Below are 115,343 nucleotides of genomic sequence, written 5' to 3'. Positions count from 1 at the left end.
CTTTGCCTCGGTGGTGCTCAAGTTCATCAAGGACATGGGTATCGATGCTGCCCGGGTCAACGTCAACGGTGGCTCCATCGCAATGGGCCATCCCTTGGGCGCGACAGGGTGCGCAATCCTCGGCACCCTGCTCGACGAGCTGGAGGCGCGCCAGCAGCGCTATGGCCTGGCCACCCTGTGTGTCGGCGGTGGCATGGGTATCGCCACCATTATCGAACGCCTCTGAGCTCAAGGAATTTGTCATGACCGATGCGATTCGTTACGAAAAAGGCCAGGACCAGATTGTGGTATTGACCATCGACATGCCCGGCCAGAGCGCCAACACCATGAATGCGGTTTACCGCGAGGCGATGGCCGCCACTGTTGCCCGCCTGGAAGCGCAGAAGGCGTCGATCGCCGGGGTGATCATCACCTCGGCGAAGAAAACCTTCTTTGCCGGTGGCGACCTCAATGAATTGATCAAGGTCGACAGGCTCCAGGCCAAGGCGTTCTACGAGAGTGTCCTGGTTCTGAAGGCGCAGTTGCGTACCCTGGAAACCCTCGGTAAACCCGTTGTGGCCGCGATCAACGGTGCGGCCCTGGGCGGTGGCTGGGAGATTTGCCTGGCTTGCCAGCACCGGGTTGCCCTGGACCATAAATCAGTGCAGGTCGGCTTGCCAGAGGTCACCCTCGGCCTGTTGCCGGGCAGTGGCGGGGTAGTACGGATGGTGCGCATGCTCGGCCTGGAAAAGGCCTTGCCCTACTTGCTGGAAGGGAAAAAGGTCACTGCGCAACAGGCGTTGCAGGCCGGGTTGATCGATGAGCTGGCGGCGGATCGTGATGAGCTGCTGGCCAAGTCCAAAGCCTGGATCCTTGCCAATCCAGAAGCGAAACAACGCTGGGATAGCAGCGCTTATCAAATCCCCGGCGGTACGCCATCAAACCCGAAAGTCGCACAGATGCTCGCTATTGCTCCCTCGATCCTGCGCAGCAAAACCAACGGCTGTTTCCCTGCCCCGGAAAAAATCCTCTGCGCTGCCGTGGAAGGCGCCCAGGTGGATTTCGACACCGCCCACCTGATCGAAACCCGCTACTTCACCGAACTGGTCACCGGGCAGGTGGCCAAAAACATGATTGGTACTTTCTGGTTCCAACTCAATGAAATCAATGCTGGCCGCTCACGACCGCAAGGTTTTGTGCCCTACATAACACGCAAGGTCGGCGTGCTCGGTGCTGGCATGATGGGTGCGGGCATTGCCTACGCCAGCGCATCGGCCGGGATCGAGGTGGTGCTCAAAGACATCACTCTGGCGGCAGCGCAGAAAGGTAAGGCGCACTCGGCGGCGCTGCTGGACAAGAAGGTCAGCCGTGGACAATTGTCCAGCGAGCTGCGTGAAAGCACCTTGGCGCGGATTCATCCTACCGAGTCCGATGCCGACCTGGCCGGCTGTGACCTGATCATTGAAGCCGTGTTTGAAGACCGCGAGCTCAAGGCCAGGGTCTCGGCCGCCGCGCAAAGTGTCGTGGGCGCTGACGCAGTGATCGCCTCCAATACCTCAACCTTGCCTATCAGCGGCCTGGCCAATGCGGTGCCTGAGCCGCGTAAATTCATCGGCCTGCACTTCTTCAGCCCGGTGGAAAAAATGCCTCTGGTGGAAATCATCAAGGGCGTCCAAACCAGCGACGAAACCCTGGCCCGAGGCTTTGATTTCGTCCTGCAAATCAAGAAAACCCCAATCGTCGTCAATGACAGTCGCGGCTTTTTCACCTCGCGGGTGTTCGGCACGTTTACCCATGAAGGCATCGCCATGCTCGGTGAAGGTGTTGCAGCGCCGATGATCGAGACCGAAGCGCGCAAGGCCGGTATGCCCGTTGGCCCGTTGGCGGTTTCCGATGAAGTGTCTCTTGGCCTGATGAACCATATCCGTCAGCAGGCAGCCAAGGATCTGCAGGCCGAGGGCAAACCCTTGCCAGGGCACCCGGCGTTTGCGGTGATCGACGTGTTGCTCAACGAGTACAAACGGCTGGGCAAGGCGGCCGGCGGCGGTTTCTACGATTATCCGGCCGGCGGGCAGAAACACTTGTGGCCGGAGCTGAAAACCCGTTTTGAAAAGGCGGGGCGGCAAATCTCGTCACAGGATGTGCGCGATCGACTGTTGTTTATCCAGGCTATTGAAACCGTGCGCTGCGTGGAAGAAGGCGTGCTGGTGTCCACCGCCGACGCCAACATCGGGTCGGTCTTCGGCATTGGCTTTGCGGCCTGGAGTGGTGGGGCGCTGCAATTTATCAATCAATACGGCTTGAACGACTTTATCGCCCGCGCCCATTACCTGACCGAGCAATACGGTGAACGGTTCTCCCCCCCGGCTTTGCTATTGGAAAAAGCCGCGCAGGGCACGCTGTTCTGACGGCTTTGACGCACGAGGGGCTTGCTTTGCCGGGGTATTTCGAGGCAGGCTTCCGGGTGTGCATTATTCCCATCACCGTGTCAGGTATTTTTTATGTCGCTACGCGTCTGCATTCTGGAAACCGATATCCTGCGTCCAGGCCTGATCGATCAATATCAAGGTTATGGGCAGATGTTCAAGCGTCTGTTTTCCAAACAACCGATCGCCGCCGAATTTGTTGTTTATAACGTGGTGCAGGGTGAATACCCATCGGATGACGAAGTGTTTGACGCCTACCTGGTGACTGGCAGCAAGGCCGATTCCTTCGGCACCGACCCCTGGATTCAGACGCTCAGGACCTACCTGTTGAACCGCTATGAGCGTGGCGACAAATTGCTGGGTATCTGTTTCGGCCATCAACTATTGGCGCTGCTGTTAGGCGGCAAGAGTGAGCGAGCGAGCCAGGGCTGGGGCATGGGCACCCACAACTACAAACTTGCCGCCAAGGCGCCCTGGATGAGCCCGGTGGTGGAAGAACTGACGCTGCTGATCAGCCATCAGGATCAGGTCACAGTTCTGCCGGAAAATGCCACCGTCATTGCTTCCAGCGATTTCTGCCCGTTCGCGGCCTACCATATCAACGATCAAGTGCTGTGCTTCCAGGGCCACCCGGAATTCATTCACGACTATTCCCGGGAACTGCTGGAGATTCTTCAGACCAACATTGGCGAAAAGGTTTACGAGAGTGGCGTGGCCAGCCTTGCACATGACCACCACGGCGTGACCGTGGCGGAATGGATGATGCGTTTTGTGACGCATAAACCGCAGGTCTCCTGATCCATAAGCTGTCAGGGGTGGGGTTACAACCATCCCGAACGCTTGAAGCTGACCCACAAACTGCTGCATCCCACTGCGATAAACCCCAGCACGCCAAAATAGCCGTAGTGCCATTGCAGCTCCGGCATGTTCTCGAAGTTCATCCCGTAGATCCCGGCCACTGCAGTAGGAAATGCAAGAATCGCCGCCCAGGCGGCAAACTTGCGCTGCACTACGCTCTGGCGCGAGGCTTCCAGGAGCACGCCGATCTCTATGGTCTGGCTGGCGATGTCTCGCAAGGTTGCCAAGTCCTCCATCTGGCGCGTGACGTGAATCTGCACATCGCGAAAGTACGGGCGCATATTTTTGTCGATAAACGGGAAACTCAGCTTCTGCAGTTCTTCGCTGATCTCCACCATTGGCGCTACATAACGACGCATACGCAGCACGTCGCGACGTAGGCCGTGGAGGTTCTGGATGTCTCGTTCATTCAGGGAGCTGCACAGCACGTTGCGCTCCAACTCATCAATCTCGGCATGAATCGCCTCGCTCACCGGCTGGTAGTTCTCGGTGACGAAATCCAGCAGTGCATAGAGTACGAAATCTTCCCCATGCTCCAGCAACAGTGGCCGTGCCTCACAGCGTTGGCGTACATAACCGTAAGAAGCTGAGTGACCGTTGCGGGCGGTGATGATGTAGCCATTGCCGGCGAAGATATGGGTTTCGATAAACTCCAGCTTGCCGTTGTCGCGCACTGGCGAGTAAGTCACGATAAACAATGCATCGCCGAAGGTTTCGAGTTTTGGCCGGCTATGCTTTTCCAGGGCGTCCTCGATGGCCAGTTCATGCAGGTTGAACTGGCGTTGCAGATTCGCCAACTCCAGGGCGTTGGGCTCCTCCAGGCCGATCCAGACAAAGTGGCCAGGCTTGGCAGCCCAGGCGGCGCCCTCGTCGAGGGTAATATCGGTGACTTTCTTTCCGGCGCTATAGACGGCGGCCGCAACAACTCTACCCATGGTGCTGATCGCTTCTTCTTTGGATGACAGTTGCTGGGCAGCTTAGCCGAACGGAGCCCTTGTAGGAGCGAGCTTGCTCGCGAAGGACGAAAGATCGACGCAGGATGTCAGGCTTCTCGAGTTATCGTGAACGACCCTCGCGAGCAAGCTCGCTCCTACAGGATACGGCTTGCAGCTCTTTATCCATTGCCTCAATGCAGTCGAGCATCTGCGCCCTGCAGGTCAGCATCAACTGAGGCATATCATCCAGGGTCAATCCTGTTGTAGGAATCGCCGGCAACGAACGAATCAGAACCTCGCCACTGTTCCAGCGATTGAGCTTCATATGCTTCACATAGGTGCTGACACACACCGGCACAATCGGCACGCCGGCGGCAATCGCCATCTGAAATGCGCCTTTCTTGAACTCCAGCAAGGTTTCGCCCAGGTTGCGCGTGCCTTCCGGGAACACCCAGATCGACGTGTCCTCATGTTGCAAGGTATGCGTGGTGGTGAGCATTGAGCGCCGTGCCTTCTGGGCATTGCCCCGGTCAATCAGCACATTGCCAGCCAGCCAGAACAACTGCCCGAACAGCGGCACCCACTTCAGGCTCTTCTTGCCGATACACACCGTGCGATAGGGCACCACGGTGCCGAAGACGAACAGGTCATAGTTGGACTGGTGATTGGCAATGATCACGCAGCTATTGGGTTTATGGTGCAATGAATCGACCTGAGCCTGGACCCGCAGGCGCAAGATCCACATCGCCGGCAACGCATACAGTCGAGCGCACAGGCGGCTATTGTCCGGATTGAACGGCCGGCAAATCCCCAGTAATACGCCGAGCACGCCGGCGACAATAAAATTCAGGCCCATCAATAACATGCGTAACAAATAAAGCATCAACACGGCCCATCGGGACAAAAGGTGGCGCAGTGTACGGATGTGCACTGTTTTCGGCAATTGCCCCTATAGACGTAGGAGATGGGCGATGTTTGAGCGCATGTTTCAACATTCGTTGATAGCGCCTGTTTAGAGCGTTAGGCGATCATGCTGAATGTTGCGTAAGAAAAAGCCCGATACAAAGTCGGGCTCTGGCTGCAGCTATTGTGGGCGACTTAACCCATGTGCTCCTGATCCCGGGAGATCGCGCTATCCAGCGCCTCCAACAGTGCCTGGCGCACTTTCAGCTTGGTGTGCTTGTGGGCATTCATGTTGATCTTCTTCAACTGACGCGCCGCTTCCAGGGCGGTGGCCTGCAACGCTTCGGGCGCCACCACCTTGTCGAGGAACCCGGCGCTCAAGGCACCTTGTGGGTCAAACATCTCGGCATTGATAACCGACCGCTGAAACGCCGACTTGCGCAGGCGATCCCGCGCCAACTCGATCCCGGCATGGTGCATGGTCATGCCGATCATCACTTCATTCAAGCCAATGCTGAAGGGCCCCTCGACACCAATCCGATAATCGGCCGACAACAACAGAAACGCACCCTTGGCCACTGCATGGCCTGGGCAGGCGACGATCACTGGGAACGGGTGCGACAACAGGCGCCGCGCCAGGGTCGACCCCGATGTCACCAGGCTGATCGCTTCTTTAGGGCCGGCGGTCATTACTTTCAAATCGTAACCACCCGACAAGATCCCGGGCGTACCCGTGATGATCACCACCGCCCGGTCTTGCAGGGCCTGGTCCAGTGCTTCATTAAACGCACTGATTACTGCAGGCGAAATGGCATTGACCTTGCCATTGCTCAAGGTCAGGGTCGCGATACCATCTTCGAGGTGGTAAGCAATCAACTCACTCATGACGCGATTCCTTGTAATAGAAGTACAGGCAGCAGACGTTACCCACCACGCCGGCCTCGGTAAAGCGCCGTGACTGACTACCCAGTCAGGCTTTTCCCCCATACCCACCCGCCAGCGGCCTTCGGCAGGGCGCAGAAGCCACTATGGGCAAGCCTCGCCCGTGCCTGACAATGGCCGAATCGCCACCCTGTGCACGGCAACGGATACGCCTGGAACGGGATAACCGTCTAAGCACATGAAAATTCTGAAAAAACCCTTTGCCATCGGTAAAGCTTTCGACTACATTAGCGCGCCTCGACAGACTGAAACAGTTTGGCGAGATACGGTGAAGTGTCCGAGTGGCTTAAGGAGCACGCCTGGAAAGTGTGTATACAAGAAATTGTATCGAGAGTTCGAATCTCTCCTTCACCGCCACATTCTACTGAAAAGCCCCGTTTTTACGGGGCTTTTTTGTGTCTGGCCTTTTTGTTTCCCCTGTCCCCCCACGGGGATTTCAGAGCGTCTCCGGCAGTAAACGACCCATTGCCATCAGCCGGATCAGGACGTGCAGTTGCCGAAAATTACGTCTGCCAGTGGGTTTATCGCAGCCGCAACAGCGGCCATATGACAGGCATCAGAAGTAATATCCAATGTTGATATTGGTTCGGTAGTACCACTCATTGCTGCCGACCGAATTGGTGTTGGTGAAGCCGGTTCCGTTTTCCGCGCCGCCGTAAGGGTTGGCGTTTTTCGCCCAGGTCAGGTCGACCCACGCCATGATTGGCATGGCCAGAAACTGCGCGCCAACGGTGTACATCTGCGAGTCGTCCCAGCCGCTCTTGTCTTTCATCATGCGACTGTAGTCGTTGTACAGCTTGATCTTCTTCAATTGCCCGAGTGCCGGCGTGGGGATGTCATAGCCGATGTTCAGCGAGGCAATCGTGGCTTTAGAGGCTATCAGGTACGCAGGCGTCAGGCCGTTCCCGCCCATCAGCACCGAGTCTTTGCTGACGCCGGCCGGATTTTTCGGGTCGTATTCGTAGCGGATACCTTGCGTGCTGACGGTCCATTGGCCGGCATTGATGATGGCGTGAACGCCACCGGCCCAGTAATCACCGTCTTTCTTGGTGGTGGCGTTGTACAACTGAGCCTTGGCCACCGAGGCACCGACCTCGGCTTTCCAGCCGTCGTTGGTAAAGGTGCGCGCGATGCGGGCGTTGATCTGGTTGTGCTTTTCGTTGTCCTGGCGCGACTGGGTGAAGGGGATCGCATTGTCCTTGAGGTCGGCGTAGCGTCCGACTTCCGGCGAGTAGCGAATACTCGACGGCATCATGCGCGGGAAATACCCCAGTTGCAGATCCCAGTCTTGATCCTTGTAGCTGTATTTCAAACCCGACCCGGCGCTGACGCCATAGCCCATGAAAAAGGGCAGGTGATAGCTCCAGCCGAATTGCGGGTACGGTTCCAGGCCGAATGGCTTGAACGGCGCGCCCAGTTGCAGGTTTGAATGACTGTTCAGGCGATAACCGACAAAGCCGCGATCAATGGAGTGTTTGCCGTCATCCTGAAACCAGTAACCAATATCACTGAACAGGTTCTTGTAAGTCGCCTGCACGTCGATGCGGAAGGTATCGAAGAGAAACTTGCCGTTGTTTTCGGTGGTACCCCAATGCTCGTCGCGGTAGTTGGTACGCAAGGCACCACCGATGTCCAGGCTGCTTTCGCCATCATCGCTGCGCCAGGCAATATGCGGAAAAGGCTTTTTTGCGTTGTTCGCGGTCACCGGTGCCGCAGGGCCGGGCTCGCTTGCGAAACTGACGCAGCTGCTCATCATCAGCCCCAGACATATAACGTAATTCTTCATGTTGACTTCCCCTGTAATGTTGAGCGCTACAAAGTGACCGGCAACACTTTTCCGCTTGCCCTTGAAGTGGCAATGGGCAAATGACTTCAATGTTGCGGTGTTGGCGTTCGTTTTTGTTTTTACTGGTTCATAGGTAATACGGCGTCTGGCCTATGAACTTAGTGGGGATAGAGCAGAAACTATGCCAACTGAAAAAATCCCGTATCTAATAATAAAGTCAGTAAAAACAATTGTTTATATAGGAAACGCATTTTCTTGTATTGCCCGTGAAACAGGGGTCGCAAGGGGTAACGAAACTGCACGTTATCCGTGCGTCTTTACTCCACGTGCATAAAAAAGGCCGACAACATTGTCGGCCTGTTTGATCGATGAAACTGAACAACGTGTTATAGGTCGAGTACCAATCGCCGACTCTTGCAACCGGACACACAGACCATCATGGATTTATTCGACGCACGCTCGGCTTTGGTCAGCACGCCGTCGCGATGATCGACATTACCTTCCAGAACCTTTGTTTCACATGAACCGCACACCCCTTCGCGACAGCTGTATTCAATGTCGCAGCCCGCTTCAAGTAACACGTCGAGCAAACTCAAACCTTGCTCGATCGACAGCGTCTTGCCGGATTTTTTCAGCTCGACGCTGTAACTGCTTTGCGCGTCTTCGGACGGCGGCAACTGCGCTGCCGCGAAACGCTCGATATGTGCATGGGGGTAACCGAGGCCTTCGCAGGTGCTTTCGAATGCATCGAGCATCGGCGTCGGACCACAGCAATAAAAGTGCGTGTCGCTGGGTTGGCCCGCGAGGTAAACGCTCAAGTCTGGCGGCATACCTTTTTCGTCATTGAAGTGGTAAAGCACTTGGGTGCTCAGGCCACTTAGCTCTTCCACCAGCGCGGCTTCTTGTCGCGAACGGGCACAGTAGATCAGCTCGGCGGATTTTCCCAGGGCCAGCAGTTGGCGGAACATGCAATAAATCGGCGTGATGCCGATGCCGCCGGCCACCAGCACGCTATGTTTGGCGCTCAGGTCGAGCTGGAAGTTATTGCGCGGGGACGAAATCGGCAGCTGCATGCCAACCCGCAATTGCCCATGCACGTATTCCGAGCCACCACGGCTTTTGCGATCGCGCAGAATACCGACCACATAACGGTCTTGATCGCTCGGCGAGTTGAGTAACGAGTAACTACGCACCAGGCCATTGGGCAAATGCAGGTCAATGTGAGAGCCCGCTTCGAACGGGGCAAACACGGTGTCGCCATATGGCCTCAATTCGACACTGATGATGCCGTCGGCTTCGTAGCGCAGGGTGTGTACAAACGCGGTGATGGGGGAGGAATGGGACATCGGTCACCTCTTTTCGACAGTTCGCAAATCGAGATCGAGGCGCGCGCCGGCCTCGATCTCTACCCGCAGTTCGGGAAACACCAGCGCGCTCACTTCAACCAGCGTAGAAGTCGGGAACACTGCCTGACCGGTGAAGAAGTCACGCCGCGCGCGACTTACTTCATCCTTGTCTGCGATGTCAGTGACATACACCGTTAGCCGGTAAATATTGCCTACATGCCCGCCCGCCGCTTCAACCAGCGAGCGGACCTTGTTCAACACCACCAGGGTCTGGGCGTAAGTATCGAGTGGTGCACCGACATGAAAGGCCAGGCGTGTAGCAGGATGGCCGGTCATGCCGGACATCACCACTTCGTTGCCGATCAGCAAGGCATTTGACCAAGTGCTGCCGGCCGCCTCGCTCAACGAGCCGGCCTGGACACATTGCACGGCTGCGTTCATGGCAACTGCTTCGCGTCGATCAGTTCCAATTGGGCCTTGGCAGCGTTTTTCAGATAGCGGCGCAGACGCACCACACCCAGGTCATGCTGGTAGAGGTTTTCCCGTTGGTTGGCGTCCGGTTCCATGAATTCGAGTAGCACGCGGTCCTGTTCCAGCACCGCCCAGTGCCGTGCTTCAAGGCGGTTTTTGTAGAGGAAACGCCAGGTGTCGCGCTGCCAGCCGGTCAGTGGACGGCAGCGCCAGTGGAACACCGCCGACAAGGAGCGGCTGCTCGGCGTGTAGCTGCCGATGATGGTGAAGTTGCCTCCCGGGCCTCCGGTTTTCGGGTATGGGATTTCCAGACGCAACCAGTGACAGCTGTTGTCCATGAATTCGGTCCAGTCGAAGTTCACCCCGCGCTGGCCTTCTTTCTCGAAGAAGAAACCGTTGTCGGTGTCACGGGTGACGAACTTGGCCGTGGCTTCGCCTTCACTCATGGAGTGCGACATCTTGTGCAGGTAGGTACCGTGCATCGGGTCCATGACGTTGTCGATGACGTAGCGGTAATCGCCTTTCCACTCGGTGTAGCAAACGAAGCTGCTCCACTCAGGAGAGGTCAGTTGCTCGGGCAGGACCAGTTCCGGCGGGGTGTCCTCGTGCGGTTCGGCGGCGTTGTAGAGAAAAATTGCGCCGGCCACTTCGCGGGTATGGAACATGCGCGTCGGGCGGCTGCCTTCGAGTTTGCAGCCGGGGCTGCCGGGGACTTTCGTCACGGTACCGTCGCAGCGCACTTCGACGCCGTGATACGGGCATTGCAGCCGGTCACCCAGCACCGGCCCCTGGGACAAGGGTGCGCCGCGATGCGGACAATGATCTTCCAGGGCATGGACGCTGCCGTCATTGTCGCGCCAAAGGGCAATCTTGTAGCCCAGTCGACGGATCGACACCGGTTTTTCGCCCAACTGATCGGAGGGCAGTACTGGGAACCAAAGGTTTTTCAAGCCATTGGCCAGCAGGTTTTCAGCAGGATCGACGGTTGTATTCATGTTCATTTCTTATTTACCTCCGGCGGGTCATTCGCCCAGCCGAGCCATCAGGTTTTTATAGGCTTCCGGTGTCCACTCTCCGGTGGTCAGCGGGCAAGGTGGCCCGGCCAGGTTCAGGTGGGCGAGCAGGTCGGGTAGCTCGGTCACGCCATTGCCGAAGGCACGTTCGATAGAGTCGCCAAGCAACTCTTCGAACTGGGTGTTGGGCCGTTTTCGGGCCTGATGAGGCTCCAGGTACGGTTCGGTATTACTCATCTCATTGACCTCCATTGCGTACCCGTTCGCGGATCATTTCGCGCACGGGAATAAAGTCATACGTCGGGAAAACTTCGGTGCTGAACACGCCCCAGGCCGAGCGTTCGAGCTCGACGTTGAGGGTTGGCAGCAGGCTCGGCGGCAAACGCAAGGTGACGATCTGCCCCAGGCCCATGGCCACGGTCCAGGACACCACCTCGACGCCTTGCGGGGGAAATCGCTCCCACCAGTCCTGCTGTTTCATGTGTCGCTGAATGTCTTCCAGGTTCTTGGATTGGTCGTGCTTGAGCAGCACGCTGACCAGCAAACTTTCGTTCATGTTCATGCCCCGGTTCAGGCCACGCTTGATGTCGGCACGGCCCAGGCGTCGTAGGCATAAACCCAGTCGGCGTTGCCGCCGTCCTTGAGCCATTGATTACCGCGCGAACCTATCTGTATCTGGCTGGTGCGTTGCAAGCGTGCCTGCTGATAAGCAAGCAGTGCACCTGCTATCTGCGAGGTGCTGGTGAGGTCTTGCAAGTGACGAGCGAGCACCACCGCGTCCTCGATAGCCTGGCCGGCGCCCTGAGCCATGAATGGCATCATGGGGTGGCAGGCATCGCCCAGCAGGGTCATTGAACCCTTGGACCAGAACGGCAGCGGATCGCGTTCGTACAGCGCGGTCTTGAGCACTTCGTTGCACGCATCGAGCAGGGCGCGCGCATCCGGATGGAAGTCCTGATAGTGGCTGCGCAATTCGTCTACATCGCCGGCGCTCGTCCAGGACTCTTCGTGCCAGCTGTCCTGGGCGGTGGTAGCGAAGATGAAAATGTCCCGGCCCTGATTCAGTGGAAAGGTCACGATCTGGCTTTCGGGAGTAGGGCCCCACCATTTAGTGAACGCCTGAATGTTCGGTACATGGGCGACGCTCTTGGCCGGGACGACGGCGCGGTAGGCAACCACACCAGTGAAGCGCGGTTGCTCATCACCGAACAGCGCATTGCGCACCACCGAATGGATGCCATCAGCGCCGATCAACAGGTCGGTGACGTGGCGGCTGCCATCCTTGAAGTGCAACTCGATCCCGTCGGCGGTTTGCACGACCTGCTCGGCGCGTTTACCAAATTGCACCTGTTCTGCAGGAAATACATCCGCCAGTGCGGCAAGCAGATCGGCACGATGAATGGTCAGTTGCGGTGCGCCGTATTTCTGTTCGGCGGCATCGGACATTTCCAGACGCGAAGTTTCCTCGCCGCTGTCCCACAGACGGCTGATCCGATGCGTTGGGCGCGCCGCCGGGATGCGCACCGCGGCGCCCACGCCCAGACCGTCCAGCGCGCGTACGGCATTGGGTGTCAGGTTGATATCGGCACCGACCCGCAAGAAAGCTTTCGATTGTTCGAATACGCTGATGTTATGGCCAGCACGGAGCAGGGCAATGGCTGCGGTCAGACCACCGATACCGGCACCGGCAATCGCGATATTAAGTGAAGACATGGACAACTCCTGTTCAGGATTTCGGTTTGTCGGTGAGGAACTTGCCCTGCGGCGCTTCGACATGTTGCTGGCGTCGGGTATTGCCATCGATGCCGCCGGCGATTGCCCATTCGGCGAATACCGTCGGGCCGGGTTCGAAGGTGCGGGGTTGCCATTCGCCGGTCAGTTGGTCTTCGTCGGCGTAGTACTCGACCAGCGCGCCGGCCGGGTTCTTGAAGTACCAGAAGAACGCCGACGACACCGGATGCCGACCGGGGCCGATTTCCGTGGCCCAGCCGCTGCGGGAAATGTGCATGCCGCCGCCGAACACTTCGTGCACATCGCGCACGGTGAAGGCGACGTGGTTCAGGCCGGCGCGAGGGGCGGGCAACTGCAGCATGAACAGGTCGTGATGGCCGCCTTCTTCGGCGGTGCGCAGAAAGGCACCGCGATCCGGATAGCGGTCAGAGGCCTGGAAGCCGAATCGCTTGTGGTAGAAGGCTTCGCAGGTGTTGACGTCTTTGACGAAAAACACCACGTGGCCTACTTCGATCGGCGTCGCGCGTTCGTAGACAGGTGCAGCCTTGTTGACTCGGCCTTTGGTTTGCCAGGTGTTATGGCCGCTGCACTCGATGTCCAGTTCACGCTTGCGCGTCACTTGCAGGCGAATCGCCAGGCCATTGGGGTCGGTACAGCCGATGCGGCCGTCGGCTTCGATGAAACCCGGATCGTTGGCGATGCGTTCGCTGTAAAGCTTCAGGTCCGCTTCGCTCTCGACGCCCCAGACCACTTCGCGCACGGTCGAACCGGTTTCGATGGCCGGCGGCAGGCTCGCCTTGTTGATATCGGCGAGCACCACGCGACAGCCGTTAAGGGTTTCGAAGATCACTTCGTCAGCCTGCTCGCTGACTTTTGTCAGGCCCCAGTCGCTGAAGAACCGCGCGCTGGTGTCGAGGTCCTCGACGCCGTAGGTGACTTCATCAATGCCTAGAACGCTCATAACCCAACCTCTCGTTGCACACCGGCCCAGGCCAGTGGCTGTTCATTCATGCCCCAATAAAGGCTTTTCTGTTCCATGTACTGCAGGATGCCGAGGCGACCTTTTTCACGGCCCAGGCCGCTGTCGCGCCAGCCGCCGAACGGCGTGGAAATCGAGAACTGTTTGTAGGTGTTGATCCACACTGTGCCGGCCTGGATTTTCCGACCCAGGGCCCAGGCGCGTTTGTAATCGCGGGTCCAGATCCCCGCGGCGAGGGCGTACAGGCTGTCGTTGGCCTGTTCGAGCAATTGCTCTTCGTCATCGAACGGCATGACCACCAGCACTGGCCCAAAGATCTCTTCCTGGCACACCTGTTGACCGTTGTTCAAACCTTCGAGGATGGTTGGCGGGTAGTAGTAACCCCGATCATAGATACCACCGCTCGGACGCTCACCACCGAGCAGCAAACGTCCACCTTCGGCCAGCCCCAGCGCGACGTAGCGCTCGACCGACTCACGGTGACCGGCGCTGATCAGCGGACCCATTTGCGTGCGCTCGTCCGCTGGGTCACCGACCCGTAACTCGGCCGCCGCCACCACCAGACGAGCCATGAACGGTTCGTACAGCGCGCGGGCGACGAATAACCGCGAGCCGGCGATGCAGGCTTCGCCCGAGGAGCTGAAGATGCCGTACAACACACCAGCCACCGCGTGGTCGAGGTCGGCATCGTCGAGCACGATGGTCGGCGATTTACCACCTAGTTCCAGCGAGACCGGCATCATCTTGTCGGCGGCGATGTGGGCAATGTGTTTGCCGGTTTTGGTGCCGCCGGTGAACGACACGCGCTTGACCAGTGGGTGGTGGGTCAGGGCATCACCGAGCAGCGAACCCTTGCCCGGCAGAACACTGAGCAGACCTTTGGGCAACCCGGCGTCTTCGCAGATGCGCGCCAGTTGCAAGGCCATCAGCGGGGTGATTTCCGCGGGTTTGATTACTACCGCGTTGCCCGCCGCCAAAGCCGGAGCGACCTTCTGCGCTTCGCTGGCAATCGGCGAGTTCCACGGCGTGATCGCGGCGATCACGCCCATCGGCTCGTAGACGCTCATGCTGACGAAGTCACCACGGGACGGCGTGATAGTTTCTTCGAGGGTTTCGCAGGCCGAGGCAAAGAACTGGAAAGTGCCGGCCGCGCTGGCCACCAGGGCACGGGTTTCGTTGATCGGTTTGCCATTGTCCTGGCGCTGTAATTGCGCCAGGTCTTCGCTGCGCTCACGGATCAGTTCGGCAATGCGGTACAGCACGCTGGCCCGCTCGTGAGGTTTACGCTGCGCCCAACCGCTGTGCAAAAACGCCTGATGAGCGCCTTGCACGGCGTCTTCAACGTCTTCGACACTGGCGGCATTGAGCCAGGCAACGGCTTCGCCGGTGGCCGGGTAGCACGTGGCGTAGCGTTCGCCCCGCCCCAGCCGCCATTCGCCAGCAATGCAGATCGGTAAAGTCTGTTCGAGAGTCATCGCTGTTCCCTAAATTGAAATCGCGTGGGCGTGGTTGCCCAAGGCACGGACCACGCTGTAAACGGTCAGCGCCGAAGTCTTCGGGTTGGCCTGCAAGGGTTTGCCACGCAGGCTCAACTCAAATCCGCCAAAGGCACCGCGGGCTTCGAAGTGATGAACGTTCTCTTCGCTCAACGGGTCGGCGATCAGTGTCACGTGTGTGCGGTCCAGGCCGAGACCGGCCAGCGACAGGGTCGCGGCGACGTTGGCGTTTTTTGGATAGAGGTGTGCAGCCTCGCGGGCGCTGCCCTGAAAAATCACTGTGGCTTCGGTGATGCTGTCCAGATTGCAGACCAACTCACCGGGTGTGTTTTTCCAGGCGCGGGCCGGTTTGCGTCCGGTGTAGTTGACTGAGTCGAGCCCGCCAACTTTGGCCGCCGACAGGGCATCGATGCCGCCGATGGCGCCGGGCAGCAATTCGATACGGGTCCGGCCGAGTTCGGCTGCTGCTTCCAGGCGTTCCACCAGACCGACCTCGGACAGCGCACCGACCGAGACGATCAGGCAGGCGATGCCGCGCTCCAGCGCTGGCAGCACATGTTCTTCGATGGCACGGTGTCCGGCGCACTCGACCAACAGATCGGGGCGGGCGTCGGCCGGCAAGGCGGTCAACACCTGTGGCGGATTTTTGAAACACGCCAGGCGCTGGCGCACCAACTCTTCAGAACCGGGCGAAGCAATCACGTAATCGACGCACAGCTGTGGGTCCCTCTCCAGCAGTTCGAGCACGCCGACGCCAATGGCGCCGCAACCGATCATGGTGATATTCAACATGACGAAGTCCTCAAGCCGTGGCTTTCTGCGCTTTGGTTTCGCTGTTGGGCGGACCGGCGAACTGGGTGGCAAAGCCGCCGACACTGAGCATGTCGACTTCCAGCAGGAACGGTCCAGGCTGAGCCAGTGCGCTGTCGACAATGCCGCCGAAATCCTTCAGGTCGGTGACCAGGCCGTGGCGTAGGCACAGCGATTCAGCCAGCTTCGAGTAGTCCGGCGTGTGCAGGTCGACGTAGCAATGACGGCTGCCGTAGACGGCGTCCTGGATATTGCGGATCACGCCGTAACGCTGGTCGTTCATCAGCAGAATCACCACGTTGGCGTTCTCTTGCACCAGTGTCGCCAGTTCGCCGAGGTTGAGAATGAAACCGCCGTCACCGGCCAGGGCGAAGACTTTGCGTTCAGGCGCCGTTTCCGCCGCAGCGACTGCTGCACCGATGCCCATCGACAGGCCTTGGCCAATGCCGCCGCCCAACGCATGCACGCCGGAACGCGGATGAAACAGGGTCAGCAAGCGATTGCCCCAGATGCTATTGGACAACGTGACATCGCGTACCCAGGAGAAATTGCGCCCGGTCATCGATTGCAGTTGTTCGACCATGGCCGAGTACGGGCCGAGGTCGGCAATTAATTGCGTGCGGGATTTTTCGCGCACGTCCTTGAGGTCGGCGAGGAAAGTCGGGTCGACGTGCAGGCGACCTTCCAGGCGATCGGCCAGGCCTTCGAGCGCCAGTGCCGAATCACCACAGATAAACAATTCGCTGTTGTAGCTGCGACCTTCGATGGCCGGGTTGGCGTCGATGCGAAGGGTATTGCGTGGCAACTTCAGCGCGTACTTGAACGTTTCGTTGCTGCGCAGGCGTGAGCCGGCGATCAGCAGGGCATCGCAGCTTTGCAGAAATTGCTCGACCAGTTTGTTTTGCGAAAACGCACCGAGGCAGCGCTCGTCGTCTTCGTTGACCACGCCGCGTCCCTGGGTCGAGGTGATCACGCCGACGCCCATGTCCAGCAGGCGTTTGACTTGCGGGCCAGCATGCCGCGCGCCGCCGCCGAGCCACAACAGCGGACGGGTGGCACCGGCCAGGCGCTCGGCCACCAGATCCAGTGCTTCGGATGCGGGCACGGCAACCGGGATCGGCAGGGGCGAGAGGTCGGTCGGCATCGGAATAAATGTCGACTGGATGTCGATCGGGATCTCTACGCTAACCGGCCCGGTAGGTGCGGTCAGTGCGGTTTGCACAGCAAGTTTCAGGGTACTGAGGGCGGTTTCGACGCTGCGCACACGGAACGCTGCTTTCGACACGGCCTTGAGCATGGTCAGTTGATCGCGGGCTTCGTGGATATAGGCGAACTCTTGATCCAGGTACGGCGTTTCGATCTGCCCGGTGATGTGCAGCAGCGGTGTGCCGGCGGTCAGTGCTTCGACCATCGCACCGGCGGCGTTGCCGGCCGCGGTGCCGGTGGACGTCAGGCAAACGCCCAGGCCGCCGGTGGTGCGGGCATAGGCATCGGCCATGTTGGTAGCGCCGGCTTCACCCCGGGCCATGACAAAACGGATGTTTCCGCGCACGGCGAACGCATCGAGGATCGGCATGTTGTGGATCGAGATCACGCCGAACGCGGCCTTGACGTCGCACTGCTCGAGAAACGCGGTGATGGCAGCGCCAACGGTGACAGTATTTTCATTACGCATGGCGGGACAGGCCTCCAGAAACATCGATATGGCTGCCTGTGGTGTAAGCCGACAGAGGCGAGGCCAGAAACAGGATCGCGCGGGCCGCTTCAATCGGCAGGCCCAGACGCCCCAGGGGAATGTGTTTGCGTTGTGCCAGCTGGGCGGTCCATTGGGCCCAGTCCAGATCCCGCTCTTCGCGGGCCTCGAAACGTCGGCGCCATTGCCCGGACTCGACCAGGCCAATGAGAATTCCGTTGACCCGAATGCCGTCAGCGGCAAATTCGGTGGCCATTGAACGCACCAGGTTCATGACCCCGGCACGAGCGGCGGAGGTGGCGACCATGTGCGGCTCCGGCTGGCTGGCCAGCAGCGAATTGACACAGACGATGGCTGTGTTCGACTGGCTTTTCAGCTGTGCCTTGAAGGCGCGAACCGGGTTGATCACTGAGAAAAATTTCAGGTTCAGTTCTTCGGTCCAGGCGCTGTCCGTGGTGTCGGCGAAGGTTGACACTCGACCTTGCCCGGCGTTGTTGATCAGCATGCTGGCAGGTCCCAAAGCGGCCAGGCTAGCGGCGGCAAAGGCGTTGACTGACTCTGCGTCGAGCACGTTGCAGACGTGGGCCAGCAACTTTGCATTGGGAAAGCGTTGACGCAATGTGGTTTCGGCGCTGTGCAGGCGATCTTCATCGCGACCGCAGAACGCAACGGCTGCGCCGGCTTCGAGCAGCAACTCGACACAGGCCAGGCCAATCCCCGAGGAACCGCCGGTCACGATTGCGGTGTTGTCTTGCAGTTGATAGAGACTCATCTCAATCCCTCATCAAGGCTGTCACGCGGTTCTGGCCGTCGTGACCAGCAGCGCTGTTGTAGTCGAGCAACCGTGACAGCTCGTCGGCGCTGCGACGTACTTGCATGAGCAGTTCGTTGAAGTTGACGTGACCGATCTGAACCGTCGGAATTGTCACACCCAACGCCGCGACGATTTGGCCGGTCTGATCGCGCACTGGAGCTGCGACCGTCGAGATTGACGACTCGAAAAAACCTTCACTGTGGACAAAGCCGCGCTGACGGTCGGCCTGGACCATATCAAACAGTTCCAATACCGTTTTCGGCGTGCCGGATGAGTGCTGTTCCAAATGATCTTCCGGGTACAACTCGCGCAGTTCGGCCAACGACAGGTCCTCGAGCAGAATGCGCCCCAGGACCGTAGCGTGGGCAGGCAGGCGCGTACCGACACTCACCGCGCTGGAGAACACCGACGGCGGCGAGACCTTGGCCACGTAGACGATCGAGCGGCCGTCCCGCACCACCAGGTTGCTCGGGTAGTTGAGGCGGTCGCACAGCCGCGCCAGAAGCGGCTGGCCGAGTTCAGTCAGTTCCAGCGAGGCCAGGTACTCGAAACCCAGACGCAGCACCGACATGCCGAGGCGATATTCATTGCCGCTGCGGGTAACGAACCCCATGGTTTCCAGCGTTGTCAGCAAACGAAAGATCGTCGAGCGCGGCAGCGACAGGCGTCGGGCCAGTTCCGGTGCGGTCAGTGTGCGATTGCGCCGGCTGAACTCGCACAGCAGCAGCAGGCCGCGCTCCAGTCCCGGCACGATGTATTTGTCCTGAGCGTCCTTCAGCAGATCTGGATCGGTCATAGCGATGCACCTGTCAGGGATTCTTTGATGGCGCAGGCCAGACGGCCTGACACCACACAAGGTTGTTCGATGGGGCTGGCGTGCCCGGCATCGGCAATAAGGTTGAACGTGGCACCCAAGGCTTTTGCCAGGCTCAAGCAGCTCTCTGGTGCAGTGATGCCGTCGAGTTCGCCGCAATGCACTTCGCAAGGCATCGACAACGGTGCGTGCCGTAACAGGTCCTCGCCGCACAGCAGTTCAATGGCTTGGCGGTAGCCATCCGGGTTGAGCCGGGCCATGTTCCACTGCACCCAGGCCTGTGCCTTTGGGCTGGCGCTGGATGACAGCATGTAGGCACTGCGTTGCTCGGCGATGCCGCGAATGCCCAGTTGTTCCAGGGCGCGCAGGCGTTTGCTGCGCACTTCCTGGCGCTGCAAGGCGCGCGATGGATGGCCGTAGCCCTGGGCAGGGCTGATCAATACCAACCGGCTGATCCGCTGTTGGTGCACGCTGCTGGCGAACGCCGTGGCGGTCATTGCGCCGAGGGAGTGACCTACCAGCACACAACGCTGGATATCCAGTGCATTGAGCATCTTCAACAGTCGCTCGGCGTAGTCCGAAGCATCGGGGGCCAACGCTCTCAGCGGCGTCGAATCACCGTAGCCGGGAGCATCCCAGGCAAGCACCCGGGCGCTCTGGCCCAGTTCCTGTGCCACCTCCAGCCATGACGCCGAGCCCGAGCCGATCCCGTGTAGCAACACAATGGCCGGCCCGGCCCCGTATTCGCGAAAGGCCTGGCGACCGCCTGCGATCTCCAGCGTGCGCTGGGGAAAGTGCAAGGCCAGCTGTGCCTGAAGGTCAGCAGTGAGCTGCGGGACGAGAGGAGTGATGGCATGAAGCATGGGCTTATCCGCGCTTGATCGAGGCCAGAGGGTGTTCTGGCGGGTAAGTCGGGGTCAGCGGCTTTTTCGCGCCGAGCATCACGCACATCAGTGCGTCTTCATCGCCGATGTTGATCTCTTCGCGGTATACGCCAGGCGGCACGGAAATCACGTCGCGGTCGGTGAGGATGGTTTCGAAACGCTCGCCATCCTTTTCGATCACCACCTTGAGTTTGCCGCGCAGTACGAAGAACACTTCTTCAACGTCGGTGTGCAGGTGCGGTGGGCCTTCGTGACCGGCCGGAATCACCATGGTGGAGAAGGTGAAGTTCTCCGACGGGATGGTGTTCATGTCGGTGCTGACACCGGTGCCTCCGGTGCCGATGTAGCGCATTTGCGCGCGGCCGAATTTGGGGTCGTAGTCGGCCTGGAATTTCAGCGCGTTCCAGTCGTACTTGCGTGTTTCGTAGCGCGCGATGCGGGTGTTCATCCAGCTTTCGAGATTGCTGCCGGCCGGCTGTTCCCAGCTTTTCGGGGTGGTGTGTTCGGCTGATAAATCGGTCATGGCTGTCTCCAGATCAAGTCAAGGCATGACGAACCCGCCGTTGACCGGCAAGGTTTGTCCAGTGATGAAACGGGCGAGGTCGGACAGCGCAAACAGCACGGCGCCGCTGACATCTTCGGGAAGTTGTGGGCGTTGGATGGCCCGTTGGTCGTTGTACAAACGGTGGCGTGCTTCAGGCACATAGGCGGTGGCTTCGACCAGCACCAGGCCAGGCGCGACGGCGTTGACCGTAATGTTGTCGGCGCCCAGTTCACGGGCCAGGCTGCGGGTCATGGCGATGATTGCGCCCTTGCTGGCGACATACGCCAACAGATTTGGCGCACCCCACAGCGGCGTGTCGGACGCCAGGTTGACGATGGCGCCATGACCACTGGCGCGCAGGGCCGGCAGACACGCTTTGGTCATCAGCCAGGTGCCGCGCACGTTGACTTGCATCACCTGATCCCAGGTATCGAGACTCAGTTCTTCGCAGGTCTTGCCACCGGAGTTGGTAATCGAGGCGTTGTTCACCAAGCCGTCGAGCCCACCGAGCAAATGGGTGGTTTGGGCGACGCAGGCTTGGACCGAATCAGCTTGGCCAAGGTCAACGGCTACGCCATGCACGGTCAGGCCTTCGGCGACCAATTCGGCGGCCGATTGCTGTACGCGCTCAGCGAGAATGTCGGCGATCACCACCTGGGCACCGGCCCGGCCGATGGCCTGGGCAAAGGCGTAACCCAGCCCTCGGGCGCCACCGGTGACCAGCACGCGACGGCCTTCGAGTAAACGATTGTGGGCCGTCATCATTGAGTACTCAGCATGGCTTTGGGCATGTAGTGCAGCACGCGCTTTTCGGCCCAGACCACCGCGCCGTAGGCCAGCACACCGATCAGCGTGAGCATGACGATGGCAACGAATACACCCGCGGTATTACCCTGACCTTCGGCATCGACCAGCAGGAAGCCCAGGCCCTGATTACCACCGACCAGTTCACCGACGGTGACGCCGATCACGGCCAGGGTCGAGGCAATGCGCAAACCGGAGAACAGTGCGGCCATGGCCGAGGGAAACTCCACCAGGCGGAAAATCTGCCAGCGGCTGGCATTCATTGTCCGTACGAGGTTGATCATGTCCGGGTCAACGGTGCGGATCGCCGACAGCACGTTGATCATCACCGGGAAGAACACGATCAAAATGGCGATCAGAATCTTCGGGTAGATGGTGTAGCCCAGCCACATCACGAACAGCGGGGCGAAGGCGACTTTCGGGGCGATTTGCAGCGCCAGGATGTAAGGTGACAGCATGGCTTCAGCGGCAGGCGAGAGGCCCAGCGACACACCGATTGCGACACCGAGCAGCGCGCCCAGGCCGAAACCGACAATGATCTCAAACGCGGTAATCAATGTGTGTTGCAGCAGGCCACCGGTGTTCCACATCACCAGGCCTTCCTGGGCTACCCGGCTCAGGTGCGGCATGACGAATTCAGGCATGCCGAGCAGTCCCGGGCCCCACTGCCAGAGCACCAGGAACAGGATCAGCAGGGCGACGCTGCCAAGCATGGAGTTATTGAGGTTTTTCATCGTGTAGGTACCTTGTTGTCACTCGTCGTTATTGCACGGCTGTTTGGGGGTCGATGAACTGGTTGGTGTACAGGTCGTCGAGTTTCGGTTCCTGGGTGACGATGCCTTCGCTGACATAGAACTGGCGGACTGTTTCCAACCGCGCCGGATCAATGCGGCCGAGTACGGCCTGGTTGGCGTAGACATGCTCGACGTACAGCTTGAAGATCTTCTCCAGCGACGCTTCCTTGCCGGCATAGGTGGGGACTGCCTTGGCGAAGGTGGCCGCGGCGGCCTTGGGATCCGCAATGATGTCGCGCATGCCTTGCAGGGTGGCCTGGACCACGCCGCGAACGATCTCGGGATGATTTTTGATGGCGTCGTCAGAAGCGAGGATCGCCTGGGCCATGCTGTCGAAAATCTGTGTTTGCGGGATCAATTTGATCTTCGTCCCGGCTTCTTCGGCGTTGACCACCCAGTCCGGCACGCCGGCCATTGCCTGGGCTTTATCGACCGAGAACAACTGCCAGACGCCCGAGGGGCCGGCGGCCTGAATGTTCACATCGGTTTTGCTCAGCCCGGCTTTGCGCAGAGAAGCGAGCAGGGCGTAGTAGGTGGTATCCGAGTAAGACATCACCGTCATCGTCTTACCCTTGAGGTCGGTGATCGAGTTGATGTTTTCTGCGGCATTGGTGGCAATCATGGTCACGCCACCTGCGCCCAGCACCGCGACCGAGCGCACTGGAATACCGTTGGCCCGCACCACAATCGGGGTGTCACCGATGGCGCCGCCGAGCATCGCGTTACCGGCGCCGATCTGTTTCGCCACGTCCACACCACCCTTGGCAGCGATGAAGGTCAGGTTCAGGTTCTGGGCGGCGTAGTAACCCTTCTGCTGCGCGATGATCCACGGGGCGAACGCCGGCGAGTTAGGGGGCGCTGGCAACAGGTAAGTCACGTCGGTCGACTGCGCCTGGACGGCGAATGCCATGCTTAGGCCAAGCGTGATGGCAGTGGCCTGGCTGAAGCGTTGAAACAGAGACTTGAGCATACGTACTCCTGAATCGGTTGATGGCCGCAAGGGTGTTGATCAATGCAAATCAGTGTCTTTGCCGACTTGCAGCAATTCCATCAGGCGGCCAGCCAGCGGACCGATTTCCGGCAACTTGCGGCGCTCCAACGGGTTGTCGCGAAACGGCAAATCAATGTTGATTTCTTCGATGATCGTGCCGGGGCGGGCGCTCATCACCAGCAGCCGGTCGGACATGGCGATGGCTTCGATCAGGTCATGGGTAATGAACAAGGCAGTTTTCTTTTCATCAAACAGCATCCGCGCCATGTCCTGTTGCAGGATCATTTTGGTCTGCGCATCCAGGGCCGAAAACGGTTCGTCGAGAAACAGCACCTGCGGATCGATAGCCAAGGTGCGAGCCAGGGCAGCGCGCTGACGCATGCCACCAGACAACTGGAATGGATAGTGGTCGGCAAAGCCTTGCAGGTGGCAGCGATCAAGCAAATCCTTGGCCACGGCCTGACGCTTGGCGGCCGGCACACCCTGAATTTCCAGGCCCAACTCGACATTGCGGCGAATACTGCGCCATGGCATCAGCAAGTCTTTTTGCAACATGAATGCGACTTGGCGGACCGGGCCTGTGACCGCTTCACCGCCGACAAACACCTCGCCCTCGGAAGGCCGGTAGAGCCCGGAGCCCATATTAAGGATGGTGCTCTTGCCACAACCGGAAGGGCCGATGATCGACACCACTTCACCGCGGCGAATCTTGAAGTTCACCTCGCGAATGGCAAACGGTGCTTCGGACTTTCCTTTAGCAGGGAAGCATTTGCCGACATTGCGGAATTCAATTTCGGTGGGCTCCTGGTTGTCCTTGGGAGCGGATTTATTCCATTGCGGGGCCACGGCGTACATCTCGTTCACAGCCATTGGGAAGGGTCTCTGGTCTGTTTTATAAGTGATACGGTGTTTAGTGCATGAACAATGCCAGAGAGTTTTCAAGTTGCCTTTTTGTTTGAAAGTTCTTTGTTATTAATTGGTTACAAGTATTTTTGTTTTTTTTGTTCGTTTCATATATGAAACAAAGTTTCTTATATGGCACGAAATTACACATCTGATGTGTATCGCATGGGAGTTTTCAAGAAAAAGGTGCTTTGCTAGGTAGCGCCGAAGCCGGGGGCGAGGGAATTGTTTTAGATATGAAACAAGATGCGTAATGTGCACCGTGTAATCATCAAAGGAGGAGTTACTAGCACAGACAGTAAGGCTCGCGAGATGTACGGCGCAGCCCCCCAAAAAAAGTTTGCAAACTACGGGAGGCGTTCCTCTGTCTCCGGGATTTTCGAGTTAACTCACGGATAGTGCGGCGAGGGGACTACAAACTGGCCGTGCAGAAGGCGGCCTTATTGAATGCACAGCGTGCGTGGCTGCCGTTCACCGGCGTGACCCAGCTGTTCCCGGGAGTCAAGGCGATCGCGATCGCGATTAACGCCAGTCTTTAACTTTAAATATTAGACTGCGACACACCCCATTGGGCTTTAGTCAGTCCGTAGCACTTCCACTGCATAGGTGCAGTGGATAGGTTCAGCTCTGCGTCATACAAATGCGTTGCGCCAAGCTTCATCGTGGCTTTTTGCGAGCGAATATTGGAGGGGGCAATATGGAAATACACGATGTCATGCGTCTTGAAGGCATGCTCCACCATCAATCGCTTCAGCTCGCGATTGGTATTGCCGCCCCATTTCTCCCGCACCAAAAAGGTGAACCCGATGGCAATGCTGTCAGGCAGATCCGGCGGGGTGTAGTAGCTTGATCCACCGACAATCTTCCCCGTATCAATCTCGATGACAGCGAGGGCCTTTTTCGTCTTCAACAGAGACGCAAAGTACGTTTCAAACACTTCACGCTTATAGCGGTCCTTGGCAGGGTGCCCGACCCAGATACCCGGGTCACCAGCCGCCTGATACATGCCATCAAAATCTTTTTGCGCCAGAGGTTTAAGCCTTAGGGTGCTCCCACGCAACGTGGGTTGGTAGTCGAAGTCTTGTGCGAGCATGGGTTCATTTCCATGGGGCAACTGGATGTGGAACCAGTCTAGAGCGGCAGCCAATGAAGGAAAGATCCAATGCGCTGGTTATTGATGGAGCCATCGTATTTGCCGGTTGGCCTACACCGCACCCCTGCGTTTCCATTGCCGGATAATCCATCCATACACCGCCAGGTTGATCAGCAATACCAGGGCGCCGAGGCCGAGTTGGATGTGTGGTGTCAACCCGGCGGGGTAGATCAGGGCCAGGACATAGTGTTCGATGAAACCCCCGTCATAGCCGTTCTGCCCGGCGAGGTGGCGAAACAGGTTTTCCCAGCGGGTCAGCGGGCAGGGCAGGTGGAAGAGTTCGACTGCGACGCCCCAGGCGGCGGCAGGCAAGTGCATCCAGATGACGGGGCGCCATTTGAGGGCGAGCAGGCCACCGAATAGCACAAACAGGATGAAGCACAGGTGCAGCAGCACCAGGCTGTCGGCGGCGATGCGGTAGAGCATGTGGCGCTCGCTCAAAAGTGTCGGGCAACCAGTCTAAGGGAGAATGGATGTGCACGGCGCTTAGCGGTTGCTCGCAGGTAACCCGGGCCGTTATTGTGCTGAATCCTTTTAGTTCTTCGCCCACGGATTTGTTGTGATGAATGCACCGCGTACTGCTGTCGGCCCGATCAAGGCCGTGATTTTTGATATGGACGGGTTGTTGCTGGACACTGAAGGCATCTACACCGAAGTCACGCAAATCATCGCCAAGCGTTACGGGCGAACGTATGACTGGGGCATCAAGCAGCACATCATCGGCCGTGGTGCCCAGGACTTGGCCGACTATGTGGTCAAGGCCCTGGAACTGCCGATCACATCCGCTGAGTTCCTGGAGATCCGCGAGCCGCTGATGAGCGAGCGCTTCCCCAAGGCTTTGGGCATGCCCGGTGCCGAAGCGCTGGTACGGCACTTGAAGGCACACAATATTCCGATTGCGGTGGGCACCAGTTCGGCGCGTAGCTCCTTTGAACACAAGACCACGCTGCACCGCGAATGGTTTAGCCTGTTTGGCACCATCGTCACCGCAGACGACCCGGAAGTCGGTGCTGCCAAACCTGCGCCAGACATCTTCCTCACCGCCGCCCGCCGCCTGGGCGTTGCGCCCCAGGATTGCCTGGTGTTCGAGGACTCACCCTTCGGCGTCACCGCTGCCAAGGCTGCGCACATGACTGCTATCGCCGTGCCGGATGCCGCCATGGCCGACAGTAAGTATCACCACGCCGACCAGATAATCCGCAAGCTGGCGAACTTTGATCTGGCGGCCTATGGCTTGCCACCGCTGCGCTGAGTGATGGTAGTAATCGCTCCCACAAAGGAGCGATTACCCAGGGTCAATCAAGCACTGAACCCACCATCAATCGACAAACTCGCCCCCGTGATATACCCCGCCTCAGGCCCCGCCAGATAGGCGACAAAGCTGGCAATTTCTTCCACCTGCCCGTAGCGTCCCACCGCCATGAGCGGGATCAGGCTTTCGGCAAAATCACCGCTCGCCGGGTTCATATCGGTGTCGACCGGCCCTGGTTGCACGTTATTGATGGTAATTCCTCGAGGCCCCAGATCCCGCGCCAAACCCTTGGTCAGCCCCACCAGTGCCGACTTGCTCATGGCATATGGGCCACCACCGGCAAATGGCATGCGCTCTGCGTTGGTGCTGCCAATATTGATGATGCGGCTGCCTTCACCCATATGTTTTGCGGCTTCCTGAGTCGCGACGAATACACTGCGCACATTGACCGCCAACGTCCGATCGAAGTCTTCCAGCTTGAAATCTTCCAGCGGGCCTACCGCCAGTACGCCGGCGTTGTTCACCAGGATATCCAGGCGTCCGAATGCCTTGACCGTGGCGCTGACGGCGTTGCGGATGGCCTCGGCGTCGGCGCTGTCGGCGTGAATCGCCAAGGCTTTGCCGCCGTCGCTGATCACGCTGTTCTGCAATTGCTCGGCCCTGGCGGCGGAACTGACGTACGTAAACGCGACGGCAGCGCCCTGGGCCGCGAGGCGTTTGACGATAGCCGCGCCGATGCCGCGGGAACCGCCCTGGACCAAGGCAACTTTGCCGATGAGGTTTTGTGTGGTCATGTCGTACTCCGAAGTTTTCAAGGCGGACTGCCTTGCTGCTGGAGTCGAGTATCGACTGCGCCGGGCTGACCCGGTAGACCGTCATTGCTATAGTCTGTGTAAACCAAAAGTTTAGAATGAGACGATATGGAGAGCTTTGGCAGTATCGAATGTTTTGTGCGCAGCGCTGAGGGTGGCAGCTTTGCCGAAGCTGCCCGGCACCTGAGCCTGACCCCGGCGGCAGTGGGTAAAAGCGTCGCCAAGCTGGAGGTGCGCCTGGGAGTGCGGCTGTTCCAGCGCAGCACGCGGCGCTTGACCCTGACCGAGGCGGGCAAGCTGTTTCTGGAGGAGGTCAGCACCAGCCTCATTACCATTCAAAACGCCGTGGCCAACCTTGCCAGTGCTCAAGGGCGGCCGGTGGGCACGCTCAAGGTGAGCATGGGCACCGTCTTCGGTAACCGCTATGTGGTGCCGTTGTTGGGGGAATTCCTGCAGCGTTTTCCCGACATCAGCCCTGACTGGCATTTTGACAACCGCCAGGTGGACCTGATCGGCCAGGGCTTCGACGCCGCCATTGGCGGTGGTTTTGAGCTGCCTCAAGGCGTGGTTGCACGCAAGCTGGCTCCCGCCCACCGGGTGCTGGTGGCCTCACCGGCTTATTTGGCACAGCGCCTGCCAGTGCTGGTGCCTGAAGACCTGGCACGTTGCAACGGCATCCTGATCCGCTCGCCGCAAACCGGGAGGATCCGCTCCTGGCAATTGACCAACCGCTTGCGCGAACAGCGCCCGCTGGTGCTCAAGCCGCGCATGACCATGAGCGACTCCGAAGCGGCCTGCCATGCCAGTGCCCAAGGCTTGGGCATTTCCCTGGTGAGCATGCCGATGGCGGTACCGTTTCTGGACAGCGGTGAGTTGCAACGGGTGCTGCCGGATTGGTACATCGATGACGGCAACATCTCCCTGTATTACGCCGAACATAAATTGCTGCCCGGCAAGACCCGGGCGTTTATCGAATTCATCATCGAGCAGTTTGCCGCGCAGCAGTTGGGGCAGCGATTCAGTGCGATCTGAGACGACCTGCGAGAACGTTCGGCCCATATCTGTTCTAAGCTGATATGGGCCGCAGTGGCCTGCGACTGAGGGGCGGACCATGTTCAAATCACGTGTGTTGTCAGTGCTTACCAGCCTGGTGTTGATCGCAGGTTCCCCGGCGCTCCTGGCCGACCCCGGCAAAGGCCATGGCAACGGAAAGGGCGGCACCCACGGCAATCAGGGCCAGGGCGGCGGCAAACAGGGCGGGGGTGCTTATTACGGCGGGCCGCAGATTGATGTCGGCGGTGTGCGAGTCATCTTGAGAGACAATCGGGATTATTGGCACGGCGGTTCTTCGTTGCCACCCGGGATCCAGAAGAATCTCGCGCGGGGCAAGCCGTTGCCACCCGGCATTGCCAAGAAACTCGACGGGCGCCTGCTTGGGCACTTACCTCATTATGATGGCTACGAATGGCAGCAGGCCGGCACCGACCTGATCCTGGTGACCATCGCCACCGGGATCATTTACGAAGTGCTGAATAACGTTTTGGACTGACTTTCTGCATCACGCCTTGCTGATGATATTCCCTGCATGCAACCCGCATTCTTTCTGCGTCGCTTCTTCCCACCACCAGCGGCCTTCGCGCTCGTGCTGGTTCGGCAGTACGGGACGGGTGCAGGGCTCGCAGCCAATGCTGATAAACCCGCGCTCGTGCAGGCTGTTGTAGGGCAGCTCCAGCATGCGGATATAGCCCCAGATCTCCTCGCTGGTCATTTGCGCCAGGGGGTTGAACTTGTAGAGGGTGCGTTCCGGGGTGGAGAAGGCTGTATCCACTTCCAGTGCCGCCACCTGGCTGCGGGTGCCTGGGCTCTGGTCGCGGCGTTGGCCGGTGGCCCAGGCATTGACGCCGGAGAGCTTGCGCCGCAGCGGCTCGATCTTGCGGATGCCGCAGCACTCGCCGTGGCCGTCCTTGTAGAAGCTGAACAGGCCTTTTTCCTTGACGAAGGGTTCCAGTTTGCTCTGGTCCGGCGAGACCAGCTCGATGTCGATCTTGTAGTGCTCGCGTACCTGCTCGATAAACCGGTAGGTCTCGGGGTGCAAGCGGCCGGTGTCGAGGCTGAACACCTTGACGTTCTTGTTCAGCTTCCAGGCCATGTCCACCAGCACCACGTCTTCGGCACCGCTGAAGGAGATCCACAGGTCGTCGCCGAACTGGCTGAACGCCAGCTTGAGGATGTCCTGGGCAGACTTGTTGGCATAAGTCGCGGCGAGTTCAGCGACGTCGAAGGCTTGGTTCATCAGGACGGTTCCTACAGGTCAATGGCGCTGAGCGCTCTATAGGAGGCGATGGTAACAAAATCCGGCCCGCGTTGCGGTGGCCGACATGAATCGCTAGAGTTCGACAGTCTTTTTTACTCGCTCGAATAAAACCAATGGGAGTGTGTTGTGGAAATTGCCTGTCTCGACCTGGAAGGGGTACTGGTTCCGGAAATCTGGATCGCCTTCGCCGAAAAAACCGGTATTGAGTCCCTGCGGGCTACCACCCGGGACATCCCCGACTACGACGTGTTGATGCAGCAACGCCTGCGGATCCTCGACGAACACGGCCTCAAGCTCGGGGATATCCAGGAAGTCATCGCCACCCTCAAGCCCCTGGACGGTGCCATCGAGTTCGTCAACTGGCTGCGTGAGCGTTTCCAGGTGGTGATTCTGTCGGACACCTTCTATGAGTTTTCCCAGCCGTTGATGCGCCAATTGGGGTTCCCGACGCTGCTGTGCCACCGGTTGATTACCGATGAGACGGGTCGGGTCGTGAGCTACCAGCTGCGCCAGAAAGATCCCAAGCGCCAGTCGGTGCTGTCCTTCAAGAGCCTGTACTACCGAGTGATTGCCGCAGGGGATTCCTACAACGACACCACGATGCTGGGCGAAGCGGACCGGGGCATTCTGTTCCATGCGCCGGAGAATGTGATTCGCGAATTCCCGCAGTTTCCAGCGGTGCAGACGTTTGAGGATTTGAAGAAAGAGTTCATCAAGGCTTCTAATCGGCCGTTGAGCCTGTAAGGTTCGGGTGAAGGCGATCGCGGGCGCCGCTACAAGCAGTCATGCAAGGAAGCTTGTCAGCTGACGCCCGCGAGCAAGCTCTCGTAAGGAATACGCAAGCCTTCGTGCGGGCGCTTGATCATTGGCAGGCTCAGCCTACGCTTGCGGTTCAGCACTTCTGAGACGCGTCCGCTGGTACCAATGAAGGGTTCCAGATCGTGTGCAGTCAGGCCCAACTCATCGCCTTCAGTCGAGCCGACCTCAGCTCCCCATATCTGCTCGGCGCGTGCACGTGCAGCGGCCAGGTCTTCAGGGGTACGAATAGGCTTAACGTTCATCAGACAGTCTGCGCGTTGATCTGGTCGTACTGGGTGTGAGAGAGGCCTGCTCCTGCGAGAAGAGAGGGCGACTCAGGTGCTATAAACCTTCCAGCGTCTCCAGCAATACCCGCACCTTGGTTATCGACTCCTGGTACTCCGCCTGCCACTGCGAGTCGACGACAATCCCGCCACCGCCCCAGCAGCAAACCTGCCCGTCCTTGACCAGCAAACTGCGAATGGCGATAGAGCTGTCCATCTCTCCTCGCACATCCAGGTACAGCAACGAGCCGCAGTACAACCCGCGCCGGGTCGTCTCCAGTTCATCAATGATCTGCATTGCCCGTATCTTCGGTGCGCCGGTGATGGAGCCGCCAGGGAAGCTACCGGCGATCAGGTCCAGGGCATCCTTGTCGTCCGCCAGTTCACCGGTGACGCTGCTCACCAGGTGATGGACGTTGGGGTAGCTTTCCAGGCTGAACAACTCCGGTACCTTCACCGACCCGATACGGCAAGTACGGCCCAAGTCGTTGCGCAGCAGGTCAACGATCATCAGGTTCTCTGCACGGTCCTTGGGGCTGGCCAGTAATTCGGCTGCATTGGCGCAATCCTCCGCCACCGTTGCACCGCGGGGGCGGGTACCTTTGATCGGTCGGGTTTCAACCTGGCGCTGGCTGATTTTCACGAAGCGTTCCGGCGACAGGCTCAGTACTGCGCCATCGTCGGGCAGGCTCTGGAATCCGGAAAACGGTGTTGGGCAGGCCTCGCGCAGGGCGCAATATGCAACCCACGGATCGCCGATGCATGGCGCGCGAAAGCGTTGGGCGAAGTTGACCTGATAGCAGTCGCCCGCCTGGATGTAGTCCTGAATCCGGGCAAGGGCCTGCTCGTAGGCTTCGGCGCTCAGGTCGGCTGTCATCTTGCCGTGCAGCTTGAACGTGGCGGGTGCGCTCAGCGTCGGATGGCTGAACAGCGTGATCAGGCGTTGCCGTTCGCCGTCACTCAATTGGGGGTGAAACACCAACTGACTGGTGAGCGCCTGGTGATCGCTGATCAACGCCCAGGCATATAGGCCCAGGCGCGCATCTGGCAGGCGCAGATCATCCACGGCCCGGTGTGGCAGTTGCTCCAGGTGCCGGCCGAAGTCGTAGCTGAGGTAACCGATCAGGCCGCCGGCAAACGGCAGTTCATAGGGCGCAGGCAACGTGGCTTCACCCAGAAGTGCCAGGTTTTCCCGCAGCCGTTGCAGGAAGTCGCTGCCACTTTCGTCCGGCCAGACCGTCAGAGTTGCTTGCGGCCAGGCGCTGAGCAGATCATAGCGGCCGCGCCCGGCAGCCGGTCGGCCGCTGTCGAGTAACACCGCACCCGGGGCATGGCGAATGGCCGTAAAATACTCGGCCGGATTTGCCCGATAGGGCAACGGGTAAACGGAGCAGGTTGGCATGTGGGATGAATCAGCCTTCTACTGCTGGAACATGGCCAAACATTTCCTGGGCAAACTTCACTCGTTCCTCGGGCGTCTGTGTCACACCGGCCACTGCCAACGCTTCCACGTGTGCCTCCACCGCATGGGTGCGCAGGGTCAGCCCGCAGTCGTTGGCGATCTGGATGTTCAGCCCCGGTCGGGCGTTGAGCTCCAGGATCAGCGGGCCTTTCTCCTGGTCCAGCACCATGTCCACACCAATGTAACCCAGGCCGCACAGCTCGTAGCAGCCGGCGGCGAGCTTCATGAAACCGTCCCAGTTAGGCAGTTGCACACCGTCTACCGCGTTGGTGGTGTCCGGGTGTTTGGTGATGATGTTGTTCAGCCAGGTGCCGCGCAGGGTCAGGCCGGTGGCCAGGTCGACGCCGACGCCAATGGCGCCCTGATGGAGGTTGGCCTTGCCACCGGACTGGCGGGTGGGCAGGCGCAGCATGGCCATTACCGGATAGCCCATCAGTACGATGATGCGGATGTCCGGTACGCCTTCGTAGCTGATGCTCTTGAAGATCTGGTCGGGCACCACGCGGTATTCGATCAGCGCCCGGTCGCGGTGGCCGCCAAGGGAATACAGACCGGTGAGGATGCTGGAGATCTGATGCTCGATTTCTTCATGGCTGATGATCTTGCCGGACACTGTGCGATAGCGCCCTTCAAAACGGTCGGCCACCACCAGGATGCCGTCGCCGCCGGCGCCCTGGGCCGGTTTGATCACGAAGTCGCTGCGCCCTGCGATGATCTCGTCGAGCTTGTCGATTTCCTTCTCGGTTGAAATCACCCCGTACATCTCGGGCACGTGGATGCCGGCAGCGATGGCCCGCTCCTTGGTGATGATCTTGTCATCGACGATCGGATACAGGCTGCGCTTGTTGTACTTGAGCACGTAGTCGGCGTTACGCCGGTTGATGCCCATGATTCCCCGAGCTTCCAGGGCTTTCCAGGTCTTCCAGAAACCGAACATTACGAATCAGCCTTGAGGAAGGCCTTGAAACGCACCAGCTCGGTCAGGCGGTAGCCACGATAACGACCCATGGCCAGCATGAAGCCCACCAGGATCAGCAGGATCGCCGGGAAGGTGAAGACGAAGTAGACCAGCTCCGGCACGCTCATGATCAGGTGCGCCAGGGAGGCTGCGAACAGTGTACCGATTGCCACCTTCATGGCATGGCCGCCGCCGCGTTCTTCCCAGGTAATGGACAGGCGTTCGATGGTCATGGTCAGGATCACCATTGGGAACAGCGCCACTGACAGGCCTCTCTCAAGTCCAAGCTTGTGGCTGAACAGGCTGATGGCCGCGATCAGTACCACCACGAAGGTCAGCACCACCGAGAGCCTTGGCAGCATTTGCAACTTCAAGTGCTCAAGGTATGACCTGAGGGATAACCCGAGCGCGGTGATCACCGTAAACAGCACGATCCCGAAGCCCAGTTGTGTCTCGCGGAACGCGAGGGCGATCAGTACCGGGGTAAAGGTACCCAGGGTCTGCAAGCCGATCAGGTTGCGCAGGATCAGGATCACCAGCACGCCAATCGGGATCATCACCATGATCATGAAGGTCTGCTGGGTTTGCAGCGGCAGGCCATAGAGCGAGTATTCGAGGAAGTTGGCGTCGGTATTTTCGTCGGTCAGCTTGGCCAGGCGAATGGCGTTCATTTCGCTGTTGCTCAGGCTGAAGGTCACCATGGCTTTCTTGCCGCCGTCGAGGGTGATCAGGTTTTCATCGCCGGTCCACCACAGCAGGCGGTCAGCAGGCAGGCCCTGTTCACCGGTGTCGGGGTTGAAGTACAGCCAATCGTTGCCATTGAAGCTGCGCAGCCACAGTTCCGGGGTTTGTGGCTGGTCGGCCACCAGGCGGATGGTGTGGACCTTTTCCACCGGCACGTGGGCGATGGACAGCAGCAGTTCGATGATCTTCGCCTTTTGCGGCGTCGATGGGTCGCCCGCGAGCAGCAGCTTGACGTTGTCGTCGTTGAGGTTGTTGGTGCGTTTGATGGCTTCGCTGATAAAGGTCTCGACGTCGGCCGAGTGCTGGCGGATAGGTGCGAGCAAGGCTTCGGCGGCGATTTTCTCCGGGCCTTCGACAGCGATGCTGTCGCGGAAGGTCGGGCCCTTGATCTTGGCCTTATCAGTGCTGTAGCGCTTGGTCAGCACCAGGCGGTAGTAAAGGGTCTGGCTGCCCTTGGCGCGGCGTGCCGACCAAGTGACTTTGCGGTTGCCATCGACGCGGTTGACGCTTACGCCATAGTTGTTGGAGATAAAGCTTTCATTAAGGCTGACGAAGTCGCTGCTCAGGGGCGGCACGAACATCTGGAGCTTGACCGGGTCCTTGGCACTGGCGACGAACTCGACCTTGGCGTCGATGTTCCACAGGTCGTCGGTGGCGTCTTCAGTGACGGGAATCCCCAACGCGAAAATTTGATAGGCGGTGACTGAAATGCCCAGTACCACCAGGATGGCAATCAAGACTTTCAGGTGCAGATTAAGAGAGCGCATTGAAATTACTCAGCGGTATGAACGTCAGTGGCACAGGCAGGTTTGCCCGCCGCGTATTTGAGACTGGGGTCGACCAGCGCATCAAAGCGTTTCAACGCTTCGGAGCCGATCAGCAGCGGGTATTGAAAAGTGCTGCGGTCAGTCAAGTTCACTTCGATACTGCGTAAAGCGGTACCCATGCAGATATTCAGGGCAATCACCGGACGGGCAGTGTACTGCTGACCTTCATCGGCGTCGTAATCGTCGGCGCGACGCTTGATCTTGCTGACACGTTCCAGAGGACGCTCGATGGGGTGGGAGTGCGCAGTGTCAATGGCCAGGTAGAAGCGGACCCAGGACTCGTCGTTGCGCTTGAAGCGCTTGATGTCCCGGGCGCTCAACGACGCGGTCTTGGCACCAGTGTCGAGCTTGGCCGGCACTTGCAGGTCAATACCGGCCAGGTGTGCGTATTCATTGAGGCCATAGACAGTCTTCTCGGCGGCGACGCCAAGACCCGGCAGTAACAATAAGCAAAACAATAGGGGAAAGGGCTTGAGTCTCATAAATCCTGAGGCGGTGCAGTGCGATGTTCAATTCAAGGCGACTGGCATTGCTGCGCAAACTCCCTCGTGCGCCTTTTCATCCAATGATGTCAGGCAAAAGCGGCAGGCATTCTAACATGAAGGTTTTCTGATACCAGCGCTGGCAGGCGGCCATGCCCTTATCGAAGGTTTACGTGGGTTTATTAGACGATTGTCGACAATGCGTATTTATTCTTTGACTATCTAGGGCTATTTGGCTAGTTTTTGTGGAATTGATTTTAAAGGTGTCGACAATATGCTGGATCAATCGGAAGCCCCAGTGGCAACGTCGGACGAATCCCAGACAATGTCTGAGAACGTCTTCCGCCGTATCCAGGCCGCCATCGTCAAGGGCGAGATCGCCCCAGGCAGCAAGATTTCCGAGCCGGAGCTGGCCCGCACCTATGGCATCAGCCGTGGCCCACTGCGCGAGGCGATCCATCGTCTGGAAGGCCAGCGCCTGCTGGTGCGGGTTCCTCACGTAGGCGCCCGGGTCGTCTCCCTCAGCCATGCCGAGCTGATTGAACTCTACGAAATTCGCGAGTCCTTGGAAGGCATGGCCTGCCGCCTGGCCGCCGAGCGCATGACCGCCGAAGAAATCGAAGAACTGCGCCAGGTGCTGCACACCCATGAGCGCGATGCCGCGTTCCAGGCCGGTGTCGGTTACTACCAGCAGGAAGGCGATTTCGATTTTCATTACCGGATAATTCAAGGCGCCGGCAACCGTACCTTGACCCAAATGTTGTGTGGCGAGCTGTATCAACTGGTGCGCATGTACCGCATCCAGTTCTCCGCCACCCCCAATCGTCCACGCCAGGCGTTTGCCGAGCATCACCGGATTCTGGACGCGATTGCCGATCGCGACGGTGAACTGGCCGAACTGTTGATGCGTCGCCATATCGGCGCTTCCAAACGCAATATCGCGCGTCACTTTCCAGAGTGCGCCCCCTAGAGAGGTGAGTCATGAGCTCCACTAACAAGAGTACTCCAGGCCAGCGTTTTCGCGATGCGGTCGCCAGCGAACAGCCGTTGCAAGTGGTCGGTGCGATCAACGCCAATCATGCCCTGCTGGCCCAGCGTGCCGGTTTCAAAGCCATTTACCTGTCGGGTGGCGGGGTGGCCGCAGGCTCCCTCGGCGTGCCGGACCTGGGAATTACCAGCCTGGATGACGTGCTGACGGATGTACGTCGTATCACGGATGTTTGCGACTTGCCATTGCTGGTGGACGTGGACACCGGGTTCGGCTCCTCGGCGTTCAACGTGGCGCGCACCGTTAAATCAATGATCAAGTTCGGCGCAGCGGCGATCCACATTGAAGATCAGGTGGGTGCCAAGCGTTGCGGCCATCGTCCGAATAAAGAGATCGTGTCCCAGCAGGAAATGGTCGACCGCATCAAGGCGGCTGTTGATGCCCGTACCGATGACAGTTTCGTGATCATGGCCCGCACCGATGCCTTGGCTGTCGAAGGCCTGGAGTCGGCCTTGGAGCGTGCCGCTGCCTGCATTGAGGCCGGTGCTGATATGGTGTTCCCGGAAGCCATCACGGAACTGGAGATGTACAAGTTGTTCGCTGCCCGGGTCAAAGCGCCGATTCTGGCCAACATCACCGAATTCGGCGCGACCCCGCTGTACACCGTCGAACAGTTGAAATCTGCCGATGTTTCACTGGTACTGTACCCGCTGTCGGCTTTCCGCGCCATGAACAAGGCGGCAGAAAACGTCTACACCGCGATCCGTCGCGACGGTACCCAGCAGAATGTGATCGACACCATGCAAACCCGCATGGAGCTTTACGATCGCATCGACTACCACACCTTCGAGCAGAAGCTCGACGCGCTGTTCGCCGCCAAGAAATAAGCGCAGCGCCTCCCCGATAACTACAAGATTGGAGAACAACCATGGCTGAAGCAAAAGTATTGAGTGGTGCTGGCCTGCGCGGGCAGGTTGCCGGGCAGACCGCACTGTCTACCGTGGGCCAGGCGGGTGCCGGCTTGACCTACCGTGGCTACGACGTGCGCGAACTGGCCGCCGATGCACAGTTTGAAGAAGTTGCCTACCTACTGCTGTACGGCGAGTTGCCGACCCAGTCCGAACTGGCCGCCTACAGCGCCAAACTGAGCAAACTACGGGATCTGCCCCAAGCGCTGAAAGAAGTGCTGGAACGCATCCCCGCTGACGCCCACCCGATGGACGTGATGCGTACCGGTTGCTCGTTCCTGGGCAATATCGAGCCGGAGCAGGATTTTTCTGCCCAGCATGATGCTACCGACCGCCTGCTGGCCGCCTTCCCGGCGATCATGTGTTACTGGTATCGCTTCAGCCACGATGGCAAACGCATCAACTGCGTGACCGATGAAGCGTCCATTGGCGGCCACTTCCTGCACCTGTTGCATGACAAAAAGCCAAGTGAATTGCACGTCAAGGTGATGAACGTCTCGCTGATCCTTTACGCCGAGCACGAATTCAACGCCTCGACTTTCACTGCACGGGTCTGTGCCTCGACCCTGTCGGACCTGTATTCCTGCGTCACGGCCGCCATCGGCTCCCTGCGTGGCCCGCTGCACGGCGGCGCCAACGAAGCGGCGATGGAGATGATCGAGCGTTTCTCCTCGCCGGAAGAAGCGGTGAAGGGCACCCTCGGCATGCTGGAGCGCAAGGACAAGATCATGGGCTTCGGTCACGCGATCTATAAGGACAGCGACCCGCGTAATGAAGTGATCAAGGGCTGGTCGAAAAAACTCGCGGGCGAGGTGGGCGATAAGGTGTTGTTCCCGGTCTCCGAAGCCATCGACAAGACCATGTGGGAACAGAAAAAACTGTTCCCCAACGCCGACTTCTACCATGCCTCGGCGTACCACTTCATGGGTATCCCGACCAAGCTGTTCACACCGATTTTTGTCTGCTCGCGCCTGACTGGTTGGGCCGCTCACGTATTTGAACAGCGCGCCAACAACCGCATCATCCGTCCGAGCGCCGAGTACACCGGCGTCGAACAGCGCAAGTTCGTGCCAATCGAACGTCGCTAGTAGGAGCGAGCTTGCTCGCGAAGGCCGCCAACGATAACGCTGGCGTCCTGAATAAGCACGGTATCTTGACGTTTTTCGTCGGAACGCCGCCTGGAGCAAGCTCGCTCCTACACAGTTAACCGTACCGTGAGCGAGTCCTGACGATGAACACTGAACACCGTAAACCGCTGCCCGGCAGCCGACTGGATTTCTACGACGCCCGTGCGGCTGTCGATGCAATCACCCCCGGTGCCTACGCTACCTTGCCGTACACCTCTCGTGTGCTGGCGGAGAACCTGGTGCGACGCTGTGCCCCGGCGACTCTCAACGCTTCCCTGGGCCAACTGATCGAGCGCAAGCGCGACCTCGACTTCCCCTGGTTTCCTGCCCGTGTGGTGTGCCACGACATTCTCGGCCAGACCGCCCTGGTGGACCTTGCCGGCCTGCGCGACGCCATCGCCCTGCAAGGCGGTGACCCGGCCCAGGTCAATCCGGTGGTGCCCACTCAACTGATCGTCGACCACTCCCTGGCCGTGGAAAGTGGCGGTTTTGATCCTGATGCGTTCGAGAAAAACCGCGCCATCGAAGACCGCCGCAACGAAGACCGTTTCCACTTTATCGAGTGGACCAAAAAGGCCTTCAAGAACGTCGACGTGATCCCGCCGGGCAACGGCATCATGCACCAGATCAACCTGGAGAAAATGTCTCCGGTGATCCAGGTGCGTGACGGTGTGGCCTTTCCCGACACCTGCGTCGGTACCGACAGCCACACCCCCCATGTGGATGCCTTGGGCGTGATCGCCATCGGCGTCGGTGGCCTGGAAGCCGAGAGTGTGATGCTCGGCCGAGCCTCATGGATGCGCCTGCCGGAAAGCGTCGGCGTCGAACTGACGGGCAAGCTGCAACCGGGCATCACCGCCACTGACATGGTGCTGGCGTTGACCGAGTTCCTGCGCAAGCAAAAAGTCGTCGGTGCCTGGTTGGAGTTCTTCGGCGAAGGTGCGTCGAATCTGACCCTCGGCGACCGCGCCACTATTTCCAACATGGCCCCGGAATACGGTGCCACCGCAGCGATGTTCTATATTGACCAGCAGACCATTGCCTACCTGAAACTCACCGGTCGTGAAGACGAGCAGGTGGCATTGGTAGAGCAATACGCTCGCCACACCGGCCTGTGGGCGGATGACCTCAAGGGTGCGCAATACGAACGTGGGCTGACGTTTGACCTGTCCTCGGTAGTGCGCAATATGGCCGGCCCGAGCAACCCTCACGCCCGCGTCGCCACCAGCGATTTGGCCGCCAAAGGCATCAGTGGCCAGTGGGACGATGTGCCAGGGCAAATGCCCGATGGCGCAGTGATCATCGCGGCTATCACCAGTTGCACCAACACCAGCAACCCGCGCAACGTCATTGCCGCAGGCCTCTTGGCGCGCAATGCCAACACGCTGGGCTTGACCCGCAAGCCATGGGTCAAATCGTCCCTCGCTCCCGGCTCGAAAACTGTCGCCATGTACCTTGACGAGGCGGGCTTGACCACCGAGTTGGAGCAACTGGGCTTTGGCGTGGTGGCGTTCGCTTGCACCACCTGCAACGGGATGTCCGGCGCACTGGACCCGGTGATCCAGCAAGAGATCATTGACCGTGACCTGTACGCCACTGCGGTGCTCTCGGGTAACCGCAATTTTGACGGACGGATTCACCCGTATGCCAAGCAAGCCTTCCTCGCTTCACCGCCGCTGGTAGTGGCCTACGCGATTGCCGGCACCATCCGTTTCGACATCGAAAAGGACGTGCTTGGCCTGGACGCGAACGGTCAGGAAATCCGCCTGAAAGACATCTGGCCCAGCGACGAAGAGATCGATGCGGTGGTCAAGGCCTCGGTCAAACCGGAGCAATTTCGCCAGGTGTATATCCCGATGTTCGCCATCCATGAAGACACCGGCCCGAAAGTCGAGCCGCTGTATGACTGGCGCCCACAGAGCACCTACATCCGCCGCCCGCCGTACTGGGAAGGCGCCCTGGCCGGTGCCCGTCCTCTCAAGGGCATGCGTCCACTGGCGGTGCTGCCAGACAACATCACCACCGATCATTTGTCGCCCTCCAACGCCATCATGCTCGACAGCGCCGCAGGGGAATACCTGGCGAAAATGGGCCTGCCGGAAGTCGACTTCAACTCTTATGCGACGCACCGTGGAGATCACCTGACGGCCCAGCGCGCCACCTTTGCCAACCCGAAACTGTTCAATGAAATGGTCGTCGAGAACGGGAAGGTCAAGCAGGGTTCACTGACGCGCCTGGAGCCGGAGGGCAAAGTGACGCGGATGTGGGAAGCCATCGAAACCTACATGGAGCGCAAGCAGCCACTGATCATCATCGCAGGCGCCGACTACGGCCAGGGTTCGTCCCGGGACTGGGCGGCCAAGGGCGTGCGCCTGGCGGGTGTCGAGGCGATTGCCGCTGAGGGGTTCGAACGCATCCACCGCACCAACCTGGTGGGTATGGGGGTGCTGCCTTTGGAGTTCTTGCCGGGCACCGACCGCAAGACCCTGAAGATAGACGGCAGTGAGACCTATGATGTGATCGGCGAGCGCACCCCGCGTGCGACGCTGACCCTGGTGATCAACCGCAAGAATGGCGAACGTGTCGAAGTGCCGGTGACCTGTCGTCTGGATACCGCTGAAGAAGTGTCGATCTACGAGGCGGGCGGCGTGTTGCAGCGTTTTGCCCAGGACTTCCTGGAATCGGCTGTTACAGCCTGACATAAAAGGCGTGGGGGATTTCAAATCCCCCTGCTCATGAGGAAAACCATGGCACACGTACCCCAGATCAAAATCCCCGCCACCTACATGCGCGGCGGTACCAGCAAAGGGGTGTTTTTCAGCCTCAAGGATTTGCCCGAGCCGGCCCAGGTACCGGGCCGCGCGAGGGATGCCCTGTTGCTACGGGTAATCGGCAGCCCGGACCCCTACGACAAGCAAATCGACGGCATGGGCGGCGCCACGTCCAGTACCAGCAAAACCGTGATCCTGGCCAAGAGTACCCGTGCCGATCACGACGTCGACTACCTGTTCGGCCAGGTGTCCATCGACAAACCCTTCGTTGATTGGAGCGGCAACTGCGGCAACCTCTCGGCGGCGGTGGGTTCCTTCGCCATTGGCAGCGGTTTGGTAGACGCTGCGCGCATTCCCCGAAACGGTGTCGCCGTGGTGCGGGTCTGGCAGGCGAATATCGGCAAGACCATCATCGCTCATGTGCCGATCACCGATGGTGCGGTGCAGGAAACCGGCGATTTCGAGCTGGACGGCGTGACCTTTCCGGCAGCGGAAGTGCAGTTGGAATTCATGGACCCGGCAGCGCAAGAAGAGGGCGGTGCTGGTTCGATGTTCCCCACCGGCAACCTGGTGGACGACCTGGAAGTGCCCGGTGTCGGTACCTTCAAGGCAACGCTGATCAACGCCGGTATTCCCACTATTTTCATCAACGCCCAAGACCTGGGCTATAGCGGTACCGAGTTGCAAGGCGCGATCAATAGCGATCCGAAAGCCCTGGCGATGTTCGAGACCATTCGTGCCCATGGTGCACTGCGCATGGGACTGATCCAGCACCTGGACGAAGCGGCCCAGCGCCAGCACACGCCCAAGGTCGCCTTTGTGGCGCGGCCTGCGGACTACGTGGCGTCCAGTGGCAAGGCGATCCAGGCAGCGGATGTCGACCTGCTGGTGCGGGCACTGTCCATGGGCAAATTGCACCACGCAATGATGGGCACGGCGGCGGTGGCGATTGGCACGGCGGCGGCGATTTCCGGGACCCTGGTGAACCTGGCGGCGGGCGGTGTGGAGCGCAACGCAGTGCGGTTCGGGCATCCGTCGGGGACGTTGCGGGTCGGTGCCGAGGCGAGTCTGGTTGACGGTGAGTGGGTTGTGAAAAAAGCCATCATGAGTCGCAGTGCGCGGGTCCTGATGGAAGGTTTTGTGCGTGTTCCGGGTGACGCGTTCTGAATGATCGTTCCCAGGCAGAGCATGGAAACGATCAAGCAGGCAGGCACCAAGATCTGTCTTTAAAAAATACATCAACCCTGACCCTGAGGATGGAACAACCCCTAACCCATTTGGAGTACTGCCATGAGCGCCAACGCCGAGCAAAACAACCGCCCCGACTATGACCAGGTCCTACAAGACATAGCCGATTACGTTTTGAGCTTCAAGATCGAGTCTAAGGATGCCCTGGACACTGCCCGCAACTGCTTGATGGACACCCTCGGCTGCGGCCTGCTGGCCCTGCGTTTTCCAGAGTGCACCAAGCACCTGGGGCCGATTGTCGAAGGGACGGTGGTGCCGTTCGGCGCTCGGGTGCCAGGTACCTCGTTTCGCCTGGACCCGGTCAAGGCGGCGTGGGACATCGGTTGCATCGTGCGTTGGCTCGACTACAACGACACCTGGCTTGCCGCCGAATGGGGTCATCCTTCCGATAACCTCGGCGGCATCCTTGCCGTCGCCGACCACCTCTCGCAAAAACGCCTGGCCAATGGCGATGCGCCGCTGACGGTGCGCGCGGTACTGGATGCGATGATTATGGCCCACGAAATCCAGGGTGTGATTGCCCTGGAAAACGCCTTCAATCGCGTTGGCCTCGACCATGTGCTGCTGGTGAAAATCGCCTCCACTGCCGTCACTGCCAAGTTGATGGGCGCCAACCGAGAACAACTGTTGTCGGCGCTGTCCCAGGCATTTGTCGATGGCCAGGCCCTGCGCACTTACCGTCATGCGCCGAACGCCGGGTCACGTAAGTCCTGGGCGGCGGGCGATGCGTCCAGCCGTGGCGTGCGCCTGGCGGACATTGCCATGCGTGGCGAGATGGGTATTCCCGGGGTGTTGAGCGCACCACAATGGGGGTTCTACGACGTGCTGTTCAGCCACACCAACAAGGACCTGGCGCTTAAGCCCGAAGACAAGCGTGCCTTCAGCTTGTCTCAGCCTTACGGCACCTATGTGATGGAAAACGTGCTGTTCAAGATCAGCTTTCCGGCCGAGTTCCACGCGCAGACAGCCTGTGAAGCGGCGGTGATCTTGCATCCTCAGGTGAAGAATCGCCTGCATGACATTGACCGGATCGTTATCACCACCCACGAGTCGGCGATTCGTATCATTTCCAAAGTGGGGCAACTGGCCAACGCGGCCGACCGGGACCACTGTATCCAGTACATGACGGCCGTCCCCCTGGCGTTTGGCAATCTGGTGGCCGAGCAGTACGAGGATGAGTTTCACGCTGCCCATCCGATCATCGATGAACTGCGGGAGAAAATGGTCATCGTCGAAGAACCACGCTACAGCCGCGAATACCTGGAGGCTGATAAACGCTCCATTGCCAACGCGGTGCAAGTGTTCTTCAACGATGGCTCCAGCACCGGGCAGGTGGCAGTGGAATACCCGATTGGCCATCGCCGCCGCCGGGTGGACGGTATTGCACTGCTGGAAGACAAGTTCAAGGCCAACCTGGCCACGCGCTTTACCGCCCAGCGCAGCGCCGAGATTTTTGCCTTGTGCAAGGATCAGGCGAGGCTTGAGGCGACGCCAGTGAACCGGTTTATGGATTTGTTGGTGGTTTGAAAAATACCGAAGTCGTGCGTCACGCTAAGGGTATGGTGTTGATTTTACATAAATTGTTATCCGTAGCTCCTACAGGCTTGGAACCAAATTCAGACAAGCGCCAATCAGATAATCAGACGACATGCTGTTGCATATTGTCTGGTAAGTGAGTTCAGTAAAACAACGTACTATCTGATGAGTAGGTACTTATGACCAGCGTCAATAATCAGCAAACTGCATATTATCCCGCCCAAAATGAACCGACTCCTCCACCGACGTCCAGTTCGCAGGGCAGCAACGTCGAAGAACAAGCCGGCGCTCGTACCGAGCCAGATTCTTTGCCACCGCGTAAACCACTGACTACGGAGCAGCGCGGCAAATTTTCAACCCATAATGAGCTCGTCAACCCGCCCTCGTCTCAGTCTGCACCTGGTCCACTGGCAGAACTAGCCCGCCAAAACGATGAACTGCGCAGCAGCCTGAAGCAGGTGGTCGCCAAGTTGAAAGAGGAGGTTCAGCAACTTCAACAAGAAATAAGTGCCCTGAGCCAACAGTACGATGCAAAGCAATCTGGCAAAGGCACTGATACCTCGGCCCAGAGCACACCTGATAGCTCTGGCAAAGGCGCTGATACCTCGACCCAGAGCACGCCTGATAACTCTGGCAAAGAATCGAGCAACGAAGCCACCCAACCGAATCCCCCGTCGCCCAACAGTTCCTCTTCTGCTGATGACAGCCAGGCGGCTCATACGCCTGAACAGTTGGCCAGTGAACACGCGCAACTGCGCCAGGGTCTTCAGCAGTTGATGGAGAGTTTCAAAGCAGTGATCGTTCAGCTTCAGCAGCAGATAGAGGCCCTGAAGAAAAAAATAATGGGGGGAGACATGACTGAAGGCTCTTCAGCTGGAAGCGACGCCAGCACTACTGCGCCGTCGAACAGTGCACCGGCTGAGGCACCCGCGTCCACGCCTGATGCAGATCAGGCCCAAACGCAAACGGCCCCAACGAACACAGTTGAAGAACTAACCCGCGACAACCAGAAGCTTCGCGAGGAAACCAGCCAGCTTGTGGGGCAGTTCAATACCGTGATTTCAGAGCTTAAGAAGCAGGTTGCGGAGTTGAAACAACAAATCGCCAATCAATAGGCGTAACGGCGAGGTTAGGCAAACCGCCGACGTATCGGTGAGGGTACCCCATAAAAGCGCTATCCTCATCGCTGGCCCGCTGGCAATTTACACTGGGTCCTTATTGTCCCTGCCACGGGTTGGTTCATTCAAACCGCAAGATCACGCGGCGGTTGTGTTTGCTCTTCTTCTCGATTTTCTCGCAATACACCCGGCCGATTTCCTCGGTGTTGACCACGTGGGTGCCACCGCAGGGCTGGATGTCGATACTGGCAATTTCAATCACACGCACAGCACCCTGAATCACTGGAGGCGCCACCGCCTGGGTACGCGTGATCTGTAGCAAGGTGGAATACTCCGAGGCAGGCATCGACAGGGTCTTGACCTCGTGGGCCTGTTTGATCAAAACGTTGAGGTCGCGGGTGATGCTGTCTTTGTCGAGGGTCATTTCTGGCAAGTCGAAATCCAGGCGACCCTTATCGGTGCTGATACTGCAACCGGTCACGGGGGCGTCGATGATCGAGCACAGCAGATGCAGGCACGTGTGCATTTTCATGTGTTGGTAGCGCCGCTCCCAATCCAGGCTGGCGTCGACCTCTACACCCGCGTGCAGTGAGTCGGGACGCTGTTCCACCTGGTGCCAGATGATCGAACGCAATACCGGGTCTCGCACTGTGCCAATCACGTCTACTCGGGTGCCATCCGCCAGGATGAAGTGACCGGTGTCACCCGGTTGCCCACCGCCGGTGGGGTAGAACAGGGTGTGCTCCAGGGCGATCCCTTGGTCACTGACGGCGATCACCCGCGCGCTGAAGGCGTTTTGATAGGGCGCACTGTCAAACAGCGCCAGGGTTTCCATTGTGTGCACGGACATGTTCAACCTCCGACGATCAGTGGGCTGACTTGCAGCAAATGGCGAACCATTGCGCTCAAGCCAGGGGGAGACAACAGGGTGATTTCAAACTCGGGGCCGCATACTTTCAGGTTGATCGGCAAGCGCGGCGGGTAGCCCGAGGATGAGATGTGACGAAGGCGAAACTGCAAGTGGTGACGCGCTTTGACTGTGGGTTCCAGCAACACGCCGGTCAGGGGGTGGAAGTCGGCGTCCAGCACCGTGACCTTATGGCTGGCATTGATCTCACCCACTACGTGCAGTCGTTCATCGAGGACGAAGGCCCCGAGGTAGTTGCTGTGGTCCGACTCGTCGTTTTTTTGCAATTGGATCTGGTTGACCACCTTGACCTTGGTGCCTGCCGGAACATCCTGGGTGATCACGCAGGCGGGGCTGATGAACACGTTGTCACCGATCAGTACATAACCGAGCACCCTGGCACCTGCGCCGACTTCGACGTTGTTGCCCAGGTGGGGATGGCGCTTTCCATCGGGGTTGTTGGCGATGCCCCGGGAGCCGAGGGTCACGCCGCAGAGGATGTAGCAGTCGTTGCCAATTTCGCAGGTTTCGCCGATGACGGTGCCGTAGCCGTGATCAAGCACGAAGCGCCGGCCAATCCGCGCCGCAGGATGGATCTCGGCTCCGGACAAGATCTTGCCCTGATTGCTCAACCTCAGCGCGATAGCCGCAAACACACCGTTGGGCTGCTCGGGAAAGTTCCACACCCAATGGGCCAGCCGGTAGTACAGCACGGCCTTGAATGAGGCGTAGGACTCCAGGATCAGTTCGGCGCGCCCGCGGGATGCGGGGTCGCGGTAGGCATAAGCGATCAGGTCCTCGGCCACAGCCTGCGCTGCCGTCTGGATCAGCGGTGCCAGGTGCGCTTGCAGAGCCTGCATCTGTGCAGGCGTGAGGCTGGTGATGAGGTGGGTGAGCAACTCATCATGCAGTTGTTGCATGTCGATAAAGCCGCCCATGGAGGCGCCCCCGTAATTGTCGTTATTCGAAACAGGGTAAGTAGCTGTCCGCACTGTCGTAGACCATGGTCAGGACGACGGTCTCGGTGGGCAGCTCCGGTGCGAGCTTGGCGATGGCCACCATGTTGGCGGCCGAAGACAACCCCAGGCTGATGGCGTCGGTGCGCATGATGCGTTTCATCATCTCCAGGCATTCCTCCCGGGAGACCTTGAGCATGCCGTCCAACACCGCGAGGTTGAGAATGCTCGGGATCAGTCCGATGGACAGGCCCTGGATATGGTGCGGTGCATGCTGATCCTTGAGCAGGTCACATTCCTCCGGTTCCACGCCCATGACCCGGATGGCTGGCCAGGTGCTCTTGAGGGTTTCGCCAATGCCGGTGATATGGCCACCAGTGCCAATGCCGCTGATGAAATAATCCACACGCCGGTCGCCAAATGCACGGATGATTTCCCGGGCGGTAGTGTCGCGGTGGGTCTGTGGGTTGGCGCCATTGCGTTGCTGGTTGAGCATCACAAAGTTGGGGTTTTCCAACTGTAGCTCGAGGCATTTTTCGCCATGGGAATTGTTGCCCAGGCGGCTGTCCGACAGCACCACTTTGGCCCCGTACAGGCGCAACAGTTTCTGTTTTTCCGGGCTGTAGTTGTCCGGGATCACCAATACCACCTTGTAGCCCAGCACGTTACCGGCCATCACCAGGCCAATCCCGGTGTTGCCGCCGCTGGGCTCGATGATGGTTTGCCCGGAGCCGCGGATCAGCACGCCCCGGCGCTCGGCGTCGAGGATCATGCCCAGGGCGATGCGCGCCTTGTGGCTGCCGCCCGGGTTCAGCGACTCCAACTTGGCAAAGACCTCGATGCCGAGGTCTTCGGAAAATTGCTCCAGGCGCACGATGGGTGTCTGGCCAATGGCGTCGAGTATCGAGTTATGCAACATCAAATAGGAACCCATGGCTGCTTGTCAGTACAAAGGCATGTCGGGTTCGACATCGCGAACCCAGTGTTTCATGCCGCCTTGCAGTACTTTGGTGTTGGCGAAACCGGCTGCCAGCAAAGTGCTGGCGGCCTGTTCGGCCCTGGTCCCGGCGTAGCAGATCAGATAGTGGGTATTGTCCCGGCTCAGGCGCTCGAGTTGCCCGTCGAGCTCGGCCAGGGGAATGTGTACCACCCCGGGGAGTTTGCAGACTTCCAGCTCACTGGCATCGCGCACGTCCAGGAGAATGTCGGCGCTTCGTTGTTGTTCCAGTAGTTGCTTGAGCACGCGTGGCTTGATGTAGCGCTCTGCGGCCAGGGCCGGGGTGGCGCAGACGGCGTCGGCGCAGACGGCCGGTGCTGCTTGTTCGGTGTGGCGCAGCTCGGAGCAGCATGGGCAGCCGGCACGGCGTTTGAAGCGGATTTCGCTGAACTTCATCGCCAGGGCATCGAAGCGCATCAGTCGGCCGGACAGCGGCTCGCCAATGCCAATCAACAGCTTGATGGCTTCGGTGGCCTGGATCATCCCGACCACTCCGGGCAGTACACCGATTACTCCGCCCGCACTGCAGTTGGGTGCCAGCTCTGCCGGAGGTGCATGGGGGAAAAGGCAGCGATAACACGGGCCGCCTTTGTAGTTGAGGACGCTGATCTGCCCGTCGAAACGGTAGATGGCGCCGTACACCAGCGGTTTACCCAGTTGCACGCAGGCATCGTTGACCAGGTAGCGAGTTTCAAAGTTATCGGTGCCGTCGATCACCAGATCATAGGCACCCACCAACTCCAAGGCGTTATCGGCGTTTAGCGTGGTGTCGTGGGCATTGATCTGGATGTGGCTGTTCAGGTCTTGCAGGCGCTGCTTGGCGGACTCGACCTTGGACATGCCCAGGGTGCTGTTGCCATGGACAATCTGGCGTTGCAGGTTACTGCTTTCCACTACATCGAAGTCCACCAGGCCCAGGGTGCCGATGCCGGCCGCTGCCAGGTACAGGCTGATGGGTGAGCCCAGGCCGCCGGTGCCGATGATCAGCACCTTGGCTTTTTTCAGGTTCAACTGGCCTTCGCGACCTACGCCGGGAAGGGTGATGTGGCGCACATAGCGCTGCACTTCCTCATTACTCAATGGGTCGACGTCGATGCCGCCGGAGGTGGCGAGAAGAACCTCGATCTTCGCCTTTTCTGGCAAGCGATCATCGGCTTCGATCAGTTCTTCCTCGGCGGTAAACAGGAAGTGCTCCTTGAGCTGATTGTTTTTTTCGTGGAACAGATGCGCCCGCAATTGCGGGTGGCTGATGCACAGGTTTTCAATGACTTCGCGCAATGTCGATCCGGCACCCTCCAGAGTCGAGTCGGGAAGCCTGGCCACGCGGACCAGGATGTCGGGAAAAGAGACAGCGTTCATGCACAACTCCGTTTGTTGGTCGTTGAAGGGGTTACGGGCAAAGCGGCTGCCATCCCAGGCAAATAGCTTGGAACCCTGGACATTACTGTTGCGTACATCCACCACCAGATAACTGACGGGATGGATCGGCTCGCCCATGAACAAGGCCTTGTCCTGATCCTCTTCACTGAAATAGGCACCCACATCAGGGTGGGAGTGATAGATCACCACCACCGGGTTATCACTGCGAAAAGCCTTGTTCATCATCAGGGTGTCGGCCACCGAAAAGGTATAGCCATTGGCTGCACTGCGCGGGTAGGCCTCAGGATTCTTGCGATGCAGCTCATTCTGGATATTGTTGCCCAAGTGCACGCTGCCATCGGCGAAGACGAAACCGCAGCACTCCTCGGGGTAAGTGCGGCTGGCGTGGGCGTAAATCTGTTCCAGAACGGTGTGGCGCAGGACGTCCATGCTTCTTTCGGGTTGATGGGCATTCATTTTTTCTTGGCCAGGAGTTTTTCAATCGGCAGTTTGGTGATCGCAAAGCCGATCAACAGGATCGCCGAATACAGCATCAGGTCCTTGGAAATTTCCACGCCTTCGTACCAGGCACCGATGATCACGGCGAACACCGGGAAAATGATGAAGACGAAGGACAGGATGATTGGGCTCAAGCGCTTGAGCAGCATGAAATACACAATGAAACCGCCCACCGAGGCCACCAGCCCCAGGTAGAACAGGGCACTCCAGGAACGCAGGGTGATGTTCTCGAAGGCCGGGGTTTCAAACCATAGCCCGGCGAGAAACAGCATCAGGCCGGCGATGCCGATCGGTAGGGTGTTGTAGGTAATGACGCTGATGGCACTGCCTTTTTGCTTGGTGATGACATAGCACAAGGCATGCATGATCGCCGCGGCGAGAATCGCCAGTACGCCGAAGAACTCGGCATGGTCCAGGTGCAGGCCCTGGCTCTTGATGATCATGTAGAGGCTGGCGAAACCGATGCCGATGCCGACCACCTGGGAAAAGTAGATACGCTCACGCAAGAACAGCGCGGAAAAAATCAGGATGAATACCGGCATGCAACTGAACAGCAGGGCGGTGAGGCCGGACGAGACATGCATCTCGCCATAGTTGAGCAGGTAGTAGGGAATACTGAAGTAGGAAAGGGTCACGAATACAAAGAACCAGCGGCTTTCCCGAGGGAACAGGATCGACTCCCGGCGCACCATGGCAAAACACAGGAACAGCGGGAAGGCGATCAAGAAACGCAGGCCGGCAGAGGTCAGCGGCGGCACACTTTCCACTGCAATCTTGATACCTAGCCAAGTGGTGCCCCAGCTCAGGCAGACAATCAGAAACATGACACTGGTAACCAGGCCTGCCAGCCACTGCTTGTGTGTTTTTGTTTTTTCGGCATTTTCGAGAACGGCGGACATTGGCATCGCTTCTTGCTTCCCTGATACGGAATTGAGCTCTATATTGACTCGGTATTTAGAGACCTAATCCAGTGATTGAACCTGTTAAAGCACACTATTTGGGCGAATGATGACTGTCAAAACAAATATTGACATGGTGTCAATTATGCGGGAAGGGCTGTCCAGTGGGCAGGGCGTCAAGTACAAACGCCTGTCCGATGTCATGGAGCGGGGCATCCTTGAGGGCTTGATTGAACCGGGACGAAAACTGCCGCCCCATCGGGTGCTTTCCGACAATTTGGGCGTCACCATCGGCACCATCAGCCGGGCCTACGGCGAACTGGAACGCCTGGGGTTGGTGGTTGCACGGGTGGGTGACGGTACTTTCGTGCGAAAACGTGGGATGGAGCGTCAACGGGATGAAGGCTTTCGTAATTTCAGCGAGGAGCCTCGGCAGTATTTCGACATGAGCCGCAACATGCATATCCCGGGGCAGGAGACGACATTCCTGGCCCAGAGTTTTCAAACCCTGGCCAACAATGCCAAGTTCCTGCAAGACATCAGTGCATATACCCCGGATGCCGGCTTGCCTCGTTACCGCGCTGCCGGTGCCCAGTGGCTGACTCAGCGCGACTTCAACCCGATTCCCGAGCAAGTAATCTGCGTCAATGGCGGCCAGCACGGGTTGCTATGCGCCATGATGGCCTTGTTGCGGGCTGGGGACACGGTGGTCACCGAGCAACTGACCTACCCCGGGTTGATCACCGCCGCGCGCATGCTTGGCATACGCTTGATCGGCCTGGAGATGGATGAAGAAGGGCTGCTGCCGGGAGCCGTGGATGAAGTCTGCCGCAATCACCGGGTGTCGGCCTTGTACTGCACGCCGACGATTCAGAATCCGACGACGACGGTGCTGTCAGCCGCCCGCCGTGAGGCGTTGGCCAAGGTCTGTCGCGAACACAATCTGTTGATTCTCGAAGACGAGGCCCATGGTGTGCTGGTGGAGGATCGACCACCGCCCCTGAGCCATTTCGCCCCGGAGCGCACGATTTTGATCAGTAGCCTGAGCAAGGCCGTATCAGCGGGGTTGAGGGTCGGCTACGTGCACGCGCCGCCGGCGTTGGTCAGTCGCATCTCTGCAGCTCTGCGCTCTACCTGCTGGATGGCCACGCCAGTCACTCTGGAGTTGGCTACCCAGTGGATCGAGAACGGTACGGCGGAGTACTTGCTGCACCAGCAAATCAACGAGATCAGCCGGCGCAAGGCACTGGTCGAAGACCTGCTTGCCGGCCTTGAATACCACACTCACCTCAACAGTCCGCATTTCTGGATCGAAGTCCCGGAGCCCTGGCGGGCGTCGGAAATCGAAGCCGAACTCAAGCAGAACAATTACCTGATCGCCACCGCCGAGGCGTTTGCCGTCGGGCAGACGGCGGTGCCGCAATTTATTCGGGCGAGTATTTGTAATACGTCGGGGGATGATCAGTTGCTGCTGGATGGGTTTGATGCGTTGGCCACGGCACTGGGGCAGGGTGGGGGACGGTTTCAGCTATAAGCTTCAAGCCGCAAGGCAAGTGCCGAGTGGCATTTACTTGCAGCTATAAGTTTGCGGCGTGTGGCTACCTCACTTGAACCTGCGTTCCACGCCTTTCTCCACCAGGATCTTTGCCGAAATCTCTTCCACCGAAAAATGCGTGGAATTGATGTGCGCAATATTCTCGCGACGGAACAGGTTTTCCACTTCCCGCACCTCAAACTCGCACTGGGCATAGCTGGAGTAGCGGCTGTTGGGCTTGCGCTCATTGCGAATGGCGGTGAGGCGGTCCGGGTCGATGGTCAGGCCGAACAGCTTGTGCTGGTGGGCGCGCAGGGCCGCCGGCAGCGTCAGGTGTTCCATGTCGTCTTCGGTCAGGGGGTAGTTGGCGGCACGGATACCGAATTGCATGGCCATATAGAGGCAGGTTGGGGTCTTGCCGCAACGGGACACGCCCACCAGGATCAGGTCGGCTTTGTCATAGTAGTGGGTGCGGGCGCCGTCGTCATTGTCCAGGGCGAAATTCACCGCCTCGATGCGCTCCATATAGTTGGAGTTATGGCCAATGGAATGGGACTTGCCCACGGAGTATGAGGAATGTTCACTCAACTCCTGTTCCAGGGGCGCCAGGAAGGTCGAGAAAATGTCGATCATGAAACCATTGGAGGTTGCGAGGATCTCACGAATGTCTTGATTGACGATGGTGTCGAAAATGATCGGGCGAAAACCGTCTTTTTCGGCGGCCAGATTGATTTGTTGTACCATGGCCCGCGCTTTATCCATGCTATCGATATAGGGCCGCGTGAATTTGCTGAAGGTAATGTTTTCGAACTGCGCCAACAGGCTTTGACCCAGGGTTTCGGCTGTAATGCCGGTGCCGTCGGAGATAAAGAAAGCAGATCGTTTCATTTGAGCCTTGGGCCTTAAGCTGATGACGAATCTTGGATATGATAGGCGCGATTTTGCCGTCCCGCAGTGGGCCGCATTCTCACTTATTTTCCAGGTCCAGGCCACAAGCACCGGTGTTCGCTCTTACTGAGCAGCCGGCGTCCTGAGCTTTTCCAACACAGTTAGTGGAGAGATCACCTTGGTAGAGTACGTAGTTTCCCTCGATAAGCTCGGCGTCCATGATGTAGAGCATGTGGGGGGCAAGAACGCATCCCTCGGCGAGATGATCAGTAATCTTGCAGGCGCTGGTGTCTCGGTGCCCGGTGGTTTTGCCACCACGGCCCAGGCTTACCGCGATTTCCTCGAACTGAGCGGCCTCAATGCTCAGATCCACGCCGCGCTGGACGCCCTGGACGTTGATGACATCAGCGCCCTGACCAAGACCGGTGCCCAGATCCGCCAGTGGATCATGGAAGCCGAGTTCCCCGAGAAGCTCAACGACGAAATCCGCACCGCCTTCGCGACATTGTCGGCCGGTAACCCGGATATGGCCGTTGCCGTTCGCTCCTCGGCTACCGCCGAAGACTTGCCGGACGCCTCCTTTGCCGGCCAGCAAGAAACCTTCCTTAATATCCGCGGCGTTGAAAACGTCATCCGTGCGGCCAAGGAAGTGTTCGCCTCGCTGTTCAACGATCGCGCTATTTCCTACCGCGTACACCAGGGGTTCGACCACAAGCTGGTGGCCCTGTCTGCCGGTGTGCAGCGCATGGTGCGTTCGGAAACCGGTACCGCCGGCGTGATGTTCACCCTGGATACCGAATCGGGCTTTCGTGACGTGGTGTTTATCACCGGCGCTTACGGCCTGGGGGAAACCGTCGTACAAGGCGCGGTCAACCCGGACGAATTCTACGTCCACAAACACACGCTTGAAGCCGGCCGTCCGGCGATCCTGCGCCGCAACCTGGGCAGCAAGGCAATCAAGATGATCTACGGCGACGAGGCCAAGGCCGGTCGCTCGGTGAAAACCGTTGATGTCGACAAGGCCGAGCGTGCGCGTTTTTGCCTGAGCGATGCCGAGGTCAGCGAATTGGCCAAGCAAGCAATGATCATCGAGAAGCACTACAAGTGCCCGATGGACATCGAGTGGGCCAAAGACGGCGACGACGGCAAGCTGTATATCGTGCAGGCCCGACCTGAAACCGTGAAGAGCCGTACTTCGGCCAACGTGATGGAACGCTACCTGTTGAAAGAAACCGGTACCGTGCTGGTGGAAGGGCGTGCCATCGGCCAGCGCATCGGCGCCGGCAAGGTGCGGATCATCAAGGACGTGTCCGAGATGGACAAGGTCCAGCCAGGTGACGTGCTGGTCTCCGACATGACCGACCCGGACTGGGAGCCGGTCATGAAGCGCGCGAGCGCCATTGTCACCAACCGTGGCGGGCGAACCTGCCACGCGGCGATCATCGCCCGTGAACTGGGGATTCCAGCCGTAGTCGGTTGCGGCAACGCCACTCAGCTATTGAAGGACGGCCAAGGCGTGACCGTGTCTTGCGCCGAAGGCGACACCGGGTTGATCTTCGAGGGTGAGCTGGGCTTCGACATCAAGCAAAACTCCATCGACGCCATGCCGGACCTGCCGTTCAAGATCATGATGAACGTCGGCAACCCGGACCGGGCCTTCGATTTTGCCCAGTTGCCGAACGCCGGCGTGGGCTTGGCCCGCCTGGAGTTCATCATCAACCGGATGATCGGCGTGCATCCCAAGGCGCTGTTGAACTACGACGGCCTGCCGTTGGACATCAAGGAAAGCGTCGACAAGCGCATCGCCGGCTACAACGATCCGGTGGGCTTCTACGTCGAGAAGCTGGTGGAAGGCATCAGTACCCTGGCGGCGGCGTTCTACCCGAAAAAGGTCATCGTGCGCCTGTCGGACTTCAAGTCCAACGAATACGCCAACCTGATCGGCGGCAAGCTCTACGAACCGGAAGAAGAAAACCCGATGTTGGGCTTCCGTGGTGCCTCGCGTTACATCAGCGAAGCCTTCCGTGATTGCTTCGAGCTTGAATGCCGTGCGCTCAAGCGCGTGCGCAACGAGATGGGCCTGACCAACGTCGAGATCATGGTGCCGTTCGTACGCACGTTGGGCGAAGCGAGCCAAGTGGTCGACCTGTTGGCGGAAAATGGCCTGTCCCGTGGCGAAAACGGCCTGCGCGTCATCATGATGTGTGAACTGCCATCCAACGCCATCCTCGCCGAAGAGTTCCTGGAGTTCTTCGACGGCTTCTCCATCGGCTCCAACGACCTGACCCAACTGACCCTGGGCCTGGACCGCGACTCGGGGATCATCGCCCATTTGTTCGACGAGCGTAATCCTGCGGTCAAGAAGCTGCTGGCCAATGCCATCCAGGCCTGTAACAAGGCCGGCAAGTACATCGGCATCTGCGGCCAGGGTCCTTCCGACCACCCGGACCTTGCCAAATGGCTGATGGAGCAGGGCATCGAAAGCGTCTCGCTGAACCCCGACTCTGTGCTGGAAACCTGGTTCTTCCTGGCGGAAGGCCAAGCCCCAGCCTAAGTTGCCACATGCCGGTCAGTCTTGCGGCTGACCGGCATTTCTCATTCTGTACAGGGCGGAATTCCATCCGGACGCCGCCCTTTTTTGTGCAAGAGCATTATGCAAAGCAGCAGTGACTTGTTTCCCGTCGCCTTGATCAGCGCTGAGCGTCGTGGCGACCTGAGTGAAGACGCCTATCGTCTCAAACCCGGCAACAGCCCTGATGGCACCGTCGAATTGGTCCTGACCCGTCTGGGTTTGGCCGATGCCCCGCAAAGCCGCGGCGTGCCGGTCGTGCTACTGCATGGCAGCTTTTCCAATCGACGTTTCTGGTACTCGCCCAAGGGTATTGGCCTGGGAGCCTATCTGGCTCGGCAGGGATTTGACGTATGGATCCCGGAAATGCGCGGTCACGGCTTGTCCCGGCGCAACCAGAACTACGCCAAAAACCGTGTGGCTGACTATGCTCGTTACGATTTGCCGGCCATTGCCGCCTTTGTTTGTGAGCAGAGTGGGCAGGTTCCCCACTGGATTGGTCACTCTCTGGGAGGGATCACGCTGGCAGCCGCGTTGGGTGGCCAGTATCTGGGCGCACCTGCGGTGGCATCAGTGGCATTGTTTGGTTGCCAGGTCAGTCGCGCTTGGTGGCCACTGAAGATTCCTCTGGTGGAGTGGGGCGCTCGGTTTATCTTGAAGCGCTTCTCTCGGCTGTCCGGTACCAGGCTCAAGCGCGGCCCCGAAGACGAACCTATCGGCTTGGCTCTGGAAACCATGCGTTGGCACGGCTTGTTCGGGCGTTTTGGCGATGCTGAGGGCGATTGGTGGGCCGGGCTGGCCGAGGTGGGTGTACCGCTTTTGGCGGTGAGCGCCGCCGGCGATTATCAGGATCCGGACTGGGCCTGCCGCAAACTTTACGAACAGGTTGGCTCTGAGCACCGTCAGTATCTGTGCCTGGGGCGCAAGCAAGGGTTTGGTGGTGACTTCGGGCATGTCGAGATGTTGGTCAGCAAAGCAGCCCAGGCCGAAGTCTGGCCGTTGGTGCAACGTTGGCTGAGAGATCCGCTGGCACCTTTGGTTGGATCGCCACCTCAGGTGATCGCGGCACTTTGAAAAAGAAGGCTCTACCAAGGACGTTTCGCTGGTTTGTGGTTGCAGCTAGGATATGAGGCATCGAGCTGTTCTGGTTATATTCAGTCGCGCAGTGGCTATTGCGTTACACCTGAGCGGGGCTGATCATTGCCGGCCACAACGAGCCTGACCTAAAGAATCCTCGTTGCGATGCGTTTTCCTGAGTTAAAGGGCTGATGTAAGCCGTGGGCTGTTCGACACTTCTTTTCACCTGCAGGAGTTTCCCGATGAACCATTACATTACCCCCGACCTGTGTGATGCCTACCCGGAGCTGGTGCAGGTGGTCGAGCCGATGTTCAGCAATTTTGGTGGCCGAGATTCCTTTGGTGGCCAGATCGTTACCATCAAGTGCTTCGAGGACAACTCCCTGGTCAAGTCGCAAGCCGAGTTGGACGGCACAGGTAAAGTGTTGGTGGTCGACGGTGGCGGTTCCCTGCGTTGTGCCCTGCTCGGTGACATGATCGCCGAGAAAGCCGCGAAAAACGGCTGGGAAGGGTTGGTGATCTACGGTTGCATCCGCGATGTCGACGTCATCGCCCAAACCGACCTGGGCGTACAGGCCCTGGCGAGCCATCCGATGAAGACCGACAAGCGTGGCCTCGGCGATTTGAACGTGGTTGTGACCTTTGCTGGCGTGACGTTCCGTCCGGGTGAGTATGTCTATGCCGACAATAACGGCGTGATCATCTCTCCCCGCGCGCTGAAAATGCCTGAATAAATTGCGATAGCCACTAGGGGTAAGGATGTTCGAGGAAGAAAACGCGCAATGGGGGTTGGTGCATGCCCTGGTGCTGGATGGCAAAGGCGGTGCGCGTTCGATTGCCCGGACCGAGTTGGATGAACTGCAACTGCAACCCCAGGAAAGCCTGTGGCTGCATTGGGATCGCAGCCATCCCCAGACCCAGACCTGGTTGCGCAAATCCAGCGGCTTGAGCGAATTTGCCTGTGACTTGCTGCTGGAAGAGAACACCCGGCCACGCTTGTTAGCGCTGCCGGACGCCGAATTGCTGTTGTTCTTGCGTGGGGTCAACCTCAATCCCGGGGCCGAGCCGGAAGACATGGTGTCGGTGCGGATTTTCGCCGCGGCTTCGCGGGTCATTTCGCTGCGTCTGCGACCGTTGCGCGCCACCGATGAGTTGCTGGTGCAGTTGGCGAGCGGTACAGGGCCTAAAACGGCATCGGAACTTATCCTTTATATGGCGCAGTACCTGACCAACAAGGTGCAGGATCTGGTCAGTGACCTTTCTGAAATCGTCGATGTTGAAGAAGAAAAACTGGATGCCGACGAACGGTATACCCCTGAACATGGCAGCGTTTTGCAGATCCGTCGGCGGGCCGCTGGTCTGAAGCGCTTTTTATCACCCCAGCGGGATATTTTCGCTCAGATGACCCGCACCAAGTTGTCCTGGTTCGTCGACGACGATGCTGATTATTGGAATGAGTTGAACAACAGCCTGACCCGCTACCTGGAAGAGCTGGAATTGACCCGAGAGCGCGTGGGCCTTGTGCTTGAGGCCGAAGACCGGCGCTTGAGCGTGCGCATGAATCGCACCATGTACCGCTTCGGGATCATCACCGGGATTTTCCTGCCGATGAGTTTCCTGACGGGGCTGCTGGGCATCAACGTGGGAGGGATTCCGTTCTCTTCCAGCCCTTATGGGTTCTTGATCGCCTGCTTGATGATGGTGTCTGTGGCACTGGGGCAGTGGTGGTTGTTTCGACGTTTGCGCTGGGTTTGACTTGAATATGACCTGAACGTACGACAAGGTCTTGTGACTTGAAGGATTTTACCCTCGTCTTTTAAAACACTTGCGAGAGGTCACTTATGCACGATCCGTTCGAACAGTCTTTACGCGACATGCTCAATGCCTCACCACCCAATCGGGACGATGATGCTTGTCTGGGCCGCGTATTGAAAACCGCCAACCGTCAGGTAGGGGCGGGGGATCTGTTCGGTTTGCTCGGTCGTTGGTTGCCGGCGTTGATGATGGCCCTGAACAATGGTTCTGCCCACGTCTCCCCTGTTTCCCGTCGTAAACCTATTGCTCGCACTGCTGATAAGGCTGATTGAATATGGAACTTGATCTCTGGACGCAGAGTCTGGTAACTGCAATGACTGCACTGTGGACCAAGGTGGCGAATTTCATTCCCAACCTGTTTGGCGCCCTTGTAGTGGTTTTACTGGGTTTTGTCGTGGCCAAGTTGCTCGACACCCTGCTGTCCAAGTTGCTGGCCAAATTGGGCCTTGATCGCTTGATGGGCGGCACTGGCCTTACCAAGTTGTTAGGTCGTGCCGGGCTGCAAGTGCCGATATCGACATTGATCGGCAAGATCGTCTATTGGTTCGTGTTGCTGATTTTTTTGGTTTCTGCAGCTGAATCACTTGGACTTGAGCGAGTTTCAGCTACGCTCGACATGTTGGCGCTGTATTTGCCCAAGGTATTCGGCGGCGCGCTGGTGTTGTTGGTGGGAGTCTTGCTGGCGCAATTGGCCAATGGGTTGGTTCGCGGCGCGGCTGAAGGAGTAGGGCTGGATTACGCCAGCGGCCTGGGGCGGATCGTTCAGGGATTGGTGATCATCATCAGTATCTCGGTCGCAATCAGCCAGTTGGAGGTCAAGACTGACCTTCTCAACCATGTGATTGTGATTGTTTTGATTACCGTTGGTCTGGCTGTAGCGCTGGCCATGGGTTTGGGAAGCCGGGATATTGCCGGCCAGATTCTTGCGGGAATCTATGTGCGTGAGTTGTACCAGGTTGGGCAGCACGTGCGTGTGGGCGAGGTCGAAGGGCAGATCGAGGAGATCGGTACGGTTAAGACAACAGTGCTGACCGATGATGGCGAACTGATTTCGTTGTCCAATCGGATTCTGCTGGAACAGCATGTGAGTAGCCGCTAATCCGGCAACCCTGCTAATGTACGCCGCCGCAACCTTGGGTACCCGGGCTGTGGCGGACATTGACCTGACTGTCGGCACGACTTGTTTTGAATAAAGCCCAAACGCTGTCCACGCGCTATGACCCCCGTGAACTCTCTGATGAGGAGTTGGTCGCGCGCTCGCACACGGAGCTGTTTCACGTAACACGGGCGTACGAAGAGTTGATGCGCAGGTATCAACGCACCTTGTTCAACGTTTGTTCAAGATATTTGGGGAACGATCGGGATGCGGATGATGTCTGTCAGGAAGTGATGCTCAAGGTGTTGTATGGCCTGAAGAACTTTGAGGGTAAATCGAAGTTCAAAACCTGGCTCTACAGCATCACGTACAATGAGTGCATCACGCAGTATCGGAAGGAACGGCGAAAGCGTCGCTTGATGGACGCTTTAAGTCTGGACCCCCTTGAGGAAGCGACTGAAGAAAAGACGCCGACACCTGAGGAGAAGGGCGGGCTTGATCGCTGGTTGGTGCATGTGAATCCGATTGACCGGGAAATTTTGGTGCTACGATTTGTCGCAGAGCTGGAGTTTCAGGAAATCGCTGACATCATGCATATGGGTTTGAGTGCTACAAAAATGCGTTACAAACGTGCTCTTGATAAATTACGTGAGAAATTTGCGGACGGTACTGAAACTTAGTTCAGTGCAAATATCTCTTACGTGTAGGCAAGTTCTGTTAGACTTGTCACCGAGTTGTCCCCCGGTATGTGGGACTGCTTTACAATCACCAGATGGGGATTTAACGGATGAAACTGAAAAACACCTTGGGCTTGGCCATTGGTTCTCTTATTGCCGCTACTTCTTTCGGCGTTCTGGCACAAGGCCAAGGCGCAGTTGAAGGCGAGCTGTTCTACAAGAAGCAGTACAACGATAGCGTCAAAAATATCGAAGACGGCTTCAATCCAGGCGCTCGCATTGGTTATTTCCTGACCGACGACCTCGAGCTGAACCTCAGCTACGACAAAACCAACCACACCCGTTCGAACAACGGTACTGGCAACCAGAAGATTGGTGGTGATACTGGTAGCCTGGTTGCTACCTACCACTTCGGTCAGGCTGGCGTCGACTCCCTGCGTCCATACCTGGAAGGCGGTTTCGGTCACCAGAGCCGTGGTAGCGTCAAAGCTGACGGTCACAGCGGTCGCGATCAGTCGACCCTGGCTATCATCGGTACCGGCGTGAAGTACTACTTCACCAACAACCTGTACGCTCGTGCCGGTGTTGAAGCTGACTACGCAATGGACAACGGCAAGTGGGACTACGCTGCCCTGGTTGGTCTGGGTGTGAACTTCGGCGGTAACGCCGGCGCAGTAGCTCCTGCCCCAGCACCTGCTCCAGAGCCAGTTCCAGAGCCAGAAGCTCCGGTTGCTCAGGTTGTTCGTGTTGAGCTGGACGTGAAGTTCGACTTCGACAAGTCGGTTGTCAAGTCTGACAGCTACAGCGACGTGCAAAACCTCGCTGACTTCATGAAGCAGTACCCAGCTACCAACGTTGAAGTTGCTGGTCACACTGACTCCATCGGTCCAGACGCTTACAACCAGAAGCTGTCCCAGCGTCGTGCTGACGCTGTTAAGCAAGTCCTGGTCAGTGATGGCGTTGAAGCTAACCGTGTAACTTCGGTTGGTTACGGTGAATCCCGCCCAGTTGCTGACAACGCAACTGACGCAGGTCGTGCTGTTAACCGTCGCGTAGAAGCCTCGGTTGAAGCTCAAGCTCAGTAATTACTGAGTGGTAGAAAAAAGCCCGGCTTAGGCCGGGCTTTTTTTCGTCTTGAATCTGCCTCAGGCGCTTGCCATTACCATGGCGTGTGCTGCTTGTGCCATTGCTGCAACCCGCCCGATCACCAGGATCGCCGGGCTCTTCAAGGCGAAATCCCGTGCATCGTCCTGCATGCAGGAAAGCTCACTGCGACACTCCCGTTGTGTCAGCAATGACGCATTCTCAATCATCGCCACCGGCATATCGGCGTCCATGCCTGCGGCCAGCAATTGCTGTTGGATCTCTCCCAGTTTCGCCACGCCCATATACACCACCAGTGTCGTGCCACCCTCTGCCAGTGCTCGCCAATTTAGGCAGCTGTCATCCTGAGTGTGTGCGGTCACCAGGGTGACGCCACGGCTGACCCCCCGCAATGTCAGTGGAATATCGCAGTTGGTCGCCCCCGAAAGTCCTGCGGTAATGCCGTTGACCAGTTCCACTTCGACCCCCCGCTCCCGCAGCCAAAAGGCTTCCTCACCACCACGACCAAAAATGCACGGATCGCCTCCTTTAAGCCGCACCACGCACTTGCCCTGGCGGGCATAGCGCAGCATCAGGCGGTGGATAAAGTCTTGCGGGGTGGAGCGGCAGCCACCCCGTTTGCCAACAGTCACCACCCGGGCGTCAAGGCAATGTTCAAGCACTGCCGGATTGACCAGGTCATCAATCAGCACCACATCGGCCTCATGCAGGGCTCTCACCGCCTTGAGGGTCAGCAGTTCCGGGTCACCGGGGCCTGCGCCCACCAGCCAGACTTTTGCGTTCATATTCACTCCCTCACACACTGATTGCGATTGGCTGGGTGCTGCTGGCCAATAGATGTTTGATTTCCGGTACACAGGAGCCACATTGCGTACCGCAGCCCAACTCTTGTTTCAATCCGTTCAGGTCCAGCCCTCGGGCAATGCCGGCACAGACCGCGCTTTCGCTGACATTTTTGCAATTGCACACTATCTTGTGGCTGGTTGCTCCTGCGGCGTCACCCGGTGGCGCGCTCAATGGTGCCAACAGCCAACGGCGTAACTGTTCATCGCTGCGACCTTCCAGCCACAGGCTTTGCAACCAATGGCGGGCGAGGGTTTCCCCGGCCAAGCGGATGGCTGTGATGCGGCCCTTCTCGATTTTTACCCGCTTGCCGATGGAGCGGCGGGGGTCGTCGTAGGCCATTACCGGTCCATCGTTCAGGCCCAGCAGTTGGTCGATGCGCTTGAGCACTTGCAAGTCAGGCGCCTCACCGTGGGCCGCACGGATCAGCAGTGCCGGCCGTTCCCGCCCGGCCAGGCTCAAGCTGACGTAGGCAAAGCCCTCGCACAGTGGTCGCAAGGCTTCAAAGTGTTGCTGCACATTGCCTTCGATCAGGGCGAACAGTTGCCATGGCAGCTTTACGGCCTCCAGGCGTACACCACTGTGTTTGAGTTCCGGTTGTTTCGATAAGGGATCGAACGCCGGTTGGGTCAGGGCATTGATGCCCCCCTTGAGAAAACGGTCGCCCCAATGCATAGGCAGGAAGGCCTGGCCAGTACGCACGCTGTCGTCGCTCGTTACCGCCACAATCACACTGCCGCGCCGGCTTTTGAGACTGACCAAGTCCCCCTCTTTGAAACGATGCCGCCGCAGTTCGTCCGGATGCAGGCTCAGCAAGGCTTCGCTGACATGGCCGAACAATTGCGCAGCGGTGCCGGTGCGGCTCATGCCGTGCCATTGATCGCGCAGGCGGCCAGTGATCAGGGTCAGGGGGAAGCGTGCGTCTCGCTGCTCCTTGGCGGCGCGGTAGGGGTCGGCGACAAAGTGCGCACGGCCGCTTTCGGTTGGGAAGATGCCATCGGTGTACAGGCGTGGCGTACCGGCCAGTGCCCCTGTGGGAAATGGCCATTGCTGCGGCCCTATACGGTCGAGCAGGGTATAGCTGATGCCCGACAGATCGAGATCGCGGTCGCGGGTCAGGGCCTTGTACTCATCAAAGATCTGCGCCGGTTGCTCAAAGGCGAACAGGCTGCTCAGCCCAGGGCGCATGCGGTGCTCCAGACGCTGAGCGAAATCCACAGTAATCGCCCAGTCCGGTCGTGCTTCACCCGGTGGGGTGATGGCGCGGCGTACGTGGGAAATTCGTCGCTCGGAGTTAGTGACCGTACCTTCTTTCTCCCCCCAGCTGGCGGCGGGTAACAGCAGGTCGGCGAAAGCAGCGGTTTCGGTGGTACGAAAGGCTTCCTGTAACACCACAAAGGGGCACATCGCCAGGGCTTGTCGCACCTTGTTCTGGTCTGGCAGCGATTGTGCTGGATTGGTACAGGCAATCCACAGGGCCTTGATCTTTCCCGTTTGCATCTGCTCAAACAGCTCGATGGCCGTCAGCCCAGTGCTGGCGGGCAATTGATCGACACCCCAGTAAGCGGCGACTTCTGCTCGATGCCCAGGGTTGGCGGCCTCGCGATGCCCAGGCAGTAAGTTGGACAGGCTGCCGGTTTCCCGACCGCCCATGGCGTTGGGTTGACCGGTCAGGGAGAATGGCCCGCAGCCCGGCCGGCCAATGGTGCCGGTGGCCAGGTGCAGATTGATCAGCGCGCTGTTCTTCGCGCTGCCGGCGGTGGACTGATTGAGCCCCATGCACCACAGCGAGAGAAAACTGGGCGAGGTGCCGATCCACTCCGCACATAGCCGCAGTTGCTCGACGCTGATCCCGCATAGCTGCGAAACCATTTGCGGCGTGTAATCGTGCGCCAGCTTCTTCAGTTCGGCCAAGCCTTCGGTGTGGGCCTGGATAAAGTTGCGGTCTATGCAGTCTTCCCAGAGCAGCAGGTGCAAAATCCCATGGAACAATGCGACATCTGTACCCGGCAGAATTGCCAGGTGCAGGTCTGCGAGGTCGCAAGTGTCGGTACGTCGTGGGTCAATCACCACTACTTTCATTTGTGGACGACGAGCTTTGGCTTCCTCCAAGCGTCGGAATAACACCGGATGGGCGTAAGCCATGTTACTGCCGACAATCAGTACACAGTCGCTCGACTCCAAGTCGTCATAGTTGCACGGCGGTGCATCGGCCCCCAGGCTGCGTTTGTAGCCCACCACGGCCGAAGACATGCACAACCTGGAGTTGCTATCGATATTGTTGGTGCCCACCAACGCCCGGGCCAGTTTATTGAAGCTGTAGTAATCCTCGGTCAGTAGTTGCCCGGAGATGTAGAAAGCCACGCTGTCTGGCCCATGCTCGGCAATGGTTTCGGCGAAGATGTTGGCTGCGTGATCCAGCGCGGTACCCCAGTCGGTGCGGCCGCGTGCCAGGTCCTTGCCCAGCCGCAGTTCCGGGTACAACGCCCGAGCCGTGAGGTCGCCCGTCAGGTGCAGGCTGGAACCCTTGCTGCACAGTTTGCCGAAGTTGGCCGGATGGCTGGGGTCGCCGCTTACTCCCAGGATTCGCTCGCCGTCATGTTCGATCAACACGCCGCAACCGACGCCGCAGTAGCAGCAGGTCGATGCGGTGGTCTGGCGGCTCATCAACCGGCGTCCCGCAGCGCCAGCATCACCCGGCCGTTTTCGACCCGTGCGTGATGATGGTGGGCGCAGCCGATATCCGGGGCCTGGGCTTCGCCGGACGCCAGGTCGATCTGCCAGTTGTGCAGGGGGCAGGCGACTCGTTTGCCGTAGATCAAACCTTGGGACAATGGCCCGCCCTTGTGGGGGCAGCGGTCGTCGAGGGCAAATACTTCGTCATCACTGGTACGAAAAATCGCGATCTCGCCTTTCGGCCCATTGATGATGCGTGAGCCCAGGGCATTGATTTCATCCAGGGCACAGATATCCATCCAGTTCATGCCAGTACCTCCAGCTGTTTGACAGGGATGGTGTCGAACTCCTTTTTCAGCTGCGGTTGTTCCAGGCGTTCTTTCCAGGGATCCTGTTCGAACGACAGGGAGAATTGCAGGCGTTCATTGAGGGTACGGCGTCGTTCCGGGTCTTGCAGCACGGCTTTCTTGATGTGCTCCATGCCCACCCGTTGCAGGTAATGCACGGTACGCTCCAGATAGAATGCTTCCTCCCGGTACAGTTGCAGGAACGCGCCGTTGTATTCGCGCACTTCTTCAGCGGTTTTCACCTTGACGAAGAACTCGGCCACCTCGGTCTTGATGCCACCATTGCCACCGATGTACATCTCCCAACCGGAATCGACGCCGATGATTCCTACGTCCTTGATTCCCGCTTCCGAGCAGTTGCGTGGGCAACCGGACACTGCGAGCTTGACCTTGTGGGGCGACCACATATTGAACAGGTCATGTTCCAGCTCGATCCCCAACTGCGTCGAGTTCTGCGTTCCGAAACGGCAGAACTCGCTGCCCACGCAAGTCTTCACCGTACGGATGGATTTGCCGTAGGCATGCCCGGACGGCATGTCGAGGTCCTTCCAGACTCCCGGCAGGTCCTGTTTCTTGATCCCCAGCAAATCAATGCGCTGGCCACCGGTGACTTTGACCATGGGCACGTTGTACTTGTCGGCCACATCGGCAATACGGCGCAGTTCCGAAGGGTTGGTCACACCGCCCCACATCCTCGGGACTACGGAGTAGGTGCCGTCCTTCTGAATGTTGGCGTGGGCCCGCTCATTGATCAGCCGTGATTGCGGATCATCCTTGGCCTCACCGGGCCAGGTGGAGATCAGGTAGTAGTTCAGCGCCGGGCGGCAGGTTGCGCAACCGTTGGGGGTACGCCAGTTCAGGTAGTTCATGGTGCCGGCGATGGTCAGCAGGTGCTGGTCGCGGATGGCCTGGCGGATTTGCCCGTGGTTGAGGTCACTGCAACCGCAGATGGCTTTTTCGCTTTTTGGTTTGACGTCGGCGGCACCGCCCACGGTATTAATCAGGATTTGCTCCACCAATCCTGCGCAAGACCCACAGGAACTGGCGGCCTTGGTGTGTTTCTTGACGTCATCGACGCTGAACAGTCCCTGCTCCTGAATCGCCTTGACGATGGTGCCCTTGCATACGCCATTGCAGCCGCAGACTTCGGCGCTGTCGGCCATGCTCATGGCCTTGTCCTGGCCCTGATGACCAACGTCGCCAATCGCATTTTCACCGAACATCAAGTGATCGCGGATCTCGCCAATGGCGTGGTTCTCACGAATCTGTCGGAAATACCAACCACCGTCGGCGGTATCACCGTACAAGCATGCGCCTACCAGGATGTCGTCCTTGATCACCAGCTTCTTGTAGACACCGCCAATGGGATCGGAAAGGGTGATGGTTTCCGTGCCTTCGCTGCCCATGAAGTCGCCGGCGGAGAACAGGTCGATGCCGGTTACCTTCAATTTGGTCGAGGTCACCGAGCCCTGATAACGGGCGAAGCCCAGTTGGGCGAGATGATTGGCGCAGACCTTGGCCTGTTCAAACAACGGCGCTACCAAGCCATAGGCAATACCACGATGGCTGGCGCATTCACCGATCGCATAGATGCGTGGATCGTAGGTTTGCAGGGTGTCGTTGACCAGAATCCCGCGGTTGCAGGGAATGCCGGATTTTTCCGCCAGCTCGGTGTTGGGGCGGATGCCGGCGGCCATTACCACCAGGTCAGCGGGAATCACGTCGCCATTCTTGAACTGTACCGAGCCGACGCGACCGTTGCCGGCGTCATGCAGGGCCTGGGTTTGTTCGCACAGGCGGAACACCAGGCCACGACTTTCCAGTTCGGCTTGCAGGAGCTGACCGCTGGTTTTGTCCAACTGCCGTTCCAGCAGCCATTCCCCGATGTGCACCACGGTCACGTGCATTCCCCGCAGCATCAAACCGTTGGCGGCTTCCAGGCCGAGCAGGCCGCCACCGATGACGACCGCATGTTTATGGGTCTTGGCGGTGTCGATCATGGCCTGGGTGTCGGCGATGTCGCGGTAGCCGATCACGCCCTGCAAGGTGTTGCCGGGAATTGGCAGGATGAACGGGGTCGAGCCGGTGGCGATCAGCAGACGATCATACTCAGCCTCGCTGCCGTCTTCGGCGATGACTTTGCGTTTGACCCGGTCGATCTGCACTACTTTTCGGTTGAGCAGCAACTTGATGTTGTTCTCGAGGTACCAGCTCAAGTCGTTGAGCACGATCTCTTCGAAGGTCTGCTCGCCAGCCAGCACCGGCGACAGCAGGATCCGGTTGTAGTTGGTATGGGGCTCGGCGCCAAAGACGGTGATGTCGTACAGCTCGCTGCTCAACTTGAGCAATTCTTCAAGGGTGCGAACCCCGGCCATGCCGTTGCCGATCATCACCAGTTTGAGTTTCTTCATGTCGTTCTCCGAAAGTGGCTCGACAAATCCTGCACAAACAAAAAAGGCGTCCCCGCTAGTTACCTAGCGAGGACGCCTTTGTCCTGGTCCCGTTCTCTCGGGAAGCTCGCCCCTTCGACGTTGAAGGTGCGGCTATGTGTGTTGTTGGGGAAACTAATGCAGTGGTTGTGCCAACTGACTCGATGCCTGGGTTTATTGGCTGTTTGGCGCAACCTCCGAGGGGTTTTGCCCCTTAGCGGTGCAACAGCCAGTACACCAGCACCAGATTGATCAACAATGAAGCCGCGGCGAGGGTCTGCCAGACCTTGAGCGGTTCCCGTTCCAGCAGCGGCCGGGGACGCAAGCTCAGTTCGCGGCGATCAGCCTGTTCCAGCACCAATAACCATTCCTCGGCGGTCTCATAACGCTCTTCAGGTTGTGCGGCCACTGCCCGTTCCAGGCTGTGCTGCAGCCAATCGGGCAGGTCGGGTCGATAACGGTTGGCGCTGACAGGGGTGGTGAACCTGGGCCGTTGAAAAGCTTCGATCTCACCATAGGGATAATGCCCCGTCAGCAGGTAATACAAGGTGACGCCGACGCTATACAAATCCTGCTGTGCACTCGGGCGCTCGCCCGTGAAGGCCTCGGGGGCGATGAAACTCGGGGTGCCAGGCAATAGATGGGCGCGGTCTTCGGACAGTCCCGGACAATAAGCCAGGCCAAAATCCAGCACCCGTAGTTCGCCATCGTCTCCTAGCAACAGGTTCTCCGGCTTGATGTCGCGGTGCAGGATCTGCCTTCGGTGCAATAACCCTGTCGCCCGTAGCAGGCGTTCGGCCAGGAACTGCCATTGCGCCAAGGGCAAGGGGCCCTGTTGCTTGAACAGTTCAGCCAGGGTCAGGCCGGGGTATTCGCGCATCACGTAGTACAAATGCTGACGGCTGCTGGCCGGATGGACTTCAGGAAATGCCCGCCCGGCAACCCGGCGCAGAAACCATTCCTCCGAGAGCAAGGCTTGTGCGGCCTGGGTGTCATCGTCGTGGCTGGTCGGCAGGGACTTCAACAACCAGGGCTGTTGCTGGGCATCCCGCACCCGGTAGAGCAAGGACTGTCGACTCTGTCCCAGCACGGCCTCCACCTGCCAACCCTCAAAGTGTTGTCCTGCTTTCAAGGTGGGCGGCAAGGGCCATTGGCGCAGTTGTACCAAGGCATCGCCGAGGGTGGCGGCGCCAAGTTGGTCGATGCGCACCAGCAGCGCGCTGGCGTTGTCCGAGCTGCCAGCCAAGTGCGCGGCGTTGACCAAGGTGTTCACGGCGAGGTCCAGGTCTGATTGTTCCCGCAGGATTGCGCTGATGCTGTGATCGCCCAGCGTTGCCCAGACGCCATCGCTGAGCAGCAGGAAGCATTCACCCTCGCGCAATTCACCCTCGAGGAAATCCACGATCAGGTGCTGATCCAGGCCCAAGGCTCGCTTGAGCACATGCTGCATGCCCGGTTGTTCCCAGACGTGTTCTTCGCTGATGCGTTGCAACGTGCCATCGCGCCAGCGATAGACCCGGCAGTCGCCGACATGCGCCAGAGTGAAGCGCTGCCCGCGAAACACCAGGGCACTGAGAGTCGTCAGCAGCGGCAAACCTGCGCCTTGGGCTTGCAGCCAGCGATTCTGCGCAAGCAGCAAGCGCTCCAGAGCCTGGGCCACCCCCCAGGTTTGCGGCGTGGCGTAGTAGTCCAGGGCCAGGGCCTGCAAGGTCGAACGGGCAGCCAGGCCGCCGTCGGCGCACTGGCTGACACCGTCGGCGATGGCGCATAAATAGCCTTTGCTGGCGGCCAGCTCAGGCATGGGGGTGACCAGGCGCACGGCGTCCTGGTTTTCCTCCCGTGGGCCGATGGCGCTAGCCTGGGCGAAGCTCAGTTGCAGGCTCATCAGACCCGCGCGGCGGTCACGGCCGCCGAGCCCCAGGTGGTTCTCCAACGGCGCTTGACCCCATGCAAGCCGAACCAGGCCAGTACACCGAGGCTGGCGAACAGCCAAAGCGCGAGTTGATAACTGCCGGTGTTCTGCTTGATTGCTCCCATGCCTGCCGCCAGGGCAAAGCCGCCGATACCACCCGCCATGCCGATCAGGCCGGTCATCACGCCGATCTCCCGGCGAAAACGTTGAGGCACTAGCTGGAATACCGCGCCATTACCGGCGCCCAGGCCGAGCATGGTACAGACAAACAGCGCCAGGGCAGCGTAGGAACTCGGCAGGTTGAAACCCACTGCCGTAATACAGACCGCCGCCACGCCATACATGCCCAGCAAGGTGCGAATCCCGCCGAAACGGTCGGCCAGGGCACCGCCCAATGGGCGCATCAGGCTGCCACCAAATACGCAGGCGGCGGTGTAGTAGCCGGCGGTGACAGGGCTCAAGTCGTATTGGTCGTTGAAGTAGCCGGGCAGGGCGCTGGCCAGTCCGATAAACCCGCCGAAGGTGACACTGTAGAAGAACATGAACCACCAGCTGTCGCGGTCACCCAGGGCCTTGAAGTAATCGGCCATGGATTTGGCTTTTGGCCGTTCGGGGGCATTGCGCGCCAGCCAGGTGAAGACAATCAGCGTCAGGATTAGCGGAATCAAGGCGAAGCCAAACACATTGCTCCAGCCAAAGGCGGCCGCCAGTACGGGGGCGAGGAGGGCGGCGAATACCGTCCCGGAGTTGCCGGCACCGGCGATACCCATGGCTTTGCCCTGATGTTCGGCCGGGTACCATTGGGACGCCAGGGGTAGGGCGACGGCGAAAGAGGCGCCGGCCATGCCAAGGAACATCCCTAGCAGCAGCGCTTGTTCATAACTGTGAATCCCCAGCCTCCAGGCGACGAACAAGGCCACGATCACAATCACTTGGCCGATCAGCCCGGCGGTCTTGGGTGACAGTTTGTCTGCCAGCATGCCCATCAGAAAACGCAGGACAGCCCCCGCGAGGATTGGCGTTGCCACCACCAGCCCGCGTTGTTGTGTGGTCAGGTGCAAGTCGGCGGCAATCTGCACCGCCAGTGGGCCCAGCACGTACCAGACCATGAAACTCAGGTCGAAATACAGGAATGCGGCAAACAAGGTTGGGGTATGGCCGGATTTCCAGAAGCTTGATGTCATCACGCACCTCAGCGGTAAGGGGGTCTTGTCAGAAGGCCTTGTGATGAAGCAGCTGGCTAAGGCCGCCCCACCGGCCCCGGGCCATGGGGCCAAAACGAAAAAACGCCGCACCGGGTTCGCGTGGGCAAACCGGATGTGCGACGCCTTTGTCGTGGAAGGGGCAACCGCCGTTGGCTACCTGTAGTGATTGCTAAGCAAGTCCTGAGCCAAAGTAGGAGCGAGCTTGCTCGCGAAGGCCGTCAACGATTACGCAGGCTTTCTGGTTTAACCCGGGGCTCTCGGGGTTTTCGCGAGCAAGCTAGCTCCTACAGGGATCAGCCCAATAGCTCGCTCATGGCAATAATCTGCTCTGCTACCTGGATCAGTTTTTGTTGCCGGCTCATGGCTTGGCGACGCATCAGGGTGTAAGCCTCTTCCTCATTGCAGTCCTTCATTTTCATCAATAAACCCTTGGCCAACTCGATACGCTTGCGTTCCGCCAACTGCTGGTCCCGGGCCTGCAACTGCGCGCGCAAGGCCTGGTCGCTCTCGAAGCGAGCCATGGCCACGTCGAGGATCGGTTGCAGGCGCTGGGCCTGGATACCTTCGACAATATAGGCACTGACCCCAGACTTGATTGCCTGGCGCATCACCCCTGGGTCGTGCTCATCAGTGAACATTACAATGGGTCGGGGCTGGTCGCGACTGACCAGCACGACTTGCTCCATGACATCGCGGCCCGGTGACTCGGTATCGATCAGAATCACATCCGGACGCACCGTTTCGACGCGTGCCGGCAGGTCGATGGTCAGTCCGGATTCGTCGATGACCTCAAAGCCGGCTTCGGTCAGCGCGGTCTTGAGGCGTCCGACTTTGCGCGGGGTATCGTTGATCAGCAGGATTCGCAGCATAAGATCCTCCTGTCAGCGTTGGGCTTGTCGGTTGGCGTTGTCGGCCATGGCATGCAGGCGGAAGCTGCGGGCATAGCCGGCCGGGTCAGAGCCGTCCCAGACTTTGCCGTCGATCAACTGGCTGCTACGCATTTCCTCGCCCCAGGCGGCCACACCCACGGCAGTCGCGGCCTGGCGATACACCTCCAGTTGCTGCACCTGTCGGGCGATGCCGAGATAGTCCGGGTCTTCGCGCAGCAAACCCCAGCGGCGAAACTGAGTCATGAACCACATGCCATCGGACAAATAAGGCAGGTTGACCTCGCCGCCGCCGTGAAAACGCAGGGCGTGGGGGTCCTGCCAGTGGCTCCCCAAGCCGTCATCATAGTTCCCCTGCAGACGCGGCTCTATGCAGTCGAGCGGGGCATCCAGATATTCCCGGGCGCTGAGCAATTGTGCGGTGGAGTGGCGGTTTTCAGGGCTTTGCTCGATAAAGCGGCTGGCTTCCAGAATCGCCATTACCAGCACGCGGGCGGTGTTGGGGTGTTGCTCGACAAAGGCCCGGGTGCAGCCGAGGACTTTTTCCGGATGGTTCGGCCAGATGGCCTGGGTGGTGGCCAACGTGAATCCCTGGTTTTGCTTCACCGCACTGGCGCACCACGGCTCGCCGACGCAAAAACCGTCTATTCGACCGGCTTGCAGGTGCGCAACCATTTGTGGTGGTGGCACCACCACACTTTCAACATCCTGCAGGGGATGGATGCCTTGACTGGCCAGCCAGTAATACAACCACATGGCGTGAGTGCCTGTGGGAAAGGTCTGGGCGAAGGTGAGTTTTGTTCGGCTTTGGTGCACGTGTCGATCCAGCGCCTCAGGACTGGTCACTCCTCGCTGCTGCAGGCCGCGGGACAGGTTGATGCTTTGGCCGTTCTGGTTCAGTCCCATCAGCACTGCCATGTCGGTGGGCGGCACACCGCCAATCCCCAGGTGCACGGCATAGATCAGCCCATACAGGCTATGGGCGGCATCCAGTTCGCCACTGACCAGTTTGTCCCGCAGATTGGCCCATGACGACTGGCGCTTGAGGTTCAGCGTCAGGCCATAGGGTTGGGCGAAGCCTTGGGTAGCGGCGACTACCACCGAGGCGCAGTCGCTCAAGGCCATGAAGCCCAGGTCGAGGCTGCTTTTTTCCGGGGCATCACTGCCGTTGACCCAGGCCAGGGGATTACGTGCCTGGCTGTTGCCCACCGAATCATTCATCAACGCTTACCTTTCTTTCAAAAAAAACGTCGTTCCTGCGTATGGCTGTGGGAGCCACTGGAGGGTAACGACGCCTTTGTCTTGGGCCCGCTCCGTCGTTGGTGGGGCTGTGATAGGTAAGTCAAAGCAAGGCACATGCCACGGTGGCCCGCAAGCGCATCACCGAGCCGTTCGCTCTTCAATGAATGCCACGCCGGTATCGAAACGTCCTACAGCTTGTATCCAGAAAACCTTGGATTTGTGGGTCCTTGCCTACCGTATGGCGGGTTTCAGGCTTTTATAGTCGCCACAATTCTGGTGCGTCATGTTGGGAATCAAGGAGTTTTGGATGTCGGTCGGTCAGTACGCAGGCTTGAATAGACGAGGTAGTGGAGGGGTGGCCCTCGCTCCTGTGGTCTTCGGCCGCTGGACGCTACATGGCGATGGCAGGCTGACGGGTGATGGCTCGGATATTCAGTTGCCTCCCAAGGAGTGGCAGGTATTGCGCTTGTTGCTTGCCTCGGCTGGTGTGCTGGTCACCAAGGACCATTTGTTGGAAAGAGCCTGGTCTTGCCGCGATGTGACAGAGGAGTCCTTGACCCGTTGCATCTGTTCATTGCGCAGGCACCTGAGGGGTGACAAGGGGTTTATCAAGACGATCTATGGCAAGGGTTATCGCTTTGCCGGGCCCGTAGCTGTGACTCATGCCTCAGGGCAGGCGACGCCCCCCGCGGTTCACGTTTGCCCGGCCTGTGGGCAGGTGAGCCAGTGAGGAGGCTGACGTGAGAAAGGCCTGGACCAAGGGTTGGTTGCTGATTGCCTTGGCCGTGTCCAGTGAGGCCAAGGCTTATTGCTGGGCCGAGGCGGCGAGCCAATATAATATCGAGCCGGAGCTGCTGCAGGCCATTGCTGCGGTAGAGTCTGGCTATCGAGCCGAAGCCATGAACGCCAGTAACAGCAATGGCACCCGTGATATCGGGCTGATGCAGATTAACAGCATTCACCTGCCACGCTTGCTCAAGGAGGGGATTACCGAGCAGCGGTTGCTGGACGAGCCTTGCCTGTCGGTGGGGGTGGGCGCGTCAATTCTTGCCGGTTTCATCAAGCAGTTCGGCTACAACTGGACGGCGGTGGGTTCCTACAATGTGGGGGCCGGTCCTGGGCCGAAGCGTGACGCGTTACGCGCTCGTTATGCACAAAAGATCTGGCAACGGTACGAAGAATTGATGGCACTGCGTAACCAATGATTGAATCGCCTGTGCGCCGAGCTTCGCCTGTGCCCTTCACCTGGCTATAATCGTTGTCATCCTTCGTTGCCAATCGAGTCAAGCCCGCCCATGTATACCCTGGCCCGCCAGCTATTATTCAAACTCTCCCCGGAAACCTCCCATGATCTGTCCCTGGACCTGATCGGTGCTGGTGGACGCCTGGGGCTCAATGGCCTGGTGTGCAAGGCGCCGGCCAAGATGCCGGTGTCGGTGATGGGGTTAGAGTTTCCCAACCCGGTAGGGCTGGCAGCCGGCCTGGACAAGAACGGCACGGCCATCGACGGTCTTGCGCAACTGGGCTTCGGCTTTGTTGAAATTGGCACCGTCACGCCACGACCGCAGCCGGGTAATCCCAAGCCACGGATTTTCCGTCTGCCGGAAGCGGAGGCGATCATCAATCGCATGGGCTTCAATAACCTGGGCGTCGACCATCTTTTGTCGCGGGTTCAAGCGGCGAAGTACAGCGGCATCCTGGGGATCAATATCGGCAAAAACTTCGATACGCCTGTAGAGCGTGCCGTTGATGATTACCTGAGTTGCCTGGACAAGGTCTACGCCCACGCCAGTTATGTCACGGTCAACGTCAGCTCGCCCAATACCCCTGGTTTGCGCAGCCTGCAATTTGGCGATTCTCTCAAGCAATTGCTGGAAGCCTTGCGCCAGCGCCAGGAAGACCTGGCCGTGCGGCATGGCAAGCGTGTTCCGTTGGCGATCAAGATTGCCCCGGACATGAGCGATGAAGAAACCGTATTGGTGGCGCAGGCGCTGGTGGATTCGGGAATGGATGCGGTGATTGCCACCAATACCACCCTGAGCCGTGTCGGTGTCGAAGGCTTGGCCCATGGTGATGAGGGTGGCGGACTTTCCGGGGCACCGGTGCGTGACAAAAGCACGCATATCGTCAAGGTCCTGGCTGCCGAGTTGGCAGGGCGCTTGCCGATCATTGCCGTGGGCGGCATCACCGAAGGCAAGCATGCGGCCGAGAAAATGGCTGCGGGTGCCAGCCTGGTGCAGTTGTATTCCGGTTTTATCTACAAGGGCCCGGCGTTGATTCGCCAGTCGGTGGATGCGATTGCTGCCTTGCCAAGAGGCTGAATACGGGCCGCATAAAAAAGGGCTCCTTGAAGGAGCCCCTGGGCCGAAGCCCGCCGCCCGGATGGGGCGTGCATGGTTAAGTCGTTACGTATTCGTAGTGTTGTCGGAATTAAGTGCCCTGATTAGCCGACGGCGTGAAGTTCGTTGAGTCTGTGGATCCCCGCAGTGCCGGTCATACCGTCCCAATTGTCGCCGCGTCCTTCTCGCCAGCCGTTAATCCAGGCTTGGCGTACCGACGGTAGAGTAAATGGGCAAAGCTCACGGGATTTGCCATGAACGCCATATTGATATCCGCGTAAAAATGCTCTTTCCAACGGATCACGCTTAAGTCTTCTCATAGGGTGTTTCCCTCACTTGTTGACTGTCTTGATATCCTTCAGCCTCGTCCGAGGCCGGGCAGATTTTTTCTGCCGTTGGTGTGGCTCGCTGCCGGCGTGGCGAGCCAATGTGTCAGCGTCATTGCGGCGCTAACCTGTGTGAAGTTCTAACCAATAGGTCACATGGATTCAATGATCGTTTTGTCATAAGGACGTAACGATAGTGCTGGTATAGCCATAAGCTGGGATGGCTTTTCGTCCCTTTTTTAGGGCAAAGCCAGCTATGATGTGCCCTGCAAAGAGGACGGGTTTAATTCTTTAGTGAGAATACTCGCTCGTTGCAGTCGGTTATTATTCGACGAAGGGTCGGAATATTTCTTTTTGTTGCGTCAAACACTTGATCTGCCCCGTCAATAAAGGCTCCAAGGGCCTGCAGCCGGGGTGGGATGGCACATTCGTGCCACACGAGCGCTCTTCAAGAAAAGCGCTTGATTGAAAACCGAATCGGCGATGCGTTGCCTGTTCACTTATTGCTGAAAAGCCTGGAACTCCCATGTCGGATCGTTACGAACTCTTCCTCACTTGCCCCAAAGGCCTCGAAGGCCTGCTGATCGAGGAAGCCGTCGGGCTTGGCCTTGAGGACGCGCGCGAGCACACCTCGGCCGTGCGCGGCATGGCCGACATGGAGACCGCCTACCGCCTGTGCCTCTGGTCGCGCCTGGCCAACCGCGTATTGCTGGTGCTCAAGCGCTTCCCGATGAAGGACGCCGAAGACCTCTACCACGGCGTGCTGGATATCGAGTGGGAAGAGCACATGCTCCCTGACGGTACCCTGGCGGTGGAATTCAGTGGTCACGGCTCGGGCATCGACAACACCCACTTCGGTGCGCTGAAGGTCAAGGATGCGATTGTCGATAAGCTGCGCACCCCGACCGGCGAACGTCCCTCCATCGACAAGATCAACCCGGATTTGCGCATTCACCTGCGCCTGGATCGTGGCGAAGCGATCCTGTCCCTCGACCTGTCCGGCCACAGCCTGCACCAGCGCGGTTACCGCTTGCAGCAGGGTGCGGCACCGTTGAAGGAAAACCTGGCGGCAGCAATCCTGATTCGCGCCGGCTGGCCACGCATTGCCGCTGAAGGTGGCGCACTGACGGACCCGATGTGCGGTGTCGGTACTTTCCTGGTGGAAGGCGCAATGATCGCTGCGGACATGGCTCCGAACCTGAACCGTGAGCAGTGGGGTTTCACTGCTTGGCTCGGTCATGTCCCGGCCCTGTGGAATAAACTTCATACACAAGCCAGCGAACGAGCCGCCATCGGCATGGCCAAGCCGCCGTTGTGGATTCGCGGTTACGAAGCTGACCCACGTCTGATTCAACCGGGCCGCAATAACATTGAGCGTGCTGGCCTGAGCCACTGGATCAAGGTTTATCAGGGCGAGGTCGGTACCTTCGAACCGCGTCCGGACCAGAACCAGAAAGGCCTGGTGATCTGCAACCCACCGTATGGCGAGCGCCTGGGCGATGAAGCGAGCCTGTTGTACCTCTACCAGAACCTCGGTGAGCGCCTGCGTCAGGCCTGCCTGGGATGGGAAGCGGCGGTGTTCACCGGGACCCCGGACCTGGGCAAGCGCATGGGTATCCGTAGCCACAAGCAGTATTCGTTCTGGAACGGCGCATTGCCGTGCAAATTGCTGCTGATCAAGGTCAACCCGGACCAGTTCGTTACAGGTGAGCGCCGCACCCCGGAGCAGCGTCAGGCTGAGCGCGAACAAGCCGTTTACGATCAGGCTCCGACCGAGCCGCAAGAGCGCCAGTACAACAAGAACGGCAACCCCATCAAGCCGGCAGCGGCGCCGGTGGTCGAGCAGGCACGCTTGAGCGAGGGCGGGCAGATGTTCGCCAACCGCCTGCAGAAGAACCTGAAACTGCTGGGTAAATGGGCCAAGCGCGAAGGCGTTGATTGCTACCGTGTGTACGATGCCGACATGCCGGAATACTCCATGGCCATCGACCTGTATCACGACTGGGTCCATGTCCAGGAGTACGTCGCGCCTAAATCCATTGATCCGGAAAAAGCTTCGGCACGCATGTTCGATGCCTTGGCGGCCATTCCCCAGGCCCTGAGCATCGACAAGAGCCGCGTGGTGGTCAAGCGCCGCGAGCGTCAGAGCGGCACCAAGCAGTACGAGCGTCAGAGCGCCCAGGGCAAGTTTACTGAAGTCAGCGAAGGCGGGGTGAAATTGCTGGTCAACCTGACCGACTACCTGGATACCGGCCTGTTCCTTGACCACCGTCCTATGCGCATGCGTATCCAGAAAGAGGCGGCCGGCAAGCGTTTCCTCAACCTGTATTGCTATACCGCCACCGCCAGCGTGCACGCTGCCAAGGGCGGCGCCCGCAGTACCACCAGCGTCGACTTGTCGAAAACCTACCTGGACTGGGCGCGCCGCAATTTCTCCCTCAACGGTTTCTCTGACAAGAACCGCTTGGAGCAGGGCGACGTGATGGCATGGCTTGAGGCCAGTCGCGATGAGTTTGACCTGATCTTCATCGATCCGCCGACCTTCTCCAACTCCAAGCGCATGGAAGGCATCTTCGACGTGCAGCGTGACCATGTGCAGTTGCTCGACCTGGCCATGGCCCGCCTGGCACCGGGTGGCGTGCTGTACTTCTCCAACAACTTTCGCAAGTTCCAGTTGGAAGACAACCTCAGCGAGCGTTATGCCGTGGAGGAAATCAGCGATAAAACCATCGATCCGGATTTTGCGCGCAATGCCAAGATCCATCGGGCCTGGAAAGTCACCGCCCGCTGATGGTCACTCTCAAGCCGCGAGCCTGGATTATTCCGGGCTCGCGGCTTTTTTGCGCTGGTCAAACTCAAGCCCTGTGGCTATAACTTAGGGCCTAGCCAAAGTGACACCCCGGCACGCTGGCGTTTTGAGTGTTGCCTATGCCGTTGCATGCCGTCCGCCCCAAGATCCTTGGCTTTATCAGTGAGCAGGCGTCGGCGTGGCTGGTGGCATTGGTGGTCTTTCTGGTGGGCATGGGACTGACGTTCATCGTCGCATGGGCGGCCTCCGATCTTTATCAGCAGCAGGCCCGCCAACGTTTTCAGTTGTTGGTCAATGAACGTTACAGCCGTCTTCAGGAGCGCTTCGACGATCAGGAACAACGCCTGGGCGGCCTGCAACGCTTTTTTGACAACTCCCACAAAATTTCCCGCAAGGAGTTCGATGGTTTCGCGCAGCCTTTGCTGCTGCGTACGTGGGCGTATGTATGGGCGCCGCGGGTTTTTCGTGATCAGCGCAAGGCGTTTGAACAGCAGGTGAGCCGTGAACGCGGTTTACCGTTCGCCATACATGAGTTGGATGAAACGGGAAAATTGGTGCCCGCGGCCGAGCGCGATGAGTATGTGCCGGTGCTGTACAGCCAGACCCAGAACATTCTTGGCTCGCCCCTGGGTTTTGATCTGTGGGCCCAGCCCCTGCGGCGTTCGACGCTTGAGCGGGTGCAAAAGAGCGTAAAGCTGGCGGTTTCACAACCCATGCAACTGGTCGGCGTAGAGCCAGCGTATGCCATGGGGGTGTTGTTGGTGGCGCCGGTCAGTCGCGCGGCCACTGCGCAAGGGCCTCAAAAAGAGCCCTATGGTTATGTGATAGCGGTGATCAGTATGCGCCAGTTAGTGGCCGATGGTCTGCCCAAGCCGGGCCGGGACAATTTGGTGATGCAGATTGTCGATACCTCCGATACACAGCAACGCGTCCTTTACGAGTCCGGCAACACGTTGGCCCAGAGCAGCCTGGAGGCTACACGTCGGTTGACCCTGGGGGATCACGTCTATGCCTTGAAGCTGCGGCCCAGCCGTGTATTCGAGCAGGTCAATCATTCTTCTGCCGTTAGCATTCTGAGCATGGGCAGCCTGCTCAGCCTGTTGCTCAGCGCCTTGCTCTACGTGGTGATGAGCCAGCGTCAGCGAGCGCTGAAACTGGTGGAACAACGTACCGGCCAGCTGCGACAACGGGAGCAGGAGCTGCGCGCTGCCCATGGTCAATTGCGCAGTGTGCTCAACGCCGCGACCCAGGTGGCAATCATTGCCACCGATTTACGTGGCGTAATCAACACCTTCAACGCAGGGGCCGAGCAAATGCTTGGCTTTGAGGTCGAGCAGATGCAGGGTCACGTGCCCCTCGAAAACCTGCACCTGGCCCCCGAGCTGGAGGCACGGGCTGCCCAGTTGAGCCGGACTTTCGGCAAGCACATTGCGCCGAGCCACGCAATGCTGGTGGAGAGCGGCGACAATGCACACGAGGCTCGCGAGTGGACCCTGGTGCGCAAGGACGGCAGCCGGTTGACCGCGAATATGCTGGCGACGGCATTGCTGGATGACCATGGCCTGTGGGTCGGATACTTGGCGATTTACCTGGATGTTACTGAGCAAAAGCGTGCTTATGAGGCTCTGGCGGCACGCGACCGTTTGCTGAAGAAACTCAGTGCCCATGTCCCCGGTGGCATCTTCCAATTCACCCTGGGGCCCCATGACAATTGGCGATTCATTTACGCCAGCGATGGCATTCGCGACATCTACGAAATCGAACCCGGTTTGCTGCAGCAGGATGCGCAACAAGTCTTTGAGCGCATACATCCCCAGGACACCGAGCGGGTCCGCGCGTCCATCCGCTTGTCGGCACTGCAATTGAGCCACTGGCGTGAAGAATACCGTGTGCAGTTGCCTCAACGGGGCCTGCGCTGGATCCGTGGCGAGGCTACGCCGGAGGAGTTGCCGGGAGGTGGTACGTTGTGGCATGGCTACGTATCCGATATTTCCGACCTCAAACGGGTCGAGGAAGAGCTACGGGCGCTGTCCATCACCGACTCCCTGACCGGGATCCATAACCGACGCTACTTCCAGGACCGTTTGCGGACCGAGATGATCAGGGTCAAGCGTGCCTCGGGAGGGCTGGCGGTGATCATGTTCGATATCGATCACTTCAAACGTATCAATGACCTGTATGGGCATGGAGTGGGTGACGGGGTGCTGCAGGAGTTGTGCCGGCGTATCAGCCAGCGTCTGCGGCGTAGCGATGTGTTCTGCCGACTGGGAGGCGAGGAGTTCATGGTGCTGTGCCCCAATACCGATGGTGCCCAGGCCTTCAGCCTGGCGTTGGAATTGTGGCAAGGCTTACGCAGCACACCCATGGACGGGGTCGGCACCGTGACGGCCAGCTTCGGGGTTGCCAGTTGGCGGGGTGATGAAGGGATTGATGGCTTGTTGTTACGGGCCGATTCGGGGGTGTATGCGGCGAAGCAGGCGGGCAGGGACCGGGTGGAGGGGGAGCGGTTGCCGGGCACCTCTTGAATCTGCCGAAAACTGTAGCCACTGCCCAGGTACAAGGCTGCGATAAGGTCCAGGGGACCTTCAGCAATCTCAAGGCCCAGGCGACTGCTGCGCAACCGTTCGCAGGCTGCGCCAGCGGCTACAGGTGCACCGGTTAGAGCGCGGGTGCCGCCATCGCCAGCTTTGGCTGGCGATACAGGTCCAGCAGCACCTGGTCCAGTACCGAGGAAGCACCCCATGGTTTCGGGTCGTTGAGGATCGCTACCACTGCCCAGGTGTTGCCATTGTTGTCGCGGCTGAAGCCGGCAATCGCCCGTACGGTATTCAGGGTGCCGGTCTTGATATGGGCTTCACCGCGCAACGCCGTGGTTTTCAGGCGTTTGCGCATGGTGCCGTCCGTACCGGAAATCGGCAGGGAGCTCATGTACTCCGCCGCATACGGGCTTCTCCAGGCAGCTTGAAGCATGGTCGCCATCTCCCGGGCGCTGACCCGCTCGGCACGGGACAGCCCGGAACCGTTCTCCATCACCAGGTGTGGAGCGGTGATGCCTTTTTTCGCCAGCCACTGACGTACAACCCGCTGGGCGGCCTTGGCGTCGTCGCCATCGGCATCGGTGCGGTATTGCGCGCCGAGGCTGAGGAACAGCTGCTGGGCCATGGTGTTGTTACTGTATTTGTTGATGTCGCGGATGATTTCCGCCAGGTCCGGGGAGAATGCCCGGGCCAGGACCTTGGCACCCTTGGGAACCGGAGCCTGGATGTCGCGGCCCTGGATGCTACCGCCCAGTTCCTTCCAGATCGCGCGTACGGCACCGGCGGTATAGGTGGCGTGGTCCAGCAATGACAGATAAGTCTGAGAGCTGCAGCCATCGCCCAACTGCCCGTTGACGGTCACCGTGACACTGCCATCGGCGGCAGTCACCGGGTTATAACGCACGTCACCGGTGCACTGTTTGGTGTTGACCACCTTGACCTGATTATTGATGTGGATACTGGCAATCGGCGGTTCGACTGAAATCAGCACCCGGCCCGCGTCATTGCGGGCCACAAAGCGCAGGGCCTTGAGGTTGACCAGCAGCGCGTCGGGTTTGACCAGAAAGGGCTTGTTGGCATCGTTGCCGTCGTCATTGAATGCCGGCAGTTGCGGCTGGATGAAGAAGTTACGGTCCAGTACCAGGTCACCGGTGACTTGCTGCACGCCATTGGCCCGCAGGTCGCGCAGCAGCAGCCAGAGTTTTTCCATGTTCAGCTTGGGGTCGCCGCCGCCCTTGAGGTACAGGTTGCCGCGCAGCACGCCGCCACTCAGGGTGCCGTCAGTGTAGAACTCGGTTTTCCACTGATGGTTGGGGCCAAGCATTTCCAGGGCGGCATACGTGGTGACCAGCTTCATGGTCGAGGCCGGGTTGACCGATACATCGGCGTTGAACACGGTGGGGGTGCCGGGGCCGTTGAGGGGAATCATCACCAGGGACAAAGCGTTGTCTTGCAGCTTGGCCTTCTGGAGGGCTTGCTGAACCTTGGGGGGCAGGGTGGTATTGATCGGGGCGGCGGTGACGGAAAAGGCCAGGGGTAAAAGAAAACCGGCCAGTAACAGGGGGCGCAAAGATTTGATCATAAGAAATGAAACCCTACTGCTGAGGAGGGTGAAAAGGTGAGGGCATATGAACGAAAAATCCCTCAGTGATCATGAAAGTGTCGGCATTATGCCCCAACCTTTATCTACTTGTGTTTGAACGATAGCTGCAAACTGCGGATTTTTTTACTTGGTGCGCGCCGCCCGTCCCAGAGAGTCGGGCAAACGCCTGCTTAAACTGCTAAAGTGCCGGCCGTTATTACTTAAGAGGATTGTTCCATGGCGACTAACCGTTCCCAGCGTCTGCGCAAAAAACTGTGCGTTGATGAATTTCAAGAGCTGGGTTTCGAACTGAACCTGGACTTCGTAGAAGGTCTGGACGACAAGGCTATTGACGCTTTCCTCGACGCATTCCTGAAAGAAGCGATGGAGGCCAATGGCCTCGGCTATGTTGGCGGCGATGACTACGGTCTGGTTTGCCTGCAAAAGCGCGGTTCGGTCAGCGAAGAGCAGCGTGTTGCTGTTGAAAGCTGGCTCAAAGGCCGTAGCGAGCTGAAAAGCGTTGAAGCGAGCCCGCTGCTGGACGTCTGGTATCCGGATAAGCCGATCAATTCGAAGAATTGAAGCGGTAAGTTACAAGCTTCAAGCTGCAAGCTAATGTGGCTTGAAGCTTGAAGCTTGAAGCTTGAAGCTAAGCTTGCCTACACCCGTTCAGAATCACCAGCGTCAACACCCCCGCAACAATCCCCCAGAACGCCGAACCGATGGAAAACAACGTCAACCCCGACGCTGTGACCATGAAGGTGATCAGCGCAGCTTCCCGCTCCTTGGGCTCATTCATGGCAATGCTCAGGCCATTGATGATCGAGCCAAACAACGCCAGTGCCGCAATCGACAGCACCAGTTCCTTGGGCAACGCTGCGAACAAGGCCGCCAAGGTGGCGCCAAACACCCCGGCAATCCCGTAGAAAATCCCGCACCAGACGGCGGCGGTATAACGTTTGTTGCGATCCTCATGGGCATGGGGCCCGGTACAGATCGCCGCGCTGATGGCTGCCAGGTTGATGCCGTGGGAACCGAACGGCGCCAATACCAGCGAGGCCAGGCCGGTGGCCGTGATCAGCGGCGAGGCCGGCACGTTGTAGCCGTCGGCGCGCAGCACCGCGACTCCTGGCATGTTCTGCGACGTCATCGCCACCACGAACAGTGGAATGCCGATGCTGATGGTCGCGGCCAGGGAGAAGTGCGGCGTAGTCCACACGGGCGTTGCCACTTCCAGGCTGAAGCCGCTGAAATCCAGCAATCCCATCAGGCCGGACAAGGCCGTACCGATCAGCAATGCCGCCAGCACGGCATAACGCGGCGACAGGCGCTTGATGATCAGGTAGGTGAAGAACATCCCTAGCACCAACCCTGTGCGGTGTTGCGCGGCGACGAAAATCTCGCTGCCGATCTTAAATAGAATCCCCGCCAGCAAGGCCGCCGCCAAGGACGCCGGGATGCGCTTGACGAGTTTTTCGAAGCTGCCGGTAAGCCCGCAGATTGTCACCAAGACTGCGCAGGTAATGTAAGCGCCGATGGCTTCACCGTAGCTGACACCGCCCAGGCTGGTGATCAACAGTGCCGCGCCCGGTGTCGACCAGGCAATCGTGATGGGGGTTCGATAGCGCAGGGACAGGCCAATGCTGCACACTGCCATGCCAATGGAGATCGCCCAGATCCACGAGGAAATCTGCGCCGTGGTCAGGCCGGCGGCTTGCCCGGCCTGGAACATCAGCACCAGGGAGCTGGTATAGCCGGTCATCATGGCAATGAAGCCTGCGACGATGGCCGCAGGCGAGGTATCGGCCAGTGGGCGCAGGGGCGCTTGGGTGGCGTCGGTCATGGAAAAACGTTCCTTGTACCCGCTACCCTGTAGGAGCGAGCTTGCTCGCGAAGCACCTGAGAGCGGCGCGTTCATCCAGAATGTCCGCGTCAGCATTGACGATCTTCGCGAGCAAGCTGGCTCCTGCAGTGGGCATCGGGAATCATTTATAGGTGTGTGAAATAGCAGGCTCAAGCCTAAACTCAAACGCAACGAATCATTGCTATACAGCCGGCGTCGCAAACAGCCATACAGTGTGTTGGCGCAACGGGTTGTGTACAATGTGCTCTGTTTTTACGCAATACTTGTCAGCGACCCTCTGTGTCGTATTACAGTCAACGTCAATTCGCCGCCGTTCTCCCGACCCGAGTGCCCATGAACGAACTGTTGCAACCCCTCAAGAAACAACCGCGAGCCGGTAAGGCCGGTCGCAGTGGAACCCAGGACGATATCGTCTACGCGCATATCTTCGAGGCGATCCTTGAACAACGCCTGGCGCCCGGGACCAAATTGAGTGAAGAAGCATTGGGTGAAATCTTCGGCGTCAGCCGCACCATCATTCGCCGGGCGTTGTCGCGCCTGGCCCATGAAGGCGTGGTGTTGCTGCGGCCCAATCGCGGTGCGGTGGTTGCCAGCCCGAGTGTCGAAGAAGCCCGTCAAGTATTCATGGCCCGGCGCTTGGTGGAGCGGGCGATCACTGAACTGGCGGTGCAGCATGCCACGGCCGAGCAGTTGGCCGAGTTGCGTCAGATGGTCAATGATGAGCGTGACAGCTTCTCACGAGGCGATCGTGGGGCAGGTATCCGTCTTTCCGGAGAGTTTCACCTGAAGCTGGCCGAAGCGGCGAAGAATGCACCGCTGATCAGCTTCCAGCGCAGCCTGGTTTCCCAGACCTCGTTGATCATTGCCCAGTACGAAAGCGGCAACCGTTCCCACTGTTCCTACGACGAGCACACCCAGTTGATCGATGCTATCGAAGCGCGGGATGCGACATTGGCGGTGAACCTGATGATGCACCACATGGATCACATCGACAGCAAGCTCAACCTTGACGAAGAAAGCGCCTCGGATGACCTGCATGCGGTGTTCTCGCATTTGTTGCAGACCAAGAAGCCAGGACGGTCCTCAGTCAAGCTGTAACCTGTTCGTTCCCACGCGAGCGTGGGAACGAACATTCTAGCGCTGATGCACCCGTTTTCCCGCCGCATACGTCTGCATCACCGCCCGATCATCCCCCAGCGTCATCAATACAAACAACGTCTCGGCAATGTTATTGGCCTGCTTCAAGCGATAACTGAGCAATGGCGTGGCGTGGTAATCCAACACCAAAAAGTCCGCATCCGTGCCCGGTTGCAAAGTGCCGATCTTGTCTTCCAGGCGCAGCGCCCGCGCACCCCCCAGGGTCGCCAGGTACAGCGACTTGAATGGGCTCAACCGCGCGCCCTGCAACTGCATGACTTTGTAGGCTTCGTTCAACGTTTGCAGCAGCGAGAAACTGGTGCCGCCACCGACATCGGTGCCGAGGCCGACATTGAGTTTGTGCTTTTCCGCCATCGGCAGATTGAACAAACCACTGCCGAGGAAGAAGTTCGAAGTCGGGCAGAACGCCACTGCTGAGCCCGCTTGCGCCAGGCGTGCGCATTCGTCGTCACACAGATGTACGCCGTGAGCGAACACCGAACGTTCCCCCAGCAGTTTGTAATGGTCGTACACGTCCAGGTAACCGCTACGCTGCGGAAACAGTTCTTTGACCCACTCCACTTCCTGCAGGTTTTCACTGATGTGAGTCTGCATGTACAGGTCTGGGTATTCCCCCAGCAATTGTCCGGCCAGGGTCAGTTGTTCAGGGGTACTGGTGGGGGCGAAGCGTGGTGTCACCGCGTAGTGCAAACGGCCTTTACCGTGCCAGCGCTCAATCAGCGTCTTGCTTTCCTGGTAGCCGGATTCGGCGGTGTCGGTCAGGTAGTCCGGCGCGTTGCGGTCCATCATCACTTTGCCGGCGATCATCCGCAGGTCGAGTTTCTCGGCGGCTTCGAAAAACGAGTTCACCGACTGCGGATGCACACTGCCGAACACCAGGGCGGTGGTGGTGCCGTTGCGCAGCAATTCCTTGATGAAAATATCCGCGACTTCTTCGGCATGGGCCTTGTCGGCGAACTGGCTTTCACAGGGGAAGGTGTAAGTGTTGAGCCAATCCAGCAACTGCTCACCATAGGCACCGACCATACCGGTTTGCGGTAGGTGGATATGGGTGTCGATCAGGCCGGGGGTAATCAGTGCGTCCTGGTAATGGGTGATTTCGATGTCGGCGGCCAGCGTGGGCAGCAAGTCGCTGGCATGGCCCAGGGCACTGATTTGGCCATTGTCGATCACCAACAGGCCGTCTTCGAAATACTCATAGGAGGCTTCGATCCCAACGACGGCAGGATCGGCGATGCTGTGCAGGATGGCGGCACGGTAGGCTTTGTGAGTCATCGGCATGGTCGTCTCAATTCGTGGCTTTTTAATGAGTGGCTTGGCTACGGCGCGAGGCCGGTAGCAGTTTGGCAATAGGTTCGGCGCTGGCGCAGTGCTGGCCGAAATGGGCGTTATAGAGGGCGATGATTTCGCCGGCGATGGAGATGGCGATTTCCACCGGCAATTTGCCTTTGACCTCCGTCAGGCCCATTGGGCAACGCATGCGTTGCAGGTGCGCGGTGTCGAAGCCGCGACCGCGCAGGCGATGTTCGAACTTGACCCGTTTGGTCTTGGAGCCGATCAAGCCGAAATAGGCAAAGTCATTGCGTTTGAGCAGGGCGGCAGTCAGTTCCAGATCGAGGGCATGGTTGTGGGTCATGACGATGCAGTAACTGCCTACGGGCAGGTCAGCGATTTCGTCCACCGGCTCTTCGTTGACGATTTTACGCACGCCCTGAGGAATATGTTCCGGGAATTCTTGCTCCCTGGAATCGATCCAGCGCACCCGGCAAGGCAGGCTGGCCAACAGCGGCACCAAGGCGCGGCCGACATGGCCGGCGCCGAACACGGCGATCTGCGCCTGTACCTGGCCCATGGGTTCGAACAGCAGCACGGTGACGCCACCGCAGCACTGGCCCAGGCTCGCGCCGAGGCTGAAGCGCTCCAGGTGGGTACTCTGCTGGCCACGCACGAGCATGTCCCGGGCGATCTGCATCGCCTTGTATTCCAGATGCCCGCCGCCGATGGTGTCGAAGGTGTGTGCCGCACTGATCACCATCTTCGAGCCCGCATTGCGCGGCGTGGAGCCGAGCTCTTCGATGATGGTCACCAGTACGCAGGGTTCACCCTGGTTTTGCAGGTCGGCGAGGGCGCTGATCCAGTTGTTCATAATCACCTCAACAGTCTGATCGTTCCCACGCAGAGCGTAGGAACGATCAAGTCAGTTCTACCTCTGGTTTAACTGCTTTCGCCGCCTGCAGCTGCCGCATCTGTTCGCAGCCCCACAGCACCCGCTCCGGAGTGGCCGGTGCATCGATCTTCGGTTGATGGCGATAGTCACCCAGGCTGGCCACGGCATCCTTGATCGCGCACCACGATGCAATGCCGAGCATGAACGGCGGCTCACCCACGGCTTTGGAGTGGAACACCGTGTCTTCCGGGTTCTTGCGGTTTTCCACCAGCTTGACCCGCAGGTCCAGTGGCATATCTGCCACTGCCGGAATCTTGTAGCTGGCCGGGCCGCTGGTCATCAACTTGCCCTTGTTGTTCCACACGAGCTCCTCCATCGTCAGCCAGCCCATGCCCTGGATGAAGCCGCCCTCGACCTGGCCGATGTCGATAGCCGGGTTCAGCGAGGCGCCCACGTCATGGAGAATGTCGGTACGCAGCATCTTGTACTCACCGGTCAGGGTGTCGACGATCACTTCACTGCAGGCTGCGCCGAAGGCGAAATAATAGAACGGCCGGCCTCGCGCCTGGCTGCGGTCGTAGAAGATTTTCGGGGTTTTGTAGAATCCGGTACTGGACAGTGACACCTGGGCGAAATAGGCCTGCTGGATCAAGGCTTCAAAGGTCAGGATGTGATCGCGAACCCGTACATGGCCATTGTGGAATTCGACGTCGGCCTCACTGACCTCATACTTGCGCGCGGCAAACTCCACCAGGCGCTGCTTGATGGTTTCGGCGGCGTTTTGGGCCGCTTTACCGTTGAGGTCGGCGCCACTGGAGGCTGCCGTTGGCGAGGTGTTGGGCACCTTGTCAGTGTTGGTGGCGGTGATCTGCACCCGATCGATTTCCACCTGGAACACTTCGGCCACCACTTGCGCGACCTTGGTGTTCAAGCCCTGGCCCATCTCGGTGCCGCCGTGGTTCAGGTGGATGCTGCCGTCGGTGTAGATGTGGATCAAGGCCCCAGCCTGGTTGAGAAAGCTGGCGGTGAAAGAAATACCGAACTTCACTGGTGTCAGCGCCAAGCCTTTTTTCAGGATCGGACTGCCTGCGTTATAGCGGCGGATCGCTTCACGACGCTCGGTGTATTGGCTGCTGGCCTCAAGTTCAGCGGTCATCTCTTCGAGCATGTTGTGCTCGACAGTCTGGTAGTAGTGAGTGACGTTGCGCTCGGTCTTGCCGTAGTAGTTGGCCTTGCGCACGGCCAGCGGGTCTTGGCCTAAATGACGAGCGATGGCGTCCATCACTTCTTCAATGGCCACCATGCCTTGTGGGCCGCCGAAGCCGCGATAGGCAGTATTGGATGCAGTGTTGGTCTTGCAGCGGTGACCGTTGATGGTGGCATCGCCCAGGTAATAGGAATTATCGGCATGGAACATGGCGCGGTCGACAATCGAAGCCGACAGGTCCGGCGAGCAACCGCAGTTGCCCGCCAGTTCCAGGTTGATGCCGTGCAGGCGGCCGCTGTCATCAAAACCCACGTCGTATTCGATATAGAAGGGGTGGCGCTTGCCGGTCATCAGCATGTCTTCGACCCGCGGCAGGCGCATCTTGGTCGGCTGGCCGGTGAGGTGGGCGACCACCGCGCACAGGCAGGCGGGGCTGGCGGCCTGGGTTTCCTTGCCACCAAAGCCACCGCCCATGCGGCGCATGTCCACCACGATCTTGTTCATCGACACGTCCAGCACTTCGGCCACCAGCTTTTGCACTTCGGTGGGGTTCTGTGTGGAGCAGTAGACGATCATGCCGCCGTCTTCGGTGGGCATCACTGAGGAAATCTGGGTTTCCAGATAGAAGTGTTCCTGGCCGCCGATGTGCAGCGAACCCTGGATGCGGTGCTTGGCCGTGGCCAGGGCGCCGGCCGAATCGCCGCGCTGGTGGGTGTGGCTGTCCAGCACGAAATGACGCTTGCGCAGGGCTTCGACCACGTCCAGCACCGGTTCTAGGTCTTGGTATTCGATGACCGCTGCCATTGCGGCTTTGCGCGCGGTTTCCAGGTCGCGTGCGGCCACGGCCAGCACCGGTTGGCCGACAAACTGCACATCATCAATCGCCAGCAGCGGGTCGCCTGGCAGCAGTGGGCCGATGTCTTTCAGGCCCGGTACGTCTTTATGGGTGATGACGATGCGTACGCCTTCAAAGGCATAGCAGGGTGCGGTGTCGATGCTGATGATTTTGGCGTGGGCACGGTCGGAAAGACGTGCATACAGGTGCAACTGGTTGGGGAATTCCAGGCGGTCATCGATGTACTGCGCTTCGCCGGACACGTGCTTGGCGGCGCTGTCGTGCTTGACGCTGCGGCCGACCCCGGAGGTCAGGTCCTTGGCAAACAGTTCGGCGAGTTCGGCTTGGGATTTTTCCACGGCGTGATGGTTAGACATAAGCGGTCACCCGAGTCTCGATGTGCGGCGTTTGCAGTTCGATGAAGTATTTGCGCAGCAGGTTTTGCGCGCTGAGCAGGCGGTATTCCTTACTGGCGCGAAAGTCCGACAGCGGGGTGAAGTCCTCGGCCAGGGCGGCGCAGGCTTTTTCCACGGTGGCAGAACTCCACGCGGCGCCGATCAGTACGGTTTCGCAGTGCTTGGCGCGCTTGGGAATCGCAGCCATGCCGCCGAAGGCGACACGAGCATCGGCGATCACGCCGTTCTCTATGCGCAGGTTGAAAGCCGCGCAGACGGCGGAAATATCGTCGTCCAGGCGTTTGGAGACCTTGTAGGCCCGAAAGAACGGCTGGCCCTTGGGTACGATGATTTTCTCGATAAATTCGCTGTCCTGACGCGCCGTCACCCGATAGTCGATGAAGTAGTCTTCCAGGGCCAGGGTGCGGCGGGTGTTGCCTTTGCACAACACGATGTGCGCGCCGAGGGCAATCAGCAGGGGCGGCGAGTCACCAATGGGCGAGGCATTGCCGATATTGCCGCCCAGGGTGCCCTGGTTGCGGATTTGCAGGGAGGCGAAGCGCTGCAGCAGGTCGCCGAAGTCCGGGTATTCATTACTCAGTGCGCTATAGCAGTCGGACAGCGACGTGGCCGCACCGATTTCCAGGCGATCATCGAAGGCCTCGATGCGCTTCATTTCGTCGATATTGCCGACATAGATCATCACCGGTAGCACGCGATGAAACTGGGTAACTTCCAGCGCCAGGTCGGTGCCGCCGGCCAGCAGGCGGGCTTGCGGGTAGGCGTCGTAGAGATCGGCCAGGTCGGCGACGGTCAGCGGCACCAGGCAGCGTTTATCGCCGCTGTTCAGCTCGCCGGTTTGCGTCGGTGCGATGGCCTTGAGACGGGCGATGGTTTCAGCCTGGCGGTTGTCGAACTGGTCCTGAGGCTTGTTGCAGCAGGCCTGCTGCGCGGCGGCGAGAATGGGGCGGTAGCCAGTGCACCGGCAAAGATTGCCGGCCAGGGCCTCGTGGGCCTTGTGGCTATCGGGCGCCTCGCTGTTCTTTTGCAGGGCGAACAGCGACATCACAAAACCCGGGGTGCAGAAGCCGCACTGCGAGCCGTGGCACTCGACCATGGCTTTTTGCACGCTGTGCAGTTGGCCTTGGTGTTTGAGGTCTTCAACACTGATCAATTGTTTGCCGTGCAGGGACGAGACAAAGGTCAGGCACGAGTTGAGGCTGCGATAGCGAATCTGCTCGCGGCCCTGATCATCAGCATGCAACTCGCCGACCACCACGGTGCAGGCGCCGCAATCGCCGCTGGCGCAGCCTTCCTTGGTGCCGGATTTGCCCAGGTGCTCGCGCAGGTAGTTAAGCACGGTCATGTTGGGGTCCAGGGAGTGCTCGCTACGGAGTTCCTGGTTAAGTAAAAACTGGATCACGGAAGGCCTCGCAGACTCATTATTGTTGTTAACCGCTTTGGGCCGAATCTAGTCATGTCTGACTTTTCGGTCAATGTTTTTCTGACCTAGGGGTCAAGAAAATGCGATCGCAACACTTTCAATTATGGTCCAGTCTCCTGGAATCGCCGGTTTTTGGGGGGCGCAGGGTTTAAAGGTTGCTTATTTCATGCCAAATTCAGCGAGGTTGGCGTAGAGCCATCAGCGAACCATTTGAGCTACACTGCCGCGCTTGTACCGAAAGAAGATTTTGAAGGGAAAACATGACGTTCAAGGCGCCGGATAGTCTTGCCGAGCAAATCGCTCACCACCTCGCCGAACGTATCATTCGCGGCGACCTCAAGCCTGGTGAGCGGATCCAGGAGCAGAAGGTCACACTGGCACTCAATGTCAGCCGTGGCTCCGTGCGTGAAGCCTTGCTGATCCTTGAGCGACGACACCTGATCGCGATCCTGCCGCGTCGTGGCGCCCATGTCACTGAGCTCACCGCCCACAAGGTGCAGAGCCTGTGCACGCTGATGAGTGAGCTGTATATCCTGTTGGGCAACGCGGTTGCCGAAGGCTGGCAGACCCAGGCCGATATGACCCCGTTCGTACAGATCCAACAGCGACTGATCAGCAATTTCGAGCGCCAGGACATCCGTGCCTTTGTCGAAGAAAGCTTCAACGTGATGCGCGCCGCCTATCCCTTCGCCAACAACCCGTATTTGCAGGAAACCGTCGATAATCTGCAGCCGGCGATGAACCGTGCCTATTACCTGGCCCTGGATCAGCGCAAGGCAGAAATGAGCGAGTACCTGGCGCTGTTCGAGCAATTGCTCGCCGCCGTACTGGCCCGTGACTTGCCACAGATTCGCCTGGTGCTCTCGGCCTACTGCCAGCGCAGTTGTTCCTTGGTCATCGCTGCCTTGGCGGACGCCTAAACGTGCGGCTCAAGTGCATCAAGCTGGCGGGGTTCAAGTCCTTCGTCGACCCGACCACGGTGAACTTCCCCAGTAACATGGCGGCCGTGGTGGGACCCAATGGCTGCGGCAAGTCGAATATCATCGACGCCGTACGCTGGGTGATGGGCGAGAGCTCCGCGAAAAACCTGCGCGGCGAGTCGATGACCGACGTCATCTTCAACGGTTCCACCAGCCGCAAGCCGGTGAGCCAGGCCAGCATCGAACTGGTGTTCGACAACTCCGACGGCACATTGGTGGGGGAGTACGCCGCCTACGCGGAAATCTCCATTCGCCGCAAAGTCACCCGCGACAGCCAGAACAGCTATTTCCTCAACGGCACCAAGTGCCGGCGCCGGGACATTACCGACATTTTCCTTGGCACCGGTCTGGGTCCGCGCAGCTACTCGATCATCGAGCAAGGCATGATCTCCAAGCTGATCGAAGCCAAGCCCGAAGACCTGCGTAACTTCATTGAAGAAGCGGCCGGGATCTCCAAGTACAAGGAGCGTCGTCGCGAGACGGAAAACCGGATCCGCCGTACCCACGAAAACCTTGCCCGCCTGACTGACCTGCGCGATGAGCTGGAGCGCCAGCTCGAACGCTTGCACCGCCAGGCCCAGGCCGCCGAGAAATATCAGGAATACAAGGGTGAAGAACGCCAGCTCAAGGCGCAACTGTCGGCTCTGCGCTGGCAGGCCCTGAATGAGCAGGTCGGCCAACGCGAAGCGATCATCGGCACCCAGGAAGTCAGTTTCGAAGCCTTGGTGGCCGAGCAGCGCAACGCCGACGCCAGCATCGAACGGTTGCGGGATGGGCACCACGACTTGTCCGAACGCTTCAATCTGGTGCAGGGGCGCTTCTATTCGGTGGGCGGCGATATTGCTCGGGTCGAGCAGAGTATCCAGCATGGCCAGCAACGCTTGCGTCAATTGCAGGACGACCTGAAAGAAGCCGAGCGCGCCCGGTTGGAAACCGAATCCCACCTGGGCCATGACCGCACCTTGTTGCTGACCCTCGGTGAAGAGCTGGACATGCTTACTCCCGAGCAAGACGTCAGCAGTGCCGCCGCCGAAGAAGCCGCTGCGACTCTGGAAGAGTCGGAAACCACCATGCACGGCTGGCAGGAGCAGTGGGACGCCTTCAACCTGCGTTCCGCCGAACCGCGCCGCCAGGCTGAAGTGCAGCAGTCACGCATTCAGCAGTTGGAAACCAGCATGGAGCGTCTGGCCGAGCGTCAGCGTCGCCTGGTGGAGGAGCGGGTGTTGCTCGCTGCCGACCCGGAAGACGCGGCGATCTTGCAGCTGAGCGAGCAACTGGCCGAAAGCGAAATGACCCTGGAAGAGCTGGAGGCCAGCGAAGAACAGCAAGTCGAACGCCTGGAACAACTGCGTCAACAACTGCAACAGGCGTCCCAAGCACAACAGCAGGCCCAAGGTGATTTGCAGCGGCTCAACGGGCGGTTGGCGTCCCTTGAGGCCTTGCAGCAAGCGGCGCTGGATCCAGGCACCGGTGCCGCCCAATGGCTGCGGGATCAGCACTTGGCCGAGCGTCCGCGCCTGGCCGAAGGCTTGAAGGTCGAGGCCGGTTGGGAGTTGGCGGTGGAAACCGTGCTGGGGGCCGACCTGCAAGCGGTGTTGGTGGATGACTTTGGCGGATTCGACCTGGCCGGTTTTGCCCAAGGCGATTTGCGCTTGCTCAGCCCGGCGGTGGACGGTGTGCGGGTGCCGGGCAGTTTACTGGACAAGGTTGAGGCGCCGATGGATCTGTCGCCTTGGCTGGGCCAGGTCAAACCGGTAGACAGTCTTGAGCAGGCCTTGGCACTGCGCGGGCAGTTGGCGGCTGGCGAAAGCCTGATCAGCCAGGATGGCTATTGGGTCGGTCGACATTTCCTGCGGGTGCGGCGTGCCAGTGAAGCGGAAAGTGGCGTACTGGCCCGTGGGCAGGAAATCGTCAACCTGAGCGCCGAGCGTGAAGAGCGCGAAGCCACCCTCGAGGCCCTGGAAACCCAATTGCAAACCTTGCGCGCCACCCAGCGCCAGCAAGAAACTGGCCGCGAGCATTTGCGCCGCCTGTTGCAAGACGAAGCCCGCCAGCAAGGCGAATTGAAAGCTCAATTGTCAGCTAGCAAGGCCAAGGCTGAACAGTTGACCCTGCGCCGCACCCGGCTCGATGAAGAAGTGGCCGAGATGGGCGAGCAGCGCACCCTGGAGCACGAACAGCTCGGCGAAGCGCGCCTGCAACTGCAGGAGGCTCTCGACGGCATGGCCCTGGACACCGAGCAGCGCGAGTTGCTGCTGGCCCAGCGCGACAGCCTGCGCGAGCGCCTGGACCGGGTGCGCCAGGAAGCCCGTCAACACAAAGATCACGCCCATCAATTGGCGTTGCGCCTGGGCTCGTTGCGGGTGCAACACGACTCCACGCGCCAGGCCCTTGAGCGCCTGGAAATGCAATCCGAACGCTTGACCGAAAAGCGCGAGCAATTGAGCCTCAACCTGGAAGAGGGCGAGGCCCCGCTGGAAGAGTTGCGGCTCAAGCTTGAAGAGTTGCTCGACAAGCGCATGACCGTCGACGAAGAACTCAAGACCGCGCAGATCGCCCTGGAAGACGCCGACCGCGAATTGCGCGATGCCGAAAAGCGCCGGACCCAGGCCGAGCAGCAATCGCAACTGATCCGTGGCCAACTCGAACAGCAGCGCATGGAATGGCAGGCACTGACAGTGCGGCGCAAAACCTTGCAGGACCAGTTGCTGGAAGACGGCTACGACCTGCACGGCGTGCTCAATACCTTGGCCACCGAGGCCAACGAGAAAGACGCCGAGGAAGAACTTGAACGCATTGCTGCGCGGATCCAGCGCCTGGGCGCGATCAACCTCGCCGCCATCGATGAGTATCAGCAGCAGTCCGAGCGCAAACGTTATCTGGATGCCCAGGACGCCGATCTGGTGGAAGCTCTGGACACGCTGGAAAACGTGATCCGCAAGATCGACAAGGAAACCCGTAACCGCTTCAAAGATACCTTTGATCAGATTAATGGCGGTTTACAGGCGTTATTCCCGAAAGTTTTCGGTGGTGGCAGCGCTTATTTGGAACTGACGGGCGAAGATCTACTCGATACAGGGGTAACGATTATGGCGCGGCCCCCGGGCAAGAAGAACAGCACCATTCACTTGTTGTCCGGTGGCGAGAAAGCGTTGACCGCCTTGGCCCTGGTATTTGCCATCTTCAAGTTGAACCCGGCGCCGTTCTGCATGCTCGACGAAGTTGACGCCCCGCTGGATGACGCTAACGTTGGACGGTATGCCCGCTTGGTGAAAGAGATGTCCCAGACGGTGCAGTTCATTTACATCACCCACAACAAGATCGCCATGGAAATGGCCGATCAGTTGATGGGGGTGACGATGCACGAGCCGGGTTGTTCGCGTTTGGTGGCGGTGGATGTCGAAGAAGCGCTGGCGATGGTGGAGAGTTAGCGGCAAGTTGTAAGCGCCAAGCTGCAAGTGAATTGGCTTGAGCTTGAGGCTTATAGCTTGCAGCTTGTAGCTCCCAGTTGTTGCCCATGTACGAAAATGTTACTGGTGCGCAAGGATGGCAAACCGACACAATTTGCGCCAACTGTGTAAAGTTATCTTTGGTCGTGCTAGTTTAATGTAAATTTTTCGTGTGCGTGGGCAAAACGTCATTCAGAACATAGAGTTGGCGCCACGTTTTAAAGCGGTTTGCACGGTGCTAAACCCCTTATTTTTCAGCATTTTTTATAGAGGCACGGGATTACATGGAAATCGGTCTGCGCGAGTGGCTGATCGTCATCGGCATCATTGTCATTGCCGGTATTCTTTTTGATGGCTGGCGCCGTATGCGCGGTGGCAAGGGCAAGCTGAAATTTCGCCTGGATCGCAACCTGTCCAATATGTCGGACGACGACAGCAGCGCCGAGTTGCTGGGGCCGCCCCGTGTGCTGGATAACCATAAGGAACCGCAACTGGACGAGCATGACCTGCCGTCGATGAGTGCGCCGGTGCGTGAAGCCCGTGAGCCGTCCGCAAAACGCGGCAAGCGTGCTGCCAGCGAGCCTTCCCAGGGCGACCTGAACCTGGACCTGGAGGAGGGTCCGAGCTTCAGCAGCCGTGACGATGATTTCCCGGACGAAAGCCCGGCCAAGAGCGCCTCGCGTGAGTCCGTCAAGGATCAGCCTGCTGCCGAAGAAGTCCTGGTAATCAGCGTGATCTGCCGCGATGCCGCTGGCTTCAAGGGCCCGGCCCTGTTGCAAAATATCCTGGAAAGCGGCCTGCGTTTTGGCGAGATGGATATTTTCCACCGCCACGAAAGCATGGCTGGTAATGGTGAAGTTCTGTTCTCTATGGCCAATGCGGTCAAGCCGGGCATCTTTGACCTGGACGATATCGATCATTTCAGCACACCGGCTGTCAGCTTCTTCCTCGGCCTGCCAGGCCCGCGTCACCCGAAACAGGCGTTTGATGTCATGGTGGCGGCAGCTCGCAAGTTGTCCCAGGAGCTCAATGGCGAACTCAAGGACGATCAACGCAGCGTCCTGACCGCCCAGACCATCGAGCACTACCGTCAGCGCATCGTCGAGTTCGAGCGTCGTGCCTTGACACAGAAGCGCTGAGGATTGCGCCTCAGCGTTGTCGATAGAATAAGCGCACTAACATATTGAGCAGCTTCGGCTGCTCTTTTGCTTTATGAGAGAACACCCATGACCGCCGCCCACACCCGCATCCTCGAACTGCGCGCTGAACTGGATCAGCATAACTACCGTTACCATGTGCTCGATGAGCCGAGTATCCCGGACGCCGAGTACGATCGGCTGTTCCATGAGCTCAAGGCTCTCGAAGCTGAGCATCCGGAGTGGGTCACACGTGACTCTCCGACGCAGCGGGTCGGCAGTGCGGCATTGTCGGCCTTCACCCAGGTCAAGCATGAGATCCCGATGCTCAGCCTGGGCAATGCCTTCGACGAAGCCACCATGCTGGAGTTCGATCGTCGGGTCACCGAGGGGCTCGACCTGCCGGCTGGCGACCTCTTTGGGAGCGTCGAGTACAGCTGTGAGCCGAAGCTCGACGGCCTGGCGGTCAGCCTGCTGTATCAGGATGGCGAGCTGGTACGCGGCGCCACCCGTGGCGATGGCACCACCGGCGAAGACATCAGCGTCAACGTGCGTACCGTGCGCAATATTCCCTTGAAGCTGCACGGCACTGGCTGGCCGTCGACCCTTGAAGTGCGCGGCGAAGTGTTCATGTCCAAGGCCGGTTTCGAGCGGCTCAACGCGAGCCAGCTGGAAGTCGGCGGCAAGACCTTCGCCAACCCGCGCAACGCCGCCGCCGGCAGTTTGCGCCAGCTGGATTCGAAGATCACCGCCAGCCGGCCGCTGGAGTTTTGCTGCTATGGCATTGGCCAGGTGGCTGCCGATATCAGCGACACCCATATTGGCAATCTGCAACAACTGAAGGCGTGGGGCATGCCCATCAGCCATGAGCTGAAATTGGCCAAGGGCATTCAGGAGTGCCTGGACTACTACCGCGATATCGGGGAGCGACGTAATGCGCTGCCTTATGAAATCGATGGCGTGGTGTTCAAGGTCAACAGTATCGCCTCCCAGCGTGAATTGGGTTTCCGTGCTCGTGAGCCGCGCTGGGCGATTGCCCATAAATTCCCGGCCATGGAAGAACTTACCGAGTTGCTGGACGTTGAATTCCAGGTCGGCCGTACTGGCGCCGTCACGCCCGTGGCGCGCTTGAAACCGGTCAAGGTCGCGGGTGTCACCGTGTCCAATGCGACCTTGCACAACATGGACGAAGTCGCGCGCCTGGGCCTGATGATTGGCGACACTGTGATTATCCGCCGTGCCGGTGATGTGATTCCGCAAGTGGTGTCGGTGGTGACCGAGCGCCGCCCGGAAAACGCCCGTGCGGTGCAGGTTCCCCAGAGCTGTCCGGTGTGCGGCTCCCATGTCGAGCGTACGCAACTGGTCAAGCGCAGCAAGGGCCGGGAAACCATCAGCGAAGGCGCGGTATACCGCTGCGTCGGGCGCTTGGCCTGTGGTGCCCAACTCAAGCAGGCGATTATCCACTTTGTCTCCCGGCGGGCCATGGACATCGAGGGCCTGGGAGACAAGACCATCGAGCAGTTGGTGGATGAAAAGCTCATCGGCTCGCCAGCGGATCTGTACACGCTCAAATACGAGCAAATAATCGACCTGGAAGGCTTCGCCGATATCTCCAGCAAGAAGCTGATCATCGCTATTGAAAACAGCAAGTCCCCGACCCTGGCCCGATTTATCTACGCCCTCGGCATCCCGGATGTGGGGGAGGAGACCGCCAAGGTGCTGGCACGCTCCCTGGCATCCCTGGAGCGGGTGCAGCAGGCGTTGCCGGAAGTGCTGACATACTTGCCGGATGTCGGCCTGGAAGTGGCCCATGAGATTCACAGCTTCTTTGAAGACAGCCATAACCAGGACGTGATTGGTGCGCTGTTGTCCACGGAGCAATGTGGGCTGGAGTTGCAAGAACAGGGCGACCTGAGTGCAGAGTTCGCCGCCAGTACCACTTTGGGCGGCTTGCTGGACAAGCTGCACGTACCTTCAGTAGGCCCGGGTGCTGCGCAGAAGCTGGCGGACAAATTTGGCTCCCTCGAAGGCGTGATCAAGGCCGACTGGCTTGATATGCGCCAGGCCTTGCCGGAGAAACAGGCCAAGGCGGTGCGTGATTTCTTCGATATCGAGGAAAACGCCCTCCGGGCCTTGGCCATTGAGCGGCAGCTCAAGGACTTCGGCATGCACTGGCAGAGCGAGAAGAAAGTGGTCGAAGGCTTGCCCGAAGCTGGGCGTACCTGGGTGCTCACCGGCTCGCTGGAATTGATGAGCCGCGATGTCGCCAAGGAAAAACTGGAAAGCCTTGGCGCCAAGGTGGCGGGCTCGGTGTCGGCGAAAACCCATTGCGTGGTGGCGGGGCCGGGGGCGGGTTCCAAGTTGGCCAAGGCCAGTGAGCTCGGAGTGAAAGTGCTGGATGAAGAGGCGTTCGTGGCCTTTTTGGCCCAGCACAACATTACCGTCTGAATTGAGCGATCTCTGCCGGTATTGGCAAGCCCCGGCAGGGATCGCCATGTATCGCTACCTCGAGCCGCTCAGTTTCGTGCCTGGTGCAAGGCCGTGGGCAAGTGCTTGAGCCCCTTCATATTTTAATCCGGAACCAACGGTTGTAACTTCCGATGAGATCGGTACAATGGCGCGGCTTGCCGAGAGGCGAGCGTCGTTATGGTGACCCCATCGGTCCCCCCGCAACGATCAGCCGTGAACCCGGTCAGGCCTGGAAGGGAGCAGCCGCAGCGGTGACATTGTGTGCCGGGGTGTGGCTGGTGGGGTTGCCTCCATAACGCTGGCTTGTTGATCTGCAACGAGTCATTCCTGTAAAAACTCTCTACGTCGTACAGCACCGTAGGTGACCCAAGTGGCCTGCGCGCGATCATGTAGCTGCTCACTCCTTTTCTGTTAGATACCCTTATCTGTTTTACCCTCCGAGCACTCCCGGGGTGCCTTCTGTTGCCTGCTCATTTGCCTCGGGCGCGGCAACATGTTCGCCTGAGCGCGTCCAAGAGCTGGCTTGGTGGACGTTCCATAACCCGTGTGGGCGCTAGCCGAATGTTTCCCGCAACAGTTCGGTAAACGCATCCCGAGCCAGGTGACGTTGGGTGTCCTTGTGCCAGAACAGCAGGTTGTCCACTGCCGCCAGTTCATCGAAACGGTAGGACGTCAGTTGGTTGCTTTGCTCGTAGCGGGCCAGGATACCTTCCGGCGCCAACGCCACTCCAATACCCGCGCTGACGCAGCCAATGATCGTGCCCCAACTGGCGTAGCTGGCAATGGCCGGTTTGATATCGTGGGGCTTGAGCCAGTTTTCCAGGGCGGCGCGGTAAGGGCAGCCTGGCGGCCAGACCAGCAGGGTACGCTCTGCCAGGTCCCTGGCGTCTGCAATAGGGGCGCTTGCGGCGCTGGTGATCAGCACCAGGCGTTCGCTGTAGACCACGCTGTGTTGGAGTTTGGGACGTTTGTCTCCCGCAGCCACTAGCGCCGCATCCAGGTGATGGTGTTGCAGGTCATCGAGTAAGTGCGCCCAGGCGCCGGTTACCAACTCCAACTCCACTTGCGGATAGCGTCGATGGTACTCGGCAAGCAGGGGCGGCAGCCGTCCACTGGCACTGGACTCCACCGCGCCGATGCGCAATTTTCCGCGAGGAATGGCGTTGTGGCTGACGGCACGCTTGGACTCCTCGACTAAAGCGAGGATGCGCTCGCAGTAGTCGAGAAACACTTCGCCGGCGGCACTGATCGTCAAGCCGCGCCCGGCGCGAATGAACAGCGGTGTGCCCAGTTCGCTTTCCAGTTGCTTGATGCGCGTGGTGATGTTTGACGGCACGCAGTGCAATTGCAACGCCGCCTGGGCCACGCTGCCGGTTTGTGCCACGGCTTTCACCATTTTCAGTTGGGCCAGTTCCATCGCTCAGTTCCAGTGATTACAGAAGTCAGAAACGCTTAATTGTCCTGGATCTTACCCAGGGCAAGACTGGCGGCATTCCCTCTCAGTTTCCGGACGCCGTCGATGAATGCCCCGTCACCTGTAAAGCTTACGCTAGTCACTGCCTGTGTGATCCTCTGTTGGGCGTATTCGCCCATCGGTATTCACCAGGCGCTGCACGGTTACAGTCCCGGCCAACTGGCCCTGGCGCGGTTTCTGATTGCTTCATTGTTCATGGCGGGCGTGGCGTTGGTGGTGCGGGTCGAACGGCCACGGCTGCGAGACCTGCCGTGGTTGCTGGTGCTGGGATTTTTCGGGATATTCCTGCACCACTTGTGCCTCAACCTTGGTCAGCAGTGGGTGACGGCAGCGGCGTCCAGTGTGTTGGCGCAATCGGTGCCATTGTTCAGTGTGCTGGTGGCGTTTTTCTGTTTGAAGGAACGGGTGAGTGGCTGGCGTTGGGGGTGCGTGCTACTGGGGCTGGTGGGCGTGCTGGTGGTGATGTGGGGTGAGCATGGCCTGGGTGAGGTTGATCCGCGTGGCCTGATGATTCTGTTGGCGGCGATCTCGTGGAGTGTGTATTTCGCCATTCAGAAACATTATTCGCACCGCTACAGTCCCTTGACCACGGTGTGCTACACGGTTTGGTCGGGGACGCTGTTGCTCTGCGTCTACTTGCCAGGCCTGCCGGCCGTGGTGATGCAGGCGCCGTTGCCGGCCAACCTGGCAGTGCTGGTGCTGGGGGTCTTCCCCAGCGCCCTGGCGTATCTGGCCTGGGCCTATGTGTTGAGGCATGTCGAGGTCAGCCGTGCTTCGGTGGGTTTGTACCTGGTGCCGCCCGTGGCGATGGTGTTGGCGGCGACGATATTGGGGGAGCGGGTCTCAATGCAGGTAGTGGCGGGCGGCCTGATCGTGTTGACCAGCGTTGGCGCAATCAGCCTGGAAGGGCGCTGGCATCGCCCGCCGTCAAAGGAAGCGGTGGCCGCCGGTATCGCGGGGGGTAAAGATGACGCCGGTGGGTGATGGTTCCATGGAACTGGCAGCAATGACACTGCTCAGCTCGATGAAGTCCAGGGTACTGCCTGCTCTTTTTATTACGGGGGGCTCTAAGGCTTGGACAAGGCCTGGTCTACCGCCGCGATCAGCTTTCCCAGATCCTTCGGGGGGGCTTTGTGGATGACACCGAACAGATAAGCGCGCTGTTCATCCTCGTCGACCAAGTCTGCGAAAAAGACTGTCAGCTTCACTTCCAGCGCCTCTGCAAACAAGAGCAGGGCCTCCACGCTGGGTGTATAGGTGCCGGTTTCGAAGCGGCTGATAGTTTTAGGGTCAAAACCGGTTTTTTCACCTAGTTCAGCCTGAGTAAGCCCCGCTACCTTGCGGTAGCGCCTGATGGCTGGCCCCAAACTTGAAATTTGCATCGATCAATTCCCATTTGTAATCAAGAACTTAACGACAAATAATAAGATTAGGCAACCGCTTATGACATCACCTTTTCTTGCAAAATGTGATGCAGTTCGTAGAATTTGAATTTAAGATAAGTATTTGGTGGTCTCGTTTCAGAAGGCAGGGTTATGAAACCGGAAATCATTGCTTTCTCCCTGCTCTCATAAAAGAGCCCAAAAAACGGTCGCTTGGCAGGGGCTCAAAGGTCGCTCGTCAGTACTGGGGCATCTCTCTCGGTTGTGCCCAAGCAGCCTACTGACGGTGTAGCCAGACTAGAAATACATATCCGCCTAACCGGCCTGCTCGGCAGGTGGTTAGCGATCGAATGCTGTTCATGGAGTTTTAACGTGCGTCTCAACTTGCTGGTCACCGCTGTTGAACAAGCTTTTGGAGAGCAACAACGGCTTATTCCCGCGGCTGACATTCTGGTCGAGCGGTTCAACCGCTAGCCAATGTGAGCCTGATTCATGGACGAGAAATACCGCAGGGCCGTGGATGCAGCCGCCATTTTTTCCGAGACTGATCTCGCAGGCTGCATTACCTACGTCAATGATCAGTTTTGCGGCATATCTGGCTATAGCCGCGAAGAGTTGCTGGGGCAGAACCATCGGATCCTCAGTTCCGGGCTGCACCCCGAGGCGTTTTTCCAGGGGATGTGGAGCACCATCGGCCAGGGCCGGGTCTGGCGCGGCGAAATCTGTAACCGCGCCAAGGACGGGACGCTGCATTGGGTCGACAGCACCATGGTGCCGTTGCTCGACGAGCAGACCGGGCAGGTGCAGAAATATGTGTCGATTCGCTTTGATGTCAGTGAAAAGCGCCAACTGTTGCACACCTTGCAGTGGCGGGTCGGCCATGACGTGCTGACGGGCTTGCCCAACCGTGCCTATTTATCCGAGTTGCTCAACCAGTCCCTGGAGTTTTCCCGCAGCGAAGACAGCCCGTTGGCGCTATGCATGCTCGACCTCGACGGCTTCAAGGCGGTCAACGATGGCTACGGTCATGCGTGTGGCGATCTGTTGCTGGTGGAGGTGGCCGGCCGGCTGCGGGAGATCATTCGTGGCGAAGATGTGGTTGCCAGGCTTGCCGGTGACGAGTTTGTGCTGATCCTGCGTTATGTGCGCGATATCGACGAACTCAACGGCGCGTTGGTGCGTATCCTCAAGGCTATCTCCGAGCCGTACTTGATCCTGGGCGCGCAAATCAATGTGTTTGCCAGTATTGGCGTCACCTTGTTTCCCCTCGATGACGAAGACGCTGACACACTGCTGCGCCACGCCGACCAAGCCATGTATGTGGCCAAGCAGAACGGGCGCAATCGCTTCCAACTGTTCGATGTCTCCCTGGAACAAGAGGTCAAGGCCACCCGCCAGACCGTGGAACAGATTCGCCAGGCCTTGGCGGCGGGCGAGTTATGCCTGCATTACCACCCCAAGGTCAATTTGCGTTGCGGTACGGTGGTGGGGTTCGAGGCGCTGTTGCGCTGGCAGCACCCCGAGCGTGGGCTGGTGGCGCCGGGGGATTTCCTGCCGCTGATCGAACAGACTGACCTGATCGTCGATATTGGCGAATGGGTGATGGGCCAGGCCCTGAGCCAGATGCGCCAATGGCAAGAGGCAGGGCACTACTGGGCGGTCAGCGTGAACATCGCGGCGCGGCATTTCCAGCGGGCGGATTTCGTCGAGTGTCTGCAGCAGTTACTGGCATTGCACCCTGATGTCGAACCGCACATGCTCGACCTGGAAATTGCCGAGTCGGTGGCCATCAACCATATCCAGCGAGTCACCCAGCACCTTGAAGCCTGCCAGGCCTTGGGCGTGCAGTTTTCCCTGGATGATTTCGGCACCGGCTATTCGTCCCTGAGCTATCTCAAGCGCTTGCCCACTCAGACCATCAAGATCGACAGGTCTTTTGTACGCGACATCCTCCACGACAAGGATGACCTGGCGCTGACCAGTGCGGTCATCGGCCTGGCCCGGGCATTTGGTCGTGAAGTGATCGCCGAGGGCCTGGAAACCCTGGAGCATGGCCAGTTGCTGATGCGCATGGGCTGCGAAGTGGCGCAGGGGTATTTTATTGCCCGCCCCATGCCGGCCGGCGAGGTGCCTGCATGGGTCGATGGCTTTGCACCGCCGGTACAGTGGTTGACGGGAGGGTGAGGCAATCGGGTTGGCGGGTGCCCAGCGGTTTATGCCTGGACGAAGTCGTCGATTTTTTGCGGGGATTCTCATCGGCATAAGCGTTTAGGTGAGCGTGCCAGATGCAATTTCCCCCCTGCTCCGCTAGCATTACCCGCTTCTGCTTCCCAGTTGCGACGGTTTTCGATGAGTTATCAGGTTCTTGCACGTAAATGGCGCCCGCGCTCGTTCCGCGAAATGGTCGGCCAGACCCATGTGCTCAAGGCTCTGATCAATGCCTTGGACAGCCAGCGGCTGCACCACGCCTACCTGTTCACCGGTACCCGGGGTGTCGGCAAGACCACCATTGCGCGGATCATCGCCAAGTGCCTGAACTGTGAAACAGGCATCACCTCGACGCCGTGCGGCACCTGCTCCGTGTGTCGGGAAATCGACGAAGGGCGGTTCGTCGACCTGATCGAAATCGACGCCGCGAGCCGTACCAAGGTCGAAGACACCCGCGAGCTGCTGGACAACGTGCAGTACGCCCCGAGCCGCGGCCGCTTCAAGGTCTACCTGATCGACGAAGTGCACATGCTTTCCAGCCATTCCTTCAACGCCCTGTTGAAAACCCTGGAAGAGCCGCCGCCCTACGTCAAGTTCATCCTGGCAACCACTGACCCGCAGAAACTTCCAGCAACGATTTTGTCGCGGTGCCTGCAGTTCTCCCTGAAAAACATGACCCCGGAGCGGGTGGTCGAGCATTTGACCCATGTCCTCGGGGTGGAGAATGTGCCGTTTGAAGACGACGCGCTGTGGCTGTTAGGTCGCGCCGCCGATGGCTCGATGCGTGATGCCATGAGCCTCACCGACCAAGCTATCGCCTTTGGTGAAGGCCAGGTCATGGCCGCCGATGTGCGGGCAATGCTTGGCACCCTGGACCATGGTCAGGTATTCGATGTCTTGCATGCATTGATTGAAGGTGATGCCAAGGCATTGCTTGAAGCCGTGCGCCACCTGTCCGAGCAAGGTCCGGACTGGAACGGCGTGCTCTCGGAAATCCTCAATGTGTTGCACCGGGTTGCCATTGCCCAGGCATTGCCTGAAGGGGTCGACAACGGTCATGGCGACCGCGACCGTGTGTTGGCCCTGGCCCAGGCGCTGCCAGCCGAAGATGTGCAGTTCTATTACCAGATGGGCCTGATTGGTCGTCGTGACTTGCCCTTGGCGCCGGACCCACGAGGTGGGTTTGAGATGGTTCTGTTACGGATGCTGGCATTCCGGCCTGCCGATACGGCAGGCGCACCGAGACAGCCGCTAAAGCCAGTGGGGATCAGCCAGGCCACAGTTGATTCCGCCAAACCAGTGGCTGGCGCGCCGGTGGTTTCGCCGGAGCCAGCGCCTGTTGTACCGGCGCCCGTTGTTGCCGAGCCGGTAGCTGTCCCCGAGCCGATTGTCGCGCCGGAACCAGAGCCAGAGCCGGTGGAAGCAGTGGTCGACCTGCCGTGGAATGACCCGGTAGAAGCGGTCGTCGAGCAACAGCCTGCCGTCGAGCCTGTTCTGGAAACCATCGGCGAGCAGCCGGAACTGACACCCATGCCCACGCCGACCCCGGACAGTGTGGTGCCGGACGCGCCGGAGTTGGTGTCGGGCCCCGTGCCGGAGCCGACCATCGCCGAGGTGGTCACTGCCATCCCCGATATCGACCTGGATGACGAGCCGCCGCTGGACGAAGACTACATCGAGCCGGACATGGATTCGGCCTACAGTTACCTGGATGACCTGGCGAGCGAACATACCGCCGAGCCCGCTCCGGAGCCCGAACCGGAACCGGCGGCGATGCCGGCCACCGGCCTGGCCCTGCAATGGCTGGAGTTGTTCCCGAAGCTGCCGATTTCCGGCATGACCGGCAGCATCGCCGCCAACTGCACCCTGATCGCCATTGAAGGTGATCACTGGCTGCTGCACCTGGACCCGGCCCATAGCGCGCTGTTCAACGCGACCCAGCAACGCAGGCTCAACGACTCGCTGAACCAGTATCACGGGCGCACGCTGACGGTGAGCATCGAGTTGATCAAGCCTGAACAGGAAACCCCGGCCCAGGCCGCGTCCCGTCGTCGGGTCAACCGTCAGCGCGAGGCCGAAGAGTCGATCCATGGTGATCCACTTATCCAGCAGATGATGGAACAGTTTGGTGCGGTAGTGCGGCACGATACTATTGAGCCTGTCGAAGCCTTGGTGACAGCACAGGGCTAATAATTGAAGGCGTCGTATCCACAGGGTACGGCGCTGTCTTGACCCACGTACTTTTGAGGTGATTCCCATGATGAAAGGTGGCATGGCCGGCCTGATGAAGCAGGCGCAGCAGATGCAGGAAAAGATGGCCAAGATGCAGGAAGAACTGGCCAACGCCGAAGTCACCGGTAAAGCGGGTGGCGACATGGTCAGTGTGGTGATGACGGGCCGTCACGACATCAAGCGTGTGAGCATTGACCCAAGCGTATTGCCAGGTGTTGGCGAAGATGACCTGGAAATGCTCGAAGCCCTGTTCGCCGCGGCCGTCAACGACGCCGTGCGCAAGATCGAAGCCAACAACCAGGACAAAATGTCCGGTGTGACCGCTGGTATGCAACTGCCGCCGGGCATGAAGTTACCGTTCTGATCGACAGGCGGAAAATGAAAATGCCAGGCTTCGCGCCTGGCTTTTTTTGAAGTGCAGATTGCCGGGGCCTGTCTATCGAACCCTCGCACAATCCGACATTCGCGGTCGACGGCCTGAAACCAGCGTGCGAAGCCTTTGTCGGTTTGCTGGGTGGGTGCCGCACAAGATTGAGCATTTGACGCTAATCCGGAGCGCGGGTATAAACCGCGTCTCGTTGTTTTGTTGGACCTTGCCCACATGAGCTTCAGCCCCCTGATTCGTCAACTGATCGACGCGTTGCGCACTTTGCCAGGCGTCGGCCAGAAATCCGCCCAGCGCATGGCGCTGCAACTCCTGGAGCGTGATCGTAGTGGCGGCTCCCGGTTGGCCCAGGCCTTGAGCCAAGCCATGGAAGGGGTAGGCCATTGCCGTTTGTGCCGCACCCTCACCGAGGAAGAACTCTGCCCGCAATGCGCCGACCCTCGTCGTGACGACACGCTGCTGTGCGTGGTCGAAGGACCGATGGATGTGTATGCGGTGGAGCAGACCGGTTTTCGCGGACGCTATTTTGTGCTCAAGGGGCACCTGTCACCACTGGACGGCTTGGGCCCGGAGGCCATTGGCATTCCGCAACTGGTGGAGCGTATCGAAGAGCAGGGCACTTTCACTGAAGTGATCCTGGCCACCAATCCGACGGTGGAAGGCGAGGCCACGGCGCATTACATCGCCCAACTGCTGGCCAATAAAGGGTTGATCACTTCGCGTATTGCCCACGGTGTACCGCTGGGTGGTGAGCTGGAGCTGGTTGATGGCGGTACCTTGGCCCACTCGTTTGCCGGACGTAAGCCGATAGCCTTGTAGATACCGCTTGCTTGTAAACCAAGCAAGCGCTTGGTAAGTTCACTCCATCCTTGCATGGAGCTTGCCGATGCCCGCCTATCAGGAATACTTCGACCCCAGCCACCAACTGGTCCGCGACAGCGTGCGCCGCTTTGTCGAGCGCGAGATTCTGCCGGACATCGAGCAATGGGAGGAGGCCGAGGCCTTTCCTCGGCAACTGTACCTCAAGGCCGGTGCTGCAGGCATTCTGGGTATTGGTTATCCCGAAGTCCTCGGCGGTAGTCACGAAGGCGATCTGTTCGCCAAGATAGCTGCCAGCGAGGAGCTGATGCGCTGCGGTTCAGGTGGCGTGGTGGCGGGGCTGGGTTCGCTGGATATCGGCCTGCCGCCCATCGTCAAATGGGCTCGTCCCGAAGTACGTGAGCGGGTGGCGCCCCAAGTGCTGTCCGGCGAGAAGATCATGGCCCTGGCGGTCACCGAGCCCGCTGGTGGTTCTGATGTCGCCAGCCTGCGAACCCGTGCGGTGCGCGATGGCGACCACTACCGGGTCAGTGGCAGCAAGACCTTTATCACCAGTGGTGTGCGCGCCGACTTCTATACCGTGGCGGTGCGTACCGGTGGGCCAGGCTTTGGCGGCATCAGCCTGTTGTTGATTGAAAAGGGCACCCCCGGCTTTACCGTCGGCCAGCCGCTGAAAAAAATGGGTTGGTGGGCCTCGGACACCGCCGAGTTGTTCTTCGACAATTGCCAGGTGCCGGTAGGCAACCTGATCGGTGTTGAGAACATGGGGTTTGCCTGCATCATGGGTAACTTCCAGAGCGAACGCCTGGCCCTGGCATTGATGGCCAACATGACCGCGCAACTTGCCTTGGAAGAAAGCCTGAAATGGGCTGCCCAGCGGGAAGCCTTCGGCAAACCCATCGGCAAGTTTCAGGTACTCAAGCATCGCCTGGCGGAAATGGCCACTGCGGTGGAAGTCTCCCGGGAGTTCACTTACCGCCAGGCGGCCAAGATGGCGGCCGGCAACAGTGTGATCAAGGAGATTTCCATGGCCAAGAATGTTGCCACCGACACCGCCGACCGCGTGACCTACGATGCGGTGCAGATCCTCGGGGGGTTGGGCTATATGCGTGGCAGCCTGGTGGAGCGGCTGTGCCGGGACAACCGGATCCTCTCCATCGGCGGTGGGACTCGGGAAGTGATGAATGAAATCATCAGCAAGCAGATGGGCTTGTAGCCCGGTCTATTTCTCCGTCAGCGCAAACTGGGTCAGGCAAAATGTCGGGATACCCATATCTTCCAGGCGCTGGGACCCTTCCAGTTCAGGAAGGTCGATAATCGCCGCTGCTTCGAAGATGTGCGCGCCCATGCGCCGTACCAGGTTGGCGGCTGCAATCAGGGTGCCGCCAGTGGCGATCAAGTCATCGAACATCAGCACCGAGTCACCCTCACACAGGCTGTCTGCGTGCACTTCCAGGAACGCTTCCCCGTATTCGGTCTGGTAACCCTCACTCAACACATCCGCTGGCAACTTGCCCTGTTTGCGGAACAGGACCAGTGGCTTGTTCAGTTGATAGGCAATGATCGAACCGATCAGGAAGCCCCGGGCATCCATTGCACCGATGTGGGTGAAGTCGGCTTCGACGTAGCGATGGGTAAAGCTGTCCGCCACCAGGCGCAACGCCCTGGGGGATTGGAACAGGGGTGTGATATCGCGAAAGATCACCCCAGGTTTGGGGAAGTCGATGACTGGGCGAATCAGGGATTTTATGTCGAATGAATCGAAGACCATCGTCAGGGTGTCCTGGGAAGAGGGGCGGTCCCGCAGTATAACCTGCGACCGAAGTGACCGGCTCGGTCGCAGAAGCCTGGATCCCCGTGTTCTTATTAACCGTCCAGGGAACCACCGGCCAGGGCGCAGAGCTGGATTGGGTCGAGGATGTGCACTTCCTTGCCCTCGGCGGTGATCAACTCGTTCTGCTGGAAGCGGGTGAACACCCGCGATACGGTTTCCACCGCCAACCCCAGGTAGTTGCCGATTTCATTGCGCGACATGCTCAGGCGGAACTGATTGGCCGAGAAGCCCCGGGCACGGAAGCGGGCAGAGAGGTTGACCAGGAAGGTGGCGATGCGCTCGTCGGCGGTTTTCTTCGATAACAGCAGCATCATCTGTTGGTCGTCGCGAATTTCCCGACTCATGACGCGCATCAGCTGTCGGCGCAGTTGCGGCAATTGCAGCGCCAGTTCATCCAGGCGCTCGAAGGGGATTTCACAGGCCGAAGTGGTCTCCAGCGCTTGTGCCGACACCGGGTGGGTTTCGGTATCCATGCCCGACAGGCCAACCAATTCGCTGGGCAGGTGGAAGCCGGTGAGCTGTTCTTCGCCGGCATTGCTCAGGCTGAAGGTTTTCAAGGCGCCCGAGCGCACTGCATAGACAGAATTGAACGGGTCACCCTGGCGAAACAGAAACTCACCTTTTTTCAGCGGGCGCCCACGTTTAACGATTTTGTCCAGCGCGTCCATGTCTTCCAGATTCAGCGAAAGTGGCAGGCAGAGAGGGGAGAGGCTGCAATCCTTGCAGTGAGCCTGACTGTGGGCGCGCAGTTTGACTGGCTCGGACATTTCTTAAATCCTTGTGGTAAATCACGCATAATATGTAAGGGTACCGTGTTGGAGGACAGTCAGGCCAGCCTGGTAATGAAATAATCTGCTGTCAGATCACCCGTGAAAATCGCTGCCGGTCCTGGTGCTCCAGATAAGCATCGAACACCATGCACACCGAACGCACCAGCAAGCGCCCCGCCGGCAAAACGCGGATGCCCTGGACGTCGAGTTCGATCAACCCCTCACTGGCCATTGCTTCCAGTTGCGGCCAGAGCGCTGCGAAATACCCGCGAAAATCAATATTGAAGGCCTGCTCGATCTTCTCGAATGTCAGGTTGAAATTGCAGATCAACTGCTGAATCACTTCCCGCCGTAAACGGTCATCCAGGCTGCACACCAGGCCTTGGCTGGTAGCCAGTTGTGCCCCGGCCAGGGTGTTCTGGTAGTGGTTCAGGTTGCTGCTGTTCTGGCAGTACAGTTTGCCAATCTGGCTGATGGCCGACACCCCGAGCCCGATCAGGTCGCAATGACCGTGGGTGGTGTAGCCTTGGAAATTGCGCTGCAGGGTGGACTCTTCCTGGGCGATGGCCAGTTCGTCATGGGGCAGGGCGAAATGGTCCATGCCGATGTAGCGATAACCCGCTGCCGTCAACTGTTCGATGGTGGTTTGCAACATCTGCAGCTTCTGCGCGGGTGCAGGCAGGTCATTGTTGTTGATCCTCCGCTGGGGCATGAAGCGCTCTGGCAGGTGGGCATAGTTGAACAGCGACAGGCGGTCCGGCTGCAGGTTGATGATCTCTTCCACTGTGTGCGCAAAACGTGCAGGCGTCTGCCTGGGCAGGCCGTAGATCAGGTCGATATTGATCGAGCGAAATTGCAGGGTGCGCGCGGCATCGATCACCGCCCGGGTTTCTTCCAGGCTTTGCAGTCGATTGACTGCCCGTTGCACCTCGGGATCGAGGTCTTGCAGGCCGATGCTGACGCGGTTGAAGCCCAACTCACGGAGCAGGCCCATGGTAGACCAGTCGGCTTCCCGTGGGTCGATCTCGATGCTGTAGTCGCCGCAATCATCGTCTAGCAGATTGAAGTGCCGGCGCAACTGGGCCATCACTTGGCGCAACTCGCCATGACTGAGAAAGGTCGGGGTGCCACCGCCAAAGTGCAGTTGCTCGACCTTCTGGCTGGGGTCCAAGTGGCAAGCTATCAGTTGAATTTCCTGCTCCAGGCATTGCAGGTAAGCTTGGGCCCGACCGCGGTCCTTGGTAATGACTTTGTTGCAGGCGCAGTAGTAGCAAATGTTGGCGCAGAACGGCACATGCACATACAGCGACAGCGGTCGCACAGCCTTGCGGCTCGCGCGCAGGGCGCGGAGCAGGTCGAAGGTGCCGACCTGGCTGTTGAACTGAACGGCGGTGGGGTACGAGGTGTAGCGTGGCCCCGCCAAGTCGTAGCGGTTAATTAAATCAGTGTCCCAACGAATGGCGTCGAGCATGCGGGCGGTCCCCCGGGTAGGCTAGGGGGCCGAGTCTAGGGGGTGGGGCAGGGAGCCATGTTGATTTGCATCAACAGGGAGCGGCATTATGCCACAGGCTATTCTAATGCCCCATCAACCAGTGCTGGTGGGGGCCAGGCAAGGTCCAGAGGCCAAACAGCATCACCAGCAAGCCGCCGGTCATTCGCACGCTGCGCTTGCGCAACAAGGCGGTGATGCGTTCGGCTGCCAGCCCGGTGGCCAGCAAGACCGGCCAGGTGCCGAGGCCGAACGCCAGCATCAACAAGGCGCTGTCCAGCGCATTCCCCTGGCTGGCGGCCCATAGCAACGTGCTGTAGACCAACCCGCACGGCAGCCAGCCCCAGAGCGCCCCCAGCAGCAAAGCCCGAGGTAGGCTGGACACCGGCAATAAACGGTTGGCAACGGGCTGGATATACCGCCACAGGCCGCGTCCGAGGCTTTCGATGCGGGTCAGGCCGCTCCACCAGCCGGCGAGGTAGAGGCCCATGGCAATCAACAACAGGCCGGCGAAGATACGCATGACCACCGCCGCCGGGCTGTTTGCCACGGCCCAGCCTGCCAGGCCGATCAGCAGGCCGGCGCTGGCGTAGCTGAGGATTCGTCCCAGGTTATAGGCCAGTAACAGGCGAAAACGCCGGCTGCGCTGTTCCTTGGGAATCGCCAGGGTCAGCGCACCCATCAACCCACCGCACATGCCCAGGCAGTGACCGCCCCCCAGCAGTCCGAGAATGACCGCCGAGACCAGTAAAGGCGCGAGCTCAAGCATGGGGCGGGTCTTTGGGGGAGGAAGGTTGTTCAGGGCCATTGGCCTCATCGACCGCCGCCAGGTGGTTCGGGTCCTGATCGTCGAACAGCACGCTGTGGGCCGGGCCGTCGAGGTCGTCGTACTGGCCGCTGTCCACAGCCCAGAAGAAGATATAAATGGCGATGGCAACGATCAGCAGCGCCGCCGGAATCATCACGTAAAGAGCTGGCATCGATACTCCATGCCCGCGCGGCTCAGGCCGGTAGCGGGCGGGTTACGAGGGTGGGGCTCAGCGCCGCTGCAGTCGGCAGGCGAGTCAGGCGCAGGGCGTTGAGCACCACGGTCAACGAACTGAGAGACATGCCGATTGCCGCCCAGATGGGGGTGATCCAGCCAAGGGCGGCAAAGGGCAACATCAGGCCATTGTATAGCGCGGCCCACAGCAGGTTTTCAATAATCACCCGGCGAGTACGACGGGCCAGGGTGAAGGCGTGTACCAGAGCGTCCAGGCGATTGGACAACAGCACGGCGTCGGCGCTGGTTTTAGCCAGGTCGGTGGCCGAGCCCATGGCCACGCTGATATCGGCGGCGGCGAGTACCGGTACATCGTTGACGCCATCACCGAGCATCAAGACCTTGCGACCTTCCTGGTGCAGCCGTTGTAGCACTTGCAGCTTGTCGTCGGGACGCAGGCCTCCTTGAGCTTCGTCAATCCCCAACTCCATTGCCACGCTGGCGACCATCGGGGAACTGTCCCCGGACAGCAGCAAGGTGCGCCAGCCCCGTGCCTTGCAGGCTGCCAGCAGGGCTGGGGCATCGCTGCGCAGGCGATCGTCGAGGACAAACCAGGCGAGGGCGCCTTCGCTGTCACCCAGCAGCAGCCATTGACCTGCTTCGTCAGGTGATGCCGGGACCGGACAGCGGCTCAACTCACAGACAAAGGCTGGCTGGCCAATACGCAAGCGTTGTTCGCCCACCCGCCCCTCCAGCCCGAGCCCCGGGGTGCTGAGCACTTCGTCGGCCGCCAGCGGCGCGCGGCCGAACGCCCGGGCAATCGGATGTTCCGAACGGTTTTCCAGGGCCGCGGCCAGGCCCAGGCAATGATTGCTGTCCAGCGTGCCGAGTGGGCGAATCGCACGCAGGGCCAGGCGCCCTTCGGTGAGGGTGCCGGTCTTGTCGAAAATCACCGTATCGATCTGGTTCAGGCCTTCGAGCACATGCCCGCGAGTCAGCAGCAGGCCGAGTTTGTGCAGGGTACCGGTGGCAGCGGTCAGGGCAGTTGGCGTTGCCAGTGAAAGGGCGCAAGGGCAGGTAGCGACCAGCATCGCCAGGACAATCCAGAACGCCCGCGAGGCGTCCAGTTCCCACCACACCAGGCCGATCACGGCCGCAGCAATCAGTGAGCACAGCAGGAACCATTGGGCTGCGCGGTCGGCGATTTGCGCCAGGCGTGGTTTTTCCGCCTGGGCCCGCTCCAGCAAGCGCACGATGGCCGACAGGCGGGTGTCATGGCCCAACGCCCGGACTTCAACGATCAGAGCGCTTTCTACATTAAGGGTGCCGGCGGTGACGGCATCGCCGGCGTGCCGTGACTGTGGAAGGTATTCGCCGGTCAGCAGGGATTCGTCGATGCTGGATTGGCCGTCGAGGATCATGCCGTCAGCCGGCAGAATGGCCCCCGGATGCACCAGCACACGCTCGCCCAGTGCCAACTCTGTCAGCAGAATCCGTTCACTCTGGCCGTCGGCGTTCAGGCGCAGGCACGAGGCTGGCAACAGGTTGACCAATTGCGCGGTGGCCGCGGCGGTACGTTCTCGGGCGCGGCGCTCCAGGTAGCGGCCAGCCAGCAGGAACAGGGCAAACATGCCCACCGCGTCGAAATACAGTTCGCCCACCCCGGTTATCGCGGTCCAGATCCCGGCCAGGTATGCGCCGCCGATGGCCAGGGACACCGAGACGTCCATGGTCAGGTGGCGGGTGCGCAGGTCGCGCATGGCCCCCTTGAAAAACGGAGCGCAACTGTAGAAGACAATGGGCGTGGTGAGAAACAACGCGACCCAGCGCAGGATTGTATGCAGTTCCGGGCTCAGGTCGATGTTGAATTCCGGCCAGGTAGCCATGGTTGCCATCATCGCCTGGAACCACAACAGTCCGGCCACGCCGAGTTGGCGCACGGCCAGGCGGTTTTCGCTGGCCAGTTGCTCGGCGGCGCGGTCGGCCTGGTAGGGGTGGGCAGCATAGCCGATATGGCGCAGCTCACTGAGCACCTGGCTCAGGGGCAATTGCGCATCGGCCCAGCGTACGTGCAAGCGATGATTGGACAGGTTCAGCCGGGCCTCGGCGACGGCCGGCAGGCTGCGCAAGTGTTTCTCGATCAGCCAGCCACAGGCGGCGCAGCTGATACCTTCCATCAATAGCGTGGCTTCGGCCAACTCGCCCTCGTGACGCACGAAAGGTTGCTGCACATCGGCGCGGTCATACAGTGCCAGTTCGTCCACCCGTTGCACCGGCAACGCCTCGGGGTTGGCCGAGGCTTCGCTGCGGTGCTGGTAATAGCTTTCCAGCCCGCCGGCGACAATCGCCTCGGCCACGGCCTGACAGCCTGGGCA

The 115,343-nt window shown here is 59.3% G+C and carries 100 protein-coding genes, 1 tRNA gene and 1 other RNA gene (1 of these 102 running past the window's edge); 42 read left to right on the top strand and 60 right to left on the bottom strand.

What is annotated here, in order from left to right; genetic code table 11:
• From GIR22_RS14070 to GIR22_RS14060, 3 genes are all read left to right on the top strand, one after another.
• Window positions 1-226, top strand: partial view of an acetyl-CoA C-acetyltransferase gene (locus GIR22_RS14070; RefSeq protein WP_154743915.1) — the 3' end only. 980 nt of this gene lie to the left of the window's left edge; the window shows 226 of its 1,206 coding nt (coding positions 981-1,206); its start codon lies off the left edge, out of view; it ends in the stop codon at window positions 224-226.
• Between the two features lie 16 nt (window positions 227-242).
• The gene (locus GIR22_RS14065; protein WP_154743914.1) at window positions 243-2,387 is read left to right on the top strand and encodes a 3-hydroxyacyl-CoA dehydrogenase NAD-binding domain-containing protein; all 2,145 of its coding nucleotides are present in this window, start codon (window positions 243-245) and stop codon (window positions 2,385-2,387) included.
• Between the two features lie 93 nt (window positions 2,388-2,480).
• The gene (locus tag GIR22_RS14060; protein WP_154743913.1) at window positions 2,481-3,203 is read left to right on the top strand and encodes an amidotransferase; all 723 of its coding nucleotides are present in this window, start codon (window positions 2,481-2,483) and stop codon (window positions 3,201-3,203) included.
• 23 nt (window positions 3,204-3,226) lie between these two features.
• On the opposite strand, the gene GIR22_RS14055 is transcribed toward GIR22_RS14060, so the two are convergent.
• The 3 genes from GIR22_RS14055 to GIR22_RS14045 all read right to left on the bottom strand — a co-directional run bounded on the left by GIR22_RS14055 (window position 3,227) and on the right by GIR22_RS14045 (window position 5,986).
• A complete protein-coding gene (locus GIR22_RS14055) occupies window positions 3,227-4,198 on the bottom strand; it encodes a magnesium and cobalt transport protein CorA (protein ID WP_154743912.1) in 972 nt (323 codons plus the stop codon).
• A gap of 121 nt (window positions 4,199-4,319) precedes the next feature.
• Window positions 4,320-5,081 carry a lysophospholipid acyltransferase family protein gene (locus GIR22_RS14050; RefSeq protein ID WP_154743911.1) on the bottom strand — a complete coding sequence of 254 codons (762 nt, stop codon included), beginning with the start codon at window positions 5,079-5,081 and terminating at the stop codon, window positions 4,320-4,322.
• 215 nt (window positions 5,082-5,296) lie between these two features.
• The gene (locus tag GIR22_RS14045) at window positions 5,297-5,986 is read right to left on the bottom strand and encodes a crotonase/enoyl-CoA hydratase family protein (protein WP_154743910.1); all 690 of its coding nucleotides are present in this window, start codon (window positions 5,984-5,986) and stop codon (window positions 5,297-5,299) included.
• 324 nt (window positions 5,987-6,310) lie between these two features.
• Here GIR22_RS14045 and GIR22_RS14040 point away from each other — a divergent pair.
• Window positions 6,311-6,400: transfer RNA gene (locus GIR22_RS14040), tRNA-Ser, on the top strand.
• A gap of 199 nt (window positions 6,401-6,599) precedes the next feature.
• On the opposite strand, the gene GIR22_RS14035 is transcribed toward GIR22_RS14040, so the two are convergent.
• The 21 genes from GIR22_RS14035 to GIR22_RS13935 all read right to left on the bottom strand — a co-directional run bounded on the left by GIR22_RS14035 (window position 6,600) and on the right by GIR22_RS13935 (window position 25,495).
• Window positions 6,600-7,829: a hypothetical protein gene (locus GIR22_RS14035; RefSeq protein WP_154743909.1), complete on the bottom strand. Its 1,230-nt coding sequence runs from the start codon at window positions 7,827-7,829 to the stop codon at window positions 6,600-6,602.
• A 386-nt stretch (window positions 7,830-8,215) separates the two neighbouring features.
• A complete protein-coding gene (locus GIR22_RS14030) occupies window positions 8,216-9,175 on the bottom strand; it encodes a PDR/VanB family oxidoreductase (protein ID WP_154743908.1) in 960 nt (319 codons plus the stop codon).
• A gap of 3 nt (window positions 9,176-9,178) precedes the next feature.
• Window positions 9,179-9,616: a Rid family hydrolase gene (locus GIR22_RS14025; RefSeq protein ID WP_154743907.1), complete on the bottom strand. Its 438-nt coding sequence runs from the start codon at window positions 9,614-9,616 to the stop codon at window positions 9,179-9,181.
• Complete coding sequence (locus GIR22_RS14020) at window positions 9,613-10,647, bottom strand: Rieske 2Fe-2S domain-containing protein (RefSeq protein ID WP_154743906.1); 1,035 nt, start codon at window positions 10,645-10,647, stop codon at window positions 9,613-9,615. Before GIR22_RS14020 ends, GIR22_RS14025 begins: the two co-directional genes overlap by 4 nt.
• Before the next feature lie 21 nt (window positions 10,648-10,668).
• Entirely contained in the window at window positions 10,669-10,896 is a 228-nt protein-coding gene (locus GIR22_RS14015; RefSeq protein ID WP_154743905.1) for a recombinase-like helix-turn-helix domain-containing protein, read from the bottom strand.
• A 1-nt stretch (window position 10,897) separates the two neighbouring features.
• Window positions 10,898-11,215 carry a hypothetical protein gene (locus GIR22_RS14010; protein ID WP_154743904.1) on the bottom strand — a complete coding sequence of 106 codons (318 nt, stop codon included), beginning with the start codon at window positions 11,213-11,215 and terminating at the stop codon, window positions 10,898-10,900.
• A 14-nt stretch (window positions 11,216-11,229) separates the two neighbouring features.
• Complete coding sequence (locus GIR22_RS14005) at window positions 11,230-12,372, bottom strand: FAD-dependent monooxygenase (RefSeq protein WP_154743903.1); 1,143 nt, start codon at window positions 12,370-12,372, stop codon at window positions 11,230-11,232.
• Window positions 12,373-12,385: 13 nt separating this feature from the next.
• Entirely contained in the window at window positions 12,386-13,351 is a 966-nt protein-coding gene (locus tag GIR22_RS14000; RefSeq protein ID WP_154743902.1) for a VOC family protein, read from the bottom strand.
• Window positions 13,348-14,844, bottom strand: coding sequence for an aldehyde dehydrogenase (locus GIR22_RS13995; protein WP_154743901.1), 1,497 nt, complete (start codon window positions 14,842-14,844; stop codon window positions 13,348-13,350). The genes GIR22_RS14000 and GIR22_RS13995 overlap by 4 nt, the downstream gene beginning before the upstream one ends.
• A 9-nt stretch (window positions 14,845-14,853) precedes the next feature.
• Window positions 14,854-15,657 (bottom strand): aspartate dehydrogenase, encoded by an 804-nt coding sequence (locus tag GIR22_RS13990; protein WP_154743900.1) that lies wholly within the window; start codon window positions 15,655-15,657, stop codon window positions 14,854-14,856.
• A 10-nt stretch (window positions 15,658-15,667) separates the two neighbouring features.
• Window positions 15,668-17,350: a thiamine pyrophosphate-binding protein gene (locus GIR22_RS13985; protein WP_154743899.1), complete on the bottom strand. Its 1,683-nt coding sequence runs from the start codon at window positions 17,348-17,350 to the stop codon at window positions 15,668-15,670.
• On the bottom strand, window positions 17,343-18,140 hold the full coding sequence (locus tag GIR22_RS13980) for an SDR family oxidoreductase (protein WP_154743898.1): 798 nt from the start codon (window positions 18,138-18,140) through the stop codon (window positions 17,343-17,345). The genes GIR22_RS13985 and GIR22_RS13980 overlap by 8 nt, the downstream gene beginning before the upstream one ends.
• A 1-nt stretch (window position 18,141) precedes the next feature.
• Window positions 18,142-18,978 (bottom strand): IclR family transcriptional regulator, encoded by an 837-nt coding sequence (locus tag GIR22_RS13975; RefSeq protein WP_154743897.1) that lies wholly within the window; start codon window positions 18,976-18,978, stop codon window positions 18,142-18,144.
• Window positions 18,975-19,859, bottom strand: a complete 885-nt coding sequence (locus GIR22_RS13970) for an alpha/beta fold hydrolase (RefSeq protein WP_154743896.1) — start codon at window positions 19,857-19,859, stop codon at window positions 18,975-18,977. Before GIR22_RS13970 ends, GIR22_RS13975 begins: the two co-directional genes overlap by 4 nt.
• A gap of 4 nt (window positions 19,860-19,863) precedes the next feature.
• Window positions 19,864-20,403: a cupin domain-containing protein gene (locus tag GIR22_RS13965; RefSeq protein WP_154743895.1), complete on the bottom strand. Its 540-nt coding sequence runs from the start codon at window positions 20,401-20,403 to the stop codon at window positions 19,864-19,866.
• A gap of 18 nt (window positions 20,404-20,421) precedes the next feature.
• Window positions 20,422-21,189 (bottom strand): SDR family oxidoreductase, encoded by a 768-nt coding sequence (locus tag GIR22_RS13960; RefSeq protein WP_154743894.1) that lies wholly within the window; start codon window positions 21,187-21,189, stop codon window positions 20,422-20,424.
• Complete coding sequence (locus GIR22_RS13955; RefSeq protein WP_154743893.1) at window positions 21,186-21,962, bottom strand: ABC transporter permease; 777 nt, start codon at window positions 21,960-21,962, stop codon at window positions 21,186-21,188. Before GIR22_RS13955 ends, GIR22_RS13960 begins: the two co-directional genes overlap by 4 nt.
• Window positions 21,963-21,990: 28 nt before the next feature.
• Entirely contained in the window at window positions 21,991-22,992 is a 1,002-nt protein-coding gene (locus GIR22_RS13950; protein ID WP_154743892.1) for an ABC transporter substrate-binding protein, read from the bottom strand.
• A 39-nt stretch (window positions 22,993-23,031) separates the two neighbouring features.
• Window positions 23,032-23,883, bottom strand: coding sequence for an ABC transporter ATP-binding protein (locus tag GIR22_RS13945; protein ID WP_154743891.1), 852 nt, complete (start codon window positions 23,881-23,883; stop codon window positions 23,032-23,034).
• A gap of 574 nt (window positions 23,884-24,457) precedes the next feature.
• A complete protein-coding gene (locus tag GIR22_RS13940) occupies window positions 24,458-25,009 on the bottom strand; it encodes a GNAT family N-acetyltransferase (protein ID WP_154743890.1) in 552 nt (183 codons plus the stop codon).
• Between the two features lie 111 nt (window positions 25,010-25,120).
• Entirely contained in the window at window positions 25,121-25,495 is a 375-nt protein-coding gene (locus GIR22_RS13935; RefSeq protein ID WP_154743889.1) for a DUF2784 domain-containing protein, read from the bottom strand.
• A 136-nt stretch (window positions 25,496-25,631) separates the two neighbouring features.
• Here GIR22_RS13935 and GIR22_RS13930 point away from each other — a divergent pair, with 136 nt between their 5' ends.
• Window positions 25,632-26,321, top strand: a complete 690-nt coding sequence (locus GIR22_RS13930) for an HAD-IA family hydrolase (RefSeq protein ID WP_154743888.1) — start codon at window positions 25,632-25,634, stop codon at window positions 26,319-26,321.
• Window positions 26,322-26,368: 47 nt separating this feature from the next.
• On the opposite strand, the gene GIR22_RS13925 is transcribed toward GIR22_RS13930, so the two are convergent.
• Window positions 26,369-27,115 carry a 3-oxoacyl-ACP reductase family protein gene (locus tag GIR22_RS13925; RefSeq protein WP_154743887.1) on the bottom strand — a complete coding sequence of 249 codons (747 nt, stop codon included), beginning with the start codon at window positions 27,113-27,115 and terminating at the stop codon, window positions 26,369-26,371.
• A 126-nt stretch (window positions 27,116-27,241) separates the two neighbouring features.
• On the opposite strand from GIR22_RS13925, the gene GIR22_RS13920 reads away from it, so the two are divergent.
• Window positions 27,242-28,165: a LysR family transcriptional regulator gene (locus GIR22_RS13920; protein ID WP_154743886.1), complete on the top strand. Its 924-nt coding sequence runs from the start codon at window positions 27,242-27,244 to the stop codon at window positions 28,163-28,165.
• 79 nt (window positions 28,166-28,244) lie between these two features.
• A complete protein-coding gene (locus GIR22_RS13915; protein WP_154743885.1) occupies window positions 28,245-28,682 on the top strand; it encodes an anti-virulence regulator CigR family protein in 438 nt (145 codons plus the stop codon).
• A 9-nt stretch (window positions 28,683-28,691) separates the two neighbouring features.
• On the opposite strand, the gene GIR22_RS13910 is transcribed toward GIR22_RS13915, so the two are convergent.
• The gene (locus GIR22_RS13910; protein ID WP_154743884.1) at window positions 28,692-29,426 is read right to left on the bottom strand and encodes a phosphoadenylyl-sulfate reductase; all 735 of its coding nucleotides are present in this window, start codon (window positions 29,424-29,426) and stop codon (window positions 28,692-28,694) included.
• 147 nt (window positions 29,427-29,573) lie between these two features.
• Here GIR22_RS13910 and thrH point away from each other — a divergent pair, with 147 nt between their 5' ends.
• Window positions 29,574-30,191 (top strand): bifunctional phosphoserine phosphatase/homoserine phosphotransferase ThrH, encoded by a 618-nt coding sequence (thrH, locus tag GIR22_RS13905; protein ID WP_178122247.1) that lies wholly within the window; start codon window positions 29,574-29,576, stop codon window positions 30,189-30,191.
• A 56-nt stretch (window positions 30,192-30,247) separates the two neighbouring features.
• Here thrH and GIR22_RS13900 read toward each other — a convergent pair whose 3' ends face one another.
• The 5 genes from GIR22_RS13900 to rloA form a co-directional block, all read right to left on the bottom strand.
• Window positions 30,248-30,508 carry a helix-turn-helix domain-containing protein gene (locus GIR22_RS13900; protein WP_154743883.1) on the bottom strand — a complete coding sequence of 87 codons (261 nt, stop codon included), beginning with the start codon at window positions 30,506-30,508 and terminating at the stop codon, window positions 30,248-30,250.
• A 79-nt stretch (window positions 30,509-30,587) separates the two neighbouring features.
• The gene (gene pabB, locus GIR22_RS13895; protein ID WP_154743882.1) at window positions 30,588-31,931 is read right to left on the bottom strand and encodes an aminodeoxychorismate synthase component I; all 1,344 of its coding nucleotides are present in this window, start codon (window positions 31,929-31,931) and stop codon (window positions 30,588-30,590) included.
• A gap of 10 nt (window positions 31,932-31,941) precedes the next feature.
• Complete coding sequence (locus tag GIR22_RS13890; protein ID WP_154743881.1) at window positions 31,942-32,928, bottom strand: alpha-L-glutamate ligase-like protein; 987 nt, start codon at window positions 32,926-32,928, stop codon at window positions 31,942-31,944.
• On the bottom strand, window positions 32,928-34,460 hold the full coding sequence (gene rloB / locus GIR22_RS13885; RefSeq protein ID WP_154743880.1) for an osmotic stress tolerance membrane protein RloB: 1,533 nt from the start codon (window positions 34,458-34,460) through the stop codon (window positions 32,928-32,930). Before rloB ends, GIR22_RS13890 begins: the two co-directional genes overlap by 1 nt.
• A 5-nt stretch (window positions 34,461-34,465) precedes the next feature.
• A complete protein-coding gene (rloA, locus tag GIR22_RS13880) occupies window positions 34,466-35,002 on the bottom strand; it encodes a retropepsin-like aspartic peptidase RloA (protein WP_154743879.1) in 537 nt (178 codons plus the stop codon).
• Window positions 35,003-35,276: 274 nt separating this feature from the next.
• On the opposite strand from rloA, the gene GIR22_RS13875 reads away from it, so the two are divergent.
• The 7 genes from GIR22_RS13875 to GIR22_RS13845 all read left to right on the top strand — a co-directional run bounded on the left by GIR22_RS13875 (window position 35,277) and on the right by GIR22_RS13845 (window position 44,755).
• A complete protein-coding gene (locus GIR22_RS13875) occupies window positions 35,277-35,972 on the top strand; it encodes a GntR family transcriptional regulator (protein WP_154743878.1) in 696 nt (231 codons plus the stop codon).
• 11 nt (window positions 35,973-35,983) lie between these two features.
• Window positions 35,984-36,877, top strand: coding sequence for a methylisocitrate lyase (gene prpB / locus GIR22_RS13870; RefSeq protein WP_154743877.1), 894 nt, complete (start codon window positions 35,984-35,986; stop codon window positions 36,875-36,877).
• Window positions 36,878-36,918: 41 nt separating this feature from the next.
• A complete protein-coding gene (gene prpC, locus GIR22_RS13865; protein WP_154743876.1) occupies window positions 36,919-38,046 on the top strand; it encodes a bifunctional 2-methylcitrate synthase/citrate synthase in 1,128 nt (375 codons plus the stop codon).
• Between the two features lie 143 nt (window positions 38,047-38,189).
• On the top strand, window positions 38,190-40,784 hold the full coding sequence (gene acnD, locus GIR22_RS13860) for a Fe/S-dependent 2-methylisocitrate dehydratase AcnD (protein WP_154743875.1): 2,595 nt from the start codon (window positions 38,190-38,192) through the stop codon (window positions 40,782-40,784).
• Between the two features lie 48 nt (window positions 40,785-40,832).
• Entirely contained in the window at window positions 40,833-42,023 is a 1,191-nt protein-coding gene (prpF, locus tag GIR22_RS13855) for a 2-methylaconitate cis-trans isomerase PrpF (RefSeq protein WP_154743874.1), read from the top strand.
• Between the two features lie 123 nt (window positions 42,024-42,146).
• Window positions 42,147-43,631 carry a 2-methylcitrate dehydratase gene (gene prpD, locus GIR22_RS13850; protein ID WP_154743873.1) on the top strand — a complete coding sequence of 495 codons (1,485 nt, stop codon included), beginning with the start codon at window positions 42,147-42,149 and terminating at the stop codon, window positions 43,629-43,631.
• A 188-nt stretch (window positions 43,632-43,819) separates the two neighbouring features.
• On the top strand, window positions 43,820-44,755 hold the full coding sequence (locus GIR22_RS13845) for a hypothetical protein (protein ID WP_154743872.1): 936 nt from the start codon (window positions 43,820-43,822) through the stop codon (window positions 44,753-44,755).
• 124 nt (window positions 44,756-44,879) lie between these two features.
• Here GIR22_RS13845 and GIR22_RS13840 read toward each other — a convergent pair whose 3' ends face one another.
• The 5 genes from GIR22_RS13840 to GIR22_RS13820 are packed head-to-tail and all read right to left on the bottom strand — an operon-like array spanning window position 44,880 to window position 50,344.
• Complete coding sequence (locus GIR22_RS13840; RefSeq protein ID WP_154743871.1) at window positions 44,880-45,608, bottom strand: alanyl-tRNA editing protein; 729 nt, start codon at window positions 45,606-45,608, stop codon at window positions 44,880-44,882.
• A gap of 2 nt (window positions 45,609-45,610) precedes the next feature.
• A complete protein-coding gene (locus tag GIR22_RS13835; RefSeq protein ID WP_154743870.1) occupies window positions 45,611-46,603 on the bottom strand; it encodes a serine O-acetyltransferase in 993 nt (330 codons plus the stop codon).
• A gap of 22 nt (window positions 46,604-46,625) precedes the next feature.
• Entirely contained in the window at window positions 46,626-47,540 is a 915-nt protein-coding gene (locus GIR22_RS13830) for a PLP-dependent cysteine synthase family protein (protein WP_154743927.1), read from the bottom strand.
• Between the two features lie 24 nt (window positions 47,541-47,564).
• Window positions 47,565-49,427: a molybdopterin-synthase adenylyltransferase MoeB gene (moeB, locus tag GIR22_RS13825; RefSeq protein WP_154743869.1), complete on the bottom strand. Its 1,863-nt coding sequence runs from the start codon at window positions 49,425-49,427 to the stop codon at window positions 47,565-47,567.
• Window positions 49,428-49,450: 23 nt separating this feature from the next.
• Window positions 49,451-50,344: a DMT family transporter gene (locus GIR22_RS13820; RefSeq protein WP_178122249.1), complete on the bottom strand. Its 894-nt coding sequence runs from the start codon at window positions 50,342-50,344 to the stop codon at window positions 49,451-49,453.
• A gap of 160 nt (window positions 50,345-50,504) precedes the next feature.
• On the opposite strand from GIR22_RS13820, the gene GIR22_RS13815 reads away from it, so the two are divergent.
• Window positions 50,505-51,929 (top strand): aminotransferase-like domain-containing protein, encoded by a 1,425-nt coding sequence (locus GIR22_RS13815; RefSeq protein ID WP_154743867.1) that lies wholly within the window; start codon window positions 50,505-50,507, stop codon window positions 51,927-51,929.
• 69 nt (window positions 51,930-51,998) lie between these two features.
• Here GIR22_RS13815 and ppsR read toward each other — a convergent pair whose 3' ends face one another.
• Window positions 51,999-52,817 (bottom strand): posphoenolpyruvate synthetase regulatory kinase/phosphorylase PpsR, encoded by an 819-nt coding sequence (ppsR, locus tag GIR22_RS13810; protein WP_154743866.1) that lies wholly within the window; start codon window positions 52,815-52,817, stop codon window positions 51,999-52,001.
• A 178-nt stretch (window positions 52,818-52,995) separates the two neighbouring features.
• On the opposite strand from ppsR, the gene ppsA reads away from it, so the two are divergent.
• From ppsA to GIR22_RS13770, 8 genes are all read left to right on the top strand, one after another.
• The gene (ppsA, locus tag GIR22_RS13805) at window positions 52,996-55,371 is read left to right on the top strand and encodes a phosphoenolpyruvate synthase (protein WP_154743865.1); all 2,376 of its coding nucleotides are present in this window, start codon (window positions 52,996-52,998) and stop codon (window positions 55,369-55,371) included.
• 99 nt (window positions 55,372-55,470) lie between these two features.
• On the top strand, window positions 55,471-56,460 hold the full coding sequence (locus GIR22_RS13800) for an alpha/beta fold hydrolase (protein ID WP_154743864.1): 990 nt from the start codon (window positions 55,471-55,473) through the stop codon (window positions 56,458-56,460).
• Window positions 56,461-56,705: 245 nt separating this feature from the next.
• Entirely contained in the window at window positions 56,706-57,197 is a 492-nt protein-coding gene (rraA, locus tag GIR22_RS13795) for a ribonuclease E activity regulator RraA (protein ID WP_154743863.1), read from the top strand.
• Window positions 57,198-57,222: 25 nt separating this feature from the next.
• Window positions 57,223-58,218, top strand: coding sequence for a zinc transporter ZntB (locus GIR22_RS13790; RefSeq protein ID WP_154743862.1), 996 nt, complete (start codon window positions 57,223-57,225; stop codon window positions 58,216-58,218).
• Between the two features lie 86 nt (window positions 58,219-58,304).
• The gene (locus GIR22_RS13785; protein WP_133101680.1) at window positions 58,305-58,550 is read left to right on the top strand and encodes a CrfX protein; all 246 of its coding nucleotides are present in this window, start codon (window positions 58,305-58,307) and stop codon (window positions 58,548-58,550) included.
• A gap of 2 nt (window positions 58,551-58,552) precedes the next feature.
• Window positions 58,553-59,377, top strand: coding sequence for a mechanosensitive ion channel family protein (locus tag GIR22_RS13780; RefSeq protein WP_154743861.1), 825 nt, complete (start codon window positions 58,553-58,555; stop codon window positions 59,375-59,377).
• 86 nt (window positions 59,378-59,463) lie between these two features.
• On the top strand, window positions 59,464-60,054 hold the full coding sequence (gene sigX, locus GIR22_RS13775) for an RNA polymerase sigma factor SigX (protein ID WP_154743860.1): 591 nt from the start codon (window positions 59,464-59,466) through the stop codon (window positions 60,052-60,054).
• A 107-nt stretch (window positions 60,055-60,161) separates the two neighbouring features.
• Window positions 60,162-61,136, top strand: a complete 975-nt coding sequence (locus GIR22_RS13770; protein ID WP_154743859.1) for an OmpA family protein — start codon at window positions 60,162-60,164, stop codon at window positions 61,134-61,136.
• Between the two features lie 60 nt (window positions 61,137-61,196).
• Here GIR22_RS13770 and cobA read toward each other — a convergent pair whose 3' ends face one another.
• The 8 genes from cobA to GIR22_RS13730 form a co-directional block, all read right to left on the bottom strand.
• On the bottom strand, window positions 61,197-61,940 hold the full coding sequence (cobA, locus tag GIR22_RS13765; protein ID WP_154743858.1) for a uroporphyrinogen-III C-methyltransferase: 744 nt from the start codon (window positions 61,938-61,940) through the stop codon (window positions 61,197-61,199).
• A gap of 10 nt (window positions 61,941-61,950) precedes the next feature.
• Window positions 61,951-64,665: a nitrate reductase gene (locus GIR22_RS13760; protein WP_154743857.1), complete on the bottom strand. Its 2,715-nt coding sequence runs from the start codon at window positions 64,663-64,665 to the stop codon at window positions 61,951-61,953.
• Window positions 64,665-64,982, bottom strand: a complete 318-nt coding sequence (gene nirD / locus GIR22_RS13755; protein ID WP_154743856.1) for a nitrite reductase small subunit NirD — start codon at window positions 64,980-64,982, stop codon at window positions 64,665-64,667. Before nirD ends, GIR22_RS13760 begins: the two co-directional genes overlap by 1 nt.
• Window positions 64,979-67,432, bottom strand: a complete 2,454-nt coding sequence (nirB, locus tag GIR22_RS13750; RefSeq protein WP_154743855.1) for a nitrite reductase large subunit NirB — start codon at window positions 67,430-67,432, stop codon at window positions 64,979-64,981. The genes nirD and nirB overlap by 4 nt, the downstream gene beginning before the upstream one ends.
• A 232-nt stretch (window positions 67,433-67,664) precedes the next feature.
• Window positions 67,665-69,335, bottom strand: coding sequence for a bifunctional protein-serine/threonine kinase/phosphatase (locus tag GIR22_RS13745; protein ID WP_154743854.1), 1,671 nt, complete (start codon window positions 69,333-69,335; stop codon window positions 67,665-67,667).
• Window positions 69,335-70,546, bottom strand: coding sequence for a nitrate/nitrite transporter (locus GIR22_RS13740; RefSeq protein ID WP_154743853.1), 1,212 nt, complete (start codon window positions 70,544-70,546; stop codon window positions 69,335-69,337). The genes GIR22_RS13745 and GIR22_RS13740 overlap by 1 nt, the downstream gene beginning before the upstream one ends.
• A gap of 314 nt (window positions 70,547-70,860) precedes the next feature.
• The gene (locus GIR22_RS13735; protein ID WP_154743852.1) at window positions 70,861-71,436 is read right to left on the bottom strand and encodes an ANTAR domain-containing response regulator; all 576 of its coding nucleotides are present in this window, start codon (window positions 71,434-71,436) and stop codon (window positions 70,861-70,863) included.
• Window positions 71,437-71,448: 12 nt separating this feature from the next.
• A complete protein-coding gene (locus tag GIR22_RS13730) occupies window positions 71,449-72,675 on the bottom strand; it encodes a CmpA/NrtA family ABC transporter substrate-binding protein (protein WP_154743851.1) in 1,227 nt (408 codons plus the stop codon).
• Between the two features lie 328 nt (window positions 72,676-73,003).
• On the opposite strand from GIR22_RS13730, the gene GIR22_RS13725 reads away from it, so the two are divergent.
• From GIR22_RS13725 to GIR22_RS13715, 3 genes are all read left to right on the top strand, one after another.
• Window positions 73,004-73,426 carry a winged helix-turn-helix domain-containing protein gene (locus tag GIR22_RS13725; RefSeq protein ID WP_154743850.1) on the top strand — a complete coding sequence of 141 codons (423 nt, stop codon included), beginning with the start codon at window positions 73,004-73,006 and terminating at the stop codon, window positions 73,424-73,426.
• A 10-nt stretch (window positions 73,427-73,436) separates the two neighbouring features.
• Window positions 73,437-73,901, top strand: a complete 465-nt coding sequence (locus tag GIR22_RS13720; protein WP_178122246.1) for a transglycosylase SLT domain-containing protein — start codon at window positions 73,437-73,439, stop codon at window positions 73,899-73,901.
• 90 nt (window positions 73,902-73,991) lie between these two features.
• A complete protein-coding gene (locus tag GIR22_RS13715) occupies window positions 73,992-75,017 on the top strand; it encodes a quinone-dependent dihydroorotate dehydrogenase (RefSeq protein ID WP_154743849.1) in 1,026 nt (341 codons plus the stop codon).
• A 122-nt stretch (window positions 75,018-75,139) separates the two neighbouring features.
• Here the strand turns inward: GIR22_RS13715 and rmf are convergent, their stop codons facing one another.
• A complete protein-coding gene (rmf, locus tag GIR22_RS13710; protein ID WP_002553055.1) occupies window positions 75,140-75,355 on the bottom strand; it encodes a ribosome modulation factor in 216 nt (71 codons plus the stop codon).
• A gap of 532 nt (window positions 75,356-75,887) precedes the next feature.
• Between rmf and rlmKL the strand changes: the two genes are divergently transcribed.
• Complete coding sequence (rlmKL, locus tag GIR22_RS13705) at window positions 75,888-78,152, top strand: bifunctional 23S rRNA (guanine(2069)-N(7))-methyltransferase RlmK/23S rRNA (guanine(2445)-N(2))-methyltransferase RlmL (RefSeq protein ID WP_154743848.1); 2,265 nt, start codon at window positions 75,888-75,890, stop codon at window positions 78,150-78,152.
• Window positions 78,153-78,289: 137 nt separating this feature from the next.
• Complete coding sequence (locus GIR22_RS13700; protein ID WP_154743847.1) at window positions 78,290-80,695, top strand: sensor domain-containing diguanylate cyclase; 2,406 nt, start codon at window positions 78,290-78,292, stop codon at window positions 80,693-80,695.
• Window positions 80,696-80,828: 133 nt separating this feature from the next.
• Here the strand turns inward: GIR22_RS13700 and dacB are convergent, their stop codons facing one another.
• The gene (gene dacB, locus GIR22_RS13695; protein WP_154743846.1) at window positions 80,829-82,289 is read right to left on the bottom strand and encodes a D-alanyl-D-alanine carboxypeptidase/D-alanyl-D-alanine endopeptidase; all 1,461 of its coding nucleotides are present in this window, start codon (window positions 82,287-82,289) and stop codon (window positions 80,829-80,831) included.
• Between the two features lie 237 nt (window positions 82,290-82,526).
• On the opposite strand from dacB, the gene GIR22_RS13690 reads away from it, so the two are divergent.
• Entirely contained in the window at window positions 82,527-82,871 is a 345-nt protein-coding gene (locus tag GIR22_RS13690) for a YggL family protein (RefSeq protein ID WP_154743845.1), read from the top strand.
• A 67-nt stretch (window positions 82,872-82,938) separates the two neighbouring features.
• Here the strand turns inward: GIR22_RS13690 and GIR22_RS13685 are convergent, their stop codons facing one another.
• Window positions 82,939-84,132, bottom strand: a complete 1,194-nt coding sequence (locus GIR22_RS13685; protein ID WP_154743844.1) for a benzoate/H(+) symporter BenE family transporter — start codon at window positions 84,130-84,132, stop codon at window positions 82,939-82,941.
• Window positions 84,133-84,486: 354 nt separating this feature from the next.
• On the opposite strand from GIR22_RS13685, the gene GIR22_RS13680 reads away from it, so the two are divergent.
• Window positions 84,487-85,251 carry a GntR family transcriptional regulator gene (locus GIR22_RS13680; protein WP_154743843.1) on the top strand — a complete coding sequence of 255 codons (765 nt, stop codon included), beginning with the start codon at window positions 84,487-84,489 and terminating at the stop codon, window positions 85,249-85,251.
• 36 nt (window positions 85,252-85,287) lie between these two features.
• On the opposite strand, the gene guaD is transcribed toward GIR22_RS13680, so the two are convergent.
• The 4 genes from guaD to xdhA are packed head-to-tail and all read right to left on the bottom strand — an operon-like array spanning window position 85,288 to window position 91,338.
• A complete protein-coding gene (gene guaD, locus GIR22_RS13675; protein ID WP_154743842.1) occupies window positions 85,288-86,592 on the bottom strand; it encodes a guanine deaminase in 1,305 nt (434 codons plus the stop codon).
• 22 nt (window positions 86,593-86,614) lie between these two features.
• Window positions 86,615-87,457 (bottom strand): xanthine dehydrogenase accessory protein XdhC, encoded by an 843-nt coding sequence (xdhC, locus tag GIR22_RS13670; protein ID WP_154743841.1) that lies wholly within the window; start codon window positions 87,455-87,457, stop codon window positions 86,615-86,617.
• 46 nt (window positions 87,458-87,503) lie between these two features.
• Window positions 87,504-89,897: a xanthine dehydrogenase molybdopterin binding subunit gene (xdhB, locus tag GIR22_RS13665; protein WP_154743840.1), complete on the bottom strand. Its 2,394-nt coding sequence runs from the start codon at window positions 89,895-89,897 to the stop codon at window positions 87,504-87,506.
• A complete protein-coding gene (xdhA, locus tag GIR22_RS13660) occupies window positions 89,890-91,338 on the bottom strand; it encodes a xanthine dehydrogenase small subunit (protein ID WP_178122245.1) in 1,449 nt (482 codons plus the stop codon). The genes xdhB and xdhA overlap by 8 nt, the downstream gene beginning before the upstream one ends.
• 281 nt (window positions 91,339-91,619) lie before the next feature.
• Between xdhA and GIR22_RS13655 the strand changes: the two genes are divergently transcribed.
• From GIR22_RS13655 to ffs, 5 genes are all read left to right on the top strand, one after another.
• Complete coding sequence (locus GIR22_RS13655) at window positions 91,620-92,279, top strand: GntR family transcriptional regulator (protein WP_154743839.1); 660 nt, start codon at window positions 91,620-91,622, stop codon at window positions 92,277-92,279.
• A 2-nt stretch (window positions 92,280-92,281) separates the two neighbouring features.
• A complete protein-coding gene (gene smc, locus GIR22_RS13650; RefSeq protein WP_178122244.1) occupies window positions 92,282-95,770 on the top strand; it encodes a chromosome segregation protein SMC in 3,489 nt (1,162 codons plus the stop codon).
• A 302-nt stretch (window positions 95,771-96,072) separates the two neighbouring features.
• A complete protein-coding gene (zipA, locus tag GIR22_RS13645; protein ID WP_154743837.1) occupies window positions 96,073-96,927 on the top strand; it encodes a cell division protein ZipA in 855 nt (284 codons plus the stop codon).
• Between the two features lie 87 nt (window positions 96,928-97,014).
• Window positions 97,015-99,372 carry an NAD-dependent DNA ligase LigA gene (ligA, locus tag GIR22_RS13640; protein WP_154743836.1) on the top strand — a complete coding sequence of 786 codons (2,358 nt, stop codon included), beginning with the start codon at window positions 97,015-97,017 and terminating at the stop codon, window positions 99,370-99,372.
• Window positions 99,373-99,580: 208 nt separating this feature from the next.
• Window positions 99,581-99,677, top strand: an RNA gene (ffs, locus tag GIR22_RS13635) — signal recognition particle sRNA small type.
• A 269-nt stretch (window positions 99,678-99,946) separates the two neighbouring features.
• Here ffs and GIR22_RS13630 read toward each other — a convergent pair.
• A complete protein-coding gene (locus GIR22_RS13630) occupies window positions 99,947-100,810 on the bottom strand; it encodes a LysR family transcriptional regulator (protein ID WP_154743835.1) in 864 nt (287 codons plus the stop codon).
• 102 nt (window positions 100,811-100,912) lie between these two features.
• Between GIR22_RS13630 and GIR22_RS13625 the strand changes: the two genes are divergently transcribed.
• Complete coding sequence (locus tag GIR22_RS13625; protein ID WP_154743834.1) at window positions 100,913-101,851, top strand: DMT family transporter; 939 nt, start codon at window positions 100,913-100,915, stop codon at window positions 101,849-101,851.
• Window positions 101,852-101,934: 83 nt separating this feature from the next.
• Here the strand turns inward: GIR22_RS13625 and GIR22_RS13620 are convergent, their stop codons facing one another.
• The gene (locus GIR22_RS13620; RefSeq protein ID WP_154743833.1) at window positions 101,935-102,249 is read right to left on the bottom strand and encodes a helix-turn-helix domain-containing protein; all 315 of its coding nucleotides are present in this window, start codon (window positions 102,247-102,249) and stop codon (window positions 101,935-101,937) included.
• A 492-nt stretch (window positions 102,250-102,741) separates the two neighbouring features.
• Here GIR22_RS13620 and GIR22_RS13615 point away from each other — a divergent pair, with 492 nt between their 5' ends.
• The 5 genes from GIR22_RS13615 to GIR22_RS13595 all read left to right on the top strand — a co-directional run bounded on the left by GIR22_RS13615 (window position 102,742) and on the right by GIR22_RS13595 (window position 109,109).
• Window positions 102,742-104,433 carry a putative bifunctional diguanylate cyclase/phosphodiesterase gene (locus GIR22_RS13615; RefSeq protein WP_154743832.1) on the top strand — a complete coding sequence of 564 codons (1,692 nt, stop codon included), beginning with the start codon at window positions 102,742-102,744 and terminating at the stop codon, window positions 104,431-104,433.
• Window positions 104,434-104,598: 165 nt separating this feature from the next.
• Window positions 104,599-106,647, top strand: a complete 2,049-nt coding sequence (dnaX, locus tag GIR22_RS13610) for a DNA polymerase III subunit gamma/tau (protein ID WP_154743831.1) — start codon at window positions 104,599-104,601, stop codon at window positions 106,645-106,647.
• Between the two features lie 67 nt (window positions 106,648-106,714).
• Complete coding sequence (locus GIR22_RS13605; RefSeq protein ID WP_154743830.1) at window positions 106,715-107,053, top strand: YbaB/EbfC family nucleoid-associated protein; 339 nt, start codon at window positions 106,715-106,717, stop codon at window positions 107,051-107,053.
• A gap of 237 nt (window positions 107,054-107,290) precedes the next feature.
• Window positions 107,291-107,893: a recombination mediator RecR gene (gene recR, locus GIR22_RS13600; protein ID WP_154743829.1), complete on the top strand. Its 603-nt coding sequence runs from the start codon at window positions 107,291-107,293 to the stop codon at window positions 107,891-107,893.
• Between the two features lie 67 nt (window positions 107,894-107,960).
• Window positions 107,961-109,109: an acyl-CoA dehydrogenase family protein gene (locus GIR22_RS13595; protein WP_154743828.1), complete on the top strand. Its 1,149-nt coding sequence runs from the start codon at window positions 107,961-107,963 to the stop codon at window positions 109,107-109,109.
• A 6-nt stretch (window positions 109,110-109,115) separates the two neighbouring features.
• On the opposite strand, the gene GIR22_RS13590 is transcribed toward GIR22_RS13595, so the two are convergent.
• The 6 genes from GIR22_RS13590 to GIR22_RS13565 form a co-directional block, all read right to left on the bottom strand.
• Window positions 109,116-109,664 (bottom strand): adenine phosphoribosyltransferase, encoded by a 549-nt coding sequence (locus tag GIR22_RS13590; RefSeq protein WP_154743827.1) that lies wholly within the window; start codon window positions 109,662-109,664, stop codon window positions 109,116-109,118.
• Window positions 109,665-109,759: 95 nt separating this feature from the next.
• Window positions 109,760-110,494 carry a fumarate/nitrate reduction transcriptional regulator Fnr gene (fnr, locus tag GIR22_RS13585; RefSeq protein ID WP_154743826.1) on the bottom strand — a complete coding sequence of 245 codons (735 nt, stop codon included), beginning with the start codon at window positions 110,492-110,494 and terminating at the stop codon, window positions 109,760-109,762.
• A gap of 91 nt (window positions 110,495-110,585) precedes the next feature.
• On the bottom strand, window positions 110,586-111,968 hold the full coding sequence (gene hemN, locus GIR22_RS13580; protein ID WP_154743825.1) for an oxygen-independent coproporphyrinogen III oxidase: 1,383 nt from the start codon (window positions 111,966-111,968) through the stop codon (window positions 110,586-110,588).
• Between the two features lie 103 nt (window positions 111,969-112,071).
• The gene (locus GIR22_RS13575) at window positions 112,072-112,755 is read right to left on the bottom strand and encodes a sulfite exporter TauE/SafE family protein (RefSeq protein ID WP_154743824.1); all 684 of its coding nucleotides are present in this window, start codon (window positions 112,753-112,755) and stop codon (window positions 112,072-112,074) included.
• Entirely contained in the window at window positions 112,748-112,966 is a 219-nt protein-coding gene (gene ccoS / locus GIR22_RS13570; protein ID WP_154743823.1) for a cbb3-type cytochrome oxidase assembly protein CcoS, read from the bottom strand. The genes GIR22_RS13575 and ccoS overlap by 8 nt, the downstream gene beginning before the upstream one ends.
• A 22-nt stretch (window positions 112,967-112,988) precedes the next feature.
• On the bottom strand, window positions 112,989-115,343 hold a 2,355-nt coding region (locus GIR22_RS13565), incomplete at its 5' end, for a heavy metal translocating P-type ATPase (RefSeq protein WP_154743822.1).

Origin of the sequence: Pseudomonas karstica, from assembly GCF_009707515.1 — a bacterium.
In the GTDB taxonomy this organism is placed as follows: Bacteria; Pseudomonadota; Gammaproteobacteria; order Pseudomonadales; family Pseudomonadaceae; genus Aquipseudomonas; species Aquipseudomonas karstica.
The sequence above is the reverse complement of the archived record's forward strand: the minus strand, read 5'-3'. Positions and strand labels throughout refer to the sequence as shown.

Coding starts and splice junctions, on each gene's coding strand:
- GIR22_RS14065 (WP_154743914.1), top strand. CDS start 243: ATGACCGATGCGATTCGTTACGAAAAAGGCCAGGACCAGATTGTGGTA.
- GIR22_RS14060 (WP_154743913.1), top strand. CDS start 2,481: ATGTCGCTACGCGTCTGCATTCTGGAAACCGATATCCTGCGTCCAGGC.
- GIR22_RS14055 (WP_154743912.1), bottom strand. CDS start 4,198: ATGGGTAGAGTTGTTGCGGCCGCCGTCTATAGCGCCGGAAAGAAAGTC.
- GIR22_RS14050 (WP_154743911.1), bottom strand. CDS start 5,081: ATGCTTTATTTGTTACGCATGTTATTGATGGGCCTGAATTTTATTGTC.
- GIR22_RS14045 (WP_154743910.1), bottom strand. CDS start 5,986: ATGAGTGAGTTGATTGCTTACCACCTCGAAGATGGTATCGCGACCCTG.
- GIR22_RS14035 (WP_154743909.1), bottom strand. CDS start 7,829: ATGAAGAATTACGTTATATGTCTGGGGCTGATGATGAGCAGCTGCGTC.
- GIR22_RS14030 (WP_154743908.1), bottom strand. CDS start 9,175: ATGTCCCATTCCTCCCCCATCACCGCGTTTGTACACACCCTGCGCTAC.
- GIR22_RS14025 (WP_154743907.1), bottom strand. CDS start 9,616: ATGAACGCAGCCGTGCAATGTGTCCAGGCCGGCTCGTTGAGCGAGGCG.
- GIR22_RS14020 (WP_154743906.1), bottom strand. CDS start 10,647: ATGAACATGAATACAACCGTCGATCCTGCTGAAAACCTGCTGGCCAAT.
- GIR22_RS14015 (WP_154743905.1), bottom strand. CDS start 10,896: ATGAGTAATACCGAACCGTACCTGGAGCCTCATCAGGCCCGAAAACGG.
- GIR22_RS14010 (WP_154743904.1), bottom strand. CDS start 11,215: ATGAACGAAAGTTTGCTGGTCAGCGTGCTGCTCAAGCACGACCAATCC.
- GIR22_RS14005 (WP_154743903.1), bottom strand. CDS start 12,372: ATGTCTTCACTTAATATCGCGATTGCCGGTGCCGGTATCGGTGGTCTG.
- GIR22_RS14000 (WP_154743902.1), bottom strand. CDS start 13,351: ATGAGCGTTCTAGGCATTGATGAAGTCACCTACGGCGTCGAGGACCTC.
- GIR22_RS13995 (WP_154743901.1), bottom strand. CDS start 14,844: ATGACTCTCGAACAGACTTTACCGATCTGCATTGCTGGCGAATGGCGG.
- GIR22_RS13990 (WP_154743900.1), bottom strand. CDS start 15,657: ATGTTGAATATCACCATGATCGGTTGCGGCGCCATTGGCGTCGGCGTG.
- GIR22_RS13985 (WP_154743899.1), bottom strand. CDS start 17,350: ATGCGTAATGAAAATACTGTCACCGTTGGCGCTGCCATCACCGCGTTT.
- GIR22_RS13980 (WP_154743898.1), bottom strand. CDS start 18,140: ATGAGTCTCTATCAACTGCAAGACAACACCGCAATCGTGACCGGCGGT.
- GIR22_RS13975 (WP_154743897.1), bottom strand. CDS start 18,978: ATGACCGATCCAGATCTGCTGAAGGACGCTCAGGACAAATACATCGTG.
- GIR22_RS13970 (WP_154743896.1), bottom strand. CDS start 19,859: ATGCTTCATGCCATCACTCCTCTCGTCCCGCAGCTCACTGCTGACCTT.
- GIR22_RS13965 (WP_154743895.1), bottom strand. CDS start 20,403: ATGACCGATTTATCAGCCGAACACACCACCCCGAAAAGCTGGGAACAG.
- GIR22_RS13960 (WP_154743894.1), bottom strand. CDS start 21,189: ATGATGACGGCCCACAATCGTTTACTCGAAGGCCGTCGCGTGCTGGTC.
- GIR22_RS13955 (WP_154743893.1), bottom strand. CDS start 21,962: ATGAAAAACCTCAATAACTCCATGCTTGGCAGCGTCGCCCTGCTGATC.
- GIR22_RS13950 (WP_154743892.1), bottom strand. CDS start 22,992: ATGCTCAAGTCTCTGTTTCAACGCTTCAGCCAGGCCACTGCCATCACG.
- GIR22_RS13945 (WP_154743891.1), bottom strand. CDS start 23,883: ATGGCTGTGAACGAGATGTACGCCGTGGCCCCGCAATGGAATAAATCC.
- GIR22_RS13940 (WP_154743890.1), bottom strand. CDS start 25,009: ATGCTCGCACAAGACTTCGACTACCAACCCACGTTGCGTGGGAGCACC.
- GIR22_RS13935 (WP_154743889.1), bottom strand. CDS start 25,495: ATGCTCTACCGCATCGCCGCCGACAGCCTGGTGCTGCTGCACCTGTGC.
- GIR22_RS13930 (WP_154743888.1), top strand. CDS start 25,632: ATGAATGCACCGCGTACTGCTGTCGGCCCGATCAAGGCCGTGATTTTT.
- GIR22_RS13925 (WP_154743887.1), bottom strand. CDS start 27,115: ATGACCACACAAAACCTCATCGGCAAAGTTGCCTTGGTCCAGGGCGGT.
- GIR22_RS13920 (WP_154743886.1), top strand. CDS start 27,242: ATGGAGAGCTTTGGCAGTATCGAATGTTTTGTGCGCAGCGCTGAGGGT.
- GIR22_RS13915 (WP_154743885.1), top strand. CDS start 28,245: ATGTTCAAATCACGTGTGTTGTCAGTGCTTACCAGCCTGGTGTTGATC.
- GIR22_RS13910 (WP_154743884.1), bottom strand. CDS start 29,426: ATGAACCAAGCCTTCGACGTCGCTGAACTCGCCGCGACTTATGCCAAC.
- GIR22_RS13900 (WP_154743883.1), bottom strand. CDS start 30,508: ATGAACGTTAAGCCTATTCGTACCCCTGAAGACCTGGCCGCTGCACGT.
- pabB (WP_154743882.1), bottom strand. CDS start 31,931: ATGCCAACCTGCTCCGTTTACCCGTTGCCCTATCGGGCAAATCCGGCC.
- GIR22_RS13890 (WP_154743881.1), bottom strand. CDS start 32,928: ATGTTCGGTTTCTGGAAGACCTGGAAAGCCCTGGAAGCTCGGGGAATC.
- rloB (WP_154743880.1), bottom strand. CDS start 34,460: ATGCGCTCTCTTAATCTGCACCTGAAAGTCTTGATTGCCATCCTGGTG.
- rloA (WP_154743879.1), bottom strand. CDS start 35,002: ATGAGACTCAAGCCCTTTCCCCTATTGTTTTGCTTATTGTTACTGCCG.
- GIR22_RS13875 (WP_154743878.1), top strand. CDS start 35,277: ATGCTGGATCAATCGGAAGCCCCAGTGGCAACGTCGGACGAATCCCAG.
- prpB (WP_154743877.1), top strand. CDS start 35,984: ATGAGCTCCACTAACAAGAGTACTCCAGGCCAGCGTTTTCGCGATGCG.
- prpC (WP_154743876.1), top strand. CDS start 36,919: ATGGCTGAAGCAAAAGTATTGAGTGGTGCTGGCCTGCGCGGGCAGGTT.
- acnD (WP_154743875.1), top strand. CDS start 38,190: ATGAACACTGAACACCGTAAACCGCTGCCCGGCAGCCGACTGGATTTC.
- prpF (WP_154743874.1), top strand. CDS start 40,833: ATGGCACACGTACCCCAGATCAAAATCCCCGCCACCTACATGCGCGGC.
- prpD (WP_154743873.1), top strand. CDS start 42,147: ATGAGCGCCAACGCCGAGCAAAACAACCGCCCCGACTATGACCAGGTC.
- GIR22_RS13845 (WP_154743872.1), top strand. CDS start 43,820: ATGACCAGCGTCAATAATCAGCAAACTGCATATTATCCCGCCCAAAAT.
- GIR22_RS13840 (WP_154743871.1), bottom strand. CDS start 45,608: ATGTCCGTGCACACAATGGAAACCCTGGCGCTGTTTGACAGTGCGCCC.
- GIR22_RS13835 (WP_154743870.1), bottom strand. CDS start 46,603: ATGGGCGGCTTTATCGACATGCAACAACTGCATGATGAGTTGCTCACC.
- GIR22_RS13830 (WP_154743927.1), bottom strand. CDS start 47,540: ATGTTGCATAACTCGATACTCGACGCCATTGGCCAGACACCCATCGTG.
- moeB (WP_154743869.1), bottom strand. CDS start 49,427: ATGGACGTCCTGCGCCACACCGTTCTGGAACAGATTTACGCCCACGCC.
- GIR22_RS13815 (WP_154743867.1), top strand. CDS start 50,505: ATGACTGTCAAAACAAATATTGACATGGTGTCAATTATGCGGGAAGGG.
- ppsR (WP_154743866.1), bottom strand. CDS start 52,817: ATGAAACGATCTGCTTTCTTTATCTCCGACGGCACCGGCATTACAGCC.
- GIR22_RS13800 (WP_154743864.1), top strand. CDS start 55,471: ATGCAAAGCAGCAGTGACTTGTTTCCCGTCGCCTTGATCAGCGCTGAG.
- rraA (WP_154743863.1), top strand. CDS start 56,706: ATGAACCATTACATTACCCCCGACCTGTGTGATGCCTACCCGGAGCTG.
- GIR22_RS13790 (WP_154743862.1), top strand. CDS start 57,223: ATGTTCGAGGAAGAAAACGCGCAATGGGGGTTGGTGCATGCCCTGGTG.
- GIR22_RS13785 (WP_133101680.1), top strand. CDS start 58,305: ATGCACGATCCGTTCGAACAGTCTTTACGCGACATGCTCAATGCCTCA.
- GIR22_RS13780 (WP_154743861.1), top strand. CDS start 58,553: ATGGAACTTGATCTCTGGACGCAGAGTCTGGTAACTGCAATGACTGCA.
- GIR22_RS13770 (WP_154743859.1), top strand. CDS start 60,162: ATGAAACTGAAAAACACCTTGGGCTTGGCCATTGGTTCTCTTATTGCC.
- cobA (WP_154743858.1), bottom strand. CDS start 61,940: ATGAACGCAAAAGTCTGGCTGGTGGGCGCAGGCCCCGGTGACCCGGAA.
- GIR22_RS13760 (WP_154743857.1), bottom strand. CDS start 64,665: ATGAGCCGCCAGACCACCGCATCGACCTGCTGCTACTGCGGCGTCGGT.
- nirD (WP_154743856.1), bottom strand. CDS start 64,982: ATGAACTGGATGGATATCTGTGCCCTGGATGAAATCAATGCCCTGGGC.
- nirB (WP_154743855.1), bottom strand. CDS start 67,432: ATGAAGAAACTCAAACTGGTGATGATCGGCAACGGCATGGCCGGGGTT.
- GIR22_RS13745 (WP_154743854.1), bottom strand. CDS start 69,335: ATGAGCCTGCAACTGAGCTTCGCCCAGGCTAGCGCCATCGGCCCACGG.
- GIR22_RS13740 (WP_154743853.1), bottom strand. CDS start 70,546: ATGACATCAAGCTTCTGGAAATCCGGCCATACCCCAACCTTGTTTGCC.
- GIR22_RS13735 (WP_154743852.1), bottom strand. CDS start 71,436: ATGCTGCGAATCCTGCTGATCAACGATACCCCGCGCAAAGTCGGACGC.
- GIR22_RS13730 (WP_154743851.1), bottom strand. CDS start 72,675: ATGAATGATTCGGTGGGCAACAGCCAGGCACGTAATCCCCTGGCCTGG.
- GIR22_RS13725 (WP_154743850.1), top strand. CDS start 73,004: ATGTCGGTCGGTCAGTACGCAGGCTTGAATAGACGAGGTAGTGGAGGG.
- GIR22_RS13715 (WP_154743849.1), top strand. CDS start 73,992: ATGTATACCCTGGCCCGCCAGCTATTATTCAAACTCTCCCCGGAAACC.
- rmf (WP_002553055.1), bottom strand. CDS start 75,355: ATGAGAAGACTTAAGCGTGATCCGTTGGAAAGAGCATTTTTACGCGGA.
- rlmKL (WP_154743848.1), top strand. CDS start 75,888: ATGTCGGATCGTTACGAACTCTTCCTCACTTGCCCCAAAGGCCTCGAA.
- GIR22_RS13700 (WP_154743847.1), top strand. CDS start 78,290: ATGCCGTTGCATGCCGTCCGCCCCAAGATCCTTGGCTTTATCAGTGAG.
- dacB (WP_154743846.1), bottom strand. CDS start 82,289: ATGATCAAATCTTTGCGCCCCCTGTTACTGGCCGGTTTTCTTTTACCC.
- GIR22_RS13690 (WP_154743845.1), top strand. CDS start 82,527: ATGGCGACTAACCGTTCCCAGCGTCTGCGCAAAAAACTGTGCGTTGAT.
- GIR22_RS13685 (WP_154743844.1), bottom strand. CDS start 84,132: ATGACCGACGCCACCCAAGCGCCCCTGCGCCCACTGGCCGATACCTCG.
- GIR22_RS13680 (WP_154743843.1), top strand. CDS start 84,487: ATGAACGAACTGTTGCAACCCCTCAAGAAACAACCGCGAGCCGGTAAG.
- guaD (WP_154743842.1), bottom strand. CDS start 86,592: ATGCCGATGACTCACAAAGCCTACCGTGCCGCCATCCTGCACAGCATC.
- xdhC (WP_154743841.1), bottom strand. CDS start 87,457: ATGAACAACTGGATCAGCGCCCTCGCCGACCTGCAAAACCAGGGTGAA.
- xdhB (WP_154743840.1), bottom strand. CDS start 89,897: ATGTCTAACCATCACGCCGTGGAAAAATCCCAAGCCGAACTCGCCGAA.
- GIR22_RS13655 (WP_154743839.1), top strand. CDS start 91,620: ATGACGTTCAAGGCGCCGGATAGTCTTGCCGAGCAAATCGCTCACCAC.
- zipA (WP_154743837.1), top strand. CDS start 96,073: ATGGAAATCGGTCTGCGCGAGTGGCTGATCGTCATCGGCATCATTGTC.
- ligA (WP_154743836.1), top strand. CDS start 97,015: ATGACCGCCGCCCACACCCGCATCCTCGAACTGCGCGCTGAACTGGAT.
- GIR22_RS13630 (WP_154743835.1), bottom strand. CDS start 100,810: ATGGAACTGGCCCAACTGAAAATGGTGAAAGCCGTGGCACAAACCGGC.
- GIR22_RS13625 (WP_154743834.1), top strand. CDS start 100,913: ATGAATGCCCCGTCACCTGTAAAGCTTACGCTAGTCACTGCCTGTGTG.
- GIR22_RS13620 (WP_154743833.1), bottom strand. CDS start 102,249: ATGCAAATTTCAAGTTTGGGGCCAGCCATCAGGCGCTACCGCAAGGTA.
- GIR22_RS13615 (WP_154743832.1), top strand. CDS start 102,742: ATGGACGAGAAATACCGCAGGGCCGTGGATGCAGCCGCCATTTTTTCC.
- dnaX (WP_154743831.1), top strand. CDS start 104,599: ATGAGTTATCAGGTTCTTGCACGTAAATGGCGCCCGCGCTCGTTCCGC.
- GIR22_RS13605 (WP_154743830.1), top strand. CDS start 106,715: ATGATGAAAGGTGGCATGGCCGGCCTGATGAAGCAGGCGCAGCAGATG.
- recR (WP_154743829.1), top strand. CDS start 107,291: ATGAGCTTCAGCCCCCTGATTCGTCAACTGATCGACGCGTTGCGCACT.
- GIR22_RS13595 (WP_154743828.1), top strand. CDS start 107,961: ATGCCCGCCTATCAGGAATACTTCGACCCCAGCCACCAACTGGTCCGC.
- GIR22_RS13590 (WP_154743827.1), bottom strand. CDS start 109,664: ATGGTCTTCGATTCATTCGACATAAAATCCCTGATTCGCCCAGTCATC.
- fnr (WP_154743826.1), bottom strand. CDS start 110,494: ATGTCCGAGCCAGTCAAACTGCGCGCCCACAGTCAGGCTCACTGCAAG.
- hemN (WP_154743825.1), bottom strand. CDS start 111,968: ATGCTCGACGCCATTCGTTGGGACACTGATTTAATTAACCGCTACGAC.
- GIR22_RS13575 (WP_154743824.1), bottom strand. CDS start 112,755: ATGCTTGAGCTCGCGCCTTTACTGGTCTCGGCGGTCATTCTCGGACTG.
- ccoS (WP_154743823.1), bottom strand. CDS start 112,966: ATGCCAGCTCTTTACGTGATGATTCCGGCGGCGCTGCTGATCGTTGCC.